Genomic DNA, 82,557 nt, shown 5'->3' with positions numbered 1-82,557 from the left:
AAGGCCGATGGCAAAGCACCCATGGAAGCGATGCGGTGCGTGAAGCGACGGCTGTCCGACATCGTCTATCGCCAGCTGCTCAACGACGCGCTGGCGCAGACACAGACAGGCCCGGGAGGACACCGGGGAACGTCTACTAACTCCAGCGTGACCGGCTCACATCCCCACGCCGGTTCTTCGGACAAGTCACTTCCCGGGCCCGCCACCGACGACCATACGCCCACGCACACAGCCCGTTCTTCACCCTCGTCCCCGCGCCCGCTCAGCAGCGCCGACCCGCAGCCGGCGTCAAGCGCACTTTGCTTGACACCGGCGAGGACCGGCGCACCCTGACCAAGGCGGGAAACGAGCACCTCCTTGACACAGAGGGGAGCCAGATCCGGTTGTTCGTTCGCGTCGACCATTGGGTCGGCTAACAGCCAGCGAGAACGTATCGGACATCTACATGGCCGGGCAGGATAGGTGAAGCGATGAGCTCGGGCGCTGCGGCTGAATCAGAGCTAGGGTCCCGTGTATGGACATGCTGAAGGGCGAACAGATCGCCGAGGCCAACCTGACCGACTGGCGCAAGCTCGCCCAGGGACTGCATGCCCGGTACGTGGTCGACGACTTCGGCGCCGGCGCACGGTTCGTCGCCGCGGTGGGCGAGGCGGGCGACGCGCTCGGCCACCACCCGCGCGTGTCGATCGGCAATGGGTACGTCGACCTCAAGCTGGTCACCGACGACGCCATCTACCGCGACGACGAGGGCACCGAGCACGTCGTCGAATGGGTGACCCAGCAGGACGTCGACCTCGCGCGACGGATCACCGAGATCGCCGCCGACCACCAGTTCGACGCCGACCCGGCCTCGGTCAGCGACATCGAGCTCGGCCTCGACACGGCGCACTCTGCGACCATCGCCCCGGTGTGGGCCGTCCTGCTGACCGGGAGCGCTGAAGCCCAGGGCCGCGGAACCCCCAGCGACGAAATCCGAGACGCCACGGCACGGGTACCGAATCTGTGGTTCGGGGACGCCGACGAGCACGAGACCCCGCGTCAGCGGTTCCACATCGAGGTCTATGTGGCGCCCGAAGTGGCCGAGCAACGGATCGCCGCCGCCGTCGCCGCGGGTGGGACCGTCGTCGATGACAGCAACGCGCCCTCGCTCACCGTGATCGCCGACCAGGACGGCAACAAGGGAATCGTCTGCGTCGACGTGTCCGCTGCGAAGAAAAAATGAAACGACGACTCGGTTGACCCGCGGTCGCGGCCCAAGTCGACCACCTCGCACAAGCTGACACTCTGACGTGACCGACTCGCGCACATCGGCTACTTGACCGCGCGCTGGCAGCGGCTATGAGCGGACGTACGACGGTCAACAGCGCCAGCACGTCACCGCGGAATCGGGACGGGCGCCAACCGCAATCGTCGATATCCTGGCGGGCATGGCCATCGCTCGCTTGCCCCTCATCGCTATCGACTGTCCCGATCCTGGTGCGCTCGCCAGGTTCTACGGCGCGATGCTGGATTGGAAGATCGACGTCTCCGCCGACCGGGCTTCGGTTTGCCCTGAGGACGGCCAGTGCATCGCCTTCCACCGGGTGGCTGATTACACGCCGCCGACGTGGCCGGCCCAGGAGCGGCCCAAGCAGATGCACCTCGACATGCTCGTTGACGACCTCGACGCAGCCGAGGCGAGAGTGATCGATCTCGGTGCAACCAAACATCCGGACCAGCCCGGTACGTCCTACAGGGTCTTCGTGGACCCTGCAGGTCACCCCTTCTGCCTTTGTCTGGAATGATCCAGAAGGGAGCCGTCGGCGTAGCGTTCGCACTCATCGGGAATTGAGCGCACTGTCGGCGGCATGTCCGGAAGACTATCGAGGCACTACTGCTCGCAGCGCCGACGCGCGAGATGGACGGTGATGTCCGCGGCAATCTCGACCGTCTCAGGCAGGACCTGCATGATCCGGCGATATACCTGCTCTTGCTCCGAGGTCGGCAATTCGAGATAAGCCGAGACGGTCGAGAGATGGCCAACGTAGTCGCGAGCACTCATCGTCAAGCGCCGCTCGATCACGGACTGCTGAGCATCGGCGAACCACTCAGACCGTTGGAGCTCCGTACCCGGCCACTGCATGTCATGTCCCGGAGGCGTCCCATCTGGAGACGGAACCTCGTCGCTCTCCAAGAACGGTGCCCGGGCCGTGCGAACAGCTTCCGCAACAGCCGGGTCAGCCAGCTGGACTGGTCCAGCGAACGAGGCAAACACGCCACCCGGCTCCAGCAGCGCGGCCATGCGCGACCACCGACCCTCTGGGTTCGTCCAATGCAGCGCCGCTGCCGCATAAACCAGCCCGTAGCTCTCGCCCGGTCGCAAGTCCTCGAACGCGGCTTGCACGGTCTTGAGGTTTGCTGGCACGTGCTTACGCAGCTCGGCGAGCATGGCCCCGTCAGGCTCGGTCGCGGTGACCGTGACACCCCGTTGAGCGAACAGACGGCTTGCTTTGCCTGTCCCAGCGCCAATCTCGAGGGCGGTCCGAACCGGTTGACCCGCGTACGCCATCACCATGTCGACAAGCTCCACGGGATACCCCGGCCGGAACCGTTCGTATGCTTCCGCCATCACTCCGAAGCTCAGTGCGCGACCGGACATGCCGAGCATCCTGACACGATCTGCGCCGACATGCTCGGTCTTTTCGCGCGACCCCGCCCGATCATGGGCAGCGGAATTCTGAAGCAACGACGATCGCTCATCGGCAAGACAGGACGTTTGCGCAGCAGCGTTTGTTCGGTAATGCATCTGCTCGCCGAGGACAGCCGGCACGCGTGACCGCCAGGACGTTCGAGACAGAGCACCCACGCGCAACCGTCAGGTGGGTGCGCACCGGCGTCATCGAGGATGGTCGCCGCGGTCTTGTGGGAAGCACTGTGGGGATCCCGAAACCCGCCCTGGCCGACGATTCAGTCGGTGGCCGGGGCTGGAGTTGGTGCCTCGATGTGGTGGCGGCGGACCAGGAGGAGGGCGGCCACGATGAGGTAGGCCAGGATCGCGGCGGCTGCTCCGGCGTACGGGTTCTGGTCGACGAGGACGACGGTGCCGGTGAGGATCGAGAAGTCGAAGAGGCCGTGCAGGATCGAGTTGACGGCGTTGGTGCCGGCGACCCGGCGGGTCAGGTAGAAGAAGTAGCCGGCGCAGCTGACCGCGAGAGCCTGGGGGATGGCTTGTGCGCCGTGGGTGAGGGAGTTGGACAGGTGCACCGCGCCGAAGATGACGCTGGACCAGAACGCGACCTTGCCTTCTGTCAGGCCGTGCGCCCGGAGCGTGGTGACGCCGATGCCGCGGAACATGCCTTCCTCGCCCCAGCCGACGAACTGGGTGGCGATGAACAGCGCGAGGACGTATCCCGCGGTTTTGTCGCCGAGTGCGGCGTAGTCGATGGCGGCCAGACTGCACAAGGCGAAGGTGATCGGCACTACCCAGACCCATCGCCGTACTGGCCGATCGTCTCGGAGTACCGGGTGCCACCAGCCCAGTACGGCGACGACCGCGTAGGTGAAGACGAGGGCCGCTCCGAGCGGGATCCACAGGTTGTAGATCACGCCTTCGGTTGTCGTGGCCGTGTCGTCATGGTCGCCAACGTGTTCGACGAGGATCCCGCCGCCCTGGATGATCGCCAGGTACACGATGACGACGACCCCGAATCCCCAGTAGGGCAACGGCTTCCGGGCCCGCGGCTGATCTGCCATGCCGAACGGTAACAGCCGGCGGCGGACCAAGTGAGGATTTTCTGGTCCGGCTGCCAGATGTCGTAGGTGTCCAGGCGTCAGTCGGGAATCAGGCTGAGATCACGGGCACGTCGCACGGCCTCGTTCCGGCGTGAGACCGCTAGCTTGCGAAGGATGTTGCGGACGTGCGAACGGACGGTGTTCACCGAGATGAACATCGTCGTCGCGATTTCCTCGGTGGTCAGCAACTCGGACAAGTAACCGAGCACTTCCAGCTCCTTCACCGTGAGTGGCGCGAGATAGCCCTCGTCGCGCACCTCGTTGGTGCCACTTCCCGCCGGAATGCTTCGCTGGGTGAGAACCCTGCGACCCGAGTCGACAACGGATCCGAGCAATGCCTTCCGATCGGACGGCGCTGCGTCGGTTTCCAGGAATCGCCGGACGGCCGGAGGAGCCTCACGGAACGGCCGCCGCAGATCCTCCGGCCCAGCTAGGCGCAGAGAGCGGTTGAGCGCGATCCTCGCCCGTCCTGGCTGTCGACGGTGCAGCTCGTAGGCGACTTCCAGCAGTCGCCCACCCACGAGGGTCTGCAGCGGGATCTCCTGGTTGTCGTTGTCCAGGATCGCGGACACCGACTTCTCCACGCCGACCCAGTCTTCCAGTTCCAACTGTGCGTGGCCGAGGACCAGCGACCTGCTGGCCTCATCCCGGTCACTCGGCTGGCCGATCATGCGGATCGCGACCTCGGGATCGCCCTGCACGACCGTCAGCATCGCCATTTCGAGCTGGAGCAGCTCGAAGGCCCAGCCGGCCTCGCCTCGCGATCGCGTGCCGATCGTCTCGAGCAGGTCGATCGCCTGGGCCACTTCCCCGCGGGCGCGGAGCAGGCGGGCCTGAACGATTGCCGACGACGCCTGAATTACCGGGTCCTCGCTCACGTCGTACGAACGGAGTGCTGCTCTGAGGTGTTCGCGACTGGCACGGAGGTCGTAGCGTTCTGTGCTCACCAGGGCAAGAGCGATCTCTGCCGCCGGCGGCCAACCCACTGACGGGAGACCGGTCTGTTGGGCGACGGACGCCGACTGCGACGCCCAGTCCTGGGCACGACGAAGCTGACCTTGGTGGGATTCGATCAGGGCCAGGTAGCCGAGGCACGACACCGTCAACGCATCACATCCCGGTGCCCGCAGGCGGGCCGCCGACGCGAGGGACTCCCGCGCATCGTCGATCTTGCCGTCGCGCAGCAGCGCAATTCCCTTGCTGGCGTGGACGAGCGCGGTCAGCTCGGGGTGTGCGACGACCTTCTCGCGCTCCAGCCTGCTGAGCTCCTCTTGCGCCAGGTCGGCGTGGGCGACGGTCTCCGGATCGTCGAGCAGACCTGATCTGACGGTCTGGACGATGTCGGCTGACAGCTCGACAGCGCGACTGTGGGCCGACTCCGGTGCGGCTGTCTCGCCGACACGCCCCAGTTCCTCTGCGCAGCGGTCGGGTTTGTGGTCAGCCAGCGCCAGCGCAGCCCTGACGACCGAGGCGGCGGGGTCTTCGATGTCGCGAGGCATCTTCCTGAGGTCGTCGCCCAGACCGCTCGGGTCGTTGCCCAGCAGAACCTTCCCGATGGCGAGGTCGTCGATGACGTACGCGGAAGCATCGCTCCAAGCCCCGACGGCTGCAGTCAGGCCAACGGCGGAGCGGAGAAATCCCTGGCGCGCGTACCACTGAGCGGCCTTCTTGTGCAGTCGGACCTGGCCGCGAGGTGATCGATGGGCGAGCTCTGCGCGCAGGAGGTCACGCAGGAGAGGGTGGTAGCGATACCAGCCAGGGTGATCCGACAGCGCCTCGACGAGCATGTTGCCCCGTGCCAACGAGGCGAGCGTGCGCCCGGCCGACCGTCCGGCGAGCTCCTCGATCAGCCCGGGCTGAAGAACGTCGACGATGCTGGTGCGCAGCAGCAATGCCCGCACCCGCGCGGGTTGTGTCTGCAGCACCTCGGACATGAGGTATTCAGCGATGTTGCCCGTGTCGCCGGCCAGCTGGTCGACGGCCTCGTCCGGATTGTCGCTCCGCTCGAGGAACATGCTCGCGAAACGCAGACCCGCGGCCCAGCCCCTGGTGCGGTGGGTGAGTGCAGTGATCGAAGTCGCGCTCAGACTGATCCCCGACTGCCGCACCAGCCGCGACGTCTCCTCCTCGGTGAATGCGAGATCCGCCATCCGCACCTCGGTCATCATCTCGGCCAACCGATAGCGGTGCAGTGGGAGCACCGGGTCGACACGGGTCAGGAGCACGACCCGCAGGCGCTCACCACTGTGTCGCAAGAGGAAGTCGATGCCGTTCGAATCCTCCGTGGTTGCCAGCTCGTAGCCGTCGAGTACGAGGGTCACCGGATGTGTCTGCCCGGCGAGCGCGCCGGCGAGCCTGGTGAGCATCCGGGAGTGTGCGCGCGGGGTGTCGTAGCGCGCGACCGGCAGGGCCACGCCTAGCTGGCGGAGTGACTCATGGACGTGCGGCCAGAACGCCGTGGCCGGCGTAGTCCGCTCCTCGAAGGTGACCCACGCCGTGCCGCCCGGAGCTCGGCGCTTCGTCGCCCAAGAGGCGACCAATGCGGTCTTTCCACTGCCGGCGGGAGCGCTGACCAGGGTGAGCGGGAGCTCGGCACCGCGATCCAGCCGCGCCGTCAGCCGCCGGCGTTCGACGTACGCCCTCGGAGGGCCCGGGATCGCAAACCTCACCGCCAGCAGAGGGTCGTCTACGTCCCCCTCGGCAGATCGCATCGCATCCATCATCCCCACCAGACTTCCTCGTGCCGCCGTGGGATCTACCATCTCGCGGCGCTCGACCGACGGCATCACCCGATCCGGGTGTCGCTGGTTCAGGCGTCCCCCGATGCCACGACCGGTGGGGAGCGCAGTGCCGCGGTGAGTCCGGCCGCGCTGAGGCCGAGCAGGTAGAGGGGGACGCAGACGGAGAATCCGTGCTGGGCCAGCAGGCTGGCGACGACGGGGGCAGAGCCGCCGATCAGCGCCGTCGCCAAGCCGTACGTCAGCGCGATGCCGCTCGCACGGACGATAACGGGGAACCGCTCCGCGATGTGCGCGGAGATCACCAGCGTGCCGAGAAGAACCCCGATCGCGAGGTCGGCCACGAGCAATCGAAGCATCGAGCCCTGGAGCACCAGCTCATACAGAGGCACTGCGAGCAGGCACAGGAGCGAGGTGCCGGCCATCAGTAACGGGCGTCTCCCGACCCGGTCGGACAGCAGCCCGAACAGCGGTGCCGCTGCTGCGGCCGCCGCCAGCCCCGCTACCGCGCAGGCCAAGGCCACGGGCAGGTCGTGGATGTCCTCCGCGACGACGTGCGACGGCAGGAACACGAACCAGATGTTGAAGGTGCCGGAGAGAACGCTCACCAGGGCGAAGCCCGTCCAGACAGCCGGAGCGTGCTCGCGCCAGGCGGCCTGGATGGTCGGACTGGCCCTCGACGACCCCGCCGCGCTCCTGTCTGCACTCCTGCCGGCCCGCTCGAACGGGGTCGTCTCGCGAAGGCGCAACCGGATGTAGAGGCCGGCCAGACCCAGTGGAAGAGCGACGAGAAACGGGATCCGCCATCCCCAACGCTGGAGATCGGCCATCGACAGCGTGGCCGAGACGACCACGGCGGCCGTCAGGCCTGCGGTGAACCCAAGCGCAATGGTCGCCGTGTGCCAGCCTCCGTAGTAGCCCCAACGACGCGGAGGTGACGATTCGAGCAGGTAGGCGATGGATACGCGGATCTCGCCTCCGGACGCGAATCCCTGCACCAGGCGGAGGACCACGAGGCACAACGGTGCCAGGACCCCGACCGCTGACCAGGGCGGCAGCAGCCCGATCGCAGCGGTGGCGCCGGCCATCAGCAGGATCGTGGCCGCCAGCAGGCGGCGTCGCCCGACCTGGTCCGCACGCATGCCGACCAGCAATGCACCGACCGGTCGGGCCAGGAACGACGTCGCGAACACTGCGAAGATCGCTGTCAGCCCGCCGTTCCCGGGGCCCGGCCGTAGCAGGACGGCGACGAGGACCGACGCGAGTGCCCCGTAGACCGCGAAGTCGTACCACTCGATGGCGTTGGCGATGCAGGTCGCGATGATCGGCCGACCGCCACCTCTGACTGGGAAGGTCACGCCATCATCGTGAACCGAGCCGCCCGAAGCGGCCTGGCCCGTTGCGGGTGGTATTCGGCGGACCTCACGTAGCATGTGTACCGATCTGGCTGATCCTGGGGCGTGCAGTCCGGCCTACTGTGTGGGACTGGCGATCGGCAGCAGCACCCGCAACCCGACCTGTCTGGCGACAGCAGTTCGAGCAGGGAGCGGGCGGTCGACAGGGTCGGGGGAATATGGCAATCGGTGCGGCAGGACGTCTACCGCTGCCTCCGGCGCCGGCGGAGTTCGAGTTGCTGGCGACGAAGCTGGCACGACCACGGGTGCCGTCCTCGTATGTCGCCCGCCCGAAGATCAATCGCTTGCTGGATGCCGGGACCTGCAGACCGATGACGGTCGTGAGCGCCGGCGCGGGCTGGGGGAAGACGCTCGCAACGGCTTCCTGGGCGGCCTCCGGACCTACTGCCGGCCCAGTGGTCTGGTTCTCCTTGGACGAGAGCGACAACAACCCAGTGTCGTTCTGGTCCTATCTGGTGACGGCCATCCGCAGCGCGGTGCTGATTCCCCGCGGCAACCCACTGGCCGAGCTGGCGCCGGGACTCGGCAGCGAGGACGAGAACTTCCGCCTGCTCCGCGCGGGCCTGACCGGGCTGCGCGCGCCGGTCGTCATCGTTCTCGACGACTTCCAGGTCCTGCATGAACCGATCGTGCTCTCGCGCCTGTCCGAGCTGCTGCGGCACCCGCCGCCCCAGTTGCGGCTGGTGCTCCTGACACGGGCAGATCCCGCCCTGCCACTGCACCGGCTCAGGATGACGGAAGATCTCGCCGAGATCCGATTCCCGGATCTCGCGTTCAGCGTCGCCGAGGTGTCCTCGCTGCTTGCCGCCGAGGGTCTCCTGGTTGCTCCACACGAGGCCCAGTTACTCGTCGACCGCACCGAAGGGTGGCCGGCCGGGGTGCGGTTGGCCGCGTTCTTCCTCAACGGGCTGGAGCCAGGCCGGACCCCGGCGGACTTCGCCGGCGACGACCAGGCGGTTTCCGACTACCTGGCCGCGGAGGTGTTCGAGAACCAGCCACCTGAGCTGCGGAGGTTCCTGCTGCGGACCTCCGTCGCGGAGCGGCTGAACAGCGGACTGGCCGAGGTGCTGTCCGACGAGCCTCGCGGTCTGCAGTTCCTGGAGATGCTCGAGAAATCCAACGCTTTCGTGGTCGGTCTCGGCCCGGATCGGCAGTGGTACCGGTACCACCCGATGCTTCGCGAGATGCTGCACCATCGGCTGGCGGTCGACGAACCAGAGCGCCTGCCCGGCCTGCACCGGCGCGCCGCCCTCTGGTTCGCTGAGAACGGACACCCGCTGGAGGCGCTGCGGCAAGCTGCCGAGGCGGCCGACTGGCAGCTGCTGGGCCGTCTCTTCGTCAGGCAAGCCATGCATTTGCTGGTTTCGTCCGAACGGACAGAGCTTGACGCCATCCTGGCTCGCATCCCCAGCCACCTCTTCGCTGACGGCCCGGAGCTGGCGCTGTGCGCCGCTGGGCGCCTGATGTTCGCCGGCCGCCACGAAGACATACAACGGCAGATCGACTTCGCTCAGGCGCGATTGGGCACAACCAGTCCGGAGTCACGGACCCCCACGTACATCGCGATCCGGATGCTTTCACTGCCTCCCGCACGGGTACGTGGCGATATCGCGGCCGTGATGTCGGCTGCATCGGACGCCTGCGAGGCGCTCGCCGGGCCGGGGCTGTCCATGCCGGCCGCGGACCAGTACCGGGCCGTCGCGCTGGGAAACCTTGGTACTGCGTTGCTCTGGTCCGGTCGCCTGGCCGACGCCGAAGCGTGTCTGCTGGATGGCCTTCGCGTTGCCGAGGCGACCCGTCTAGACGTTGCCCGGATCAACGTACTGGCGCATCTCGGGCTGCTTGCCGCTTCATCAGGTCGCCTGCAGCAGGCCTTCGGGTTCGCCGCTCAGGCAGTCGCGGCCGTCGAAGCTCGCGGCTGGGCGCCGATGCCACAGGCGGCGACCGCATACCTGGCCCTGGCCATGGTCCACTTCCAGTGGAACAACCTCGACGACGCCCGCAGATCGCTGGGCGAGGCCCGGACGGCTTCGGCGGAAGTCGCTTCCACATACGCGATCGGCCTCGCACAAGCTCGGCTGGACGCCTCTGTCGGCAGAGTGGACGCCGCACGAGAGGAGTTGTCGCGCCTGAGGAACGAGTTCGCCGAGTGGGCGCCACCGGTCTTCATCGCACGATGGCTCGCGATCACCGAGGCCGAGATCGACCTCGCGGCCGGTGACCCAGGCACCGCGCTGACCAGGTTCGGGTCTCCCGCCGACCGGACGGCGCCGTTCGCTCGCGAGCAGGTCTGCCTCGCGCGAGCGTTTCTGGCCCGCGGTGCGCCACACCGGGCCGAGGAGATTCTCGCGCGCCTTCGTGACGAGTCGGTCGAGCGCAGTGCCGTCGTCGAGGTGTGGCTGCTGACGACCTTGGTGGCCGGCCGGTTGCGTGAGGACAATCGCGCCGCGGAAGCGCTCGGCCGCGCGCTGGAGGCCGCTCGACCGGAGGGGGTCCGAAGACCGTTCCTCGTCCTGGATCCCGAGCAGCTACCTCGTCTGCTGACCTGGCTGGAGCACTCGGGGCCAGATCTCACGGACTTCGCGGACGAACTCCTGGTCGACATGGGCCTCCTCAGGTCACCCGGCGCTCCAGCCGGCGCGCCGGCCGAACCGCTGACCGACCGTGAACTGATTGTTCTGCGGTACCTGCCGACGATGATGACGAACGCGGAGATCGCGTCAGAGCTCTACGTATCTGTCAACACGGTGAAGGCACATCTCAAGCGGATCCATCGGAAGCTCGACGTCGGCTCTCGTCGGCAGGCCGTCCACCGGGCCCGCGAACTCGGACTCCTGGCCGAGTAGTCAGCCGATTCCGTCGCGCACCGCAGGTCGACGCTGCCCCTCGCTAGGCCGGCGGGCTGACCCGATAGAGGTCCTGGACGACTACCCCCGCAGATTCGAAGAGGCCGACCAGATCCACCAGATCCAGGTCGCGGTCAGGAGGGACCTGCATCCGGATGACCGTGCACGCCTCGATCGCGGCGAATCGCTGTCCGGGGAACGCGGCGCGCAACAACGGACCCATCGGGCCGGCGACGGTGAACTCGTACGCCGTACCGCACTGGCGCTCGATCATGGTGACTCCTCAAGCTTTGGCCCTTCGTCTTCGGGTGAGGCCACCGATCGCACTTCCACGAGGTCGAGACCGAGTGCACGCAGGCGCTGCAAGAACCCGTGCAACGCAGCCTGATCGGTGAACCTGCCGGTCAGCACTGTCCTCAGCTCCAGTTCCACGGCTGTGACGTCGCCGAGCTGGGCGAGAAGCCCGGCCGACACCGGGCCGACAATGCGGATCTCGTAGGTTGTCAGTGTCATCTGCGTCTCCCTCCGGTGTCGTCCTCCACGAGTCATGAAGCGGATCTCGCGGCACCGTGCGGTCTTCGTTGCCACCATCGGACCGTTGGTTCGCGGATCTGTCGTCATCCCTGACGTATGACCGCAGACCTGTCAGTCACGGGCGCTCGACGATCCAGGTCGTCGAATCGTCGTAGGGGGGGTCGAGACCGGTCAGGTGCAGCCACTCACCCGACCTCACCCAGGCGGTCCCGGCAGTCGGCGAGTATGACGCAGAGGGTGGCGCCGAGCGGTCAGCTGATTGCTCGTGAGTGTGGTCGGCGGGCATGACCAGGGCCGACCACGCCGAGAACAGAACGAGGATCACCAGCATCCACGGTGGCGAATCATCCGTGCCGGGTGATGCCGCTGGGCCCGTCGGTCGGGAGCTGCGTGCAGCTGCAGTCAGCAAGCTTGGCGTCGCGATCGCCCGATCCGAGCAGCGCTCGTCCGTACGTCGCGGCGCCGACCGGCGTTCGACGTCCGCATGCCGGGCAATTTCGAGACTGCGCGATCGGTATGTCCAGCCAGGCCTGGTTCGAGCCCCGGCAATTCACCCCACCGGGATGAAGCCGCGTCACGTCGTCTTTGCGACCGTCGACGCACACCTTGGGACGGAGTGGGTCGATGGTCGATGCGACGTACGAGCTGCGGGTGGCGGGCGCCGTACCGGAACAAGACCTTCGAGATCTGGGTGCCGTGACGCTGGCGGTCGATCAGGTGAACACCATCCTCTACGGCATCCCGGATGAGTCGGCGCTTTATGGCCTGCTGTCACGACTCCGGGCGCTGGGCATCGAAGTCGTCGAGGTTCGCCGAGTACCGGATGCGACGACGTTGGCATCGACCGAATGGGTCGCCGTCGAGCCTGGAGAGGTAGACGACGGGAGCGAGTGAATGCCGGGAGAGCTCGAAGTACAAGGTCCTGAGCATCCGTAAGGTGCCACAGCGGGTGGTCTGGGCTCATACGAGTCTGTCCTCCGTCTGTGGTAGCGAGCCTGGGTGAGGCGAGCAGTAGTCAGTTCCTGTGTATCTGATCAGCGTGGGCGGGTCTCCCATGCCGGCAGATGGGGCTCGTCGTTGTGCACGATGATGTCGGCGTGATCGGTCGGGCGGGTCGTGTCGAAGTAGAACTGTTGGGAGGGTATGTAGCGGCTGCGGTAGCGTCGCTCGACCTCGGTGGCGGATCTGAACACGGTCTGGTCTCGGGTCCGGGCGCGATCCAGTGTCTTCTCGAAAGCGGCGGACACGAAGATGCGCAGGTCCCACTGGTCAATCAGCTCCGGGCGCAGGAGGAACACGCCGTCGAAGAGCAGCACGGCGTCGGCGGGTGCCGTCGTGACCGGCTGGGACAGTGCGGTGTCCGTGTCCCTGTCGTAGACCGCCTGCTGGAACCTTCGGTCTCCGGCCGGGCCCAGCGGATCGAGCAGAACCCGGTGCAGCGCCTCGAAGTCGAAGCTGTCGTGATAGCAGCCTTCGGCAGAGTCCTCGCCGCGCCGATAGCGCTGTGACCGGGGGGTGAGGAAGTCTTCGATCGTCGCGCGGATGACTTCGCGGCCTTGCGCGCGCAGGACGACGGCGAGCTCGTCAGCCAGCGTGGTCTTGCCGGCGGCGGGCGGTCCGTCGACGGCGACCCGCGTCGGGTGTGCGATCGTCACGGATCCGACCGCCTCGGCCAGGCGACTGAGCAGCTCTTCGCGGGTGCCGTTGTCCATGTTCTACCGCCGTCCCTGCGTCGTGAGTGTCGCGTCGGGTGCACCCTATGCCGGTCTCGGCGTGTGCCAGGTAGCGTCTGCCTCCTCGCGTTCGACGAGGACGCCGCTCGGGCCGGAAACCGCCACAGCGAAGGCGAACAAGGACTGTCGATCGAGGAAGCCCGCTGTCATAGAGGGCCGACCGCTGCCGCCTTCAGGGGAGTGATCGGGGTAGGCCGAAGGATGGGAGGGCGGTGTTTTCGAAGCGGGTCAGGGCGCAGATGCGGTTGCCTGCGAGGGTGAGGACGTAGAGGCCGGTGCCGTGGCGGATACCGGTAGGAGGGCGCAGGTAGGCGCCGAACGCCGGCTGGCCGTTGGCTCGCGTCGGCACGAGGTCGAATCTGCGGCCTGCGCCGAAGAGGGTGGCGCAGAACTGGGCTACGACGTCTCGGCCCTCGTATTCGAGGGGCAGTGGTGGCATGGACATGAAGACGTCGTCGGTCAGCAGATCCACCAGCGCGTCGATATCGGCGGACTGCCACGCGCTGACGAACTTCGCCACGATCGCATCCTCGGAGGACGAGTCGGCGGCAGGAGGCGGTTCGCGGTCGGTGACCGTCGACCGTCGGCGTTCGAGGCCGGCGCGCGCCCGTTTGAGGGCGCTCTTGACCGAATCGACGGTCGTGTCCAACATGTCGGCCACCTCGCTCGCGTGGAATCCGAGGACGTCGCGCAGGATGAGTACGGCGAGCTGGCGAGGCGGCAGGACCTGCAGGGCGGTCACGAAGGCCAAGGAGATGGATTCGGTCTGCTCATAGCGGGCCTCCGGGCCGAGCGGCAGATTGATCGCACCTTCGAGGAGGGCGTCGGGGTACGGCTCGAGCCAGACGACTTCGCCGAGCCGGGTCGGCTCGGGCGGTTCGACCCCGGGGATGTCCCACTCCTTGGCCGGGCGTCGGCTGGCCGAGCGAAGTGCGCTGAGGCACCGGTTGGTGGCGATCCGGTAGAGCCAGGTCCGGAGCGACGCGCGGCCGTCGTACCCCCCGAGACCCCGCCAGGCGCCCAACAGGGTGTCCTGGAGGGCATCCTCGGCGTCCTGGAACGATCCGAGCATCCGGTAGCAGTGCACTTGTAGCTCGCGGCGGTGCGGTTCGGTCAACGCCCGGAATGCCTCGCCGTCCCCAGCTCGCGCCCTGCTGATCAGGTCGGCTCTCACCAACTCCACTCTGGCCACCTCTCTCTGCGCTTTGTCGCCCTTCCATCCTGTACGGACGCCGGCCGAGTGCCGAAGGGGGCGGTTGACCAGAGCCCCCTTTCCCGATGTCGCGGTGTCTAGATCAGTGGTAGCCGACAACGCCAACAAAGGAGATCGAGATGGGAAAGATCGTCGTCAGCGTGAACGTCACGCTCGATGGGGTCGTCCAGGACCCGACCGGTGACGAGGGCTTCAAACAAGGCGGTTGGTTCGACTTCGAGCGCGCCGGGGAAGAGTGGGCCAGGACCGAGTACGCCGAGGCGCTGGGCGCCGAGGCGCTGCTGCTGGGTCGGCGGAGCTACGAGTGGTTCGCCACCCGGTGGGCGACCCGCACTGGCGAGTGGGCGGACAGATTGAGGAGCCTGCCCAAGTACGTCGTGTCGTCGACGCTCGTAGATCCCGACTGGACCAACTCGAGGGTCCTGAAGGGGGAGACGCTGGACGAGGTCTCGAAGCTGAAGCAGGAACTGGCCGGGGACCTCGTCGTCTACGCCAGCGGTCAGCTCGCGCGCACGTTGATGGAACACGACCTGGTCGACGAACTGCGGCTGATGGTCTACCCGGTCGTGCTCGGGGCCGGCGAGCGCCTCTTCGGCGAGATCAGCGACACGAAATCGACGCGGCTCGTCGACACCCAGGCCGTCGGTGACGCCCTCGTCCTGCTCACCTACGAGGTCGTCCGGGACGCCTGACGACCGCGCCCTCCACCCTTCGCGCCCCACCAGGCGCGAAGGGTGGAGGCTCGTCGCGTCCGGCCAGTACCGAGGCGGAGCGCGCCGAGTGAGCTCGCGGTCAGCCGGGGAGCGATCGGGGGAGGCCGAACCAGGGGAGGGCGCTGTTGTCGAAGCGGGTGACAGCGCTGACCTGGTCGCCGGTGAGCGTGAGGACGAGGAGGCCTGTCCCACGGCGGACGCCATCGATGGAGGTTCGTAGGTAGGTGCCGAAGGCCGGCTGGCCGTTCGCCCGCGTCGGCACGAGGTCGTACAGGCGATCCGGACGCATGACGCTGGTGTAGAAGCCGTGCACAGCATCGCGGCCGTAGTACTCGAGGGGAACGGGGGGCATCGAGACGCGGACGTCCTCGGTGAGCAAGGCGACCAGCGCGTTGACATTGCCGGACTGGTACGCGCGGACGAACTTCTCCACGAGCGCCTGCTCGGCGGGTGAGTCGGGAGCGGGGGGCTGCTCGTCTGTCGGCGGCAGGCGGCGCTGCAGACCCACGCGGGCTCGTTTGAGCGCACTGTTGACCGACTCGACCGACGAGTCGAGCATGTCTGCCACCTCGCTCGCGTGGTACCCGAGAACCTCGCGCAGGATGAGTACGGCGCGCTGGCGAGCGGGTAGGACCTGCAAAGCGGTCACGAAGGCCAGGGAGATCGCTTCAGTCTGTTCGTAGCGTGTCTCCGGTCCGGGCGGTCCGTCGATCGCACCCTCGAGTAGGGCGTCGGGATAGGGCTCGAGCCAGACGACCTCCGAGAGTCCGGTCGGCTCAGGTGGCTGAATTTCGGGCGCGTCCCACTCCTTGGCCTGGCGTCGCTTGGCGGAGCGAAGCGCGTTGATGCACCGGTTGGTGGCGATCCGGTACAGCCAGGTGCGGATCGAGGCGCGTCCCTCGAATCCTGCGAGACCTTGCCAGGCAGCCAGCAGCGTGTCCTGGAGGACATCCTCCGCGTCCTGGAAGGATCCGAGCATCCGATAGCAGTGCACCTGGAGCTCCCGGTGGTACGGCTCGGTCAGCTCCCGGAACGCGCTGCCGTCCCCGGCCCGCGCCCTCGTGATCAGGTTTGTCGTCACCACTCCACCCTCGCGTCGTGTCGCTCACTCCTGGCCGGTCTCCAGTATTGACACCGGCCGGGCCGAGAACTGGGCGGAGTGCGCGCGCCCAGTTTCTCGAGATCGCGATGTCTGCATCTTCGACAGGTCGGAAGCGCTAGCTAGGGGTACGCATGACATTCGCAGACAGATCAGTTCTGGTGACCGGAGCCAATCGCGGTATCGGGCAGGCGTTGGTCGAGGAAGTCTTGAGGAGAGGGGCGAAGCGGGTCTATGCCGGGACGCGTCGACCCCTCACCCATCCGGACGAGCGCGTCACGCCGCTGACCTTGGACGTGACCGATGCCGCGCAGATCCAGGCAGCTGTGGAGAGCGTCGCGTCTCTCGATGTCCTCATCAACAATGCCGGTGTGGCGCTGTACGCCGACCTCGGCGATCGCGCCGCCCTCGAGCAGCACCTCGCCGTCAACCTCTTCGGCAGCTATGACACGACCCAGGCCTTCCTGCCGCTGCTGACTCGTTCCCGGGGAACCATCGTCAACGTGCTGTCGCTGGCGGCCTTGGCGCCCGTGCCGCTCGATCCGACGTACGCGATGTCCAAGGCCGCCGCATTCTCCCTGACACAATCGCTGCGCGCGGCGCTAGCGGGACAAGGCGTGGCGGTCCACGCCGTCCTGCCCGGGCCCGTCGACACCGATATGGGCCCGAAGGGCGACATTCCGAAGGCCTCGGTGGAGTCCGTCGCGCGAGCCATCCTCGACGGCGTGGAGAACGGGGACGAGGAGATCTTCCCCGATCCCCTGTCGGAGTCCATGGCGGAGGGCTGGCGCAACGGCGCGTCCAAGGCACTCGAACGCCAGATGGCGGCGTTCGTACAAGCAGAGCCGGTCAACTCATGAGCACGGGAAGAATCCTGAGCGACCTGTCTAGCAGGACAACGATCGTCGTCGGTGCGAGCAGTGGCCTGGGCCGCGGGATTGCAACGGCCTTCGCCGAGGCCGGCGCCCCGGTGGTCGCGGTCGCCCGTACTGCGGCGCCGTTGGCCGAGCTGGCCACGGCCACCGCCACCATCCAGCCGGAGGTCGCCGACGCCGGCGACGCCACCGTGGCCGCCGACCTTCTCGATCGCTACGAGCCGGAGGTCGTCATCCTGGTGGCCGGCGCCGGCCCGCACATGCGTCCGCTGCACCAGCAGACGTGGGAGACGTTCTCGGTCAACTGGCACACCGATGTCCGGATCGCGTTCCACTGGTTGCGGGAGGCTTTGCTCACGCCGCTGCGGCCCGGCAGCAGGGTGGTCGTGGTCAGCAGCGGTGCGGCGATCAACCGCAACGGGTCGCCGCTCAGTGGTGGGTACGCCGGGGCGAAGGCCACGCAGCGATTCATCACGGGGTACGCCCGAGACGAGTCGCGCCGGGCCGGGCTGGACATCACCGTCACGGCGGTGATGCCCACGATGACGCCGTACGGAGACGTAGGCAGGCGGGGGGTTCGAGCGTACGCGGCTCGCGGCGGCCAGACCGAGGAGGAGTACCTGAAGGAACTGGGGGACCTGCTGACACCCGAGATCGCCGGATCCGCCCTGGTCGACCTGGTGCGCGCAGACCCGGCGACCACCGCTCCGGAGTACCTGCTCACCGCCGCCGGGCTACAGAACCTGCCCTGAATCCTGGGCGGAGGAGGAGCCCGGTCGCGAGGATGCCCGGGACGGCCGGCAGGATCGCCAGGACGCCCCACAGTGGCGGGAAGATCCGTGCGTCGTACTCGGACGACACGAGCAGGAGCACGGCGAGGCCTGCGGTGACCGCGGCGACGATCACGGCCAGGACCGCAGCCGACCGGCGGCGTGAGCGCGCGACGCGCAGTACGAATAGCCACAACAAGGCGTTGACGGTGGCGACGGCGTACACGAGGCCGTAGAGCAGGCTCGCGGACGGCTGCTTGCCGGAGGACGCGTATACGGCATTGGCGTGATCGCTGAGGGTGTGGCCGCTGGCCTGGTCGACGATCGCCGCCACCGCGAGAACAACCGACAGGGCGACCGCCACCAGGACGGCGTACCCGGCCGAGCGCCGGCCGGCGGTCGCCGCCGTCGGGGCAACCGGATTTTCAGATAGTGACTGTCTCATGCAAGTGACTGTACGAAGGTCGCAGACGGCAAGTCAAAGGTTTTGAGGCAGTCACTAGCTGAAGAATGTGGCTGTCTATAATCGGCGAATGGCATCCGGTCTGCGGGAACGCTGGCGAGTCAAAGCCAGGCACACCATCCAGGAGCGGGCACTCGATCTGTTCGACGAGCGAGGGTTCGACGCGGTCACGATCGAGGAGATCGCCGCCGCGGCGGAGGTGTCGCCGTCGTCGGTCTACCGGTACTTCGGAACCAAGGAAGGGCTCCTCGTCGCCGACGAGTTCGACAGCATGAGCCAGGAGGCGCTGGACGAGATCCTGGATCTGGATGATCCCGTCGGCAGCCTGCTGCGGATCGTGCTCGAGTACGAATCAACGGCGGAGCAAACGCCCGAGCCCGAGGAAGGGCCACGCGGCTCGCAGACCGAGAAGAGCCCTTGGCGCCGGGTGCGCTACTTCTTCCAGGAGCCGTCGGTGCGGATGGCCGCGTGCGCGACGCTCGACCGGGCGAGTCAGCGGATCGCCCCGATGATGGCCGGCCGCGGCGACCTCACCGAGACCCAGGCGCGCGTCGCGGCGAACGCGCTCGTGTTCGGCTACTTCGCCGCGCTGGAGCAGTGGTACCTCGACGGCGGCGTGCGCCCGATCGCCGACTACGTCGAGGACGGCATGGCGCCACTACGCACGATCTGGTCGAGCCTCCCCACCCGCTGACCCACCACAACCTGCACAGAACCTTCACGAGTTGGGCGCTCTTTCTGACCAGGGTGGCTCCTAGGGTCGGGCTATGTCAGTCAGCGGAGCAGGCCGCAGGATCCTTGTGGTTGAGGACGAGCCGGTGATCAACCAGGCGGTGACCGACCGGCTGCGCGGTTCGGGGTACGAGGTTGTTCAGGCCTGGGACGGGCCGGGTGCCGTCGCACGGTTCGCCGAGACCGCGCCGGATCTGGTTCTGCTGGACGTGATGCTTCCCGGGTTCGACGGGCATGAGGTGTGCCGGCGGATCCAAGCCGCCCGACCGGTGCCTGTGCTGATGCTGACCGCGCGCGACGACGAGGCGGACATCCTGGTGGGGCTGGGCGTTGGTGCCGACGACTACCTCACGAAGCCCTTCCGGATGCGGGAACTGGTGGCCCGGGTCGCCGCCCTTCTCCGGCGGGTCGACCGGGCAGCTGAGTTGGCTGTCCGCTCACCCACTGAGCTGGGTGACCTGCGGGTCGACGCAGCCGCTCGCCGAGCCTGGGTCGACGACACCGAGGTCCACCTGACACCTACCGAGTTCGACCTGCTGCTCTGTCTCGCCGCCAGCCCAGGTGTCGTACTGACCCGGGAGAACCTGTACGCCGAGGTCTGGGGCTGGCCGGGCGCCTCCGGGACCCGGACCGTCGACAGCCACGTGAAGGCGCTGCGAGCCAAGATCGGCGCGGACCGGGTGCGGACGGTGCATGGCGTCGGCTACGCCCTCGAGCCCGGGAGTACGGCGTGAGCACCCCGCTGCTGGACCAGGTCACGTCGGTCAAGGTCAAGCTCGGGTTGCTCGTCGCGGTCAGCGTCACGGTGGCTTCGATCCTCGCGGCGGTCGGCGCGGTCGGCACCGTGCCCTTGTGGCTGAGCATTCCGGTCACGGTGGCCCTGGCCCTCGGCGTGACCCAGTTGCTGGCGGTCGGGATGACGTCGCCGCTGCGCGAGATGACCGCCGCCGCACGGGGGATGGCCCGCGGCGACTACTCCGCCCGGGTCACGGCGAGCTCGAGCGACGAGGTAGGTGAGCTCGCCAGGGCCTTCAACCGGATGGCCGAGGATCTGGCCGCCGTCGACCGCCAGCGCCGCGAGTTGGTGGCGAACGTGAGCCACGAACTTCGTACTCCGCTCGCCGCCCTCTGCGCGGTACTCGAGAACCTCGTCGACGGAGTCGCCGAGCCGGATCCGGTGACCCTGCGAACGGCGCTCGATCAGGCTGAGCGGCTGTCCGCCCTCGCCTCCGACCTGCTCGACCTCGCCCGCGTGGATGCCGGTGAAGTCCGGCTGTCCACCACGCAGGTGCCTGTCCTCGAGTTGCTGGAGCGCGCCGTCGCCGAAGCACAAGTGAGCAGTCGCGAGGTGCAGTACGACGTACTGGTCACGCCGTCGGACCTCGCTGTCCCGGCAGATCCGGCCCGGCTCCACCAGTTGATCGGCAACCTGCTCGACAACGCTTCTCGGCACAGTCCCGCCGGCGGGGTCGTCCGGATCACCGCCGAGGCCACGAGCACCGGTTGGCGGCTGGAGGTCGCCGACGAAGGGCCGGGGATCCCGGCCGCCGACCGGGACCGCGTCTTCGAGCGGTTCGGGACGCTGGCGGAGGCCGACGGTGGCGGCGGCACCGGCCTCGGCCTCGCGATCGCCCGCTGGGTCACCGACCTCCACGGCGGCACCATCCACTTCGTCGACCCCGCGCCACGCAGTACCGGTGCCCGGGTCCGCGTAGACCTGCCGCGCGAACCACTGCAACCCACTCCCGTCACCAGGAAGGCAGTCATGACGAAGCCGGTCGACAGTCCCGCACCATCCGGACCGTCCACACCCGCCGTACCGCCGAAGCCCGCCGTACCGTCCGCACCCGCTGTGGCTCGGGTGCCGGAGCCGGGCATGGACATGATGTTCGGCAAGTTCTGGCCCGAGGCCGGCCTGTCCGGCAACCTGCGTGCTGTCCTGTACTGCTTGGGCGTCGGCCTGCTGGCCGGCATCGTCCTGCCGTACCGCGACCTCGGCCTCGGCACGTTCGTAGTACTGCTGGCGGCCGGCGGAGTGATCCTCGGATTCAGCGTGAACCGCCGGTCCCGCTTCACCCTGGCCTGTGCCGCGCTCTGCCTGCTCCTGGCTGTGACCGTTGTCGTCCGGGACGCGGAGTGGATCGTGGTGTTGTGCCTGCTGGCGGGTGGCGCGGTCTGCATGGCCGGTTTGGTGAACGGTCGGACCCTGCCTGCCTTCGTGCTCGCCGGGATCGCTTGGCCGCTCGCGGGGTTGCGGGGGCTTCCGTGGTTGGGTCGCTCCGCCCAGGCTGTCAAGGGTTTGCGGGCGAGTGCGGCGGCGCTCCGCACGGTCCTGTGGTCGCTCTTGGGGTTGCTCGTCTTCGGAGTGCTGTTCGCCTCGGCCGACGCGCTCTTCGCCGAGTGGGCGGGCGCGATCGTCCCGGACATCGAGCTCGATTCGTTCGTACTGCGGGCCTTCATCACCGTCGCGGTGGGAGGTGTCGTGCTGGCGGCGACGTACCTCGGTCTGAACCCGCCCAACGTCGAGACCGGGTCCGGCCCGACGAGGCCGGTCGCCCGCCGGTACGAGTGGCTTGCGCCGGTGCTGATCGTGGACGCGGTCTTCCTGGTCTTCCTGGCAGCGCAGGCCACTGCCAACTTCGGCGGGCACGACTACCTCGAGCGGATCACGGGGCTCACCTACGCGGAGTACGTCCACCAGGGCTTCGGTCAGTTGACTGTGGCCACAGCGCTCACGCTGCTCGTGGTGTGGGCCGCCGCTCGCAAGGCGCCGCGTGCGACGGCCGCGGATCTCGCCTGGCTGCGTGGGTCGCTCGGCCTGCTCTGCGTGCTGACCTTGGTCGTGGTCGCCTCCGCGCTCTATCGGATGCACCTCTACCAAGAGGCGTACGGATTCACTCAACTTCGCCTTCTGGTCGATGTGTTCGAAGGCTGGCTGGGACTGCTCGTCCTCGGTGTGATGGCGGCGGGGGTGACGCTCAAAGCAAGCTGGCTGCCGCGCGCCGCGCTGCTCAGTGGGGCCGGTTTCCTCTTCCTGCTGGCCGCGATCAACCCGGACGCCTGGATCGCGCAGCGCAACCTGGACAGGTACGAGACGAGCGGCGAGGTCGACTGGGACTACCTGCAGGGGCTCTCGGCAGACGCGGTACCGGTCCTGGCCACCCTCCCGGCCGATGTGGCCGGCTGCGCGCTGACGGGCCACGAGCCCAGCGACGACGACTGGCTGGAATGGAACTTCGGCCGCCACCGCGCCGAGCCCCTGATCCGCTCCCACCCCACGGCCACCAACTGTGTCAGCAAGCCGGCCGGCTGATTTAGTTGCCAGCAGCATTCGCTGTGGGGCCTCGTTCCCGAAACTCGGATGCTTTTGTCGGTGGTCGCCGTTACGGTCGATCGGGTGCTGACTCTCCTTCGGTACGCGTATCGTGCTTCACCTGCTGGCACCGTTCTGACGATGGGCCTCGCTGTGCTCGGCTCCGTGCTGGGGATGGCGGTCACGTTGCTCACCGGCCAGGTTGTCGGTGCTGTTCCAGGTGTGATCGACGATGCCCCCGGAGCTATGTCGCTCACCGAGTTCAGCTGGCTTCTCGGGGCCCTGCTGCTCGTGTTCGTCCTGGAGAGCCTCACGCCCGCGATCCACCAGGTGGCGTCGCTGATCATGGACGCGGCGCTCGTTCGGCAGATCGGTACCGGCATCACCGAGCCGTTGCTCCGGCCGCGCAGAGTCGCGCACCTCGAGGACACCGTGGTGCTGGACGTGCAGGAGCGGGCGAAGGGCAAGGGCGGATTCCATCTCGCGCAAGGCTTGGGGAATCTGCCCTGGCTGCTCGCCAGCCGGGTCACGCTGGTCGGCTCGGCGGCCATCGTCGGTGTGATGTTCTCCTGGCCGGTCGCCGCGATGCTGGTCGCGGTGACGTTGCTGCTGGAGTGGTACGGCGGCCGCCTGATCGAGCGCGAGATCGACGTCTGGTGGGGCAATACCGAGGAGCAGCGGCGGGCCGACTACCTGTTCGACCTCGGCATGCGCGACGCACCCAAGGAGCTCCGCGTCTTCGGACTGCACGACTGGCTGGTCCAGCGGTATGTCCGGGAGTGGACCACGGGCTTCCGCCCGGTCTGGAACCGGCGCCGCAAGAACGTGAAGTGGTCCATCCTCACCGGGGGCCTGCATCTGGCTGCGAACGGGCTCGCGATCCTGCTGGTCGGCCGGGCTGCGCTCGCCGGCGAACTGCCACTCACCGAGGTCGCGACCACCGTTCCCGCGATCCTGGCCATCGGAGTGTCGATGAACGGGTACGGCGTCGTCCAGGTGCGGCGCGGGTTGTCGGCGTACCGCGCGATGGAGAAGCTGCCCGGCACGATCGCCGAGCGCCACCCCGAGCCGGTCGCGACGAGCAGGCACCGGGTGGAGACCATGCCGGCGCGCGAGGTCCGGTTCGAGAACGTCAGCTTCCGGTACCCCGGCTCCGACGTCGACGTGCTCCGCGACCTCGACCTCACGATCCGCGCGCACGAAGCGCTCGCGCTCGTCGGCGTCAACGGCGCCGGCAAGTCCACGCTGGTGAAACTGCTCGCCGGCGCGTACCGGCCGACCGAGGGCCGGATCACCGTCGACGGCGTGGACCTCTCCGAGCTCGACCAGGCCGCCTGGCAACGGCGCATCGCCGCGATCGTGCAGGACTTCCTGCGCTTCCCCTTGTCGGTGACCGACAACGTCGTGTTCGGCGCGGTCGAACGCGCCGACGACCAGGTCGCGCTGGCCAAGGTCGCGCGGGAGTCCGGCATCGACCAGGTCGTGCGTCGCCTGCCGGCCGCGTGGGACACGGTGCTCGACAAGACCTTCGACGGCGGCGTCGACCTGTCCGGCGGTGAGTGGCAACGAGTCGCCCTGGCGCGAGCGCTGTTCGCCGTACATGCCGGGGCTGGTGTGCTCGTGCTGGACGAGCCGGCGGCGGCGCTGGACGTGCGCGCAGAGGCTGAGCTGGTCGGGCGGTACCTCGAGCTGACGTCGGGGGTGGCGTCCTTGATCATCTCTCACCGGTTCTCGGTGGTCCGCAACGCCGACCGCATCTGCGTGCTCGCCGACGGGCGGATCACGGAGGACGGCACGCACGAACAGCTGCTGGACAAGGGCGGAACGTACGCCACCATGTTCCACCTCCAGGCCGAGCGGTACGTGACGTCCGAAGCCTCGGACGGCCCGGGGAGCGAGGTCCTCGATGCGTAACCTCCGGATCTCCTGGTTGTGGCTGACCACGTCATTCCGTGCGGCCCCGTTGCTGATGACGATCTCGGCGGTGCTCGTCGCGGCGCGCGCGATCACGGCGCCGGCCCAGACCTACGGCCTCAGCCTGCTCATCGAAGGGCTCGCGAGCGACAAGTCGAGCACGATAGCGCTGGGCATCGGCATCATCGTCGGTGGTCTGGCGGTTGCGTTCGTCGCCGACGTCATCGGCTGGCCACTGCAGGACACCGCGCAGGAACGCATGGCCGGCCGCGTGCACGCCGATCTGCTGGACGTGACGACGGGCATTCCAGGGCTCACGCATCACGAGCGGCCCGACGTCGCCGACCGGCTGGAGCTGGTCCGCGAACGCGCTTGGCGGATGGGCGTCGGTGCCGAGGTACTGCTGTGGGCGTTCGCGACGGTGGCCAACACGGTCACGGTGCTCGGCTTGCTCGGGTCCGTGAATCCGCTGCTGCTGTTGCTGCCGTTGCTCGGTGCGACGCGGATCTGGTCGGCGTACGTGAGCAGCACGCGGCAGCACAAGGCCTGGGAGGACTCGATGCCGCAGGAGCGGCTGGTCGATCGGTTGATCGAGGTGGCGAAGGACGCGCGGACGGGGCTGGAGCTGCGGGTGTTCGGGCTCGGGCAGGTCCTGCTGGACAGGATTTTCTCGTTGCAGACGGACCGGTACCGGCGCCGGGTCGAGGCGGCCCGCTGGGGTGGCAAAGTCGACGGGTCGGTGCGACTGGCGTTCGGCCTCGCGTACGCCGGGGCCATCGTTTGGGTGATCGCGCGGGCTCGCAACGGGCAGCAGACGGCCGGCGACGTGGTACTCGTGTTGTTGCTGGCGCCGCAGGTGGATCAGATGACCGGTGGGATCGCCCGCAACGTCTACTGGATAGGCGAGGTGGTGCGGAGCTTCAGCCGCTACGACTGGTTACGGGAGTATGCGAAGGACAACGCGTGGCAGACGAGTGTCGAGCCGGCGCCGGCGCGGATCACGTCCGGCATCGAGCTGCGCAATGTCGGATTCTCCTACCCTGGCACGGATTCCGCCGTACTCAGCGATGTCAACCTCGTCCTGCCTGCGGGTTCGGCCGTCGCGTTGGTGGGCGAGAACGGCGCAGGCAAGACGACGTTGGTCAAGCTGCTCGCGCGGATGTACGACCCGACGACCGGACGCGTCCTCGTCGACGGCGTGGACCTCGCGACGATCTCACCGGACGCCTGGCGGTCACAGCTCTCGGCGGGGTTCCAGGACTTCGTCAAGTTCGAGTTGACGGCGCGCGAGGTCGTGGGGATCGGCGACGTCGAACGGGAGTCCGACGAGGCGGCGGTGCGCGCCGCGATCTCGCGGGGTGACGCGGCGTCTGTGGTCGCCGGACTGCCGCGCGGGCTGGACACGCAGCTGGGCAAGAAGTTCACGGACGGAGTCGAGCTGTCCGGCGGCCAGTGGCAGCGGCTCGCGTTGGCTCGGGCATTCATGCGCGAACGCCCACTGCTGTTGCTGCTCGACGAGCCGACCGCGGCGCTGGACCCGGAAGCCGAGCACCGGTTGTACGAGCAGTACGCCGCAGCCGCCAGGATCGCTGCCGCCGAGACAGGCGGCGTCACCGTCCTGGTGTCCCACCGCTTCTCGACCGTACGCATGGCCGACCTCATCGTGGTGATGCACAACGGCCGCGTGGAAGACGTAGGTACCCACGAAGACCTCCTCGCGGCACACGGCCGCTACGCAGAACTCTTCAACCTCCAGGCCCGCGCCTACCGCTGACGTCTCAGCCAGGCGCCGGCGCTGGCTCCAGGCGGACGCAGCAGGTGTCGGGCGTGGGCTTGAGGTGAGCCTGTAGATGGGTGGTGCCCAGGCCTGTCAGGAGGCCGTCGAGGAGGCAGAGGTTCATCTCGCAGACCAGGTCGGTGTGGTCCTGGGCCAGCGCGTGGAAGGGGCAGTTGCCGAGGACGATCGCGTTCTCGTCGGTGCGCGGCTCGAAGCCTTGTTCCTCGAGGACTCGCATCACGTCGGGGCCGTCTGCCTCGTCGCGGGCGGCAAGGGCGAGTTCGTTCCCGAGTTGGCGGGCGCGGCGGTCGAGAGCCGTTCGCGGGGATTCACCGGTGGCAACAGCGTCTTCGATGGCTGTCGCCAGCAGGCCTCCGGCCAGGTCGTAGCGGTTCTCCGGTAGCGACACGGCGACGTGCTGGGCGGCGCGGCGGTACAGCTTCGACGGCCGTCCCGCGCCGGGGCCGGATCGGCCGTTGCGGCGTTCGTAGACGACCTCGAGCAGGCCCTCGTCGGCCAGTTTGTCGAGATGGAACGCGGCGGTGGTGCGGGGCAGCCCCAAGGCGGTGGCGGCCTCGTCCCGGGTCACCGGACCTACCCGCCGTACGACGTGGTCGTACAGCCGGCGCCGCGTCGGCTCCTCCAACGCGGCGACGGCCAGGATCCGAGCTTCCCGGGAGTCGTCCACGAGCTCCATTCTAAAGCCAACTCCCATTGACGAAAAGCCCGGGGCGCTTCTAAAGTCAAAACACATCTACTTTAGAAGGAGAAGCTCATGACCACCCACCAGCCGACCACCCGGTTAGTCGACCGCGAAGCGCTGTCCGATCCTGGCTACCAGGCGTTCCTGTTGTTGCGCACCGTGTTCACCGTGGCGCCGGTCCTGTTCGGGCTGGACAAGTTCGCGAACCTGTTGACCGACTGGCCGCAGTACCTGGCGCCGTGGATCAACGACATCGTTCCGGGGTCCGGTCAGGACGCGATGTACATGATCGGCGTGATCGAGATCGTCGCCGGCGTGGCCGTCGCCCTGATCCCGCGGTACGGCGCGCTGATCGTCGCCGCCTGGCTCGCGGGCATCATCGTCAACCTCCTGACGATCCCGGACTTCTACGACGTCGCGCTGCGCGACTTCGGTCTCCTGGTCGGCGCCTTGGCGCTGGCCCGGCTCGCCGCCAAGTACGCACCGGCCCGGCACAGCTCCTGAGCAGCAGGCAAGGGCCCCTGAGATTTCCGTACGGGAAAGGTGATCATGAACAAGGAATCCACCTACGTCATCGTCGGCGCGAGTCTGGCGGGCGCGAAGGCGGCCCAGGCTTTGCGGGAGCAAGGCTTCGCGGGGCGGATCGTCCTGATCGGCGACGAGAGTGAGCGCCCGTACGAGCGCCCCGCGTTGTCCAAGGGCTACCTGCTGGGCAAGGACGGAAGAGCGAAGATCTACGTCCACGAAGAGTCCTGGTACGACGAACACGAGGTGGAACTGCTGCTCGGCAGGCGCGCGACGAGGCTGGACCGCGCCGCTCACGAGGTGGAACTCGACACCGGCGAACGCATCGGCTACGCGAAGCTGCTGCTGGCGACAGGGTCGTCACCGCGCCGGCTGCGGCTGCCGGGCGCGGAGCTCGACGGCATCCACTACCTGCGCCGGGTCGGGGACTCGGACCGGCTGCGCGAGGCGATTCGGGCCGGCGGCCGGATCGTCGTCGTGGGTGCCGGGTGGATCGGCCTGGAGACCGCTGCGGCGGCTCAGGAGTACGGCTGTGACGTGACCGTCCTCGATCCGCAGCCGGTACCTTTGCTCGCTGCGCTCGGCGCTGAGATGGGCGCGTTCTTCGCCGGGCTCCATCTGCGCAACGGTGTCGATCTGCGGCTGAGTCACAACGTGACGGCGTTCCAGGGGACCGAGCGTGTGACCGGTGTCCTGACCGAGGACGGCAGCGAGTTCGCGGCTGACGCGGTCATCGTGGGGATCGGCGCGAGCCCGAACATCGAGCTTGCCGAACAGGCCGGCCTGTCCTGTCACAACGGAATCGTCGTCAACGAGTTGCTGTGCACCGACGACCCCGACATCTACGCGGTCGGCGACGTGGCGAATTCGTACCATCCCTTCTACAGGGGCCAGCTGCGGACCGAACACTGGGACAACGCGCTGAACGGCGGACCCGTCGCCGCGAGGGCGATGCTCGGTCAGCAGGTCGCCTATGACCGGCTTCCCTACTTCTTCACCGACCAGTACGACGTCGGGATGGAGTTCTCCGGGTTGATCGGACCGGGCGGCTACGACCGGCTCGTCACCCGCGGCGACGTCGAGGGGCAGGCGTTCCACGCGTTCTGGCTGGCCGATGACCGGGTGGTGGCGGGGATGCAGGTCAATCTGTGGGACGACGGCATCGCGCCGGTCCAGGAGTTGATCCGCAGCAGGCAACCGGTCGACCCGGACCGGCTCGCGGACACGTCAGTGCCACTGACCGCCCACGTCCTGGTCTAGCGCCGGCGAGCCTCGAGGGTCGGCAAGGGTATGCGGTGGTAACCGGCGGTTGTCAGGGTGCGTAGGCGGTGCCTGGCGGAGCGCTCGACGAACAGCGGGACGAAGTCGCGGATCGGGTTGCCTTCGAACTCGGGGCGGCTCTCGGCCACGGCGCGTTCGATGGTTTCCGGTGAGAGACCGGGGAATGCTTTGATGAGTCGCTCGACGGCCTCAGCGATGGCACGGTCTTCCTCGGAGCGGTTCATGTTTCCTACCGTCACTCTGCTGGTGCGGTGGCGCAATACCGAGACCGAAGAGTTCACGCACCACGGCCGGTGTGGCGGCCTTATCGCTGCTCCCAGTGGTTGGTCGGTGGCGCGACGCGTTCGATTGCGCGGACTGCGGGGGCAAGGCGCGCGGGATGCCAGACGGCGCGATCGGCGAAGGACCACGCATAGGTGGGGCTGCCTTCGCGGATGCACTCGAGGAGAGCCGGCTCGGCGAGTTGCCGGGCGGACCATTCGTAGAGCTGCTGCAGCCGAGGTCTGACGAGACCGTAGTCCAGAATCTGGCCGATGTTGCGCTCCGCGGCGACGTACGCGGCGACCTCGTCGCCGAGCGGATAGCGGTCGGGAAGAACCCGCGACAGCGACACGAAGACTCCGGGGATCCAGAGTCGGGGATCGCCGAGAAGCGGTCCGAGGGACGCGAGTCGGCCGAGGGCGAGACGGGGCGCTTCGACCAAGGCATGCGCGTAGAGGACACGCAGCAGTACGACGTTCAGAAAGAACCGCTCGGGACGGCTTTCGGCGTCCGCCAGGTCACGATGGTGGAGGTAGGCGGAGATGATGCTCGCGTTGTGTGCCTGGTACCACGTGCGGGCGGTTGGGTCAGAGACGAACGCCATCCACTGCTCGACGGCGTGGGACGACGGAGTACCGCTCAATCCGCCGCTGCGGGCGACGGCCTCGCAGCCATCGCGCAGCAGTCGCTCGTTGACTGCACGCCACCATGGACTGCCAGGAGGGTCTGCGGTCAGTGGCGCGAGAACACCGCGATTGATCTGCCAGCGGATGAAACTCATCGCCGACCGGCGGAAGGGCAGGTGTCGAGGCGCCCGGCCGGTTGGTCCGCGGTACGTGCGAGCGATCAGTTCAAGACGAGCCGCCGGCTGATCACGCACGACCTCGACCTGACGGAGCGCCCACTCCGCTGCGGATTCTCCGGAGCTCACGACCCGATCATCGGGCAGAGCACGGCCGAGTGTCGACAGGCATAGGCCACGTCGAGCCGATCAACCCGGGCACCGGTACGGCGTACTGTGGCCGGCCCGCGCCGTACATCCTCGACATCGACATCTGCGCGGCCCACCAGGTCGCCAACTTCTGGGGTCTGGGTTAGCGAGCGCTCGCGGGCTAGTCTCCCGAACTGGAGTAGAGCCTGGGGATGGGAGCAGCCGTGGCTGTCGTGGAGTGGTTGCTGGATTCGGATCCGTCGATCCGCTGGCAGGTCATGCGTGACCTGGCCGATGCCGGGGACGAAGCGGTCGGGGCCGAGCGTTCCCGGGTTGCGGTGGAAGGCTGGGGCGCCCAACTGCTCGCGCGGCAGGAGCCGGACGGTCGGTGGGGCAGCGGGACGTACTTCCCCAGCTGGACCTCCACGGCGTGGACTCTGTCGCTCCTGCGCAACCTCGGCCTCGACCCACGGAGCGAACCAGCCCGGCGGGCGGTGGCTCCGGTGCGCGAGAACGCCAAGTGGGAGTACGACGACCTGCCGTTCTTCGATGGCGAGGTCGAGCCGTGCATCAACGGTCTGGCCGTGGCGCTCGGCTCGTACTACGGCCAGGCCGTGCAGGTGATCGTCGACCGGCTCCTGGGCGAGCAGATGAGCGACGGCGGGTGGAACTGCGAGCAGGAGAGGGGCTCGACCCGGGGGTCCTTCCACAGCACGATCTGCGTGCTCGAGGGTCTCCTCGAGCACGAGCGCGCGACGGGCACTACTCCGGAACTGACCGCCGCCCGCCTGAAAGGCCAGGAGTACCTCGTCGAGCGCCGCCTCCTCCACCGACTGTCCACCGGCGAGGTGATCGACCCGGAGTGGACGCGGTTCTCCTTCCCGACGTACTACTTCTACGACGTACTCCGCGCCCTCGACTACCTCCGCGACGCGGCCGCAGTACCGGACGAACGTCTGGAGGAGGCCGTCGCCCTGGTCGAGAAGAAACGCACCGACGACGGCCGCTGGCTCCTGGAGAACCCGCACCCAGGCGAAACCCACCTCGACCTCGACGAGTCCGAAGGCAACCCCAGCCGCTGGAACACCCTCCGAGCCCTCCGAGTACTGCGCTGGTACGACCAGCGCTGACGTCAGCCAGACAGGTGAAAGCTATGACCAGGTACGTGATCGGACCCGACGTGGCGCTTCGCTTGGCCGGCGACGAGGCCGTGATTGCCCCTGAGCACCAGCTTCTGGCGCCGACACTCCTGCGCTCACAGATGCTGTCTGCCCTCTACAAAGCAGTACGCGATGGTGAGCTGACCAAGAAGGAGGCAGATCGCCGGCTCACCTATGTGCGCGCGTTGCGGCTCCGGTTGCTCGGAGACCGCGTCCTCCAGAGTGTCGCGTTCAAGATCGCCGATCAGCTTGGGTGGGCTGACACGTACGACGCGGAGTACGTCGCACTGACGCAACTGCAGGCCGACGCGTTCATCACGCTCGACGCGGAGCTCAGCCGCGCAGTGAAGGGCGTCGTGCCCGTTGCCCCCATCGAGGTGCTGTTCTGACCGGCGTCCCTCAGGATTCGTGGGGGTCGTTGCCATAGGCGAGGTCGGCGTCGAGGTCGAAGCTTTCGCCGTCCGGCTGGACCAGCGGCTGGGCGACGTCGATCCCGAGGTCGAACCCGGCTTCCTCCTCGGCCTCGGCGAGAGCCGCTTCCCCCTCGGGTACGCCGAGCTCCGGGCTCGGCTCGACGGCGGGCAGGTACCCCCTCCCGACCTCGAGGTGCAGCGGACCCTGCTCGTGCACATCACCACTCATCGACTCGTTCTCCTCAGCACCAGACGGCCCAGTACTGCGAACCTAGAACCCCTTCCTGACCAACTGGTGAACAAACCCAGGCGCAGCCCAGGGGCGGCTGGGCAGCGGAGGCACTAGACGACTGGGATGACGCTGCGCCAGCCGTCGAAGACGAGGGTGGGGGTCATGCCGACCGACAGGTAGAGGCCGAGGGCCGGGGTGGGGTTGTTGGTGTCGACGTGCAGGATCGTGCCGGCCCGCCCATCGGCTGCATCGCGGGCGAAAGCGTCGCGCAGCAGGAACTTCGCCAGACCACGCCCACGGAACTCCTCGAGGACGACGAGTGTGCCGATGTAGCCGGAGTTCTCTGGCTCGATCAACCCGTCGTTGCAGATGCGGACGGCGACTGCCCGCCCGTCGACCTCGAGCAGGGTGAACTGGGACCAGTCGAAGGTAGAGCTGGCTTCGAAGTACTCGATCCACTCGTCGTGCGGGCGAGGAGTGAAGTTGTACTGGCCGCTGAAGCACTCGATGACGATCTCGTGAGCCGTCAAGCGGGTGGCGTCGTCGTACGCACCGCGGCGTACGGTGACGCCCGCGGGTGTCTCCGGGGTGGCAACGGGGCCGGTGTGGTCGATCCGCATCTGGTGGTACGTCGTGCCGGTGGTGAAGTCGTGGTCCGCCAGCAGGGTGCGCAGTGATTCGTCGGCGCGGAAGACGCAGCTGTCGACGGTGATCTCGGCATGGCCGCTGTCGCGGCCCATCTCCTGGGCGCGCCGCATGGTGTGGTCGAAAAGCCAGGCCGCGATCGTCGGCTCCTGCGACGCCACCTCGATCTCGATGGCCTGCCGGTCACCCTTGGCGAAGGCGGTCCCGTAACCGACCGGCAGGCCGTCTGCGGCTAGCACAAGGAAGCCGTCGGTCCTGCGGTCGAAGCCGGGCTCGACGAGGTGGTCGGCGACGCTGTTCAGAGTGCAGTCGGCGGCTCCGGCGACTGCTGTGTTGTAGGCCGAGATGAGATCGAAGATCCCCTCGGCATCGGCCGGCTCAGGAGCCCGGACGGTGTACCCGTCCGGTAGTACCTCGGTGGCCTGCAGCAGAGTCACTGGCGGGCCAGCACTCTCGCAGTTGGTCTCTCGATCGATCCTTTTGGTCTCATACCTTGATCGATGCGGCCTACCACCCAAAGGTTGCGGTCCGGCAGCCGCGTCAGTCCGACGGGTGCTCGGCTGTTTGGGGTGTTCTGGCGGGCTTTGGGCGGTGGGCGAGATGGTGGGTGAGGTAGCGGGCGTCTCTGGGGGTGCCGCCGATCAGGGGTGAGGCGGCTGTGGAGAGGAAGAAGAGACCGGTGAAGTAGAGGCCGGGGTGGGAGAGGACTACGCCGCGGGTGTGCTTCGGCTTGCCGTCCTGGTCGAGGACGGGCAGGTCTATCCAGTGGAAGTCGGGGACGAAGCCGGTGCACCAGATCACGTTGGCGACGTGGTGGACTCTGCCGTCGGCGGTTAGCGGCAGGCCGTCGAGTACTGCGGTGACGCGGGGCAGGCGCTCGATGCCCGCTCGGGTCAGATCCCGGCGCCTGACTCGTGCGAGCGGGAGTCCTCGGTTGGAGAGTTGGTCTCGGGCCTTTCGGCCTATCGGGGTGCGCACGGTGAGCACGTGCGAGAGCAGGAACCAGAACGGCGGCGTGAGGAATCTGTCCAGGAGGCCCCCGGCGCGGAGCGGCTCCTGACCGGTGTCCCGTCCGGACAACCAGGTCTGGTGATCCGCTGAAGCTTCGAGGGCGAGCTCGGCACCCGAGTTGCCGGCGCCGACCACCAGAACACCGCCCTGCCGGAGCTGTGTGGGGTTTCGGTACTGGCTCGAATGGAGCTGCAGGATCTCCCGATCGAGCTCAGCGGCGAAGGCGGGGATCCGCGGCGTCTGGTAGCCGCCCGTTGCCACGACCACGTTGTCTGCGTAGTACCGGCTCAGCCCGGAGGTGACGACGTACCGGTCGTTCTCGCGCCAGAGCCCGTCCACGCGAGTCCCGCTGCGAACCGGAAGCCGGAAGCGGGTCGCGTAGGACTCGAGGTAGTCGGCCACCTCGTCCTTGGTGGGGTACGACCAGCCGGGCGCGGGGACGGACCAACCGGGCAGCCCGTCATAGCGAGCGGGTGTGAAAACCCGCAGCGAGTCCCATCGCTTGCGCCAGGGGTCGCCGAGTCGCTCGCCGGCGTCCAGGATCACAAAGGGCTGCTCTTGCTTCGCCAGGTAGTACCCGACGGCCAGGCCGGCCTGACCGCCGCCGATGACCACGGTCTCGAAGCGTTCGGAGCTGGTAGCCGCCATGGACAACCCCCTCACCCGGGCCGGTCGTTGCTCGATGGATCTGACGGCTTCAACCTAGGAAGTACTGCGGCGGCCTCGCATCGGCAGAACCATCCACCGCAACCCGGCGGCATGGTTAGTTCTACCCAACGCGTCACCCAGTCGGGGTGAGGCGGGCGCGTTGGCGTGGCAGGAGCCTGGGACTGGTCACATGCGACGGGAGTTGGGCGATGGCGACACTGACGGTCTGGAAGTTCGCGAGCTGGGACGGGGCCAATCAGGCGATCGCCACCTTGGAGGCGTTGGCGAAGCAGGAGCTGATCAAGGTGCATGATGCCGCGTCGGTGTCGTGGCAGCCGGAGGCCCGGAGGCCCAGGACCCGGCAGTTGCGCAGTCTGACCGGAGCCGGTGCGATCGGTGGGATGTTCTGGGGAATGCTCTTCGGGATGATCTTCCTGATGCCGCTCGCGGGTGCTGCCATCGGAGCTGCTTCGGGTGCGCTGGCGGGGTCGCTGGCCGATGTGGGGATCGACGACGAGTTCATCAAGGCTGCGCGCGATCAGATCACCCCCGGGACGTCGGCGCTCTTCCTGATGTCGAGCGACGTGGTTCAGGACAAGGTCAGGGACACGTTCCAGGCGACCGGGCTCCAGAAGCCGCAACTCATCCAGTCCAACCTGTCGGACGAGCAGGAAGCCGCCCTCCGCGACATGTTCGCCAGCTGATACGACTGCTCAATTGTCCGTCTGAGTGCCGGTTCGTTCACTCCCGGTGCCGGTGTAGTGCGTGGACGGCGCGGCGGGGAATCTCAGTACTCGGGACCGATGGCTGACCCCTTCCGGGGTGGGCCGGGTGAGTGCCAGTATGCGGAGGACGGTTGCTAGAGGAAGCGTGCGTCGATCGATGAGCCTGGCGAGTTATACGACGTTGTCGATCACGGCGATCGGCATGGCCGAAGGCTGGGACGGCCTGCGCGGGATCGCGACCGTTCGCTGGGAGTGCCCGTCCGGTGACTCCGAGGAGAGCTCGGCCGACGACCTCATCCGCTGGCTGAGCACCGGCGGCGGCCGCGCCTATGTCCAAGCGCCGGACGGAACCCGCGGGCCGAAGGTCTTCGTCGCCGGCGTCGATTCCCACCGCTACCTGTGCAGCAACCCTGACGACGAATCCGCCGACGCGTTGCTGGACCTGCCGCGGTTCTGGCAGGTCGTACACAGTCATCGAGGCCCCAACCACCGTCGCCGAGGGCTGTTCCGCTCGCGCTGAAGGGGCCGTCAGCAACAATCCGGAGACTGGCCTGACCAGCCTGGGCGGGGTCAGTGCGTCAGCTGAGAGGTCTCCTGGGCGCGAGGGGTCTGCACGGGAGTGCCCGACTCGGACCGCCGACGGGAAGTCAGAACAACCACGACGAGGCCGCACAGGACGAGGAAAAGGATCAGCAGCGCCCACGGGGTGGGCCAGGAGTGGGCAGCTGTGTCGACGGCCGTGAGCGGGGCGGTCGAGCCGGCCGCGTCGGCGAGCAGCGGGACCAGCGTGACGGTGCCGGTCAGGGGCACCGAGGAAGCCACTCCGTGCACAGGGACGGAAACCTTCCAGCTCTCGCCAGGGAGCAGCGGCGGCGAGTCAGCCACCTGACCCGAATTGGCACGCAGCCGCCCGAACGGGCCGGAGACGGAGGCCGACTGCCGAGCCGCGAGAACCGCGTTGCCCGTGTTGTGGATCGTGTACGACAGCGTGGCATCGCTTTTCCCGAACGGATTGAGTGTGCCTGGGGAGTCCAGGTGCAGCTTCTCGACCGACAGGGCCGGCTTGAGTTCTCCGCCGACGCGCAGCCGGATCCGCAGGGCGACACGTCGCTCCACACCCGCCTGCGTCAGCGAGGTGACGATGCCGCCGACGCGGTCCCCTGGGCCGGCGTCGGCCGGAAGCGTGAGCGTGAACGGCACCTCGACGGACTTGCCCGGCTGGATCGTCGCGCGGTCCCGGCCTGCGTGGACCCACGCGCCCACGCCGGTCGACGTCGTGCCCTTGGTCACCAGGTCGAGCTGCCCGGCATCGGTGGTGAACCCGTCCGCGGCGTACAGGGCGAGGTCCAGCGGAGTCGTGCCCTGGTTGGCGATCACCAAGCCGTCCGCGAGTTGGCCGCCGGGATTCAGGGTGTAGCTGTAGTTCGGTCGCTCCGACCCGAACTCGTTCGAGGACGTCTGCACGGTCCACGGCGCGTCATCGGCCGCGGCAGCGGGTTCAGTGCCGAGTACGACGAGGCCGGCGAGCAGCGTGATGGCAGCGGCGAGCGCTCCGACTGCTGTGGTCAGCGGTCTGGACGAGTGCATCTGGGGATCCTCGGGGAGTCAGAACGGATGAAAGGCAGGCGGTGGGGCAGGCACCCGAAGGCGCCCACCCCACCTGATGGAGCGAGAAGGCTCAGCTCAGCGAGGTGAGGGTGAGCCCGGTCTTGCCGTCCTGCCGGAGCCAGTCGTGCCCCTGCGGCGAGTCAGCGTGACCGTTGTCGCGGTACGGGTGGATGACGACCTTGTCGACGATGGAGCCGACCGGCCGCGCCGGGCCGGCACCGTTGTCCGGACCGCACCACGAGACGTTGCCGAGCTCGACGGCGGCGTTCGGTCCGGCGCAGGTGCTGCTGCGGACGTTCTGGACGACCAGCTTGTCCTTCTCCACCTCGACCTTGACGTAGGTGCGGACGTGCTCCTGGTTCTCCACCGAGTTGGCCCAGTGGCTCTTGGGGTTCAGCGGGTCCGGACCGTAGTTCGGGTCCTCGGTCGTGTCCGGCGCGGTGAGGTCGTAGTACTTCGAACCGGACGCGGAGTTGGCGGTCACATAGATGACCCCACCCGGACCCGTGGCCACCTCGGTGGCAGCCGGCTTCTCGTCGGCGTTCGCCTTCTTGCCGTTCTTGATCGCGTAGCTGCGCGAGTAGCTGTGGTCGTGACCCTGCAGGACCAGGTCGACGCCGAGGTTCGAGAACGCGGTCGGGAAGTCCTGGCGGCGCAGCTGGTTGTCGCCGTCGTTCGCGTGCGCGGCGGGCGAGTAGATCGAGTGGTGGTACACGAGGACCGTGTACTTCGCCTTGCTGCCCTGCGCCTTGACGACCTTGCTGACGTAGTCGACGTGCGCGGCGTCGGAGCCGGCGGCGTACGCGTTGCTGTTCAGGTCGATGAACAGCACGTCCTTGTAGAGGTACCAGTAGTCGCCGCCGGACCGGGTCGCCGGGGTGCCGTTGTAGAACGGCGCCGACCGGTCGGTGTTCGGGGTCCAGAAGTGCTGCTCGTACGCCTTGCCGCCGACGTCGTGGTTGCCGATGGTGGCGGCCCACGGGTACTGGCGCAGCTTGTCGGGGGCGAGGAACGCGTCCCACTGCGTCTCGGTGTTGGCGGTCTCGACCTGGTCACCGCCCGAGACGAGCAGCTCGGCGTTCGGGTTCGCCTTGAGGGCGACGTTCAGGGTGTCCGCCCAGCCGGCGCCGTCCTTCGCGACGTCGCCGGACGAGCCGATCTGCGGGTCGCCGAAGAACAGGAAGTCGAAGTCGCCGTTGAAGTCGCGCGTCTTGAACGAGTAGGTCGGGGACCAGCCGGTCGGGGTGCCGACCCGGTACGAGTACGAGGTCTTCTGCTTCAGGCCGTCGATCGTCGCGTGGCCGTTGAAGCCGCCGTTGACGGTGTTCGCGGTGACGGTCGCCGGGAACGTGGTCGTGTGCTTGGGAAAGCGGCCGTGCTCGAGCTTCGAGGTCGGCACGAGCTGTACGACCTGCGGGGTGCCGGCCGCGGAGTACCAGCTGATGACGCGCTGGGACTCGGAGGCGCCGACGCCGAGCACGATGCCGGTGGGTGCCGGCGAGGTGGCGGCCTGGGCCGTGGTCGCCAGGGCGCCACCGAAGGTCAGGGACACCGCCATGACCGCCGTGGTCGCGCCGACCGCCAGCCGGCGGGTCACCGGCCTGGCGGCCTGTGACCGGGTGATGAGCTTCATCAGGTTCCGTCCGTTTCAGGTACGAGGGGTGCGGAATGCTTGCCCACGTTCGTCCTGGCCAGTGGAATTCGGGTGAACGGCGATCGGCGGGCAGGGTGCACGGGCTGGAACTGTTGAGCTGTCAGATTCCGAGCACGCGCTGCACGAACCACACCAGCCCAATCACCGCGACACCCGCTGCGATCACCCCGGTCGTCCACCGTCCCGCGCGGGGCGCCCGGTGGCGCAGTACGGCGAGCAGCGGGAAGACCGCCACGATGATCGTCAGCTGCACGACCTCGATGCCGACGTTGAAGACGAGCAGGGACCACAGCAACCTCCACGACCAGGCCTGGTCGATCCCCAGCGCGCTGGCGAAACCCAGTCCGTGCACAAGGCCGAAGCAGAAGACCACGGCGAGCCGGACCCGGCCCGCGCGGTCCAGGCTGAGGTGACCGCCGCGAGGGGTGTGGAGGTCGGCGGCGAGCGGCCCCTGTCGCCACAGCCGCCACAGGTGCCAGCCCGCGACGACCGCGATCGAGAGGGCGATGACAGGCTCGATGAAGGCAGCGGGCGCCCGCACGAGGCCGAGGGCGGCGAAGATGAAAGTCACCGAGTGGGCGAGCGTGAAGGTCGTTGCCGCCAGCACGATCTCGCGCAGCCGGCGTGATCCGGCGATGAGGGCCAGCAGGAACAGGATGTGGTCGAGCCCGGTGAGCAGGTGCTCCGCGCCCAGCCGGAAGAACTCCCAGAACCGCTGGCTCCAGGACTGCTGGGTGGAGAACGACGGATGCTGATCGTCCAGCGCCGAGCTGCCGGACCTCAGGTCGAGGCCATAGGTGACGATCGTCTTGGTGCCGCGCACATAACCCTCGGAGTCCGGGAACAGCCCGGTGCGTACCTCGTGCGCCTCCGTGGGCTCCGGGCAGCGATAGTCGAGGGTCAGCACCGTGTACGGGACGCCTTCGCGTTCCTCGATTCGGAAACCGCCCTGCTGGACCGGAGTACATGCCCCGCTCGAGGTCGTGACGCCGAAGCGGTCGCCCACGTACTTGACGACAGAGGCCGCGTGGTCGTCGAGCGCGGCAGCCTGCATCGCCGAGTCCCCGTCCTCGAACGCCGCGCTGCCCTCCTTGAAGAGCGGGTCATCCTTCTCGGCGTCGGCGGCGGAGACGACGAGCAGGTCGTACTCCAATCCGAACTCGGCCCGAACGTGCCCCTTCTCCGGCGAGCTGATGTCTACATAAGCGGTCGAGCTGAACCCATGTGCCGCCGCTGGCGCCGCGCCCAGTACTGCGGCCGCAGCCGCACCCAGTACTACGGCCGCAGCGGCGACACTGGACGCGCGGTGTCGAGCGAGGGACGGCATGGACCTCTCGTTTCTGTCGGCCGAGCGCACGCTGCCCCTGGTCGGTGAACGAACAGCAGATCGCGAAAGAACAGACGACGAAGGGACTCCGACGGAGCCGGGCTTTGTGCCAGCGGAACCGCATCCATGAGGTAGGAAGAAGCCGACCTTCTCCCGCCACTCCTTCGGAGGACGATCTTCTTGCGCGCGCGACTTCGGCTCGCCGGCACGCTGGCCGCGGCAGCCGCGACCGCAGTACTGGTCACTGGATGCAGTTCCGCCGACGACTGGTCCCGGCCGCACGCCCAGCCCACCTCCGTCGGCGATCTCGGCGCCGGATTCGTCGATCCCGGTCGCCCGCCCGCCCCGGAGGCGACGATCAGTCCGAGCGCGGGCTCGTGGGACGCGGTCCACCCGTCGAAGGGGTACCGCGTGGTGCTGCTCACCGCGGGGAGCGATCCCCAGACCAAGGTTCTGGTGACCGCCGTGACGGAGTGGGCCGACGAGGAGCACGTCAGCCTCAAGACGATCGCGGCCAGTGAGCACAGCCAGTTCATCCCGCGCATCACCGAGGCCCTGGACCTGAAACCGGATCTCGTCATCAGCGCCGGCAACGACCTCATCGATCCGCTGGCCATGGTCACTCCCAACCACCTCGACCAGCAGTTCCTGGTCGTCGGCGCCGAGCTGGCCGAGCCCACCGCGAACGTCACCGCCGCCGACTGGACCGGCGCCTCGTTCCGCGGCGAGGGGCTCGGCATGTCCTCGACGTACGACCCGGCCTCCTTCACCCTCGCCCGCGCCGCGGCCGCCGTCCGGGCCGGCGTCGCCAGCGTCCTGAACGGCCTGACCGGAATCGTCATCTGGCTGTCCTAGTGCAGGGCACCAGCCCTGAGTCACCCGGGACGGGTGGTGAGGCTGGTTCCTGGCGACGGCGTCGCCCGCGGGGGGTGATGCGGTGGGGGCCGGAGCGGCCGTACGGTCCACCTCAGCCCGCGTCGAGCCGGGTCCGACGGACAGGAGGGAGCACTGATGAGCGCTCCGGCCGAATCGTCGGGTGGTCCTGGCCAGCTACTCGGCCGGCTCGCGGGCAAGGTCACGGGCCGGGTCGTCGAAACGGTGCAGCCGGACATCATCCTCCAGCACGTCGATGTCGACGCGCTCGTCGACCGGATCGACATCAACCGGCTGCTGGCGAAGGTGGACGCGAACCACCTGCTGGATCGGATCGAGGTCGACCGGCTGATCGACCGGATCGACCTCGAACACCTGATCGACCGGATCGACATGGACCGGCTGATCGACCAGATCGACATGGACCGGCTGATCGACCGGATCGATATGGAGCGGCTGATCGACCGGATCGACCTCAACCGCATCCTCACGACCGTGGACCTCGACACGCTGCTGCGGGACGTGGATCTCGAAGGGCTGGTGCAGCGATCCGGAGTACCCGACATCGTTGCCCAGAGCACCAGCCGGGTGGCCGGCTCGGCGCTCGACCTGGCCCGCAGGCAACTCGCCGGGCTGGACGCGGTACTCGCCAGGGTGGTCGACCACCTGCTGCGCAGGGACACGCCGTCGCAGCCGTCGGCACCGCCGCTGCTCCTGGAGGAGGCATGAGCGGACGCCTCACCATCACCGGTCACTACGCAGGCGCTGTGAGCAGGGCCGTGGCCGCGGTGCTCGACGTACTGATCGTGTTCGCGTCCTTCACACTTGGGCTGGCGGGGCTCGATCTGCTCACCACGGCCTTCCTGAACAGGTCGATCAGGGAGGACTCGTCGGCACCGGCGGCCACCGTGGCCCTGCTGGTCTGGGCCTTCTGTTACGCGTTCGGCTGTCTCGCGATCACCGCGCGAACACCGGGCAAAGCGATCGTCGGGCTCAGGGTCGTGCGGGCCGACGGCGGAACGGTTCGGCCCCGCCGGGCCTTCCTGCGCGTCTGTGTCTTCCCGCTGAGCGTGCTGCTGCTCGGACTCGGGTTCGTCCTGATCGTGTTCCACCGTGCGCATCGCGCGCTGCACGACCTGATCGCCGGGACCGCGGTGGTCTACGACTGGGGTGAACGGCCCGCCGAGCTCCCCGGCCCGTTGTCCGACTTCCTGATCCGAGCCAACGCCACGAGCGACTCGGCCGAACTCCCGCGCACGACGCGCGGCGAGCTGTTCAACTCGTCGCCGACCGCTACTGATCGGCGCGACAGCGAAGGGATGCAGTCATGAGTTTCTGGGACATCATCTGGTTCATCATCGTCAGCTTCGCGTTCATCGCGTACCTGATGGTGCTGTTCAACATCCTCACCGACCTGTTCCGCGACAAGGACGTCTCGGGGTGGGTCAAGGCCATCTGGGTGATCTGCCTGATCATCTTCCCGTTCCTGACCGCCCTGGTGTACCTGATCGCGCGCGGGCGGGGCATGGCCGAGCGTCAGTCGGCGGCATGGGGAAGTGCGAGGGCCGCGCAGGACGAGTACATCAAGTCGGTCGCCGGCAGTTCGGCGTCGCCCACGGAGCAGATCGCGAAGGCGCAGGAGTTGCTCACCGCGGGCGCGATCACGCAGGCCGAGTTCGACACCTTGAAGGCGAAGGCCCTCGCCTAGCGCCAGGGAGAGCCGTACTCATCCCTGCAGGGGGAGGGATGAGTACGGCCGCCGAGCGAACGTGGACTCGAGTCGGCCAGATCGGAGGGAAGCATGGGCGAGGCGATCGGGCAGGCGCTGCCGCTGGCGATCGGGGTGGCACTCAGCCCCGTGCCGATCATCGCGGTCGTCCTGATGCTGACCACACCACGGGCGAGGTCCAACGGGATCGCGTTCGTGGTCGGCTGGCTGCTCGGCCTCGGCGTGGTCGGCGCGATCGTCCTGGCCGTCGCGAGCCCGGCCGACGCGAGTGAGAACGGCGAGCCGGCGACCTGGGCCAGCTGGCTGAAGCTCGTGCTCGGGCTGCTGCTGCTGCTCGTCGCGGTGCGGCAGTTCCGGGGCCGCCCGCACGAGGGTGACGAGGCGCCCCTGCCGAAGTGGATGGGCGCGATCGACAAGTTCGGTCCCGGTCAGGCGCTGGGCGCCGGTGCCGTGCTGGCCGGCCTCAACCCCAAGAATCTGCTCCTGGCCGTCGCCGCCGCGGTGGCGATCGCTCAGACCGGGATCAGTGGCGGGCAGCAGGCCGTCGCCTACGCGGTGTTCGCGGTCATCGGCACCCTCGGCGTCGGGGCGCCGGTGGTCCTGTACCTCGCGATGGGCGAGCGGTCGGCCGATCTGCTGGGCCGGCTCAAGGCATGGATGAGCCACAACAACGCCGTCATCATGTCCGTGCTCTGCCTGGTGATCGGGATGAAGCTCGTCGGCGACGCGATCACCGGCCTGACCTGAGCGGGCCTCCCCCGGAGCGGGTGAGCAGAGCCGGTCCGGTCGTGCCTGTCGTTGGTCCCCCGAGACGGATGATGCTTGCCGGCCTCAGTCGGATCAGAGTCGGTAGTAACGGGGCTTCTGGAAGGGGGCATCGGATGGGCCACTACGTGATCCGTGTCAAGGGCCGGCTGTCCCGTGAGCTGACCGACGCGTTCCCCACCCTGACGGCCGACTCCGAGCCGGCCCAGACCGTCCTGCATGGCGACCTGATCGACCAGGCGGCCCTCGCCGGCCTCCTCAACCACCTCGACATGCTCGGCATCAACATTCTGGAGGTGACCCAGGTCCCCTCACCCCAACCCGAACCTCCGGAAGACTGACCTGCGCGCCGGTCGTGCGATCGTGGGTCGATGAGCGCTGTGATTCGCACTGCGACGCCCAGCGACCTCCCCGCTCTCACAGCCCTGCGGTGGAGGTGGGCGCGATCGGAGAGAGTTGCCCGGCCCGACGAACTGCGGGAGTTCGGGTCCGCCCTCGGACAGTGGATGGCGGAGCGGGGAGACGCGTCCGTCTGCAAGCTCGCCGTCCTGGAGGGCGAACTGGTCGGCATGGCCTGGCTCGCGGTGTTCGACCGCGTCCCCAACCCAGGTGCCCTGCACCGGCTGTCCGGCGACGTGCAGAGCGTCTTCGTCGTGCCCGAGCATCGCGGCCGCGGTCTCGGCCGGCGTCTCATGGAGGCGATCTGCGATACCGCCGACGACCTCGGCATCCGGAAGCTCACGGTGGACGCGAACGATGCCGCCCTTCCGTTCTACCACCGCCTCGGCTTCACCCACTCCCACGTCCTCCTCCAACGCGAGCGCCCCTGACCGGGGGGGGGTAAATCGGTGGCGACCGTTCCGCGGCCCGGCGCAGGATGGGTGGATGCTTGGTGCCGAGCAACTCGACGAGTTCGAGCGGGACGGGATCGTCAAGGTTCCCGGGGCGTTCGGGGCCGATGACGCTGCGCGGATGCGGGAAGTGTTGTGGGGCGAGTTGGCGCAGCGGCACGGGATGGACCGGGAGGATCGGTCGACCTGGACGACGCCGCGGCCGACCAGCTTGAAGAACACCAAGCGGCACACGGCGTACGACGCGATCCTGGGACCGCCGCTTCGTTCCGCCATGGACGATCTGCTCGGCGCGGACGGCTGGACCGAGCCATCTCACCAGGGCCAGGTGCTGGTCACCCTGCCCACGGGCGAGGACTGGTCGGTCCCGCATCGCCAGTGGCACACCGATGTGGGCTTCGACCTACCGGCCGGCGAACTCGTCGCGGTCAAGATCTGGGCGATCATCAGCGACCTCGAGCCCGGAGGTGGTGGTACGCCGCAGGTGGCCGGTTCGCACCGGGTCATCGCCCGCCACCTGCAGCAGACCGCCGAGCGCGACTTCACCACGATCCGCGACCAGGTGCTGCGCTCCGACCAGTGGTTCCGCACCCTCACCGACTCGAACGACAACGCCGACCGTACGACGCGCCTCATGGCCGAGGCCGACCTCGACGGTCTTCCGGTCCGGGTCGTCGAACTCACCGGCCGGGCCGGGGACGTCTACCTCACCCACCCATGGATCCTGCACTCGATCGCCCCCAACGCGACCGAGGTTCCCCGCATCATGCGCAGCCGCTTCATCTGGAAGACAGGCTGGCCGCCCGCCTGATGCCGTACTGGATGGAGTTCAGTCCTCGGAGGGGAGGAAATCCCTGCCTGCCCGAGCGAGACACTCAACTCGCTCGCGACCGCCGGCAGGAACCCGACCGGTACGAACTCACTGGTGACGATGACGGCCGCGCCGAGCGAGAGGGACAAGACCCCAGCCAGGTTCGGAACGTCGGCTGCCGGCCGACTGAGCCGCTCGAAACCGTTGCCGTGGTGGTCACGTGAGCCATCCCTCTCGTCCTGTTGCCCGACGACCGCGGCGTCAACGCGATCCGTCAGTCAGGGCAACAGGCCCCCACACCACGAAAATCCCCGATCCGATTCCGCACTTTTAAGTGCGTCGCGCACCGCGGAGTAACAGACGGCTGATCGCTACTTGGCCGGCGGGGGCAGTGAGCGGCTGCTGATCAGTTGGTCGGCGATGCTGCGGAGCTTGACGTTGTAGTCCTGGGAGTAGCGCGGAGCACGTTGAAGGCGCTGCGTTCGGTGAGGTTGTGGCGCTCCATCAGGATGCCGATCGCCTGGCCGACGACTGCTCGGGCTTCCAGTGCCTCGGTCAGTGTCTCCTCGTTGCGGGCGTAGGCCACTGCCACCGTCGCGTGCTGGCAGAGGATCTGCGCCAGCGCCTCGTCGTACGCGGTGAAGGCGCCGGGATCGGCGCTGTAGAAGCTCAGTACTCCAATGGTGCGGGACTTCGTCAGCATCGGGTGGTGCAGCACCGTACCGATGCCCCGGCCGGCGGCGCGCTCTGCCCAGCCCGGCCAGCGCGACTCCGCGCGGGTGTCGTCGACCAGGACCGGCGCCGAACCCTCGGCGGCCTCGATCAGCGGACCGCTCCCGGCGTCGATCTGCAACCGGTAGAGCTCGGCGACCACGGGATTCGTGACCTCGGCGACGCGCAGGTTCTTCCGGCCGCCGGGGCCGACCAGCACGATGCCGGCGTCGGTGCACCTGAAGGCGGCGACGGCGAACTCGAGCACGGTCCCGACGGTCGGCTCGACCCCGGCGGCGTCCTCCAGGTCGATAGCGAGCTCGCCGAACACCTCGGCCAGGTCGACCGCCGTCGCGTCGCTGGTATCGGTCACGAAACACCTCCGAGCAACACTCGTCCACACCCCGGACCCCGTCGGTCCGACCTGGTTCAGGTTTGACGATATCCGCTGGACCGTCCGGGTCGAAGACCCCTGAACTTGTGCAGCGAGCCTGCACCAGCACCTCGCCGTACGGCGGTCCGGGGTCGGGTGGATGGTAATCGGTTTGACCGGGCCGAACGGGCGCGGCGAGGATCGCGAGCATGCCGGAGAATGTGACGCCTGTCGAGGCCCTGCTGCTGATCGATCTCCAGGTGGGAAGCCTCGCCGCGGTGCCGGACGCGGAGCGCCTGGTCGACCGTACTGCGGTCCTGCTGGCGGCGGCTCGCGCAAGCGGCGCGGTGGTCGTGCATGTCCAGAACGACGGAGCGACCGGGATGGCCGACCAGCCCGGGACCCCGGGCTGGGAGCTGCACCTGCCGGTCGACACCGGCGAGAGCGTGATCCGGAAGCCGCGCGACAACGCCTTCGACAGCACCGATCTGGCCGACCTGCTCACGGCGCGAGGGGTCGGCTCGGTGGCGGTCTGTGGATTGATGTCCGAGATGTGCGTGAGCGCGACCGCCCGGGCTGCGTCGTCTCTCGGCTACCGGGTGGTGCTTCCGCACGATGCCCACGCCACCACGAACATCCCGGCAACACCGGGACTCAGCGACCTGATCCCGGCCGCCACCGTCTCCCGCGTGGCCGAATGGGCCCTGTCGGACCAGATCGAACTGGTCCACGACTCCAGATCCGTCCCGTTCACCAGCCCACCCCGCTGAGCCGGCCCTTGGCGTGGGTCAGAGCTCGACCTCTTCGTTCGTGCCGAGTCAGAGGCGGGAGAGGAGGTGGACGGCATCGTCCAGGTGGGTCAGGGGGTCGACCTTGGGGGACCAGCCCAGGCCGGCGGCGACAGTTTGCTCGCCACGGGCGATGAGGCGACGGCGCAGGATCGCCTGGGCCGGGCGCGGGGTGAGCGACCAGAGCACGATCGCACGGGGTGAGGCGCGGCGGGCGGCCCGGAGTACGGCGTCGGGCGGCAGGTCGGGGGCCAGCAGCACAGCGGGGGTACCTCGTTCGAGGAGGACGCCCTGCAGGACTTTGAGCGGCAGCCAGTGCCGTTCGCCGGGGCAGCAGGCGAGCAACACCGGGCTGTCGGCGGCCTCACCGAGCCGGCGGCCGCCCGCGTAGCGATCGACCGCGCGGGCAGCTTCGTCGGCGAGCAGAGTCTCGAGATCGATGCAGTCGGCAGTGTCCTGGAAACGGTCCTGCAGCCGCCGCAACGCCGGCGCGACCACGTCCTCCCAGGCGGGCTGAAGGCCGCGCTGCCGGAGGCAACCGTCCAGTTTCGCCCCGGCCTCGTCGATCCGGAAGGACTCCAGATCGGCGAGCAGCGCGGCGACCTGTTCTGCTGCTGGTAGCTCGGGTTGAGCATCGGATTGGTCCGGCTCAATCGCGCTGAGGCGCGCGGCGTCGGCGGCCGGAGTACCGGCGGCTATCAGACGTTGCATGCGGCGCAGGCGGGCGATGTCCTCGCTGCTGTAGCGCCGGTGGCGGCCAGGGGAGCGGGTCGGGGGCGCGATGTCGTAGCGGGCTTCCCAGCTCCGGATCGTCACCGCGGGCACGCCGAGCATGGCCGCGACCCGCCCGACCGGCCAAACCGCGGGAGGTGTTTCACCTCGAGACGCCGCTGCCATGATCAACCTACGATGACACGGCTTCCGGCCTCCTGCGGCCTTTGACGGAGCGCCTGGACCAAGGTCGCCTCTGTCCGACCGGTCCCTGCCCCCGGGGTCAACCGGCCGCTGTCCGCGCCTCCCGAGCGATGGGCGCTGATCCGATCGTGACGGCGACCAGCAGGGCGCAGACGGCGGCGGTCGCGGCGGTGGTGCCGGGGACGCCGAACCACGGTGTCGCCAGCGGGAGCAGGAGGATGATGAAGACGCCGGCGAAGGACGCGGCCGCCGGGATCGTGGGGGTCTCGACGAGGGGTGCGTGGACTGCCCACACGAGCATCAGGAACACGCCGGTCGGTATCGCGATGGCGTAGCTGACGGCTGTGGGGGAGGCCTCGAGGTGATGGCCGGTCTGCTCGACCGCAACCTCCAGGCCGGCGCCAAGAGCGGCCAGAGACGCGAAGATGCCGTAGTGCCCGTAGCCCCACAGGTACGAGCGATCGCGGCGCTCCGCGAGACCGGCGCCGGCCGGTTGCAGGAAGTAGAGCCACCAGAGGGCGAACAGCAGGACGAGTCCGCCGGCCGAGATGACGATGAGAGACCAGGTGACCTCACTGTCCTCCAGCGCGCGTTGAGCTCCGGCAGTCGCCGCGAGCACGCTCTCGCCGAGCAGGATGATGGTGAACAACCCGTACCGTTCGGCGATGTGGTGCGGGTGCCAGTTGGTGGATCGGGTCCGCTCCGCCCACCACGGCACGACGAGCTCCAGGATCGCCAGGGCGACGAAGAAGAGCAGCTGGGCGGACGACGACAGAACGCCTTGATCCACCAGGAAAAGGAGCAGGAACCAGCCCACCTGGAGGGCGCTGATCCCGCCCGCATAACGCAGCGCGGTACGGCGGTCCGGCGGCTCCTCGGCGGCGACCCTCAACCATTGGGCGACGAGGCCGATCCGCATGATCAGATAGCCGGACGTGACACCGATGTAGTCGCCGTGGTCGGCCGCGGCCGGGACACCCGCGGCGAGCACCAGAACGCCGGCCATCTGCACCATCGTCAGGAGCCGATAGGGGACGTCGTCGGTGTCGTAGGACGAGGCGAACCAGGTGAAGTTCATCCACGCCCACCAGATCGCGAAGAAGACCTGGAGGAACGGCGTCAGGCCGTCCAGGGCGTGACCGTCCGCGATGCTGTGCGCGAACTGCGCGGTGACGGCCGCGATCGCGACCACGAAGGTCAGGTCGAACAGCAGTTCGAGCTGGCTGGAGGCCCGGTGCGGTTCGTCGATCGCCCGGGCCCGCATGCGCACGCGGATCCTGCTGGCCGCCAAGGTCCTGCTCCTGTCTGTCTGACAATCCTTGTCAGGAAAGACAGGAAGCGACCCCCGGTTGTGACAGCCGGGGGTCGCACGTGGAGTTCAGGCGGCCTGGGTCAGCCCTGGCGGGCCTGCAGGCGGGGGTTCTTGCGGTTGAGGACGTAGACCCTCTTGCCCCGCTTCACCACCTGGGCGCCGTCCTTGGCCTTCAACGCACGCAGTGAACGTCGAACCTTCATCAGCAGCCTCCTCTGTCTAGTTGTGCTCCCATCAACACCGATCCACCCGCAAACCTTCCCAGCAGCTTCTTGAGCAGGTCGTGTCGATTTCGGGGTGAGGTCTTCGACGCTGGGATGAGGCGGCCGCTGGGGCTGCTCGCGAAAGGGTGATCGGGATGTCGTTTCAGGCCTACCTGGACAAGATCGAGGAGAAGACCGGACTGACACCGCGGGAGTTGGTCGAGCTGGCCCGGGAGCGTGGTTTCGAGGGGCCGGACACCAAGGCGGGAGCCGTCGCGGACTGGCTGAAGGAGGACTACGACCTCGGCCGGGGGCACGCGATGGCGCTGGTGCACGTGATCAAGAACGGTCCCAAGATCGGCACCAAGCACGTCGGCACCACCGGCGTCCACCGCGACGAGTCCGACACCCTCTGGCTCGACGGCAAGGCCACCAAGCCCGCGTGATCAGGCGTAGTCGCGGAGGCCGGAGAGCAGGCCCTGGTGGAAGGGGTTCGCGTCGACGGCGTCGAACCAGGACGGGCCGGTGGTGAGCGGCTCGGGCGGAGGCACCTTGACCGGTGCGGGGGCTTCTGCGACCGGGCCGTTTCGACGGCGTGCATCGACGTCCACCTCGGGCGCCGGCATGTCGGGCAGCAGCACGAACGAGTCCTCGAGGGCCACGCCGCCGGCAGCCAGCGCGGTCAAGGCGTTCACCGCTCGTTCGGCCGCGCCCTCCGGGTTCTTCCGGACCTTCTCCAAGTCACCGACCACGGACTTCCAGGTGACGGCCGGGTCGCCGTAGTCGATCGCGCGACTGAGTCGGCCGACGCTGATCCGGGTCGCGGCGGGAGCGAGCGTGGACATCAGCGCCCGCAGTCCGTACCGCGCGCGGCCGCCGACCACCACCAGCCGGATATCCGCCTCGGTGGCCGCGATCAGATTGCGATGCACGTCGTCCTGGCCGCGACCGACCACGATCAGGTCGGCCAGCGCGCCCTTCTCGATCCGGCCGACCGGGTGCGGCCAGACGCCGGACAAGGCCTCACCCGGGTTCGAGGTGGCCATCCGCACCAGTTCCTCGTCGGTGAACACCCGTTGCGGCTGGGCCTTGTTCCACAGATCGGCGACCTTGAGCTCCCAGAGCACGTTGCGGGTGCCCGACGGTCCCCAGTCCGAGCCGATGCAGAGCCGGACGCCCTTCGCCTTGGCCGTGGTGACATCCGCGGTCGCGCCGTACAGCCAGTAGTTCGAGAACGGCGACCAGACCAGGCTGGAGCCGCCGCCCTGCAGGTTGGCGAAGTCGTCCGCGGTCAGCGCGCCGCCGTGGATCGCGACGAGCTGCCGCTTCACCACCCCGACGTCGTCGAGCAGCTGGAACTCCTTGCGCAGCTTGGGATCCGTGCCCTCCGCGGTGTGCGCGATGAAGCCGCGCCCCTGCTGCACCGCCGTCACGTACGACGCCAGCGCTTCGGTGCTGTCGGCAACGAGTGTGCTGACCCGGATGAAGTCCTCCCGGGTGCCCAGCTTCTCCGAGTCGACGTTGCGGATCAGGTCGTTGTCCGGCGGTACGGCGCCGCGCGGGTTGCCCTGGATCGAGGTGGTCCCGCCCACGATGGCCCGCGTTTCGACGTACCGGAGCAGGGCGCGTCCGGCCGCGGCGCCCAGCAGCCGGGCGGGTTTGCTGATCGTGTCGCTGTACGTCGGGGCGCCACCCCACTGGTTGTGCGAGGTCCAGGGGACCTTGCGCGCCGGTTCGGTCCACAGCGGCAGGCTGTTGTACATCAGGTGGTTGTGCAGGTCGATCAGCCCCGGATAGATCACGCCGCCCGCGGTGATCCGGGGCGCGTTCTCGAACCCGGGCGGTACGTCGTCGCCGGGGGTGACCGCGGCGATCAGGCCGTCGTCGCCGACATAGACCGCGCCGCGGCTGAGCACCTCGCCGTCAGGTCGCAACGTGACAACGGTTCCGCGCAGTACGAACATGGCCGCCTCCCCTGATCAAAGACCCCCCGGCCTGTGTTCACGAGCGTATGCTATAGAGCCTCCAGGGGGAGGCATTCGATGGTGGAATTCGACGCGGGTCCACCGGCAGCGGTGGCCCGGCATCTCGGTTCGCTGCCCAGCTATGCGGCGTACCGGGACCATTTCTGGTACGACTGGGGGCCGATCTTCTACCGCGGCCGGCTGAACCGATCGGCGCGGCTGCTCGGGGTGGCGTCCGATCCCGGCCCGACCGAACGGATCGCCGGCCGGACGCTGGTCGGCGACGCGGGCCAACGGGTGCAGGGTTTCCTCGCCAAGCTCGGGCTGACGTCGAGCTATGCGCTGGTCAACGCCTACGCCTATGCGCTGAGACCGTCCCGCGCGCAGCAGGCGGCGCCGCTGTTGTCGGAGCAGGACCACCTGCGCTGGCGCAACACCCTGCTCGACCTGATCACCGGACCGAACACCCAGGCGATCGTGGCGTTCGGCGCGCAGGCGCGTACCGCGGTACGGCTGTGGGACGGCAAACCGGACGTGCCGGTCTTCGAGGTGCCGCATCCGTCCAGCCGCAGTCCGCAGGTGCTGCTGGACAGCTGGCGCAAGGCCGTGACGGACCTGCGGGACATCGTCACGCCTGATCCCGACGGCGACCCGACCGGACCGAACTACGGCCCGAAGTTCCTCGAGACGGACTACGCCGCCGTCCCGCTTCGCGATCTGCCCTTCGGGGTTCCGCCCTGGTTCGGCGACGACGCCTGGGGCCGCGCGGACAAGCCGAAACACAACAACTGCGTCGAACGCCCCTCCGACGACCCCCTCAACTCCCTCCTCTGGCGAGCCCCGAAACAAGCCTGATCACCTCGTACTGCGGTGCGCCCGCGCCGCGCTGTCAACCCGCGCGGCGCGGCCCGGCGTACCGGGTTGGGCGCCGACGACTCAGTGTCCCGTGCTGGGTATGGTCTGCAGATGACTGGTCGTGAGGTGGCCGATGGGGTGCGGCAGGGGTGGCAGTCCGGGATGCTGAACGCCAGGCCGGGTGGGACGAGCAGGGAGTCCTTCGCGGCCGGGCTGCACTGGCTCGGGGCCGAGGATCGTTCGGCCGCGTTGCTGGTGCCGCCGAGGTTGCCCGCCGGTCCGGTGCCGCTGGTCGTGCTCCTGCACGGAGCGACCTCGAACCCGCGCCAGGCACTGCCATACCTGCAGGACGAGGCGCGGCAGCGGGGATTCTTGCTGTTGGCACCCAAATCGCAGGATTACACCTGGGACGTGATCCGGGGCGGGTTCGGCCCGGACGTCGGCCCGCTCGACCTGGTCCTGGACGAGGTGTTCGAGCGGTTCGCGGTCGATCGGGCCCGGCTGGCGATCGCCGGGTTCTCCGACGGCGCGTCGTACGCGCTGAGCCTCGGGCTGGTGAACGGTGACCTCTTCACCCACGTGCTCGCCTACTCGCCGGGGTTCGTGGTCTCGGGACCGCGGCCGGGCCGGCCGAAGATCTTCGTCTCACACGGCATCAGCGACCACGTGCTGCCGATCGACCGCTGCAGCCGGCGGATCGTGCCGGTGCTCCGTGAGGACGGCTATGACGTCGACTACCGCGAGTTCGACGGCGGCCACGAACTCCGCGCCGATTTGGTTGCCGCTGCCACCGATCAGCTGATGGCGTAGGTGCTGTCGCGGACGATGAGCTCGGTGGCCAGTTCCACCTTGGGGCTCTCGAGGTCTTCGCCGTTCATCAGCCGGATCACCGAACGGGCGGCGACCATGCCCATCTGGGCCAGCGGCTGACGGACCGTGGTCAGCGGCGGGCTCGCCCACTGGGACTCGGGCAGGTCGTCGAACCCGACCACGCTGACGTCGTCCGGCACCCGCAGCCCGCGACGGCGGACCGCCTCGTAGACACCGAGGGCCATCTGGTCACTGGAGGCGAAGATCGCGGTCGGCGGGTCGGCCAGGTCGAGCAGTTCACCGGCGCCGACGAATCCCGACTCGTGGTAGAAGTCGCCCTCGTAGATCAGGCCTTCGCAGGAGAGTCCGGCAGCATCGAGCGCAGCCTTGTACCCGTCCTGGCGGGCCCTGCTGCAAAGCAACCGGGGTGGTCCGGCGATCAGCCCGATCCGCCGGTGCCCGTGCTCGATCAGGTGCTCGGTCGCGCTCAGCCCGCCGGCCCAGTTCGTCGCTCCGATGGTCGGAACCTCGAGGCTGGGTACGCCGGCCGGGTCGATGACCACGCTCGGCACCTGCAGCCGCCGCAACTCCGCCTGCAGTCTCGGCTCCAGGCCGGAGGTGACCAGGATGACGCCGTCGGAGGTCCGGGCCTGCAGGTTCTGCATCCACTGCCGGGCCGACGTCGACCGGCGATGGATCGCCGACACGACGGTGCCCATGCCCGAACTGTGCGCGACCTCCTCGACGCCGCGGATGATCTCGACCGCCCACGGGCTGTCCAGGTCGTTGAAGACCAGGTCGATCAGGTTCGCGCGCTCCGTCTGCCGGGAGCCGCGGCGGCGGTATCCGTGGTGCTCGAGCAGCCCCTCGACCTTGGCGCGGGTGCCGGGAGCCACGTCGGCGCGGCCGTTCAGCACCCGCGACACCGTCGGCACCGACACCCCGGCCTCGCGGGCGATGTCGGTGATGGTGATGCGGGCTCCGTCAGCGGTCGCCACCCAAGCTCCTTCGTCCAGTCGGTTCAAGGGTCTACCGGGATTGTCCAGAGATCTCAATCACGCGCAGATCTCAACCGGTCGCGGTCCTCAGCCGGTCGCGGTCCTCAGCCGGTCGCGGTGAAGGCGTTCTCATCGCTACTCTCACCCCGACGCACCGACCGCCCGGTCCGAGCCGCCTCCCGCAGAGCGGCAAGCAACTCGTGCCCCGCCGTCCGATCGCCTGCCTCTGAATCCTCCGTCGCCACCAGGCTGACGCTCTCATTCCAGGCCTGGGCTACCGGTTGCTCCCGGCCCGCGGTCGCGGTGAGCTTGCAAATCCCTTGCTGGTGGTCGATCTCGACCGTCGCGTGCTCGAAGTCGAAGCGGAACCAGCCGACCTCTCGCGCCGCGAGCAGACTGTTCAGCACCGTCGCGATCGTGCCGTCGGCGAACACCACGAGTGCCGCCGTCAACTCCTCGATCGCGGTCCGCCGGGTCCGCCGAGCGGCGACCGCGACCACCTCGGTCCACTCGCCGAGCACGCTCAGCAGCAGTTCGACCTGACGCACAGTCCCGTACTCCGCCTCGCCCGCACGCCGCGCTCCGAAGTACGCGTCGGGGCGGAACCACAGCGAAGTACAGGTGGCTGCGATCGGTCGGCCGAGTCGGGCGTCGCCGGCCAGCCGTCGCAGGTCGACCTGGCGGAACGGGACCACGTGTTCGGTCATGAGAGGTTCCTTCACAGCGCCGGGGAGGAAGCACTGAAACTATCGGAACTCTAGCTGGAAGTTCCGCGATCCGGCCTCCGAAAACTATCGGAAGGACCCTGCGGACGCGGAAGTTCGCCCGCCGCGTCGACGCCTGTACGGTGATGCGGTGAACCAGAAAGGCTCGGAGGAGCGGGAGCGGTTGTCGCCGCGGGACAAGTGGATCACCATCTTCGGACGGAAGCCGGTGCTCGAGGCGCTCAACGATCCCGCCCTGTCGGTCGCCAAGATCATCGTCGCGGACAACGCCGGCGGGCACTCGCTGGACGACATCCTGAAGGCCGCGGCCCGCACCGGTACGCCGGTCGAGCGGGCGACGGCGACGCGGGTGAAGTGGCTGGCCGGCAACGGCAAGCACGACCAGGGCGTGGTCGCCGATGTGAACGCTCCCCGGATGACCCCGCTGGCCGAGTTCGTCCGGGCTCGCGGCAAGCGGCCGACCAAGGTCTTCCTGCTTGACGGCGTGACCAATCCGGGCAACGTCGGGATGATCCTGCGAACCGCCACCGGCGCCGGCTTCGACGGCGTCATCCTGCCGAAAGCCGGTACGCCGCACGTCGGGCCGCTGGTGATCAAGGCCTCGGCCGGGGTGGCGTTCCAGGCCCCGATCGTCAACGTCGCCACCGCGAAGGCGGCGGTGAACCTGTTGACCGAGGCCGGTTATCGCATCTACGGCCTGTCCGCGCGCTCCCGGCAGTCGCTCTTCAAGGCCGAACTGGCACCGCGCTCGGTGTTCGTCCTCGGCGGCGAGACGAACGGCATCTCGGTCGCCACCGACGAGGACCTGCAGATTCCGCTGCACGCCGGCGTCGAGTCACTGAACGTCGCCGTCGCCGCAGCGGTAGTCGCCTTCGAAGTCACCAACCGCGACTGATCACCACCGCGCCCAACGGCGCCTGATCACCGCGCCGGGCTGAGCGCCCGGGATGCTTCGGCGACCTGGGCGAGGCGTTGGGCGCGGGCCGACTCCGCCGGAGTGAACGGTTCGCCCGGCCGCGTGAACACATACAGCCCACTCCACGGCGACGGGATCTTCAGAATCGTTCCGTCGTTGGGTAGTTGCCGTCCCTCGAAGGCCTTCGGATCGGTGACCTGTTGCGCGCCGAGCAGTTCCGCCACCGCATGCGGGAGTTCCGCCGGATCGGCGACGACCTGCGCGGACAGACTCAGCGCCTTGGTCTGCCCGTCAACCAGGGCGAGGGCAGTCGTCGGCCACAGATGCGCGTTCCGGCCACCAGCAGCCGTGACGACGTCCAGCAACTCCTCCGGCCGAACCGTGTCCGGAGTGGACACCACGAGTTCATCCCGTACGCCGTCCGCGACCGGGTGGATGTGCAGGCCGAGGATGTTGGCGTCGAGCTCGGCCAGTCCGTGGGTGAGGTGTTCCAGCTCGCCGGCCCGGTCCTCCAGCGTGACCCTGATCCGCCAGAGTGACGGCGCTTGCCGAAGACCGGTCTGAGCCTGGTGCCGGGCGTGGTGGTCGGGGGCGTGCAACCAGGTCCGGAGCAGCCGCATGGTGGACGGCTCGATCACCCAGATCACCAGCGCGGTGGTGGTGAGCGCCAGCAGGCTGACGGAGACGAGGTACGGCGGATGCATCTGCAGGATCAGGGCGTGCAGGGCGAGCTCGACCGGGAAGATCGCGGCGAGCTTGGCCAGGGTCAGGCGGAGCCGGGCCGGATGGGGCAACCGCCCGCACACGTCGCACGCCGTACCGGCGGTGACGGCCCGGGAGATGTCAGGCCGCGAGCTGTCAGGCCGGGAGCTGTCGGGCCGGGAGAAGGCTGAACTGTGCGGCTTGTCCATGCCTCCAGGCTGGCGGCCCCGCGTATCCCGGCTGTTGCGGAGGTGTGAATCTTCGGTTCGGTCTTGCGTGATCGGGAGGGCTGGGTTTACGGTCCCGGTTAACGTTTAAGTGCTCGTTAGTGAGTGCTTGATGCAAATTAAGATCACAAACGGTCAGATCGAGCAAAGGGTGAGGTCAGTTATGGAGAGCAGGTACGGGCGCAGGCGGTTCCTGGGACTGGGTGGCGCCGCGCTGGGTGCGGTCGTTCTCGGCCCGACGCTGGCCGGTTGTGGCGACGGCGGCGCGGCGAGCGGTGGCGCCAAGGCGTCGAGTGACGTGGCCTTGCCGACGTACAAGGCGTTCGAGGGGCTGCGACCCGAACTGGCCGGCGCCGAGTCCGGTCTCGAGCCCGGCTTCCTGCAGTTCCCCGAGAACGCGATCGCGAGCGTGCAGGCGCCGCCGCTGAAGAACGCGGTGACCGCGCTGACCGAGACGTTCGCGACGCCTCCGCCGCCGATGGGCAGCAACCCGATGTGGCAGGCGCTGAACCAGGCGCTCGGAGCGGACCTGAAGCTCACCATCGGCACTGACCCCGGCTATCCGGAGAAGTTCGCCACCCTGCTGGCCAGCGACTCGCTGCCGGACCTGATGTGGCTGCCGCCGAACCAGGGCATCCCGAACATCGGCCCGATGCTGGAGGCGAAGTTCCAGGACCTGACCAAGTACCTGGCCGGCGATGCCGTGCTGGAGTACCCGAACCTCGCGGCGCTCAAGCCGGCCTCCTGGCGGACCGCTGTGGTGAACGGCAAGATCTGGGGCGCTCCGATCCCGTCGACGCCGTTCGGCCAGGTGATGATGGGTAACCCGAAGACCTGGGCCAAGGTGGGCGGCCTGCAGTGCAAGACGGCCGACGAGTTCTTTGCCAAGTGCAAGGAGCTGACCCGCGGTACGAACTACGCGCTGGAGCCGGCGATCGTGAACATGCTGCACATGTTCGGCGAGTGGTTCGGTGCGCCGAACAGCTGGCGGGTCAACCAGGACCGGTCGCTGACGCACCTCTACGAGACCGACAACTACAAGGCCGCGGTCGAGTACGCCGCGAAGCTGTGGGCGGCGAAGGTCTTCTACCCCGACCTCAACCTGGCCGACGCGACGCCCAAGACGGTGAACGGCCAGATCGCCGCGCAGGTCACCGTCGGACCGCGGGCGACGGCCGACTTCCGGGCCGCCGACCCGACGCTGTTCGTCGACACGATGATCCCGTTCGGCCACGACGACAAGGCCAAGCCGGTCTACGACATGGGCTACGGCACCGTCGGGTTCACCCCGTTCAAGAAGACCGACGAGGGCCGGATCCGCGAACTCCTTGCCCTGGTCAACTACCTCTCGGCGCCGTTCGGCACCAAGGAGTACCTGCAGAAGAACTTCGGTACCGCGGGCCGGCAGTACTCGCTGGACGCCAAGAAGAACCCGGTGCTCACCCAGGCCGGCAACCAGCAGGCGCCCGGTCTGGTCAGCGCGCTGCAGATCATGACCGCGCCGGAGAGCGTGATCTTCAACCCTGCTTATCCCGAGGACACCCGGAAGGTGCACGCGACCGAGCAGAAGCTGCTCCAGTACGCGATGCGCAACCCGACCGCCGGCACGTACTCCGACACCAGCAGCAAGGTCGGGCCCAAGCTGACCGAGGCGTTCCGCGACACGATCATCGACATCGTCACCGGCCGGCAGAAGATGGACGCGTACGACGAGGCGCTGAAGCGCTGGAAGTCCGGCGGCGGTGACAAGATGCGCGGCGAGTTCGAGGCCGTGCTGCCCGCCGGCGTTCCGGTCACCGCGTCCTGAGTCCGCCGATGACACTGGTGACAGAGCGGCCGGACTCCGCCAAGGCAGTCAGGGAAACGCCCAAGCGGCGGCGCGGCAGGCGTCAGCGCAGTACCGGACAGGAGTTGCCGTTCGGGGTCCGGTTGCGGCGGGACTGGCAGATGCTGGTGCTGATGGTGCCCGGGGTGCTGTTCCTGCTGGTGTTCTTCTACGTGCCGGTGCTCGGCAACGTGGTCGCCTTCCAGGACTTCCAGCCGTACCTCGGGATCATGCACAGCGAGTGGAACGGCGTGCAGAACTTCATCAACCTGTACGCCAACCCCGACTTCTGGGACGCGTTGCGCAACACGCTGGTGCTCGCCTTCGTCCAGTTGGTGCTGTTCTTCCCGGTGCCGCTGGCGATGGCGCTGATCGTGGACTCGCTGGTCAGCAACCGGGTCCGGCGGGCGTTCCAGACCATCGCGTACCTGCCGCACTTCCTGTCCTGGGTGCTGGTGATCGCGCTGTTCCAGCAGTCGCTCGGTGGGGCGGGCTTCGTCAACAACCTGCTCCGGCAGGCCGGGCTCGACCCGATCCCGTTCATGACGAACCCGGACACGTTCCCGCTGCTGGTGGTCGCGCAACTGGTCTGGAAGGACGCAGGCTGGGCGATGATCATCTTCCTCGCCGCGCTGTCCGCGGTGGACGTCTCCCTGTACGAGGCGGCCGCCGCGGACGGTGCCGGCCGGTGGCGCCGCCTCTGGCACATCACCCTGCCGTCGATGCGGACCGTCATCGTGCTGCTGCTGATCCTGCGGATCGGCGACGTGCTCAGCGTCGGCTTCGAGCAGTTCATCCTGCAGCGCGACTCGGTCGGCCCGGGCGCGGCCGAAGTACTGGACACGTTCACGTACTACGCCGGCGTGGTCGGTGGTGACTGGAGCAGCGGGGCCGCGGCCGGTCTGGCCAAGGGAGTCGTCGGCGCGTTGCTGCTCTGGGGCGCCAACTCGATCGCCCACCGGCTGGGCGAACCCGGCATCTTCCAGAAGAGGGGACAGTCATGAGGCCGATCTGGAAGGAGCGGCCGTCGCCGGCCTACCAGACGATCAAGGCGGTCGTGCTCGGCGGTTTCGCGCTCGCGATCATCATCCCGATCATGGTCGTCGTGTCGACGTCGCTGGCCAGCGACCAGGACATCATCTCCGCCGGCGGGTACGTGCTGTGGCCGTCGCACCCGACGGTGAAGGCCTACGAGACCTTGTTCAGCGGCGGACTGATGGGACGCGCGATCATGGTCAGCGTCTTCGTCACAGTGGTCGGTACGGCGATCGCGCTGGCCACCACGATCGCGCTGGCCTATGCCACCTCGCAGCCGGTGGTGTTCGGGCGGCCGGTGCTGCTGCTGGTGCTGTTCACCCTGCTGTTCGCGCCGGGCATCATCCCGATGTTCCTGATCGTCAAGCAGCTCGGGCTGATCGACAGCCTGTGGTCGCTCATCCTGCCCGGCGCGCTGGGGGCGTTCAATTTCGTGGTGATGCGGACGTTCTTCATGAACGTGCCGCAGGAGATCCTGGAGAGCGCGCGGATCGACGGGGCGAGCGACTTCACCATCCTGCGGCGGATCGTGATGCCGCTGTCGAAGGCGGTGATCGCCGTGGTCGGGCTGTTCTACGCGGTCGGATTCTGGAACGCGTTCTTCAACGCGCTGCTGTACCTCAACGACACCGCGAAGTGGCCGGTGCAGGTGATCCTGCGGACGTACGTGCTGCAGGGCAAGTCGCTGTCGGCGGACCAGTTGGGCGTCGCGCCGCCGCCGCAACCGCAGTCCCTGCAGATGGCGGTCGTGGTGGTCGCGCTGGTGCCGATCGCGATGGTCTACCCGTTCCTGCAGCGGCACTTCAACAAGGGCGTCATCACTGGCGCCGTCAAGGGCTGAGGCCACCGTTCTGAGAGAATCGGTGTCATGCCGACGGGGATGACCGACAAGCCGACGCTGCGTACGGTGGCTGCCGAGGCGGGGGTCTCGATCGCCACGGTGTCGTACGTGCTGTCAGGTCATCGCCGCAGCCAGACGATCTCCGAGACGACCGCGCACCGGGTGCGCGAGGTGGCGGCCCGGCTCGGGTATCGGCGCAACGACGCGGCGCGCGCGATTCGCACCGGCAAGTCCGATCTCGTCCTGCTGTCGCTCAGCGTGCTCGCCGATCCGTGGGCGCAGGCTGTCGCCGCTGCTGTGAGCGATGCGGTGACTCCGCTGGGGAAGACCGCGCTGATCGTTGCCGACGGCGACTGGCGGACAGTGCTGGCGAACCGGACACCCGACGTGATCTTCATCGACCACGTCGCCGACGATCCGGAGTTGGTGGATCAACTGGAGGCCTTCGCGGACCAGGGCGTGCAGATCGTGGCATTCAGCGAGGTGCTGGAGCCGCGGGGATTCGACGTGATCCGGTCGGGTGCCGAGCCGCGGTGTCACCTGGCCGTGGAGCATCTGCTCGAACGGCACACCCGGATCGGGGCGCTCACCGCGAAGCTCGAGGGATCACCGCGCTTCGACGCGTACCGGCGGACGATGGCGGCCGCCGGGTTGCCGCTCGGCGAGGTGGCGACCTTCGAGCCGCATCCCGAAGGCGCCTACCGGGCGGCGATGTCCGTGCTCACCAAGCCGGACCGGCCGACCGCGTTGTACTGCACCACGGATTTCGCGGCGATCGCGGCGATCCGGGCGGCGCATCGGCTGCGGCTGGACGTGCCGGGCGATCTCGCGGTGATCGGGGTGGGCAACACCCCGGAGGGCGAACGCCTCGATCCGTCGCTGTCGACGGTCGGGCCGGTCGGGTTCAACGCGGCCCTGAGCCGGATCATCGTCGGCCGGCTGACCGACCGCGAAGGGGCGCCCGGTCAGGTCTTCGACTTCCCCTGGCAACTGATCATCCGCGAGTCCTCTTCCTAGATCTCAGGCGGGGGACTTCGCCAGGGTGCTCTGGTTGATCGGCTCGGCCGGGGCCGACAGGCTTTGCTGCAGGCGACGGATCGCGTCCAGGTGGTCGGCGGTCCAGATCAGCCGTACTGCGACCGCGGTCTCCGCCCCGCCCAGGTCCCGGCGCACCGCGTCGACGAGCCGGGCGTTCGCGGAGTGGTCGGGGGTCAGTGGTGCCGGGATGTCGTCGGGACCGGCGAGGGCCTGGGCGGCCTGCTGGTCCCAGGCGAGCACCTGGTCGGTCGCGGCGATGATCTCGGCGCGCGCGGCCGTTCTGTCGACGCCCGGCTCGCTCTGATCGTCGCGCCACAGGTCGAGGATCGACTCGGCGGTCAGGCGGATCAGCGCGACCGCGGAGATCAGGGCTGTCACCTCGGCGAGCGGGAGTTGCTTGGTGCCGCGCTCGGTGAGGAACCCGCGGAAGGCGTCGTCCAGCCGCCGGGCGGACGCCGCCGCCTCGCGGGCCTCCCCGGTCGGCCGGTCCGCCCGCGGGGCGAGCGCGTCGCACCGCGACACGGCGTACGCGACTGAACTGCCGAGGTAGCGGGCGCTGTCGGAGAGCGCCTCGGAAAGGGCCTGCCGGAGCGCGGGGACGGCGCCGCGCGGCCAGAAGACCACGCCGATCACGAGACTGACCACTGCGCCGAGGGCGACGTCCTCGATCCGGACCAGGCCGAGTTCCCAGCCGGCCGGCTGGATCAGGCTGAAGAGGATCAGGATCACCACGCTGAAGGCGGCCTGCCCGGCGGCGAAGGAGATCGCCGCGGGCGCGAGGCCGGCGAACAGGACGGCGATCGGGAGGATGAACCAGAAGGCCATGGTGTTGGAGCCGACGGCGAAGATGAGGGCGACGCCGATCAGGATGCCGACGACCGTTCCGGCCAGCGCGCGGACGACGTTCTGGCCGGTGGTCAGCGCGTTGGACCGCAGTACCGACAGAGTTCCGAGGACCACCCAGAAGGAATGGCCGACCCCGGTGAGATCGGCGACCAGTACTGCGAGCGCGAGGGCGGCGGCACCGCGAACGCTGTTGTGCAGCCAGACGGAGTGCCGCTCGACGTGGGCACCCGCGCGATCCTGCGCCGAGGCGAGGACCGATCCCGCGCCCGGTGGGGGACTGCCGGCGACGTGTTGCCACCAGGTACGGCGTCTGGCCGCGACGGTGAAGCGGAGGTTCTCGCTGATCTCGGAGATCGCGAAGGCCATCTCCTGGGCACGGAAGCCCGGTTCCAGTGAGGTGACGAACTCGGCGTGGTCCTCCTTGAGTGGAAGGGCCGAGGTCATGGCTTCTTCCATCGCCCGCTGGGTCTTCCGGAGCTGGGCCAGGTCGGCGTCGAGGGTGGCCGGGTCGCCGACCGTTCCCAGCACGGTGGCGCCGTGGTCGAGCAGGGTCGCGGCGGCGAGTTTGACCTCGCAGACTGCCTTGACGTGCCGTCCCGGGGTGTGGGCGAGCGGGGGTTGCTCGAGGACGGACTGGAGCAGCAGGATCTGGTCGATCAGCCGGACCAGGGTCCGCGTCGCGGTGGACAGGCCGGTCGGGCGGTACGGAGTGCTGAAGAAGGTTCTGCGCAGGTCTGCGACGGCCTCGGCGCTGTCGGTCAGGTCGTCGGCGATCTCGGGGTCGGCGGTCTGGGCGTCGCTGGTCTGGGCGTCGGCGGTCTGGGCGTCGCTGGGCGGGGTGTTGTTGATTTGGGTGGTCGGGGCGCCTTGGGCGGCGCGGATGCGGGCGACCTCGGTGCGCAGGGTTCTGGCTTGGAGGGCCAGGGTGCGGGCTGTTGCCAGCCGCAACGGATCCTTGGTGGGCGCGGGCCAGAGGACGGCGATCGCGATCATCGACACCAGGCCGGCCGTCAGCCAGCCGAGCAGCCGGTCCGGGATGGCGCTCACGGCTCCGGGGAGGTTGACCGGCAGGACGAAGGTGACCAGCAGAGCGGTGGTCGCGCTGGCGAACACCGAGCTGACGACGGCGCTGAACAACACCGCGAACGAGACCAGGAACATCGCCGGTACCGCGAGCCAGATCCGCTGGGCCGCGAGGGTCCCGAGGCAGATCAGCACCGCGCCGGCCAGCACGAGCGAACCCTGGGCGAGGACGCGATCCCGGATCTGGCCGCCGAAGTCCACGAAGATCAGCAGCGACATCGAGCCGAAGGCGGCGAACGTCGCGGCGTTGGCGTCGCCGACCACCTCGGCGTACAAGGCGAACAACACCGGCATCACGAGCGCGGCCCGGGAGCTGCGGCGCAGGGCGGACAGGTTGGCATCCCGCGTTCGCAGCCAGCGAAGGATCGTCATGTCCGGCTCCGCATCTCGGTCAGAACCACCTTGAGGGGACTCTATAGTCCGCCTCCTGGTGGCCTCGGGGTGAGCGGTTCCTGTGTGAGGATTGATCGATGGAGCTGCCGGGGAGTGGGTGGGAGCCGGTCACCGTTGGGGAGTCGGCGACCGAGGTGTTCCGCCGCGGTGACGTCTTCGCCAAGCTTTGCGTCGCCGCTGGGGTGCCGGAGTTGCGTGATGAGCGTGACCGAGTGGAGTGGCTTGCCGGGACCGGGCTGCCTGGTGCTGAGGTGGTCGACTGGGTCGAGTCCTTCGATGGCGCTTGCCTGCTGACAACTGCCCTTCCTGGGGTCGCTGCTGCCGACCTGCCCTGGTCTCGCCCTCTGTCCGACAGCCTCGCGGGAGTGATCAGGTCCTTGCACGAGTTCCCGCCGGAGAAGTGTCCGTTCGAGCGTCGGCTGCGAGACGTCGTCAGCCAGGCAGAGGACGTAGTACGGCGTGGTGCCGTGAACCCCGACTTCCTCACCGACGAGTGGCGCCGGGTCCGCCCGGAGGACCTGCTAGCCAGGATCCACGCCGAGCTCGCCGAGGTGCCCGCGGCCGACCTGGTCGTCTGCCACGGCGACGCCTGCCTCCCGAACGTCCTCTTCGACCCCGACACCTTGGAATGCACGGGCCTGATCGACCTTGGCCGCCTGGGTATCGCCGACCGCCACTCCGACCTGGCCCTCCTTCAGGCCCAACTCGACGAACTACACCCCGGCGCCGCCCCCACCTTCTTCACCACCTACGGCCCCACCGACCCCACCCGCCTGGCGTTCTACCACCTCCTGGACCCCCTCACCTGGGGCTGATCCCCTGCGGCAGCCGGCGTACGTCGTGCTTGGGTGAGCGCGGTCGGGGCGGTGGGTGGCGAGTAGCGTGGGGGTGTGGCTGACGGTGTGCCGGTGGAGATCGTGGCGCTGGTGGTTTCGGAGGTGCATGCGTTCGAGGGGCGGCCTCTGGACGGGCCGCGGCCTGACCCCGAGCCGATCCAGCGCTCCGAGGTCACGATCAAGGCCGGGCTGGGAATCGTCGGCGACAGGTACTTCAACCAAGCGATCCACCGCAACGCAGCAGTCACGGTCTTCGACGCCGGCGTTCTCGACCAGCTCGCCCGCGACCTCGGCCTCCCGACGGCCCCGGACCCGCACCTACCCCGCCGCAACATCGCCCTCCGCGGCTTCCCCGTCGACCAACTGGCCGCGCACCTGGACGAATCCGGTCACCGCGTCCCAGGCGCCACCTTCACCCTGGACAGCGGCTCCGGCCCCATCACCTTCCAAGCCCACCGCCCTGCCAACCCCTGCGCCTGGATGGACCAGGTCCTGGCCCCCGGCGCCTTCAAAGCCCTCCGCGGCCACGGCGGCATCCGCTGCACACCCCTGACCTCCGGCATCCTCCACCTGGGCCCGGCGACCCTCACCACCCTTTAGCCGCCGCACTAATCCACCCCGGGCGTACCGCGCCTGCGGTATGCCATTGGGCCGTTGATCACCGCAGCTGGTTGACGACGCGGTAGGGGGTGGTGGCGAACCCTGAGAGACGTCTGCACAAGTCTCTCGGAAGGTTCCCCTCGTGAAAGCTCTAGCCCGTACGGTTTACCAGTGGCGGCGGGCCACCCTGATCGGCTGGATCGTTGCGTTGGTCGGTCTGGCGGTGGTCGCGGTGGGCATCGGCAGTGCCTTCACCGACACCACCGATATTCCTGACAGCGAGTCCGCCACTGCCTACAGCGTTCTGGCGGAGGCCGGTGGCGGGCAGGCTGCCACCACGACCGGAAACATCGTCTGGCACTCCACCGGCGCCGCGATCAACAGCCCGGTGGTGCGTACCGAGATCACGGCGCTGGTGGATCGGGTCAGAGACATACCGGGCGTGCGGCAGGTGGTCAGCCCGTACGACGCTGCGGGCGCAGGCCAGCTGAACGCGTCGGCGAGTACCGCCTATGCACGGGTCGTGCTGAATGCCGGCGCGGATGTCGAGCCTGCCAAGGAGGCCGCCGAGCAGGCGCAGAGCGCGTCGCTGGAGGTGCACACGGGTGGGCAGGCCTTCATCGAGCAGCCCGCGCCGTCGCACGGCACCGAGGTGGTAGGCATCTTGGCGGCGCTGGCGATCCTGTTGCTGGTGTTCCGTTCGATGTGGGCAGCGCTGCTTCCGATCATCACTGGCGTCGTCGGTGTGGGCGCGTCGATGCTGTTGGTCGTGCTCGGCGCGCACGTGGTCGACCTGTCGGCTACCAGCCTGACGATGGGCGCGTTGATTGGTCTGGGCGTCGGCATCGACTACGCCCTGTTCATCGTCAACCGATACCGCAAGGCCGTGCTGAGCGGCGCGAGTGTGCCAGACGCGATCCAGCAGGCGCTGGACACCTCGGGTCGTGCCGTGATCTTCGCGGGCATCACCGTCGTGGTCGCCCTGCTCGGCATGTTCCTGGTCAACCTCGACGTTCTGACCGGCATGGGGCAGGCGGCCGCGGTTACCGTCCTGCTGACGGTCGCCGCCGCCATCACGTTGCTGCCGGCGCTGCTGGGCATCCTTGGCCACAAGGTCCTGTCCCGTCGTCAGCGTCGCGCGCTGGCAGCAGACACCGGCGATGGGGACGCCGGCGCGGTGTCGCGGCAACGGCGTCCGGGTCTGGCCGGGCGGTGGGCCCAGCTGGTGCAGCGGGCGCCGCGGCGTGTTGGCGCTGTCGCCCTGCTGGTGCTGGTCGGGTTGGCCGCGCCGGTGGCGAGCATGCGGGTGGGTGACGCGGACGCTAGCAGCGACCCCGCCGGATCGCAGTCGCGGGCGTACTCCGAGGTGATGGCAGACACCTTCGGCGCCGGCATCGACGCTCCGCTGCTCCTGGTGGCCCGCACGCCTGACGCGGCCGCCGCGGCTGCGTTCAGCTCGCTGATGAGTGACGTGAAAACTGTCGAGGGTGTCGCCGCCGTCACCGCGGCACCCGCCGGTGCGGGACAGCGGATCGCCGTGGCCACCGTCACCCCCACCACGAGCGCGCAGGCCAAGGAAACCGCGGATCTGGTCAGCGACCTCCGCGAGAACGTGATCCCCGCGGCGAATGAGGGCACCGGGCTTCAGGTCTTTGTCGGCGGCACGACCGCCACCGCAATCGACCTGGGCGACGCGCTGATGGGCAAGCTGCCGCTGTACCTGGGTCTGGTCGCCCTTCTCGGGTTCCTGCTGCTGGCCCTGGCGTTCCGCAGCGTGCTCGTGCCACTGGTCGGCGCCCTGAGCAACCTGGCGACCATCCTGGTCGGCTTGGGAGCGATCACCGCGATTTTCCAGTTCGGCTGGGGGAGCGGGTTGATCGGTGTCGGCGACGGCGCACCGGTGATGTACATCGTCCCGGTCATCATCGTCGGTGTGGTCTTCGGCCTGTCGATGGACTACCAGGTGTTCCTGGTCAGCCGCATGCACGAGGAATGGACCCACACCCGCGACAACACTCGCGCCGTCCGGGTGGGGATGGTCGAGACCGGGAAGGTGATCGCCGCAGCCGCCGCGATCATGCTCTGCGTGTTCGCCTCGTTCAGCTTCAGCGGCGAGCGTATCGTCTCGGCCATCGGCATCGGCCTGGCCATCGCCGTCCTCATCGACGCGTTCGTGATGCGCCTGACGCTCCTGCCCGCGCTGATGACGCTGATCGGCCGGCGCAACTGGTCCTACCCGGCGTGGGCCGAGCGGATCACCCCTCGCCTGTCGATCGAAGGCCCGGACGCCGAGTCGGCTGTCGCACCGGACGCCGAGCCGGTGGCCGCCGGCCAGAGCAGGACAGGATCGTAGGGCTGAGGAGATGACGATGGAAACGCAGGCGCCCACGACTCAGCCTGAGGCGCCTGCGTCCCCGCCTGCTGTGCCTCGGCGCCCGCGCCTGTGGGCGGAAGCGCTGTTCCTCACGGTCGTGCTCGTGGTGATGCTGACCACCGCCACCGTGAGGGAAGGGCACGCCGAGTTCCCCAGCGCCACGCTGCTGGCATTCACTGTGGTGGCGTGGCTGCCGCTGCTACTGCGCACCCGATGGCCGCTCGCGGCGCTCGCCGGTGTCGTCACCGCCGAGTCACTGCACCTCATCCTGGTGCCTTACATCGATCCGGGTCTCACCCTGACCGCGCCGCTGGCGATGGGCGCTTACCAGCCGGTGCCGCTGGCCACCATGGTCGCCGCCTGGACCGTCGCCGCCCGCCGGCCACGCCGCATCGGCTGGCCCGCGGGCCTCGGTGCCGCAGTCGTCCTGTTCGCGGTCGCCGTCATCGCCCGGCCGCTCGCCTTGCTCGCCACCGACCTGGTGATGTTCCAGCTGGTCGTCATCGCCACCGCGGCCGGCAGTCTGGTCACCGCCCGCCGGGAACGCAGGGAACAGGCAGAGCGTGAGCGCAGGACCGAGATCCGCCAGCACATAGTGGACGAACGGCTGCGCATCGCCCGGGACCTGCACGACACCCTGGCGCACCACCTCACCGTGGTCAACGCCCAGGCCGGCGTGGCCAACCATCTGCTGAGCACCAACCCGACGGCCGCCGCTACCGCCCTGACCGATATCACCAAGCACACGATGCGAGCCCTGGACGAGCTGAGGGCCACCATCGGGCTTCTGCGCTACGACACCGACTTCGGCAACCGTGCCGCCGACACCTCCGACGGGCTGCGCCCCGTACCTGGACTGGATCGGCTCGACGAGTTGCTGGCCGGATCACGGTCAGCCGGTGTGGACCTATCCCTCACCGTCGTCGGCACACCCCTACAGCTTCCTGGCAGTGTGGACGTAGCCGCCTACCGCATCGTGCAGGAAGCACTGACCAACGTCGCCAAACACGCACCCGGCGCCACTGCCGAGGTTACGCTCACCTGGTCACCGACCCAGCTGGACCTCGAGATCCGCAACAGTCCCACCGTCGACAGACATCGCACAGAATCGGCACCAGGAACGGGGCACGGCCTCATCGGCATGCGGGAACGCGCACACGCCTGCGGCGGCGACGTGACCACCCAACCCCGGCCGGACGGCGGTTACCTCGTCCACGCCACCCTCCCCGCGGCCGGCCGGGCCACCTCTCCGGTATCTCGATCGACTCCGAAACGGTGAAGCCGTGACCATCCGCGTACTCCTCGCCGACGACCAGACCCTGCTACGCGCCACGTTCCGCCTCCTGCTCGACTCCACCGATGGCATCGAGGTCGTCGGCGAGGCATCCACCGGCGCCGAAGCCGTCGTCCGCGCACGCGCCGACCGCGCCGACATCGTCCTGATGGACATCCGCATGCCCGACATGGACGGCATCGAAGCCACCCGGCGCATCACCGCCGACGAGGCGCTCGCTGGAGTGAAGATTCTCGTGCTGACCACGTTCGAGACCGACGAACTGGTGGTGGCGGGCCTGCGTGCCGGGGCCAGCGGTTTCCTCGGCAAAGGTGTCGACCCCCAGACTCTGCTGCAAGCCATCCGTACCGTCGCGGCCGGCGAATCCTTGCTGTCACCTGCGGCGACCACCGCCCTCATCCAACGCTTCCTCGCCCAACCGCAGCCCGGACGCGGCGCACCCGGACCCGGCTTGGTCGAGCTCACCGCCCGGGAACGCGAGCTCACCGCCCTCGTCGGGCAGGGCCTGTCCAACGACGAGATCGCCGACCAGTTGTTCATCAGCACCGCGACCGCCAAGACCCACATCAACCGCGCCATGACGAAGACCGGCGCCCGCGACCGCGCCCAACTCGTCGTCTTCGCCTACGAGAACGGACTTGTCCTCCCCGGCGGCGACCAAGCGTCATGAGCCGCTCAACCTGCGTGCGGTTGCACCGCTGGTGCCGCAGTTCTGCTGTATCGACCGTTCTCACCGGCGAGCCGGAAAAGGGCAGGTTCCGATAACGCCTGCTCCCGGCGTCGCGGTTGACGGGGTGCGGCGAGGGACGACCGGGTTGCGGTCGGCTGCGGGGGGTGAGGTTGGGAGGGCGGGGGTTGACCGGTTGTGGGGCGGCGGCGGAGGCTGACAGGCAGGAGGACCCGGCGGGCTGAGGAGTTGTGATGGCGAAGGTATTGATTCTCACGGGGGATGCGGCGGAGACGCTCGAGGTGTTCTACCCGTACCAGCGGTTGCAGGAGGAGGGGTACGAGGTTGACATTGCGGCGCCGAGTGCGAAGAAGTTGCAGTTCGTGGTGCACGACTTCGTGGACGGGTTCGACACGTACACGGAGAAGCTCGGGCACACCTGGCAGGCCGATCTCGCCTTCGCCGACGTGAATCCCGAGGACTATGTCGCGCTGGTGATCCCTGGCGGGCGCGCGCCGGAGTACATCCGCAACGACGAGGACTGCCTGCGGATCGTGAAGCACTTCTACGGGGAGGCGAAGCCCGTCGCGCAGCTCTGTCACGGACCGCTCATCCCGGCGGCGGCCGGAGTACTGCAGGGGCGCAAGACTTCGGCGTACCCCGCCCTGGCGGCCGACATCCGGGCAGTCGGTGGCGAGTGGGTCGACGGTGACGCGGTTGTGGACGGCACCGTGGTGTCGGGGCGCGCGTGGCCGGACCACCCGGGCTGGATGCGTGCGTTCATGACTGTCCTGAAGGAGCACGCACCTGCCTAGTTGGCGTTGCGAGCTACTTTTTCAGCATGGTGGGGCGGTTAGCGGTCGCGGTACTGCTGACGGCTGCCCTGGTGGGCTGCTCGGACGTCGCCGGCACGCCTTCGACGGCTCCGCCGACCACGCCCACCAAGCCGACCTTGGACCCGAAGCCGACGGAGCCTGAGCGTTCGGTGCCCGAGAAGACCGTGCGCCCGCAGGCGAAGCCGACGGCCCAGAGGACGATGACGACGACCGCGATGAGCATCGGGATCCCGGCGATCGGGGTACGCGAGCTGAGGGTAGTGGCCTACACCGGTACTGCGGACGACCGCCCCGGCACGGTGATCCAGGACCGCGGGGTCGCCGCCAGCCCGCGCGGATCGGCCGGCGGGGTCGGTCCGGGCGAAACCGGCAACTTCATCCTCACCGCGCACCGGACCACGCACGGGAGGCCGTTCGGACGGGTGCCGGAGCTGCAGAACGGCGACCACATCCTGGTGACCGCGGACGGGATGATCTACGACTACACGACTACGTGGTCATCAAGTCGATGAAGATCTCGTTCCGCAAGCCTGAGGAGAAGGCCCAGCAGAACGCGGCCGTCCCCGGTCGGCCGGGGGAGAAGCCGACCCGCGCCATGATCACGCTCTCTACCTGCGCGACCCCGGAGGACCACGCGGAGGGCAACTATTGGAGCGACGCGCTCGGCAACCCCGAACACCGCATCAACAAGATCGGCACCCTGGTCGCCACCCGCCCGGCTACCTGACCACCGGCACCGCAGTACGAGCGGTTGTCAGCTGCGGCCGAACTTCCACCACTTGGGTTTGTTCTCCTTGATCTCTTCCTCGGTCAGCGGCGGCGGTACCGGCGGCTTCGACTCCTCGGTGAGGAAGTTGCCCGACTCCGTGTCGTACGGCGTGACGCCCAGCCGGCTGCTGATCTCCATCACCACCGGGATCGAGCGGGCCCCGTCGTTGATGTAGAAGGTGATGTCGCGGACCTCGACACCCTTGCCGATCGTCATCTCGACGTCGTACTCGTCGCTCTGCAGCAGCAGCCAGGACCGTTTGCTCGCGTCCACGCCCGGCACCACCTCGCGAACCGCCTCGACCACCGCCTCCGCAGTACCGAGGGACGGCGGCTCGTAGCCGTCCGGAATTTCGTCGAGGCGGCGTACGCCCCCTGGCCCTCGCATCGCGTAGATAGCCCAGCTCATACGGACAGCATTGCTCAGGCCTGGTGAATCGCGCACACCCGGGGCTCGGCGGGCGGGGACCGGTCAGCCGGGTTTGCGGGCCGTGACCAGGGCGAACGTCAGGTATTCGCCCTGGTCCGCCGCCAGCATCTCGAGGCTCGGATCGGGGCTGCCGTTGCGCTCGGAGCTCACCTGCGCCCAGGTCAGCCAGTCGCGCCAGCCGGACTCCTGCAGCCGCGCAGACGTGACCTCGACGAGCTCGGTGATCTCCCAGTGGAACCTCCACCAGTCGGCCGTGTGCCAGGCGATCGCCTCCCAGCCGACGAGCTTCTTGATGTGCGCGGGGATCTCGCCGAGCTCGCGGACCTCCCGGGTCAGCGCGGGCGTGGCGATGCCGAACTGCCCGCCTGGCTTGAGGAATCCGGTGATGTAGGCGAGGTAGTTGTCCGCAGTACCGAAGTATTCGTAGGCGTCGATACAGACGATCGCGTCGAAGAACTCCCGCGCGAAGGGCAATGCGTGCGCCTCCGCCTTGATCGCGGTCACCTCGACGCCCTGGCTCGCGAAGTTCGCGGCCGCGTCGGTCGGGTCGATCCAGAGGTCCGCGGCCCAGACCTGTACGCCGAACTCCTTCGCCAGGAACACCGATGTGGCGCCCTTCCCGGAGCCGAGGTCGAGCACCTTCATCCCGGGCCGCAGGTCGAGATCCCGGGCGAGATCCTCGAGCAACCACAACGGATTCGGTCCCATGTCGCAGTCGAGCAACCAGTCCGCGTCGTACTTCGACGCCAACGGATACTCATCCCGCCCCAGCTCAGCCATCCCGCCACCCAACCGCCCCTGCCACAGAACCCGCAAGCCAATTAGACGTGCCGGTACGCCGTACGGGCGCGTGGGCGGTCCGCCGTACCGGCGCGCGGGTGGGTCGACAAGGGGGGTGGGGTGGGGCAGAGTTTCGTGGCATGCGGGTGAGGCCGATGGACGGGGACGGGCTGCGGCTGGTCGAACAATGGCTGGCGGCGGACCCGGTCGGCGGCGCGATCTTCGGCGGGTTCTACGGGCATGCGGTCGCCCGCTGGACACCGTTGCTTGAGGCACCGAGTCGGCACGGCTGGCTCACCTCGGACGACGAAGGCGCGGTCGGTTTCATCGACCTGGAGATCCTCGACGGCGAAGCCGAGGTCACGTACTACGTCAGCCCCGCACGTCGCCGCCAAGGCCTCGGCCGAACGACCATCGCCCAGGTCGTCACGCTGGCGACAGACAAGGGCGCCCGCCAGATCCACGCCGCCGTCGAACCCACGAACACAGCCAGCCTCGCCGTCCTCCGCACGGCCGGCTTCACCGAACTGAGCGAGAACGAATTCGGCGAACTCGAGTTCCGCCTGGACTTGAATGCCTGACTACGCTGGCGTCCTCGCCTTCCGCGACAACAACCTCGCCCTGGTGCGCGAACGCTACGAGCACTGGAACACCGAGCACTGGAACACCGAGCACTGGACCTCCCCTCCGGCGCCCTGGAACCCGGCGAATCCCCCGAAGACGCGGTCATCCGCAAACTCCACGAAGAAGCCGGCCTCATCGTCACCGCCGACCAGTCGACCCTGATCACCGAAGTCCAAGTCATCAGCCAGGACCACACCCACCACAGCACAGCCTGGACCTACCGCGCCGACATCCCGACCGGCGACTTTCACCTATAACCCCACCGAAGACCTCCTGACCCGCACCTACCAAGTAACCCGCTCCACAGGCTGACTGACGCTCCGGTACTTCGGTCCGCCGACCGCGGCCGATCTGTTTCAGCGGGAGGAGGGGAAGCCGGGGCTGGAGGTCCCGGGTGAACGGGCGGAGAGTTGGGTGACGATGCGAGCGACTGAGGTGGCGGTGGGCTCAGCGGACGTGTCGGCCTCGAGTTCGTCGGCATGCTGGTGCACTTGATCGAACTCGATGAGGTCCAACTCATGCGGTCCGTTGAGGCGATCGGTACGGAGCAGTTCGCGGTCACGCACGATCGGCAGAGGGCAACGGACGCCGATGAGAACCACCTCGAACTCGCCGAAGAGCTCGACATACCGGGGTAGTTCGGCGGGGGAGGTGATCGATTCGGCGATGACCGGGAAGCCTCCCGCGGCGACTTCCCGCAGGCACGCGAGGTACGCGGTGAGGACCTGATCGAACAGGTCGGCAATCGCACCGCGGGTCCAGAACGGATCCCGGATCGAGCCGCGGAAGTCGTCCAGCGACTGGTAGAAGACGGGCTCCGGCAGCGCCGTGTGCCTACGTCATCCTGCCGGCGGACCGTGATCCGTTGAGGAACACGATGCGGCTGCTCTGCACGAGTGCACAGGGTAGCGGCTGGGGAATTGGGATGTCAGAGGTTTTCGGGAACGGTTTGATGGATGAATGGTTGAACTGGATGCGGCGATCAGATCGTTCTATCGGGACCGGTATGTCGAGGACGACCGGCTGAGTCGATCGGGCCACGGGCAGCTGGAGTTCTTACGGACGCAGGAGCTCTTGCGCCGACTCCTACCGGCGCCTCCGGCAACGATCCTGGATGTGGGCGGAGCGACGGGCGTCCATGCGCGATGGCTGGCAGCGGACGGGTATTCGGTGACCTTGGTCGATCCAATGGTGGAGCATGTCGAGAAGGCAGCGGCGGTGGGCACGTTCGCAGCAGTCATGGGGGATGCGCGGCAGTTGGAGCAAGAAGACGACAGCGTCGACGTGACGTTGCTGCTCGGACCGCTGTATCACCTGGTCGAGGCGTCAGATCGCGCGCAAACGCTGGCCGAGGCTGCCCGGGTGACGCGACCCGGTGGGATGGTGGTTGCCGCAGGCATCAGCCGGTACGCCGGGTTGCTCGAGTACGGCAACAACGGCCGGCTCGCCGAGGACAACCTTCACCTGTTCACGGACGCCCTCGCGACGGGCCGGAACTACGACGACCCCGAGGGATTCACGAACGCGCACTTCCACCACGCGGAGGAGCTGCGCTCGGAATTCGAGAACGCTGGCCTCGCCGACATCGCAGTACTGGGCGTGGAAGGCCCAGCAGCCCCCACCCTCGACAACGCCACTGTCGACGAGATTCCCCGCCTACTCCCGTCCGCAATCGTCTTGGCCCGCCTGCTGGAGACCGATCCCTTGATGATGTCCGCCAGCCTCCACTTCCTAGCCTTCGGCCGCGTCTCCTAGCGAGTACGGCGCCCCGCCGGGCGACCGCACACGCCGAGGATCCTTCTCGCTGGGTCCACAGTTGCGGTGGGTTGTGGACAACTCGTCCGGATCCGGAGTGTTGGCACAATTCCGGACGAAGATCGGAATCCCTTACAAATAAGGGCCTTCCGGCGCAGAAACTGTCGGCGGCGGTGTCTAGGGTCTGGGGTATGGAGATCTTGGGTGAGCGGCCGGTGTGGTCGATGAGCGACAGCGAGCAGCTGGCGACTCTCGACGCGCTGCAGGCTGAGGTGTCCCGGTTGCAGACCTACCGCCTGCAGGTCCTGGCCGGCTACGACGCGACCGGTCACGCCGCCACCCTGGGTGCCGGTGACACCGCCCGGCTGCTGGCGTTTCGGCACCGGCTCGACCCGGGCGTGATCAAGCGTGACCTGGCCCTGGCCAAGGCCCTCCAGAAGTACCCCGCCGTGACCGACGCCCTGCCACCGGTCAACCCCGACCCCGACACCGACGGCAGCGACGCAGACGCCAATCCGGACGAGCCGGACAGCGAGCCGGGCGCCGACGCCGGTGCGGGGGTGGGGGTGGTGTTGTCGCCGGCGCAGGCGGCGGCGATCGTGGCCGAGCTGGAGGCCGTCCCCAGGACCGTCGCGGTCGCGGACCTGGCCGTGGCCGAGGAACAACTCGTCGCGCTGGGGCGCCATTTCGGCCCGTCGGAGCTGCGCAAGGCGGCGCGCCGGGCCCGCGACCTGCTGGACGCCGACGGGCCGGCACCGGAAGAGGACAAGGCCTATGCCCGGGAGGAGTTGCGGGTGCGGCCCGCGGACCGGGGGGTGAAGTTCAGCGGCTACCTGGCCAACGAGAACGCCGAACTGTTCCAAGCCCTGATCCTCGAGGGTTCGAAACCCCGCAAGACCGTCACCGGCGAGTTGGACCCCCGCTCACCGGACAAGCGCCGCGCCGACGCCCTCACCGACATCCTCAACGTCACCTCCAACGCCATCAACGTGGCCAGCTCAGCCGACCCGGCCGACCCGGCCGACCCGGCCGACCCGGCCGGGGCAACCCTGGACGGTGCCGAGATGGCCGGATCGGCAGGCGGCAACGGCACCCCAGCGGCCGGTAGCGCCGCCGACACCGGTGCAGCAGGCGGTGGTGCTGCAGGCGGTGGTGCTGCGGCGGTGGCCGGGTATGGCCCGAAGGCGCACATCACGATCACCATCGACCTCAAAGACCTCACCGACGCCGGGGCGCACGCGGTCGGGACCCTGGTCCACGGCGAGGGACTGTCCGCCGGCGCGATCCGCCGGTTGGCGTGCGAGGCGCAGATCATCCCGATCGTGCTCGGCGCCAACTCCGAACCCCTCGACGTCGGCATGGCCCAACGCTTCGTCAACCGCGCCATGCGCCGCGCCCTGAACGCCCGCGACAAGGGCTGCGTCGTGTGCAAAGCCCCGCCGATCTTCTGCGACGCCCACCACCTGATCTCCTGGATCGACCACGGCCCCACCGCCCTGACCAACCTGGTCCTGCTCTGCCGCCGCCACCACATCGACACCCACCACGGCCGCTGGCACATCACCCTTGATCGCGGCACCGTCACCGTCGCCCGCCCTGCTTGGGCCGAACCCCACCCCACCCGAACCCGCTACCGCACCCCCACCACCAGCCACCCCGACCGCCGAGCGTCGGACAGCGCTGCCCGCAACCGCGCCCACACCCCGGCGCGCACCACCGCCGTGAATCGAACCGCCACCGCGAACAACCCCGCCGCGCAGTTCGACCCGTGGGCAGATACCGACCCGCCCGATCCAGGGCCTGGCAGCCAGACCCGTCCACCCGACGACCCAGGTCAGCGGGCGCTGCACCACGCCCCGCCGGGCTGACCGCCCGCAGGGGACAAACCGCCCTGAATTGACGCCGGCGGAGTAACCCCGCTGGCGGGGTTACTGCCGAAGCGCAGGCCGGGAGCGCGCAGACGTCGACGGTGCTCTCGCTCCGCGCCCACCCCGTGGATCTGGGGTTAGACGTGGAGGACGACCTTGTGTGGGGTTATGCGTACTACAGTGCGGACGACTTCAGGAGGCAGCGCGGCGTACTCGGCTCCGGCGCCTTCGCCGGCATAGACCTCCGCCAATCGCTGTGCCACCGCTCGGCCGACATCCTCTGTGACGGTGGCTGTGCCGCGGATCTCGACGTACTCGTCGGGGTTGCCCTTGGCGATCACCAGGAGACTGGCGTGCGGGTCGTTCCGCAGGTTCGTGTCTTTGCGCCGCCCGGCCTGTGTCGAGATCACCACCTCGTCGCCCTCGCGGCCGATCCACACCACGGAGGTCTGCGGACTTCCATCCGCGTTCACCGTCGCCAGTACCGCCGGATTGGCGCCATCCACCAGCCGCCGCGCGTCCTCACCCAAGCTCACCGTCACCCGCGCGATGCTACGACCCACCCGAACCACCGCTCCACCGGGCTATGCGAGAGAGGGAGTCCGGACGTTCATCGCCACTGTGCATACTGCGCCACGTTCCATCGGGCGCTGTGCCAGGCCCAGGAGGGCTGCTGCGGCTGGGCGCCCTGCGGTTGTGCTGGGTTGTGTGGAAGGCAGTCAACGCCGACTATCGGCAAGCGGTAGGCGGCCTGCTTACGCGGCTTCAGTTGTTGGGGTGCAGGGCGTGTTCGGCGATCTCTTGGACCCTGGCGAGGGTGATGCCGTTGCGTTGTTCGACGGCGAGGGGATGGTCCGTCGGCTCTAGTTCGATGAAGGGCCGTACGCCGACGGGGCGGCTGTGCAGGTTCGTCGCCAGGTTGACGGTGGTCGGGTCATAGTCCAGCGCGGAGGACAACCAGCCGAAGTACGGGTCATCGTGCTCGCGGCCCTCGGTCTCCCAGTGGTCGGAGATGTGGGCGAAGCTCTTCTCGCTCAGCGACACCCAGACGCCCCACGCGAAGCTCTCCTCGCTGTCGAGTACCGGGATCTCGATCAGCCCGCGGACGAAGAAGTGCTCCCGATTGATCACGCACTGGTCCGAGGTCAGCTCGCAGTCCGGTGAGTCGGCCATCTCCGGGCTCCAGTAGACCGGGGCCTCGAGATGGAACGCCATCGGCAGTTCCGCATGCAGCTCACCACAACAAGAACACCTGAACCTCAGATCCATGCGCGAACCCTAGAGCACCCGGTCCGCGGGGACGATGTCGGCGAGGATCTCGAAGGCTGTCTCCAGGCGGGCCGCCAGGACGGAGTCGATCGAGCCGGTGAACCGGAAGCTGACGACGCCGTCGCCGGGGTTGTCGGCAAGGTGGACCGTCAGGATCGGGTCGCCGCACAACGGATAGGAGGAGTACCACCCGTCGGGCTTGTCGGCGTCGGTCCAGGGGAGGGCGGTCCAGATCGCCTCCCAGTCCAGCGGGCCGAAGTCGTAGCCGATCCAGTGGGACCCTTACCCGATGAGCCTTTCCACGTTGACCACGTCGATCCACCCGGGGCGATCTGTTCCCATCCGCCCATGGTCGACGATCAGGCGAGCCGAGGCCTCCCAACAACCGAGCCCTCCCAACAACCGAGCCCTCCCAACAACCGAGCCCTCCCAACAAACCGAGCCCTCTCCAACGACCGAGCCCTCTCCAACGACCCGGGCCGCCCTAGCCGAGTCCCCTTCAACGACCCGAGCGCCGCCAGTAGCCGACCGCTCAATAGACCGAGTAGCCGCCGTCGATCAGCAGGATGGTGCCGGTCATGAAGGAGGTTGCTGGCGAGGCGAGATAGACGACCGACGGCGCTATCTCCTCAGGCGTGGCATACCGCTGCAAAGGCGCGTCGAGGATCCAGTTCTGGCGGAACTCCGGCCGATCGACCGGGGCCATCTCGGTCTTCACATAGCCGGGGGCGATCGCATTCACCCGAATCCCGTGCGGCGCCCACTCGGCCGCAAGACTTCTGGTCAGGTGGTGGACCGCCGCCTTGGACGCGTTGTACGACGCCTGCCACTGCGGGCGGTTCACGATCTGCGCGGACATGCTGCCGACGTTCACGATCGCCCCGCCGCCGGCCGCGATCATGCCGGGTGCGACCGCAGTACTGGTGTTCCACAACGCGGTGACGTTGAGGTCCATCACCTGCTGCCACTCGTCGTCCGGTACTTCGAGGGCCGGCCGGTGGATCGCGATGCCCGCGTTGTTCACCAGGATGTCGATGCCACCAAGTGCTGAGGTGACCTCGGCGACCATCGCCGTCACCTGGTCCTTCACAGTGATGTCGGCCTGTACTGCGAGCCCGCGCCGGCCGCGTGCTTCCAGCTCTTCCACGACCTGAGCGTTCAGCGAGGCGTCCCGCGCGACGATCGCCACGTCGGCGCCGGCCTCCGCGAGCGCCAGGGCGAAGGCGCGGCCAAGTCCGCGGTTGCCGCCGGTCACCAGCGCCCGCCGGCCGTTCAGCGCGAAACTGTCCAGCACATTCATTCAGTGCTCCATTCGGTACGGAGAGTAGGCAACCAGCGGACGCAGGTCGCGATCCGATGTCAACAGCGGCAAACCAAGTACATCGAACGACTGTTTGCGACGTACCATCATCCAGCGGTTCGGACCGGGGGGTCTTGCCGCGATCAGCTGATGGGTGGGGCGGGCCGCGGGCCCGATCTGGGGAAGCAGGGAAATCCATGTCCGACAAGTCTGGGCCCAGGCCCGGGCATTTTCTGCCGGGCGGCGCGGGTGAGACGCCCACCGACGAGACGATCAAGGCCGGTACGCCGAACGACGCCGCCCCGAAGCCCGGGCACTTCCTCCCAGGCGGCACAGGTCAGGCCTCAATCACGACAACACCCAAACCCGAGATGGCCAAGCCGCAGGCCGGGCTGACCCCGCTGGCCGCGCCGACTCCTCGCCTCGGTCCGGGAGCGGAAACCCCCACGGGGCCACCGCAGCTTCACGGATCCCGCCTCGGACCACCGCCGTCCGGGGATCCGGCCGCGGCAGCGTTCAAGGCGCGGTACCAGCCCGACCCCATCCCCTTCCACCCGCGGAAGAGGTCGAAGGGCCTGATCGCCGCGATCGTCGTCGGTGCCCTGCTGGTCGTCGGCGGTGGAGTCGCCGCGGCCGGCAAGGTGCTCTCGTCGTACGACGACTTCGTCGCGAACCCGCTGGGCACGCCGTCGCCCAAGCCGATCGGCGTACCGACTGACGTGGAGCCGGACGCCGACCCGGTCTCGGACACCGTGGTCGCGCAGGAGAACAAGCTCTACGCCAACGGCAAGCTGGCGCCGGTCAAGTGCCGGGAGCCGCAGTTCCCGCCGACCTCGAAGGAGAGCGTTCGCTCCTACTACCGGGCTCTGCTGACCTGCCTGAACACCGCGTGGGAGCCGGTCGTCCGCAAAGCCGGCTACGAGTTCAAGGCCCCGCAACTGATCATCTTCGACGACGGCCAGGAGACCGCGTGCGGAGTACAGGAGCAGGTCTCCTCGTACTGCGACGCCAACGGCGGCAGCGTCGCCCTGCCCTGGCAGGACCTGCAGGACGAGTACTCGAAGAACGCGGCGCTGGCCCGGATCGACATGGCGGACGCGCTCAGCTACGTCTACGGGGTGCACGTGGCGAACCTGACCGGCATCCTCGCGGCGTCGCGCAACCTGCGGGACGCGGCGCCGAGCGAACTGGCCGCGCAGGAGATCGGCCGGCGGCTCGCGCTGCAGGCGACCTGCCTGTCCTCGATCTTCCTGAGCGCGGCGAAGGGCACCTTCCCGATCCGTGGTGGCCTGCTCAACGCCTGGAAGTGGCGCAGTTCGCACAGTGGCGATGAACTGACCACGGGCTCGGTGCGCGATCATGGTTCCCGCAAGAACGTCCAGTTCTGGATGACCCGGGGTTTCTCGACCATGAACCCCGGTTCTTGCAACACTTTCGTGGCAGCAGCGACCAAGGTCAGCTGATCACCGACCGGGACTGGGGACGTCTGATGGCTGACGAGGAGTCGCACGGCGCTGGGCCCATGCCTGGCCACTTCCTGCCCGGCGGCGCAGGCGACGCACCGGTGGACACGGCCGGTACTCCGGTGCCGCCGCTCCAGACCGCTCGTCAGGAACTCGGCCTCGGCAGGGCACGCCCGGTGCGCAGCTCGACGGACCGGTCCCTGAGACGCGGTACTCCGCTGCCCCCCGACCCGTTGGCTGCCCGTGGCTTCGGCGCACCTCCGTCCGCTCCACTGCCCGGTGCCCCCGTCACTCCGCTGAAGGGGACCCGCCAGCTCGGTGGCACCCGCCCGGTCGGCTGGCACTCCACCTCGACCCGGACCGGAGTACCGCAGTTCACGGCCGCTCCGCCGCCGCTGAAGCCGCCGCGGCGGTTCTCGAAGCCGCTCATCGCGGTCTGCTCGGTGCTGGGCCTGATCGCCCTCGGCGGCGGTGCGGTGGCCAGCTACAAGCTGATCGACAACTTCGACAACACCGTCGAGAACCCGCTGGCCCGTCCGTCGGTCAGGCCGTCGGAGGAGCCGCCGGCGCCCGCGCCCCCGCAGCCCACCGTCACGGTGACCGTCCCGACAGTGCCCGACGCGGTGCGGGTGCAGAAGAACGAGCTCTACACCGCCGGCAAGGTGCCCTCGGTCAACTGCACCGAGCCGGCCGTCAGGCCGACTACCCAGGCGAACGTGCTGAAGTACTACCAGGCGCTGCTGCCGTGCCTGAACAAGGCCTGGGCGCCCCTGGTCCGCAAGTCCCACTACGAGTTCCGCGCACCCCGGCTGGTGCTCTACAGCAAGTCGTTGCCATCGGCATGCAGCGGCGAGTCCGACACGGCGTTCTACTGTCCCACCGACGAGACCATCTCGATGCGCTGGCAGCAGGACGTCAAGAACTACAAGATCGACAAGGAATCCACTCGGGTCGACATGATGGACACGCTCGCGCACGAGTACGGCCATCACGTCCAGCAGCTCACCAACATCCTGATCTCGGCGGACTCCCGCGAGGGCTGGGCGAAGACCCAGGCCGCGAAGCAGGAGGAGAGCCGCCGGGTCGAGCTGCAGGCGAACTGCCTGGGGGCGGCGTTCCTCGGTGCGAACAAGGTCAGCCTGGGGATCAAGGGCAACAAGCTCCGCGCCTGGGAGTACATGACCAAGCACAGCGGCGACGAGTACAACCCGAAGAAGGTCCGCGACCACGGCTCCCGCAAGAACCAGTGGGTCTGGTCCGGCTCCTCCTTCAAAACGACCAACCCCGCCTCCTGCAACACCTTCACGGCCCCCAGCGCAAAAGTCAGTTGATTCCGGAGCCCTCCGTCCGGGGCAACTCGAGGAGCCGCCCCAAGTACTAGGGCGGCATCCGGCGGCGCGGAGTACTAGAGCTTGAGTTTGAAGCCCTCGTGGGAGTTGGTGAAGCCTAGGCGGGTGTAGAAGCGGTGGGCGTCGGTGCGGGTCTTGTCCGAGGTCAGTTGGACCAGGGAGCAGCCGCGGGCGCGGGATTCCTCGATGGACCACTCGATCAGGGTGGTGCCGAGGCCTCCGCCGCGGGCTGAGTCGGCCACCCGGACGGCCTCTACCAGGCCGCGGGACGAGCCCTTGCGGGACAGGCCGGGGATGATCGTCAGCTGCAGCGTGCCGACCAGCTCACCGTTGCGCTCGGCAACCACCAGGACCTGGTTCGGGTCCCGGTCGAGCTGCTCGAAGGCGGCCAGGTACGGCGTCAGGTCGGAGGGGTCCTCGCGGGTGGCGCCGAGCTGGTCGGCGGCGATCATCGCGACGATCCCGGCGACGTCGGCGGCGGTGGCACGGCGGATCACAACATCGGTCATACCGGTCAGGATCTCAACCGCGTTGACCGGTTCAGTCCGCGGGGGTCAGCACCGACCGGTGGGAACGCTAATTGCCTTACGCAATCACATTGCGTTGGAAACAGCGTTTGCAGGCCGGTTCGAACGGCAACTGGTCCGGCGGCGACAACGGCTGGAGCGGTACGCCAGGCAACCAGCCCGCCGCGGCACAGCTAGTTTCCCGCTGCCGCACAGCTAATCCCTCGCGCCGGAAGGGTCACCTCCGGCACGAGCCCAGGGCGGGCGCGATCGGATCGGATCGCGCCCGCCCACCCCTGCCGAACACCCCACGGCTCACAGACCCCGAGCCATTCACCCGCGCTGCCGCAGGAGGCCGGCATGCGGGTTAGGAGTTGGACTCGTCCTCGGCGGGGGTGGCGTTGGGGCCGGAGCGGCGGACGTCTTCTACTTTGGCCATGGCTTCGCGGAGTTCGGCGAGCCAGCTCTCGCTGTGCTGGGCGACGAGCTTGACGCACCAGCCGAGGGCGTCGCTGCGGGAGCGCGCGACGCCGGCGTCGACGAGGGTGTCGAGCACCTGGCGTTCGGGCTGCCGGAGCCTCGTCATCACCGGTGCGGACAGGGACGTGAAGATCGTCCGGGTGTCGCCGGCCTGGACTCCCCAGGCGACCTTCTGCCTGGTCGCGTGCTCGAGCTCGCGGGCGATCTCGATCCGCTTCTCCCGGGTGTCCTCCCGGAACTGCTTGATCCGGCCCTCCTCAGCGGCCGACCGCGAGGCTGCACTGACCTCGCCGTCCTGCCGCGGCGCCGGAATCCTGCCGACCACGAGAATCTCGTCGCGGTCGATCGTCACCTCTGGTTCGCCCTCGAACCAGTCCGAAGGAAGCCGGCCGGTCAGCCAGCCCTTCACGCGCTCACCCTCATGCTGTGTACTCATGTAATCATGATTACACCCCAGGTCAAGCCGCACTCAACCCCTGAGAACAGCTGCCGGGAAACCTCGCCCGCGCAGCCGCACACTGTGCCCCGCCCGCGCCGAGGGGGTTCGCCCACTGTCAGAACAGTGGGGTAACCCCCAGAGCAGTGGGTAACCCCCGAGGAGGCAGCGAACCCCCAGAAGCACTAGCGCACCCCGGAGGGCGCGAAACCTCGCTCGCGCAGCCGCAGAGTGTGCTCCGCCCGTGCCGTGGGGGTTCGCCCACTGTCAGAACAGTGGGGTAACCCCCCAGAGCAGTGGGTA

The 82,557-nt window shown here is 68.4% G+C and carries 88 protein-coding genes; 51 read left to right on the top strand and 37 right to left on the bottom strand.

Annotated elements, in window-relative coordinates:
- Positions 1–514 precede the first annotated feature (514 nt).
- A complete protein-coding gene (locus EV644_RS05125) occupies positions 515–1,222 on the top strand; it encodes a 4a-hydroxytetrahydrobiopterin dehydratase (protein ID WP_132186754.1) in 708 nt (235 codons plus the stop codon).
- Positions 1,223–1,427: 205 nt separating this feature from the next.
- Positions 1,428–1,784, top strand: a complete 357-nt coding sequence (locus tag EV644_RS05120; RefSeq protein WP_132186755.1) for a VOC family protein — start codon at positions 1,428–1,430, stop codon at positions 1,782–1,784.
- An 86-nt stretch (positions 1,785–1,870) separates the two neighbouring features.
- Here the strand turns inward: EV644_RS05120 and EV644_RS05115 are convergent, their stop codons facing one another.
- From EV644_RS05115 to EV644_RS05100, 4 genes are all read right to left on the bottom strand, one after another.
- Positions 1,871–2,809 carry a class I SAM-dependent methyltransferase gene (locus tag EV644_RS05115; RefSeq protein ID WP_241997721.1) on the bottom strand — a complete coding sequence of 313 codons (939 nt, stop codon included), beginning with the start codon at positions 2,807–2,809 and terminating at the stop codon, positions 1,871–1,873.
- Between the two features lie 137 nt (positions 2,810–2,946).
- Positions 2,947–3,732 carry a CPBP family intramembrane glutamic endopeptidase gene (locus EV644_RS05110; RefSeq protein WP_132186756.1) on the bottom strand — a complete coding sequence of 262 codons (786 nt, stop codon included), beginning with the start codon at positions 3,730–3,732 and terminating at the stop codon, positions 2,947–2,949.
- 77 nt (positions 3,733–3,809) lie between these two features.
- Positions 3,810–6,482 (bottom strand): winged helix-turn-helix domain-containing protein, encoded by a 2,673-nt coding sequence (locus EV644_RS46030; RefSeq protein WP_132186757.1) that lies wholly within the window; start codon positions 6,480–6,482, stop codon positions 3,810–3,812.
- A gap of 98 nt (positions 6,483–6,580) precedes the next feature.
- On the bottom strand, positions 6,581–7,867 hold the full coding sequence (locus tag EV644_RS05100) for an MFS transporter (protein WP_158292743.1): 1,287 nt from the start codon (positions 7,865–7,867) through the stop codon (positions 6,581–6,583).
- 215 nt (positions 7,868–8,082) lie between these two features.
- On the opposite strand from EV644_RS05100, the gene EV644_RS05095 reads away from it, so the two are divergent.
- On the top strand, positions 8,083–10,770 hold the full coding sequence (locus EV644_RS05095) for a winged helix-turn-helix domain-containing protein (protein ID WP_132186759.1): 2,688 nt from the start codon (positions 8,083–8,085) through the stop codon (positions 10,768–10,770).
- 43 nt (positions 10,771–10,813) lie between these two features.
- Here EV644_RS05095 and EV644_RS05090 read toward each other — a convergent pair whose 3' ends face one another.
- Entirely contained in the window at positions 10,814–11,044 is a 231-nt protein-coding gene (locus EV644_RS05090; RefSeq protein ID WP_132186760.1) for a hypothetical protein, read from the bottom strand.
- Positions 11,041–11,283 (bottom strand): DUF8691 family protein, encoded by a 243-nt coding sequence (locus tag EV644_RS05085; protein ID WP_158292742.1) that lies wholly within the window; start codon positions 11,281–11,283, stop codon positions 11,041–11,043. The genes EV644_RS05090 and EV644_RS05085 overlap by 4 nt, the downstream gene beginning before the upstream one ends.
- A 645-nt stretch (positions 11,284–11,928) precedes the next feature.
- Here EV644_RS05085 and EV644_RS05080 point away from each other — a divergent pair.
- Positions 11,929–12,198, top strand: a complete 270-nt coding sequence (locus EV644_RS05080; protein WP_132186762.1) for a DUF8691 family protein — start codon at positions 11,929–11,931, stop codon at positions 12,196–12,198.
- Between the two features lie 140 nt (positions 12,199–12,338).
- Here the strand turns inward: EV644_RS05080 and EV644_RS05075 are convergent, their stop codons facing one another.
- Both EV644_RS05075 and EV644_RS05070 read right to left on the bottom strand, forming a co-directional pair.
- Positions 12,339–13,016, bottom strand: coding sequence for a cytidylate kinase family protein (locus tag EV644_RS05075; RefSeq protein WP_132186763.1), 678 nt, complete (start codon positions 13,014–13,016; stop codon positions 12,339–12,341).
- Positions 13,017–13,209: 193 nt separating this feature from the next.
- Positions 13,210–14,220 carry a sigma-70 family RNA polymerase sigma factor gene (locus EV644_RS05070; protein WP_241997724.1) on the bottom strand — a complete coding sequence of 337 codons (1,011 nt, stop codon included), beginning with the start codon at positions 14,218–14,220 and terminating at the stop codon, positions 13,210–13,212.
- A gap of 149 nt (positions 14,221–14,369) precedes the next feature.
- Between EV644_RS05070 and EV644_RS05065 the strand changes: the two genes are divergently transcribed.
- Positions 14,370–14,942, top strand: coding sequence for a dihydrofolate reductase family protein (locus EV644_RS05065; RefSeq protein WP_132186764.1), 573 nt, complete (start codon positions 14,370–14,372; stop codon positions 14,940–14,942).
- 100 nt (positions 14,943–15,042) lie between these two features.
- Here the strand turns inward: EV644_RS05065 and EV644_RS05060 are convergent, their stop codons facing one another.
- Entirely contained in the window at positions 15,043–16,044 is a 1,002-nt protein-coding gene (locus EV644_RS05060) for a sigma-70 family RNA polymerase sigma factor (protein ID WP_199239635.1), read from the bottom strand.
- A 179-nt stretch (positions 16,045–16,223) separates the two neighbouring features.
- Here EV644_RS05060 and EV644_RS05055 point away from each other — a divergent pair, with 179 nt between their 5' ends.
- The gene (locus EV644_RS05055; RefSeq protein WP_199239634.1) at positions 16,224–16,922 is read left to right on the top strand and encodes an SDR family NAD(P)-dependent oxidoreductase; all 699 of its coding nucleotides are present in this window, start codon (positions 16,224–16,226) and stop codon (positions 16,920–16,922) included.
- Positions 16,919–17,689 carry an SDR family NAD(P)-dependent oxidoreductase gene (locus tag EV644_RS05050; RefSeq protein ID WP_199239633.1) on the top strand — a complete coding sequence of 257 codons (771 nt, stop codon included), beginning with the start codon at positions 16,919–16,921 and terminating at the stop codon, positions 17,687–17,689. Before EV644_RS05055 ends, EV644_RS05050 begins: the two co-directional genes overlap by 4 nt.
- On the opposite strand, the gene EV644_RS05045 is transcribed toward EV644_RS05050, so the two are convergent.
- A complete protein-coding gene (locus EV644_RS05045) occupies positions 17,658–18,152 on the bottom strand; it encodes a hypothetical protein (protein ID WP_132186767.1) in 495 nt (164 codons plus the stop codon). The two genes, EV644_RS05050 and EV644_RS05045, sit on opposite strands and share 32 nt — an antisense overlap.
- Before the next feature lie 88 nt (positions 18,153–18,240).
- Here EV644_RS05045 and EV644_RS05040 point away from each other — a divergent pair, with 88 nt between their 5' ends.
- The 5 genes from EV644_RS05040 to EV644_RS05020 all read left to right on the top strand — a co-directional run bounded on the left by EV644_RS05040 (position 18,241) and on the right by EV644_RS05020 (position 25,903).
- The gene (locus EV644_RS05040; RefSeq protein ID WP_132186768.1) at positions 18,241–18,864 is read left to right on the top strand and encodes a TetR/AcrR family transcriptional regulator; all 624 of its coding nucleotides are present in this window, start codon (positions 18,241–18,243) and stop codon (positions 18,862–18,864) included.
- A gap of 73 nt (positions 18,865–18,937) precedes the next feature.
- A complete protein-coding gene (locus EV644_RS05035; protein ID WP_132186769.1) occupies positions 18,938–19,636 on the top strand; it encodes a response regulator transcription factor in 699 nt (232 codons plus the stop codon).
- Positions 19,633–22,215: a DUF4153 domain-containing protein gene (locus tag EV644_RS05030; protein WP_132186770.1), complete on the top strand. Its 2,583-nt coding sequence runs from the start codon at positions 19,633–19,635 to the stop codon at positions 22,213–22,215. The genes EV644_RS05035 and EV644_RS05030 overlap by 4 nt, the downstream gene beginning before the upstream one ends.
- 141 nt (positions 22,216–22,356) lie before the next feature.
- Positions 22,357–24,129: an ABC transporter ATP-binding protein gene (locus tag EV644_RS05025; RefSeq protein ID WP_241997725.1), complete on the top strand. Its 1,773-nt coding sequence runs from the start codon at positions 22,357–22,359 to the stop codon at positions 24,127–24,129.
- Entirely contained in the window at positions 24,122–25,903 is a 1,782-nt protein-coding gene (locus EV644_RS05020) for an ABC transporter ATP-binding protein (RefSeq protein WP_132186772.1), read from the top strand. Before EV644_RS05025 ends, EV644_RS05020 begins: the two co-directional genes overlap by 8 nt.
- A 4-nt stretch (positions 25,904–25,907) precedes the next feature.
- Here EV644_RS05020 and EV644_RS05015 read toward each other — a convergent pair whose 3' ends face one another.
- Positions 25,908–26,594: a helix-turn-helix transcriptional regulator gene (locus EV644_RS05015; RefSeq protein ID WP_199239632.1), complete on the bottom strand. Its 687-nt coding sequence runs from the start codon at positions 26,592–26,594 to the stop codon at positions 25,908–25,910.
- 87 nt (positions 26,595–26,681) lie between these two features.
- Here EV644_RS05015 and EV644_RS05010 point away from each other — a divergent pair, with 87 nt between their 5' ends.
- Both EV644_RS05010 and EV644_RS05005 read left to right on the top strand, forming a co-directional pair.
- Positions 26,682–27,113: a DoxX family membrane protein gene (locus EV644_RS05010; RefSeq protein WP_132186774.1), complete on the top strand. Its 432-nt coding sequence runs from the start codon at positions 26,682–26,684 to the stop codon at positions 27,111–27,113.
- A 45-nt stretch (positions 27,114–27,158) separates the two neighbouring features.
- Positions 27,159–28,394 (top strand): NAD(P)/FAD-dependent oxidoreductase, encoded by a 1,236-nt coding sequence (locus tag EV644_RS05005; RefSeq protein WP_132186775.1) that lies wholly within the window; start codon positions 27,159–27,161, stop codon positions 28,392–28,394.
- Here the strand turns inward: EV644_RS05005 and EV644_RS05000 are convergent.
- Both EV644_RS05000 and EV644_RS04995 read right to left on the bottom strand, forming a co-directional pair.
- Complete coding sequence (locus EV644_RS05000) at positions 28,391–28,639, bottom strand: three-helix bundle dimerization domain-containing protein (protein WP_199239631.1); 249 nt, start codon at positions 28,637–28,639, stop codon at positions 28,391–28,393. The two genes, EV644_RS05005 and EV644_RS05000, sit on opposite strands and share 4 nt — an antisense overlap.
- 80 nt (positions 28,640–28,719) lie before the next feature.
- Positions 28,720–29,607 carry a hypothetical protein gene (locus tag EV644_RS04995; RefSeq protein WP_132186776.1) on the bottom strand — a complete coding sequence of 296 codons (888 nt, stop codon included), beginning with the start codon at positions 29,605–29,607 and terminating at the stop codon, positions 28,720–28,722.
- A gap of 29 nt (positions 29,608–29,636) precedes the next feature.
- On the opposite strand from EV644_RS04995, the gene EV644_RS44385 reads away from it, so the two are divergent.
- From EV644_RS44385 to EV644_RS04985, 3 genes are read left to right on the top strand one after another with little or no spacing between them, the layout of a single operon-like run.
- On the top strand, positions 29,637–29,774 hold the full coding sequence (locus EV644_RS44385) for a hypothetical protein (RefSeq protein ID WP_158292741.1): 138 nt from the start codon (positions 29,637–29,639) through the stop codon (positions 29,772–29,774).
- A 57-nt stretch (positions 29,775–29,831) separates the two neighbouring features.
- Positions 29,832–30,737, top strand: coding sequence for a prenyltransferase/squalene oxidase repeat-containing protein (locus EV644_RS04990; protein ID WP_241997727.1), 906 nt, complete (start codon positions 29,832–29,834; stop codon positions 30,735–30,737).
- Positions 30,738–30,760: 23 nt separating this feature from the next.
- Positions 30,761–31,156 (top strand): type II toxin-antitoxin system VapC family toxin, encoded by a 396-nt coding sequence (locus EV644_RS04985; RefSeq protein WP_132186778.1) that lies wholly within the window; start codon positions 30,761–30,763, stop codon positions 31,154–31,156.
- Positions 31,157–31,166: 10 nt separating this feature from the next.
- On the opposite strand, the gene EV644_RS04980 is transcribed toward EV644_RS04985, so the two are convergent.
- From EV644_RS04980 to EV644_RS04970, 3 genes are all read right to left on the bottom strand, one after another.
- The gene (locus EV644_RS04980; RefSeq protein WP_132186779.1) at positions 31,167–31,409 is read right to left on the bottom strand and encodes a hypothetical protein; all 243 of its coding nucleotides are present in this window, start codon (positions 31,407–31,409) and stop codon (positions 31,167–31,169) included.
- A gap of 113 nt (positions 31,410–31,522) precedes the next feature.
- The gene (locus tag EV644_RS04975; protein WP_132186780.1) at positions 31,523–32,494 is read right to left on the bottom strand and encodes a GNAT family N-acetyltransferase; all 972 of its coding nucleotides are present in this window, start codon (positions 32,492–32,494) and stop codon (positions 31,523–31,525) included.
- A 103-nt stretch (positions 32,495–32,597) separates the two neighbouring features.
- A complete protein-coding gene (locus EV644_RS04970; RefSeq protein ID WP_132186781.1) occupies positions 32,598–33,716 on the bottom strand; it encodes a flavin-containing monooxygenase in 1,119 nt (372 codons plus the stop codon).
- A 209-nt stretch (positions 33,717–33,925) separates the two neighbouring features.
- On the opposite strand from EV644_RS04970, the gene EV644_RS04965 reads away from it, so the two are divergent.
- Together EV644_RS04965 and EV644_RS04960 are read left to right on the top strand one after the other, a co-directional pair.
- Positions 33,926–34,420: a DUF1269 domain-containing protein gene (locus EV644_RS04965; RefSeq protein WP_132186782.1), complete on the top strand. Its 495-nt coding sequence runs from the start codon at positions 33,926–33,928 to the stop codon at positions 34,418–34,420.
- 178 nt (positions 34,421–34,598) lie between these two features.
- Positions 34,599–34,961, top strand: coding sequence for a hypothetical protein (locus tag EV644_RS04960; protein ID WP_132186783.1), 363 nt, complete (start codon positions 34,599–34,601; stop codon positions 34,959–34,961).
- A 50-nt stretch (positions 34,962–35,011) separates the two neighbouring features.
- On the opposite strand, the gene EV644_RS04955 is transcribed toward EV644_RS04960, so the two are convergent.
- The 3 genes from EV644_RS04955 to EV644_RS04945 all read right to left on the bottom strand — a co-directional run bounded on the left by EV644_RS04955 (position 35,012) and on the right by EV644_RS04945 (position 39,030).
- A complete protein-coding gene (locus EV644_RS04955) occupies positions 35,012–36,028 on the bottom strand; it encodes a COG1361 family protein (protein ID WP_132186784.1) in 1,017 nt (338 codons plus the stop codon).
- Between the two features lie 91 nt (positions 36,029–36,119).
- Positions 36,120–37,682 carry a purple acid phosphatase family protein gene (locus EV644_RS04950; protein ID WP_132186785.1) on the bottom strand — a complete coding sequence of 521 codons (1,563 nt, stop codon included), beginning with the start codon at positions 37,680–37,682 and terminating at the stop codon, positions 36,120–36,122.
- A gap of 121 nt (positions 37,683–37,803) precedes the next feature.
- Positions 37,804–39,030, bottom strand: coding sequence for a HupE/UreJ family protein (locus EV644_RS04945; RefSeq protein ID WP_132186786.1), 1,227 nt, complete (start codon positions 39,028–39,030; stop codon positions 37,804–37,806).
- A 180-nt stretch (positions 39,031–39,210) separates the two neighbouring features.
- Here EV644_RS04945 and EV644_RS04940 point away from each other — a divergent pair, with 180 nt between their 5' ends.
- From EV644_RS04940 to EV644_RS04905, 8 genes are all read left to right on the top strand, one after another.
- Positions 39,211–39,885, top strand: a complete 675-nt coding sequence (locus tag EV644_RS04940; protein WP_132186787.1) for a type 1 periplasmic-binding domain-containing protein — start codon at positions 39,211–39,213, stop codon at positions 39,883–39,885.
- Between the two features lie 156 nt (positions 39,886–40,041).
- Positions 40,042–40,632 carry a hypothetical protein gene (locus EV644_RS04935; RefSeq protein ID WP_132186788.1) on the top strand — a complete coding sequence of 197 codons (591 nt, stop codon included), beginning with the start codon at positions 40,042–40,044 and terminating at the stop codon, positions 40,630–40,632.
- Complete coding sequence (locus EV644_RS04930; RefSeq protein ID WP_132186789.1) at positions 40,629–41,234, top strand: RDD family protein; 606 nt, start codon at positions 40,629–40,631, stop codon at positions 41,232–41,234. The genes EV644_RS04935 and EV644_RS04930 overlap by 4 nt, the downstream gene beginning before the upstream one ends.
- Positions 41,231–41,611 (top strand): SHOCT domain-containing protein, encoded by a 381-nt coding sequence (locus EV644_RS04925; protein ID WP_132186790.1) that lies wholly within the window; start codon positions 41,231–41,233, stop codon positions 41,609–41,611. The genes EV644_RS04930 and EV644_RS04925 overlap by 4 nt, the downstream gene beginning before the upstream one ends.
- A gap of 93 nt (positions 41,612–41,704) precedes the next feature.
- A complete protein-coding gene (locus EV644_RS04920) occupies positions 41,705–42,379 on the top strand; it encodes a GAP family protein (RefSeq protein WP_132186791.1) in 675 nt (224 codons plus the stop codon).
- A gap of 134 nt (positions 42,380–42,513) precedes the next feature.
- Positions 42,514–42,738, top strand: coding sequence for a DUF8691 family protein (locus tag EV644_RS04915; RefSeq protein WP_132186792.1), 225 nt, complete (start codon positions 42,514–42,516; stop codon positions 42,736–42,738).
- A gap of 30 nt (positions 42,739–42,768) precedes the next feature.
- Positions 42,769–43,227, top strand: coding sequence for a GNAT family N-acetyltransferase (locus EV644_RS04910; protein ID WP_132186793.1), 459 nt, complete (start codon positions 42,769–42,771; stop codon positions 43,225–43,227).
- A gap of 55 nt (positions 43,228–43,282) precedes the next feature.
- Complete coding sequence (locus EV644_RS04905) at positions 43,283–44,059, top strand: phytanoyl-CoA dioxygenase family protein (protein WP_132186794.1); 777 nt, start codon at positions 43,283–43,285, stop codon at positions 44,057–44,059.
- 406 nt (positions 44,060–44,465) lie between these two features.
- Here EV644_RS04905 and EV644_RS04900 read toward each other — a convergent pair whose 3' ends face one another.
- Complete coding sequence (locus EV644_RS04900; protein WP_158292740.1) at positions 44,466–45,143, bottom strand: GAF and ANTAR domain-containing protein; 678 nt, start codon at positions 45,141–45,143, stop codon at positions 44,466–44,468.
- Positions 45,144–45,352: 209 nt separating this feature from the next.
- On the opposite strand from EV644_RS04900, the gene EV644_RS04895 reads away from it, so the two are divergent.
- Positions 45,353–45,913 carry a cysteine hydrolase family protein gene (locus EV644_RS04895; RefSeq protein ID WP_132186796.1) on the top strand — a complete coding sequence of 187 codons (561 nt, stop codon included), beginning with the start codon at positions 45,353–45,355 and terminating at the stop codon, positions 45,911–45,913.
- Positions 45,914–45,961: 48 nt separating this feature from the next.
- On the opposite strand, the gene EV644_RS04890 is transcribed toward EV644_RS04895, so the two are convergent.
- From EV644_RS04890 to EV644_RS04880, 3 genes are all read right to left on the bottom strand, one after another.
- Entirely contained in the window at positions 45,962–46,828 is an 867-nt protein-coding gene (locus EV644_RS04890; RefSeq protein ID WP_132186797.1) for a MerR family transcriptional regulator, read from the bottom strand.
- A 97-nt stretch (positions 46,829–46,925) separates the two neighbouring features.
- Complete coding sequence (locus EV644_RS04885) at positions 46,926–48,137, bottom strand: low temperature requirement protein A (protein WP_199239630.1); 1,212 nt, start codon at positions 48,135–48,137, stop codon at positions 46,926–46,928.
- Positions 48,138–48,238: 101 nt separating this feature from the next.
- Positions 48,239–48,361, bottom strand: coding sequence for a ribosomal protein bL36 (locus EV644_RS04880; RefSeq protein WP_132291383.1), 123 nt, complete (start codon positions 48,359–48,361; stop codon positions 48,239–48,241).
- A gap of 155 nt (positions 48,362–48,516) precedes the next feature.
- On the opposite strand from EV644_RS04880, the gene EV644_RS04875 reads away from it, so the two are divergent.
- The gene (locus EV644_RS04875; protein WP_132333314.1) at positions 48,517–48,807 is read left to right on the top strand and encodes a DUF4287 domain-containing protein; all 291 of its coding nucleotides are present in this window, start codon (positions 48,517–48,519) and stop codon (positions 48,805–48,807) included.
- Here EV644_RS04875 and EV644_RS04870 read toward each other — a convergent pair whose 3' ends face one another.
- Positions 48,808–50,325: an amidohydrolase family protein gene (locus EV644_RS04870; RefSeq protein WP_132333312.1), complete on the bottom strand. Its 1,518-nt coding sequence runs from the start codon at positions 50,323–50,325 to the stop codon at positions 48,808–48,810. It lies immediately after the preceding gene.
- Positions 50,326–50,403: 78 nt separating this feature from the next.
- Here EV644_RS04870 and EV644_RS04865 point away from each other — a divergent pair, with 78 nt between their 5' ends.
- Positions 50,404–51,180 carry a uracil-DNA glycosylase family protein gene (locus EV644_RS04865; protein WP_132333310.1) on the top strand — a complete coding sequence of 259 codons (777 nt, stop codon included), beginning with the start codon at positions 50,404–50,406 and terminating at the stop codon, positions 51,178–51,180.
- A gap of 111 nt (positions 51,181–51,291) precedes the next feature.
- Positions 51,292–51,990 (top strand): alpha/beta hydrolase, encoded by a 699-nt coding sequence (locus EV644_RS04860; RefSeq protein WP_242001008.1) that lies wholly within the window; start codon positions 51,292–51,294, stop codon positions 51,988–51,990.
- On the opposite strand, the gene EV644_RS04855 is transcribed toward EV644_RS04860, so the two are convergent.
- Together EV644_RS04855 and EV644_RS04850 are read right to left on the bottom strand one after the other, a co-directional pair.
- Entirely contained in the window at positions 51,975–52,988 is a 1,014-nt protein-coding gene (locus EV644_RS04855; RefSeq protein ID WP_132333308.1) for a LacI family DNA-binding transcriptional regulator, read from the bottom strand. The genes EV644_RS04860 and EV644_RS04855 overlap by 16 nt on opposite strands.
- 104 nt (positions 52,989–53,092) lie before the next feature.
- Positions 53,093–53,695 carry a Gfo/Idh/MocA family protein gene (locus EV644_RS04850; protein ID WP_132333306.1) on the bottom strand — a complete coding sequence of 201 codons (603 nt, stop codon included), beginning with the start codon at positions 53,693–53,695 and terminating at the stop codon, positions 53,093–53,095.
- A gap of 148 nt (positions 53,696–53,843) precedes the next feature.
- Here EV644_RS04850 and EV644_RS04845 point away from each other — a divergent pair, with 148 nt between their 5' ends.
- Positions 53,844–54,608 carry a TrmH family RNA methyltransferase gene (locus EV644_RS04845; RefSeq protein ID WP_132291366.1) on the top strand — a complete coding sequence of 255 codons (765 nt, stop codon included), beginning with the start codon at positions 53,844–53,846 and terminating at the stop codon, positions 54,606–54,608.
- A 26-nt stretch (positions 54,609–54,634) separates the two neighbouring features.
- On the opposite strand, the gene EV644_RS04840 is transcribed toward EV644_RS04845, so the two are convergent.
- Positions 54,635–55,540, bottom strand: a complete 906-nt coding sequence (locus EV644_RS04840) for an ACT domain-containing protein (RefSeq protein WP_242001007.1) — start codon at positions 55,538–55,540, stop codon at positions 54,635–54,637.
- A 181-nt stretch (positions 55,541–55,721) separates the two neighbouring features.
- Here EV644_RS04840 and EV644_RS04835 point away from each other — a divergent pair, with 181 nt between their 5' ends.
- Genes EV644_RS04835 through EV644_RS04820 form a run of 4 tightly spaced genes read left to right on the top strand, consistent with a single transcriptional unit; the run spans position 55,722 to position 60,276 of the window.
- Positions 55,722–57,365, top strand: a complete 1,644-nt coding sequence (locus EV644_RS04835) for a type 2 periplasmic-binding domain-containing protein (protein ID WP_132333304.1) — start codon at positions 55,722–55,724, stop codon at positions 57,363–57,365.
- An 8-nt stretch (positions 57,366–57,373) separates the two neighbouring features.
- On the top strand, positions 57,374–58,387 hold the full coding sequence (locus EV644_RS04830; RefSeq protein WP_242001006.1) for an ABC transporter permease: 1,014 nt from the start codon (positions 57,374–57,376) through the stop codon (positions 58,385–58,387).
- Positions 58,384–59,259, top strand: coding sequence for a carbohydrate ABC transporter permease (locus EV644_RS04825; RefSeq protein WP_132333302.1), 876 nt, complete (start codon positions 58,384–58,386; stop codon positions 59,257–59,259). Before EV644_RS04830 ends, EV644_RS04825 begins: the two co-directional genes overlap by 4 nt.
- A 27-nt stretch (positions 59,260–59,286) precedes the next feature.
- A complete protein-coding gene (locus tag EV644_RS04820; protein ID WP_132333300.1) occupies positions 59,287–60,276 on the top strand; it encodes a LacI family DNA-binding transcriptional regulator in 990 nt (329 codons plus the stop codon).
- 3 nt (positions 60,277–60,279) lie between these two features.
- Here the strand turns inward: EV644_RS04820 and EV644_RS04815 are convergent, their stop codons facing one another.
- Positions 60,280–62,598, bottom strand: coding sequence for an FUSC family protein (locus EV644_RS04815; RefSeq protein WP_132333298.1), 2,319 nt, complete (start codon positions 62,596–62,598; stop codon positions 60,280–60,282).
- Positions 62,599–62,696: 98 nt separating this feature from the next.
- Between EV644_RS04815 and EV644_RS04810 the strand changes: the two genes are divergently transcribed.
- The 8 genes from EV644_RS04810 to EV644_RS46025 all read left to right on the top strand — a co-directional run bounded on the left by EV644_RS04810 (position 62,697) and on the right by EV644_RS46025 (position 69,953).
- A complete protein-coding gene (locus EV644_RS04810) occupies positions 62,697–63,434 on the top strand; it encodes an aminoglycoside 3'-phosphotransferase (protein ID WP_132333296.1) in 738 nt (245 codons plus the stop codon).
- Between the two features lie 75 nt (positions 63,435–63,509).
- On the top strand, positions 63,510–64,055 hold the full coding sequence (locus EV644_RS04805; protein WP_132333294.1) for a molybdenum cofactor biosysynthesis protein: 546 nt from the start codon (positions 63,510–63,512) through the stop codon (positions 64,053–64,055).
- 142 nt (positions 64,056–64,197) lie between these two features.
- Positions 64,198–66,408 carry an MMPL family transporter gene (locus EV644_RS04800; RefSeq protein ID WP_132333292.1) on the top strand — a complete coding sequence of 737 codons (2,211 nt, stop codon included), beginning with the start codon at positions 64,198–64,200 and terminating at the stop codon, positions 66,406–66,408.
- Positions 66,409–66,424: 16 nt separating this feature from the next.
- A complete protein-coding gene (locus tag EV644_RS04795) occupies positions 66,425–67,708 on the top strand; it encodes a sensor histidine kinase (protein ID WP_158292739.1) in 1,284 nt (427 codons plus the stop codon).
- Positions 67,709–67,712: 4 nt separating this feature from the next.
- Positions 67,713–68,393, top strand: a complete 681-nt coding sequence (locus tag EV644_RS04790; protein ID WP_132333288.1) for a response regulator transcription factor — start codon at positions 67,713–67,715, stop codon at positions 68,391–68,393.
- A 251-nt stretch (positions 68,394–68,644) separates the two neighbouring features.
- Positions 68,645–69,205 carry a DJ-1/PfpI family protein gene (locus EV644_RS04785; RefSeq protein WP_132333286.1) on the top strand — a complete coding sequence of 187 codons (561 nt, stop codon included), beginning with the start codon at positions 68,645–68,647 and terminating at the stop codon, positions 69,203–69,205.
- A gap of 26 nt (positions 69,206–69,231) precedes the next feature.
- Positions 69,232–69,738: a sortase domain-containing protein gene (locus tag EV644_RS04780; protein ID WP_242001005.1), complete on the top strand. Its 507-nt coding sequence runs from the start codon at positions 69,232–69,234 to the stop codon at positions 69,736–69,738.
- Complete coding sequence (locus tag EV644_RS46025) at positions 69,735–69,953, top strand: sortase family protein (protein ID WP_242001004.1); 219 nt, start codon at positions 69,735–69,737, stop codon at positions 69,951–69,953. Before EV644_RS04780 ends, EV644_RS46025 begins: the two co-directional genes overlap by 4 nt.
- A gap of 27 nt (positions 69,954–69,980) precedes the next feature.
- Here the strand turns inward: EV644_RS46025 and EV644_RS04775 are convergent, their stop codons facing one another.
- Both EV644_RS04775 and EV644_RS04770 read right to left on the bottom strand, forming a co-directional pair.
- Positions 69,981–70,403, bottom strand: a complete 423-nt coding sequence (locus tag EV644_RS04775; protein WP_132333284.1) for a hypothetical protein — start codon at positions 70,401–70,403, stop codon at positions 69,981–69,983.
- Between the two features lie 63 nt (positions 70,404–70,466).
- Positions 70,467–71,204 carry an SAM-dependent methyltransferase gene (locus EV644_RS04770; protein ID WP_132333282.1) on the bottom strand — a complete coding sequence of 246 codons (738 nt, stop codon included), beginning with the start codon at positions 71,202–71,204 and terminating at the stop codon, positions 70,467–70,469.
- Between the two features lie 140 nt (positions 71,205–71,344).
- On the opposite strand from EV644_RS04770, the gene EV644_RS04765 reads away from it, so the two are divergent.
- From EV644_RS04765 to EV644_RS47670, 3 genes are read left to right on the top strand one after another with little or no spacing between them, the layout of a single operon-like run.
- Positions 71,345–71,785: a GNAT family N-acetyltransferase gene (locus EV644_RS04765; protein WP_242001003.1), complete on the top strand. Its 441-nt coding sequence runs from the start codon at positions 71,345–71,347 to the stop codon at positions 71,783–71,785.
- Positions 71,778–71,990, top strand: a complete 213-nt coding sequence (locus EV644_RS46020; RefSeq protein WP_242001002.1) for a hypothetical protein — start codon at positions 71,778–71,780, stop codon at positions 71,988–71,990. Before EV644_RS04765 ends, EV644_RS46020 begins: the two co-directional genes overlap by 8 nt.
- Positions 71,933–72,085, top strand: a complete 153-nt coding sequence (locus EV644_RS47670) for a hypothetical protein (protein WP_369410486.1) — start codon at positions 71,933–71,935, stop codon at positions 72,083–72,085. Before EV644_RS46020 ends, EV644_RS47670 begins: the two co-directional genes overlap by 58 nt.
- Positions 72,086–72,184: 99 nt before the next feature.
- Here the strand turns inward: EV644_RS47670 and EV644_RS47665 are convergent, their stop codons facing one another.
- On the bottom strand, positions 72,185–72,529 hold the full coding sequence (locus tag EV644_RS47665) for a phosphotransferase-like protein (RefSeq protein WP_369410485.1): 345 nt from the start codon (positions 72,527–72,529) through the stop codon (positions 72,185–72,187).
- 259 nt (positions 72,530–72,788) lie between these two features.
- Between EV644_RS47665 and EV644_RS04750 the strand changes: the two genes are divergently transcribed.
- Both EV644_RS04750 and EV644_RS04745 read left to right on the top strand, forming a co-directional pair.
- A complete protein-coding gene (locus EV644_RS04750; protein ID WP_132333280.1) occupies positions 72,789–73,583 on the top strand; it encodes a class I SAM-dependent methyltransferase in 795 nt (264 codons plus the stop codon).
- A 191-nt stretch (positions 73,584–73,774) separates the two neighbouring features.
- On the top strand, positions 73,775–75,451 hold the full coding sequence (locus EV644_RS04745; protein ID WP_132333278.1) for an HNH endonuclease signature motif containing protein: 1,677 nt from the start codon (positions 73,775–73,777) through the stop codon (positions 75,449–75,451).
- A 137-nt stretch (positions 75,452–75,588) separates the two neighbouring features.
- Here EV644_RS04745 and EV644_RS04740 read toward each other — a convergent pair whose 3' ends face one another.
- From EV644_RS04740 to EV644_RS04730, 4 genes are all read right to left on the bottom strand, one after another.
- Positions 75,589–75,993 carry a PPOX class F420-dependent oxidoreductase gene (locus tag EV644_RS04740; protein ID WP_242001001.1) on the bottom strand — a complete coding sequence of 135 codons (405 nt, stop codon included), beginning with the start codon at positions 75,991–75,993 and terminating at the stop codon, positions 75,589–75,591.
- 223 nt (positions 75,994–76,216) lie between these two features.
- Positions 76,217–76,720 (bottom strand): DUF2199 domain-containing protein, encoded by a 504-nt coding sequence (locus EV644_RS04735; protein ID WP_132333276.1) that lies wholly within the window; start codon positions 76,718–76,720, stop codon positions 76,217–76,219.
- 9 nt (positions 76,721–76,729) lie between these two features.
- Positions 76,730–76,891: a hypothetical protein gene (locus EV644_RS44380; RefSeq protein WP_158292738.1), complete on the bottom strand. Its 162-nt coding sequence runs from the start codon at positions 76,889–76,891 to the stop codon at positions 76,730–76,732.
- Positions 76,892–77,252: 361 nt separating this feature from the next.
- Positions 77,253–78,020, bottom strand: coding sequence for an SDR family NAD(P)-dependent oxidoreductase (locus tag EV644_RS04730; protein ID WP_132333274.1), 768 nt, complete (start codon positions 78,018–78,020; stop codon positions 77,253–77,255).
- Between the two features lie 197 nt (positions 78,021–78,217).
- On the opposite strand from EV644_RS04730, the gene EV644_RS04725 reads away from it, so the two are divergent.
- Positions 78,218–79,483: a neutral zinc metallopeptidase gene (locus EV644_RS04725; protein ID WP_242001000.1), complete on the top strand. Its 1,266-nt coding sequence runs from the start codon at positions 78,218–78,220 to the stop codon at positions 79,481–79,483.
- 26 nt (positions 79,484–79,509) lie between these two features.
- Positions 79,510–80,814 carry a neutral zinc metallopeptidase gene (locus tag EV644_RS04720; RefSeq protein WP_132333272.1) on the top strand — a complete coding sequence of 435 codons (1,305 nt, stop codon included), beginning with the start codon at positions 79,510–79,512 and terminating at the stop codon, positions 80,812–80,814.
- Positions 80,815–80,888: 74 nt separating this feature from the next.
- Here the strand turns inward: EV644_RS04720 and EV644_RS04715 are convergent, their stop codons facing one another.
- Positions 80,889–81,341 (bottom strand): GNAT family N-acetyltransferase, encoded by a 453-nt coding sequence (locus tag EV644_RS04715; protein WP_132333270.1) that lies wholly within the window; start codon positions 81,339–81,341, stop codon positions 80,889–80,891.
- Positions 81,342–81,705: 364 nt separating this feature from the next.
- Entirely contained in the window at positions 81,706–82,254 is a 549-nt protein-coding gene (gene abmR, locus EV644_RS04710; protein WP_132333268.1) for an ATP-binding transcription factor AbmR, read from the bottom strand.
- Between the last annotated feature and the right edge of the window lie 303 nt (positions 82,255–82,557).

This window comes from Kribbella orskensis, assembly GCF_004342085.1.
Taxonomy (GTDB): Bacteria; Actinomycetota; Actinomycetes; order Propionibacteriales; family Kribbellaceae; genus Kribbella; species Kribbella orskensis.
This window is presented reverse-complemented; position numbering and strand designations above follow the sequence as displayed.

Excerpts from the sequence above, each read along its gene's own strand:
- EV644_RS05125 (WP_132186754.1), top strand. The coding sequence starts at position 515 with ATGGACATGCTGAAGGGCGAACAGATCGCCGAGGCCAACCTGACCGAC.
- EV644_RS05120 (WP_132186755.1), top strand. The coding sequence starts at position 1,428 with ATGGCCATCGCTCGCTTGCCCCTCATCGCTATCGACTGTCCCGATCCT.
- EV644_RS05110 (WP_132186756.1), bottom strand. The coding sequence starts at position 3,732 with ATGGCAGATCAGCCGCGGGCCCGGAAGCCGTTGCCCTACTGGGGATTC.
- EV644_RS46030 (WP_132186757.1), bottom strand. The coding sequence starts at position 6,482 with ATGCGATCTGCCGAGGGGGACGTAGACGACCCTCTGCTGGCGGTGAGG.
- EV644_RS05095 (WP_132186759.1), top strand. The coding sequence starts at position 8,083 with ATGGCAATCGGTGCGGCAGGACGTCTACCGCTGCCTCCGGCGCCGGCG.
- EV644_RS05090 (WP_132186760.1), bottom strand. The coding sequence starts at position 11,044 with ATGATCGAGCGCCAGTGCGGTACGGCGTACGAGTTCACCGTCGCCGGC.
- EV644_RS05085 (WP_158292742.1), bottom strand. The coding sequence starts at position 11,283 with ATGACACTGACAACCTACGAGATCCGCATTGTCGGCCCGGTGTCGGCC.
- EV644_RS05080 (WP_132186762.1), top strand. The coding sequence starts at position 11,929 with ATGGTCGATGCGACGTACGAGCTGCGGGTGGCGGGCGCCGTACCGGAA.
- EV644_RS05075 (WP_132186763.1), bottom strand. The coding sequence starts at position 13,016 with ATGGACAACGGCACCCGCGAAGAGCTGCTCAGTCGCCTGGCCGAGGCG.
- EV644_RS05065 (WP_132186764.1), top strand. The coding sequence starts at position 14,370 with ATGGGAAAGATCGTCGTCAGCGTGAACGTCACGCTCGATGGGGTCGTC.
- EV644_RS05050 (WP_199239633.1), top strand. The coding sequence starts at position 16,919 with ATGAGCACGGGAAGAATCCTGAGCGACCTGTCTAGCAGGACAACGATC.
- EV644_RS05045 (WP_132186767.1), bottom strand. The coding sequence starts at position 18,152 with ATGAGACAGTCACTATCTGAAAATCCGGTTGCCCCGACGGCGGCGACC.
- EV644_RS05040 (WP_132186768.1), top strand. The coding sequence starts at position 18,241 with ATGGCATCCGGTCTGCGGGAACGCTGGCGAGTCAAAGCCAGGCACACC.
- EV644_RS05035 (WP_132186769.1), top strand. The coding sequence starts at position 18,938 with ATGTCAGTCAGCGGAGCAGGCCGCAGGATCCTTGTGGTTGAGGACGAG.
- EV644_RS05025 (WP_241997725.1), top strand. The coding sequence starts at position 22,357 with ATGGGCCTCGCTGTGCTCGGCTCCGTGCTGGGGATGGCGGTCACGTTG.
- EV644_RS05020 (WP_132186772.1), top strand. The coding sequence starts at position 24,122 with ATGCGTAACCTCCGGATCTCCTGGTTGTGGCTGACCACGTCATTCCGT.
- EV644_RS05010 (WP_132186774.1), top strand. The coding sequence starts at position 26,682 with ATGACCACCCACCAGCCGACCACCCGGTTAGTCGACCGCGAAGCGCTG.
- EV644_RS05005 (WP_132186775.1), top strand. The coding sequence starts at position 27,159 with ATGAACAAGGAATCCACCTACGTCATCGTCGGCGCGAGTCTGGCGGGC.
- EV644_RS05000 (WP_199239631.1), bottom strand. The coding sequence starts at position 28,639 with ATGAACCGCTCCGAGGAAGACCGTGCCATCGCTGAGGCCGTCGAGCGA.
- EV644_RS04985 (WP_132186778.1), top strand. The coding sequence starts at position 30,761 with ATGACCAGGTACGTGATCGGACCCGACGTGGCGCTTCGCTTGGCCGGC.
- EV644_RS04980 (WP_132186779.1), bottom strand. The coding sequence starts at position 31,409 with ATGAGTGGTGATGTGCACGAGCAGGGTCCGCTGCACCTCGAGGTCGGG.
- EV644_RS04970 (WP_132186781.1), bottom strand. The coding sequence starts at position 33,716 with ATGGCGGCTACCAGCTCCGAACGCTTCGAGACCGTGGTCATCGGCGGC.
- EV644_RS04965 (WP_132186782.1), top strand. The coding sequence starts at position 33,926 with ATGGCGACACTGACGGTCTGGAAGTTCGCGAGCTGGGACGGGGCCAAT.
- EV644_RS04960 (WP_132186783.1), top strand. The coding sequence starts at position 34,599 with ATGAGCCTGGCGAGTTATACGACGTTGTCGATCACGGCGATCGGCATG.
- EV644_RS04955 (WP_132186784.1), bottom strand. The coding sequence starts at position 36,028 with ATGCACTCGTCCAGACCGCTGACCACAGCAGTCGGAGCGCTCGCCGCT.
- EV644_RS04950 (WP_132186785.1), bottom strand. The coding sequence starts at position 37,682 with ATGAAGCTCATCACCCGGTCACAGGCCGCCAGGCCGGTGACCCGCCGG.
- EV644_RS04945 (WP_132186786.1), bottom strand. The coding sequence starts at position 39,030 with ATGCCGTCCCTCGCTCGACACCGCGCGTCCAGTGTCGCCGCTGCGGCC.
- EV644_RS04935 (WP_132186788.1), top strand. The coding sequence starts at position 40,042 with ATGAGCGCTCCGGCCGAATCGTCGGGTGGTCCTGGCCAGCTACTCGGC.
- EV644_RS04930 (WP_132186789.1), top strand. The coding sequence starts at position 40,629 with ATGAGCGGACGCCTCACCATCACCGGTCACTACGCAGGCGCTGTGAGC.
- EV644_RS04925 (WP_132186790.1), top strand. The coding sequence starts at position 41,231 with ATGAGTTTCTGGGACATCATCTGGTTCATCATCGTCAGCTTCGCGTTC.
- EV644_RS04920 (WP_132186791.1), top strand. The coding sequence starts at position 41,705 with ATGGGCGAGGCGATCGGGCAGGCGCTGCCGCTGGCGATCGGGGTGGCA.
- EV644_RS04915 (WP_132186792.1), top strand. The coding sequence starts at position 42,514 with ATGGGCCACTACGTGATCCGTGTCAAGGGCCGGCTGTCCCGTGAGCTG.
- EV644_RS04910 (WP_132186793.1), top strand. The coding sequence starts at position 42,769 with ATGAGCGCTGTGATTCGCACTGCGACGCCCAGCGACCTCCCCGCTCTC.
- EV644_RS04905 (WP_132186794.1), top strand. The coding sequence starts at position 43,283 with ATGCTTGGTGCCGAGCAACTCGACGAGTTCGAGCGGGACGGGATCGTC.
- EV644_RS04895 (WP_132186796.1), top strand. The coding sequence starts at position 45,353 with ATGCCGGAGAATGTGACGCCTGTCGAGGCCCTGCTGCTGATCGATCTC.
- EV644_RS04890 (WP_132186797.1), bottom strand. The coding sequence starts at position 46,828 with ATGGCAGCGGCGTCTCGAGGTGAAACACCTCCCGCGGTTTGGCCGGTC.
- EV644_RS04880 (WP_132291383.1), bottom strand. The coding sequence starts at position 48,361 with ATGAAGGTTCGACGTTCACTGCGTGCGTTGAAGGCCAAGGACGGCGCC.
- EV644_RS04875 (WP_132333314.1), top strand. The coding sequence starts at position 48,517 with ATGTCGTTTCAGGCCTACCTGGACAAGATCGAGGAGAAGACCGGACTG.
- EV644_RS04870 (WP_132333312.1), bottom strand. The coding sequence starts at position 50,325 with ATGTTCGTACTGCGCGGAACCGTTGTCACGTTGCGACCTGACGGCGAG.
- EV644_RS04865 (WP_132333310.1), top strand. The coding sequence starts at position 50,404 with ATGGTGGAATTCGACGCGGGTCCACCGGCAGCGGTGGCCCGGCATCTC.
- EV644_RS04860 (WP_242001008.1), top strand. The coding sequence starts at position 51,292 with ATGACTGGTCGTGAGGTGGCCGATGGGGTGCGGCAGGGGTGGCAGTCC.
- EV644_RS04850 (WP_132333306.1), bottom strand. The coding sequence starts at position 53,695 with ATGACCGAACACGTGGTCCCGTTCCGCCAGGTCGACCTGCGACGGCTG.
- EV644_RS04840 (WP_242001007.1), bottom strand. The coding sequence starts at position 55,540 with ATGGACAAGCCGCACAGTTCAGCCTTCTCCCGGCCCGACAGCTCCCGG.
- EV644_RS04835 (WP_132333304.1), top strand. The coding sequence starts at position 55,722 with ATGGAGAGCAGGTACGGGCGCAGGCGGTTCCTGGGACTGGGTGGCGCC.
- EV644_RS04830 (WP_242001006.1), top strand. The coding sequence starts at position 57,374 with ATGACACTGGTGACAGAGCGGCCGGACTCCGCCAAGGCAGTCAGGGAA.
- EV644_RS04825 (WP_132333302.1), top strand. The coding sequence starts at position 58,384 with ATGAGGCCGATCTGGAAGGAGCGGCCGTCGCCGGCCTACCAGACGATC.
- EV644_RS04820 (WP_132333300.1), top strand. The coding sequence starts at position 59,287 with ATGCCGACGGGGATGACCGACAAGCCGACGCTGCGTACGGTGGCTGCC.
- EV644_RS04815 (WP_132333298.1), bottom strand. The coding sequence starts at position 62,598 with ATGACGATCCTTCGCTGGCTGCGAACGCGGGATGCCAACCTGTCCGCC.
- EV644_RS04810 (WP_132333296.1), top strand. The coding sequence starts at position 62,697 with ATGGAGCTGCCGGGGAGTGGGTGGGAGCCGGTCACCGTTGGGGAGTCG.
- EV644_RS04795 (WP_158292739.1), top strand. The coding sequence starts at position 66,425 with ATGGAAACGCAGGCGCCCACGACTCAGCCTGAGGCGCCTGCGTCCCCG.
- EV644_RS04785 (WP_132333286.1), top strand. The coding sequence starts at position 68,645 with ATGGCGAAGGTATTGATTCTCACGGGGGATGCGGCGGAGACGCTCGAG.
- EV644_RS04780 (WP_242001005.1), top strand. The coding sequence starts at position 69,232 with ATGGTGGGGCGGTTAGCGGTCGCGGTACTGCTGACGGCTGCCCTGGTG.
- EV644_RS46025 (WP_242001004.1), top strand. The coding sequence starts at position 69,735 with ATGAAGATCTCGTTCCGCAAGCCTGAGGAGAAGGCCCAGCAGAACGCG.
- EV644_RS04775 (WP_132333284.1), bottom strand. The coding sequence starts at position 70,403 with ATGAGCTGGGCTATCTACGCGATGCGAGGGCCAGGGGGCGTACGCCGC.
- EV644_RS04770 (WP_132333282.1), bottom strand. The coding sequence starts at position 71,204 with ATGGCTGAGCTGGGGCGGGATGAGTATCCGTTGGCGTCGAAGTACGAC.
- EV644_RS04765 (WP_242001003.1), top strand. The coding sequence starts at position 71,345 with ATGCGGGTGAGGCCGATGGACGGGGACGGGCTGCGGCTGGTCGAACAA.
- EV644_RS46020 (WP_242001002.1), top strand. The coding sequence starts at position 71,778 with ATGCCTGACTACGCTGGCGTCCTCGCCTTCCGCGACAACAACCTCGCC.
- EV644_RS04750 (WP_132333280.1), top strand. The coding sequence starts at position 72,789 with ATGGTTGAACTGGATGCGGCGATCAGATCGTTCTATCGGGACCGGTAT.
- EV644_RS04745 (WP_132333278.1), top strand. The coding sequence starts at position 73,775 with ATGGAGATCTTGGGTGAGCGGCCGGTGTGGTCGATGAGCGACAGCGAG.
- EV644_RS04735 (WP_132333276.1), bottom strand. The coding sequence starts at position 76,720 with ATGGATCTGAGGTTCAGGTGTTCTTGTTGTGGTGAGCTGCATGCGGAA.
- EV644_RS04730 (WP_132333274.1), bottom strand. The coding sequence starts at position 78,020 with ATGAATGTGCTGGACAGTTTCGCGCTGAACGGCCGGCGGGCGCTGGTG.
- EV644_RS04725 (WP_242001000.1), top strand. The coding sequence starts at position 78,218 with ATGTCCGACAAGTCTGGGCCCAGGCCCGGGCATTTTCTGCCGGGCGGC.
- EV644_RS04720 (WP_132333272.1), top strand. The coding sequence starts at position 79,510 with ATGGCTGACGAGGAGTCGCACGGCGCTGGGCCCATGCCTGGCCACTTC.
- EV644_RS04715 (WP_132333270.1), bottom strand. The coding sequence starts at position 81,341 with ATGACCGATGTTGTGATCCGCCGTGCCACCGCCGCCGACGTCGCCGGG.
- abmR (WP_132333268.1), bottom strand. The coding sequence starts at position 82,254 with ATGAGTACACAGCATGAGGGTGAGCGCGTGAAGGGCTGGCTGACCGGC.